This window comes from Bradyrhizobium sp. USDA 223 (assembly GCF_044909005.1).
Taxonomy (GTDB): Bacteria; Pseudomonadota; Alphaproteobacteria; order Rhizobiales; family Xanthobacteraceae; genus Bradyrhizobium; species Bradyrhizobium yuanmingense.
Genome location: NZ_JBIYDR010000001.1, coordinates 1537254 through 1647517 on the forward strand (window position 1 = coordinate 1537254; position 110264 = coordinate 1647517).

General features: G+C 64.9%; 113 protein-coding genes, 4 tRNA genes and 2 pseudogenes (2 of these 119 cut by a window edge). 62 read left to right on the forward strand and 57 right to left on the reverse strand.

The window, feature by feature from the left end; genetic code table 11:
* Together ABIA40_RS06810 and ABIA40_RS06815 are read left to right on the forward strand one after the other, a co-directional pair.
* A protein-coding gene (locus ABIA40_RS06810) for a hypothetical protein (RefSeq protein WP_275503286.1) crosses the window boundary here: on the forward strand, nt 1–845 show its 3' portion. It extends 292 nt beyond the left edge of the window; 845 of the gene's 1137 nt are visible here — the last part of the coding sequence; the start codon falls outside the window, past its left edge; it ends in the stop codon at nt 843–845.
* Nucleotides 846–962: 117 nt separating this feature from the next.
* Entirely contained in the window at nt 963–1718 is a 756-nt protein-coding gene (locus tag ABIA40_RS06815; protein WP_404540106.1) for an alpha/beta fold hydrolase, read from the forward strand.
* A gap of 66 nt (nt 1719–1784) precedes the next feature.
* On the opposite strand, the gene ABIA40_RS06820 is transcribed toward ABIA40_RS06815, so the two are convergent.
* The gene (locus ABIA40_RS06820; protein WP_404540109.1) at nt 1785–2720 is read right to left on the reverse strand and encodes a LysR family transcriptional regulator; all 936 of its coding nucleotides are present in this window, start codon (nt 2718–2720) and stop codon (nt 1785–1787) included.
* Between the two features lie 106 nt (nt 2721–2826).
* Here ABIA40_RS06820 and ABIA40_RS06825 point away from each other — a divergent pair, with 106 nt between their 5' ends.
* Nucleotides 2827–3240: a hypothetical protein gene (locus tag ABIA40_RS06825; protein WP_404540112.1), complete on the forward strand. Its 414-nt coding sequence runs from the start codon at nt 2827–2829 to the stop codon at nt 3238–3240.
* A 123-nt stretch (nt 3241–3363) separates the two neighbouring features.
* Here ABIA40_RS06825 and ABIA40_RS06830 read toward each other — a convergent pair whose 3' ends face one another.
* Entirely contained in the window at nt 3364–4722 is a 1359-nt protein-coding gene (locus ABIA40_RS06830) for a hypothetical protein (protein WP_404540115.1), read from the reverse strand.
* 274 nt (nt 4723–4996) lie between these two features.
* Here ABIA40_RS06830 and cysE point away from each other — a divergent pair, with 274 nt between their 5' ends.
* Both cysE and ABIA40_RS06840 read left to right on the forward strand, forming a co-directional pair.
* The gene (gene cysE, locus ABIA40_RS06835) at nt 4997–5821 is read left to right on the forward strand and encodes a serine O-acetyltransferase (protein ID WP_145640657.1); all 825 of its coding nucleotides are present in this window, start codon (nt 4997–4999) and stop codon (nt 5819–5821) included.
* 130 nt (nt 5822–5951) lie between these two features.
* Nucleotides 5952–6170, forward strand: a complete 219-nt coding sequence (locus tag ABIA40_RS06840) for a DUF3126 family protein (protein WP_007602550.1) — start codon at nt 5952–5954, stop codon at nt 6168–6170.
* Between the two features lie 284 nt (nt 6171–6454).
* Here the strand turns inward: ABIA40_RS06840 and ABIA40_RS06845 are convergent, their stop codons facing one another.
* Nucleotides 6455–8278 carry a caspase domain-containing protein gene (locus ABIA40_RS06845; protein WP_404540118.1) on the reverse strand — a complete coding sequence of 608 codons (1824 nt, stop codon included), beginning with the start codon at nt 8276–8278 and terminating at the stop codon, nt 6455–6457.
* A gap of 256 nt (nt 8279–8534) precedes the next feature.
* Nucleotides 8535–9242: a hypothetical protein gene (locus ABIA40_RS06850; protein WP_404540121.1), complete on the reverse strand. Its 708-nt coding sequence runs from the start codon at nt 9240–9242 to the stop codon at nt 8535–8537.
* A gap of 222 nt (nt 9243–9464) precedes the next feature.
* Here ABIA40_RS06850 and ABIA40_RS06855 point away from each other — a divergent pair, with 222 nt between their 5' ends.
* From ABIA40_RS06855 to ABIA40_RS06870, 4 genes are all read left to right on the forward strand, one after another.
* The gene (locus tag ABIA40_RS06855; protein WP_157280648.1) at nt 9465–9794 is read left to right on the forward strand and encodes a DUF6949 family protein; all 330 of its coding nucleotides are present in this window, start codon (nt 9465–9467) and stop codon (nt 9792–9794) included.
* Nucleotides 9795–9878: 84 nt separating this feature from the next.
* A complete protein-coding gene (locus ABIA40_RS06860) occupies nt 9879–10409 on the forward strand; it encodes a gamma carbonic anhydrase family protein (RefSeq protein WP_404540125.1) in 531 nt (176 codons plus the stop codon).
* 131 nt (nt 10410–10540) lie between these two features.
* The gene (locus ABIA40_RS06865) at nt 10541–12235 is read left to right on the forward strand and encodes a PAS-domain containing protein (RefSeq protein WP_404540128.1); all 1695 of its coding nucleotides are present in this window, start codon (nt 10541–10543) and stop codon (nt 12233–12235) included.
* A 145-nt stretch (nt 12236–12380) separates the two neighbouring features.
* Nucleotides 12381–12749 (forward strand): hypothetical protein, encoded by a 369-nt coding sequence (locus tag ABIA40_RS06870; protein ID WP_404546179.1) that lies wholly within the window; start codon nt 12381–12383, stop codon nt 12747–12749.
* 180 nt (nt 12750–12929) lie between these two features.
* Here ABIA40_RS06870 and ABIA40_RS06875 read toward each other — a convergent pair whose 3' ends face one another.
* The 6 genes from ABIA40_RS06875 to ABIA40_RS06900 form a co-directional block, all read right to left on the reverse strand.
* A complete protein-coding gene (locus ABIA40_RS06875; protein WP_271544716.1) occupies nt 12930–13421 on the reverse strand; it encodes a hypothetical protein in 492 nt (163 codons plus the stop codon).
* Nucleotides 13422–13601: 180 nt separating this feature from the next.
* Nucleotides 13602–14333 (reverse strand): aspartate/glutamate racemase family protein, encoded by a 732-nt coding sequence (locus tag ABIA40_RS06880; protein WP_271544714.1) that lies wholly within the window; start codon nt 14331–14333, stop codon nt 13602–13604.
* Between the two features lie 21 nt (nt 14334–14354).
* Nucleotides 14355–15233 carry an ABC transporter permease gene (locus tag ABIA40_RS06885; protein ID WP_271544712.1) on the reverse strand — a complete coding sequence of 293 codons (879 nt, stop codon included), beginning with the start codon at nt 15231–15233 and terminating at the stop codon, nt 14355–14357.
* A 3-nt stretch (nt 15234–15236) separates the two neighbouring features.
* Nucleotides 15237–16190, reverse strand: a complete 954-nt coding sequence (locus ABIA40_RS06890; protein ID WP_157280642.1) for an ABC transporter permease — start codon at nt 16188–16190, stop codon at nt 15237–15239.
* Nucleotides 16191–16195: 5 nt separating this feature from the next.
* A complete protein-coding gene (locus ABIA40_RS06895; RefSeq protein WP_036029687.1) occupies nt 16196–17485 on the reverse strand; it encodes a PotD/PotF family extracellular solute-binding protein in 1290 nt (429 codons plus the stop codon).
* 41 nt (nt 17486–17526) lie between these two features.
* Nucleotides 17527–18513 carry an ABC transporter ATP-binding protein gene (locus ABIA40_RS06900; RefSeq protein ID WP_404540134.1) on the reverse strand — a complete coding sequence of 329 codons (987 nt, stop codon included), beginning with the start codon at nt 18511–18513 and terminating at the stop codon, nt 17527–17529.
* 257 nt (nt 18514–18770) lie between these two features.
* On the opposite strand from ABIA40_RS06900, the gene ABIA40_RS06905 reads away from it, so the two are divergent.
* Nucleotides 18771–19478 (forward strand): GntR family transcriptional regulator, encoded by a 708-nt coding sequence (locus tag ABIA40_RS06905; RefSeq protein WP_404540137.1) that lies wholly within the window; start codon nt 18771–18773, stop codon nt 19476–19478.
* Between the two features lie 40 nt (nt 19479–19518).
* On the opposite strand, the gene ABIA40_RS06910 is transcribed toward ABIA40_RS06905, so the two are convergent.
* The 3 genes from ABIA40_RS06910 to ABIA40_RS06920 form a co-directional block, all read right to left on the reverse strand.
* A complete protein-coding gene (locus ABIA40_RS06910) occupies nt 19519–20496 on the reverse strand; it encodes a tripartite tricarboxylate transporter substrate binding protein (RefSeq protein WP_271544704.1) in 978 nt (325 codons plus the stop codon).
* Between the two features lie 104 nt (nt 20497–20600).
* The gene (locus ABIA40_RS06915) at nt 20601–21416 is read right to left on the reverse strand and encodes a helix-turn-helix domain-containing protein (RefSeq protein ID WP_157280639.1); all 816 of its coding nucleotides are present in this window, start codon (nt 21414–21416) and stop codon (nt 20601–20603) included.
* Nucleotides 21417–21521: 105 nt separating this feature from the next.
* A complete protein-coding gene (locus tag ABIA40_RS06920; RefSeq protein WP_036044010.1) occupies nt 21522–21749 on the reverse strand; it encodes a hypothetical protein in 228 nt (75 codons plus the stop codon).
* Between the two features lie 127 nt (nt 21750–21876).
* On the opposite strand from ABIA40_RS06920, the gene ABIA40_RS06925 reads away from it, so the two are divergent.
* Both ABIA40_RS06925 and ABIA40_RS06930 read left to right on the forward strand, forming a co-directional pair.
* Nucleotides 21877–23424 carry an FAD-dependent oxidoreductase gene (locus ABIA40_RS06925; RefSeq protein ID WP_404540141.1) on the forward strand — a complete coding sequence of 516 codons (1548 nt, stop codon included), beginning with the start codon at nt 21877–21879 and terminating at the stop codon, nt 23422–23424.
* 179 nt (nt 23425–23603) lie between these two features.
* Nucleotides 23604–25364 (forward strand): CHAD domain-containing protein, encoded by a 1761-nt coding sequence (locus ABIA40_RS06930; RefSeq protein WP_404540144.1) that lies wholly within the window; start codon nt 23604–23606, stop codon nt 25362–25364.
* 120 nt (nt 25365–25484) lie between these two features.
* Here the strand turns inward: ABIA40_RS06930 and ABIA40_RS06935 are convergent, their stop codons facing one another.
* The 5 genes from ABIA40_RS06935 to ABIA40_RS06955 all read right to left on the reverse strand — a co-directional run bounded on the left by ABIA40_RS06935 (nt 25485) and on the right by ABIA40_RS06955 (nt 31029).
* Nucleotides 25485–26108, reverse strand: coding sequence for a transglutaminase-like cysteine peptidase (locus tag ABIA40_RS06935; RefSeq protein ID WP_271544701.1), 624 nt, complete (start codon nt 26106–26108; stop codon nt 25485–25487).
* Between the two features lie 330 nt (nt 26109–26438).
* On the reverse strand, nt 26439–27050 hold the full coding sequence (locus ABIA40_RS06940) for a PilZ domain-containing protein (RefSeq protein WP_026312634.1): 612 nt from the start codon (nt 27048–27050) through the stop codon (nt 26439–26441).
* Between the two features lie 68 nt (nt 27051–27118).
* Nucleotides 27119–28285 (reverse strand): CynX/NimT family MFS transporter, encoded by a 1167-nt coding sequence (locus ABIA40_RS06945; protein ID WP_404540148.1) that lies wholly within the window; start codon nt 28283–28285, stop codon nt 27119–27121.
* Between the two features lie 77 nt (nt 28286–28362).
* On the reverse strand, nt 28363–29604 hold the full coding sequence (locus ABIA40_RS06950) for an MFS transporter (protein ID WP_404540151.1): 1242 nt from the start codon (nt 29602–29604) through the stop codon (nt 28363–28365).
* Between the two features lie 267 nt (nt 29605–29871).
* Nucleotides 29872–31029 carry an acyl-CoA desaturase gene (locus ABIA40_RS06955; protein ID WP_404540154.1) on the reverse strand — a complete coding sequence of 386 codons (1158 nt, stop codon included), beginning with the start codon at nt 31027–31029 and terminating at the stop codon, nt 29872–29874.
* On the opposite strand from ABIA40_RS06955, the gene ABIA40_RS06960 reads away from it, so the two are divergent.
* Together ABIA40_RS06960 and ABIA40_RS06965 are read left to right on the forward strand one after the other, a co-directional pair.
* Nucleotides 31007–32158 carry a zinc-binding dehydrogenase gene (locus ABIA40_RS06960; protein ID WP_404540156.1) on the forward strand — a complete coding sequence of 384 codons (1152 nt, stop codon included), beginning with the start codon at nt 31007–31009 and terminating at the stop codon, nt 32156–32158. The two genes, ABIA40_RS06955 and ABIA40_RS06960, sit on opposite strands and share 23 nt — an antisense overlap.
* Nucleotides 32159–32183: 25 nt before the next feature.
* Complete coding sequence (locus tag ABIA40_RS06965) at nt 32184–32606, forward strand: VOC family protein (RefSeq protein WP_404540159.1); 423 nt, start codon at nt 32184–32186, stop codon at nt 32604–32606.
* A gap of 6 nt (nt 32607–32612) precedes the next feature.
* Here ABIA40_RS06965 and ABIA40_RS06970 read toward each other — a convergent pair whose 3' ends face one another.
* The gene (locus ABIA40_RS06970; RefSeq protein ID WP_271545097.1) at nt 32613–33353 is read right to left on the reverse strand and encodes a metallophosphoesterase; all 741 of its coding nucleotides are present in this window, start codon (nt 33351–33353) and stop codon (nt 32613–32615) included.
* A gap of 272 nt (nt 33354–33625) precedes the next feature.
* On the opposite strand from ABIA40_RS06970, the gene ABIA40_RS06975 reads away from it, so the two are divergent.
* Both ABIA40_RS06975 and ABIA40_RS06980 read left to right on the forward strand, forming a co-directional pair.
* On the forward strand, nt 33626–35554 hold the full coding sequence (locus tag ABIA40_RS06975) for a DEAD/DEAH box helicase (RefSeq protein WP_404540162.1): 1929 nt from the start codon (nt 33626–33628) through the stop codon (nt 35552–35554).
* A gap of 319 nt (nt 35555–35873) precedes the next feature.
* Nucleotides 35874–36353, forward strand: a complete 480-nt coding sequence (locus ABIA40_RS06980; RefSeq protein WP_225142701.1) for a phasin — start codon at nt 35874–35876, stop codon at nt 36351–36353.
* A 386-nt stretch (nt 36354–36739) separates the two neighbouring features.
* On the opposite strand, the gene ABIA40_RS06985 is transcribed toward ABIA40_RS06980, so the two are convergent.
* The 4 genes from ABIA40_RS06985 to ABIA40_RS07000 all read right to left on the reverse strand — a co-directional run bounded on the left by ABIA40_RS06985 (nt 36740) and on the right by ABIA40_RS07000 (nt 40047).
* Nucleotides 36740–37246: a GNAT family N-acetyltransferase gene (locus ABIA40_RS06985; protein WP_271544683.1), complete on the reverse strand. Its 507-nt coding sequence runs from the start codon at nt 37244–37246 to the stop codon at nt 36740–36742.
* A 75-nt stretch (nt 37247–37321) separates the two neighbouring features.
* The gene (locus tag ABIA40_RS06990; protein ID WP_404546181.1) at nt 37322–38455 is read right to left on the reverse strand and encodes a DJ-1/PfpI family protein; all 1134 of its coding nucleotides are present in this window, start codon (nt 38453–38455) and stop codon (nt 37322–37324) included.
* Nucleotides 38456–38590: 135 nt separating this feature from the next.
* Nucleotides 38591–39145 (reverse strand): PAS domain-containing protein, encoded by a 555-nt coding sequence (locus ABIA40_RS06995; RefSeq protein ID WP_404540165.1) that lies wholly within the window; start codon nt 39143–39145, stop codon nt 38591–38593.
* A gap of 599 nt (nt 39146–39744) precedes the next feature.
* Entirely contained in the window at nt 39745–40047 is a 303-nt protein-coding gene (locus ABIA40_RS07000) for a GIY-YIG nuclease family protein (RefSeq protein WP_404540168.1), read from the reverse strand.
* Nucleotides 40048–40354: 307 nt separating this feature from the next.
* On the opposite strand from ABIA40_RS07000, the gene ABIA40_RS07005 reads away from it, so the two are divergent.
* Nucleotides 40355–41173 (forward strand): rhomboid family intramembrane serine protease, encoded by an 819-nt coding sequence (locus ABIA40_RS07005; RefSeq protein WP_157280629.1) that lies wholly within the window; start codon nt 40355–40357, stop codon nt 41171–41173.
* Between the two features lie 188 nt (nt 41174–41361).
* Nucleotides 41362–41790: a CBS domain-containing protein gene (locus ABIA40_RS07010; protein ID WP_225124846.1), complete on the forward strand. Its 429-nt coding sequence runs from the start codon at nt 41362–41364 to the stop codon at nt 41788–41790.
* Here ABIA40_RS07010 and ABIA40_RS07015 read toward each other — a convergent pair whose 3' ends face one another.
* Nucleotides 41791–42864 (reverse strand): patatin-like phospholipase family protein, encoded by a 1074-nt coding sequence (locus ABIA40_RS07015; RefSeq protein ID WP_036015237.1) that lies wholly within the window; start codon nt 42862–42864, stop codon nt 41791–41793.
* A 247-nt stretch (nt 42865–43111) separates the two neighbouring features.
* Here ABIA40_RS07015 and ABIA40_RS07020 point away from each other — a divergent pair, with 247 nt between their 5' ends.
* The 3 genes from ABIA40_RS07020 (at nt 43112) to ABIA40_RS07030 (ending at nt 48191) form a co-directional block, all read left to right on the forward strand.
* Nucleotides 43112–44185 (forward strand): hypothetical protein, encoded by a 1074-nt coding sequence (locus tag ABIA40_RS07020; protein ID WP_271544676.1) that lies wholly within the window; start codon nt 43112–43114, stop codon nt 44183–44185.
* Between the two features lie 318 nt (nt 44186–44503).
* On the forward strand, nt 44504–44743 hold the full coding sequence (locus ABIA40_RS07025) for a hypothetical protein (RefSeq protein ID WP_244941448.1): 240 nt from the start codon (nt 44504–44506) through the stop codon (nt 44741–44743).
* A gap of 985 nt (nt 44744–45728) precedes the next feature.
* A complete protein-coding gene (locus ABIA40_RS07030) occupies nt 45729–48191 on the forward strand; it encodes a putative bifunctional diguanylate cyclase/phosphodiesterase (RefSeq protein ID WP_404540174.1) in 2463 nt (820 codons plus the stop codon).
* On the opposite strand, the gene ABIA40_RS07035 is transcribed toward ABIA40_RS07030, so the two are convergent.
* The 3 genes from ABIA40_RS07035 to thrS form a co-directional block, all read right to left on the reverse strand.
* Nucleotides 48177–49445: a serine hydrolase domain-containing protein gene (locus ABIA40_RS07035; protein WP_404540177.1), complete on the reverse strand. Its 1269-nt coding sequence runs from the start codon at nt 49443–49445 to the stop codon at nt 48177–48179. The two genes, ABIA40_RS07030 and ABIA40_RS07035, sit on opposite strands and share 15 nt — an antisense overlap.
* A gap of 62 nt (nt 49446–49507) precedes the next feature.
* Nucleotides 49508–50071 (reverse strand): nitroreductase, encoded by a 564-nt coding sequence (locus ABIA40_RS07040; protein WP_271544669.1) that lies wholly within the window; start codon nt 50069–50071, stop codon nt 49508–49510.
* A 92-nt stretch (nt 50072–50163) separates the two neighbouring features.
* A complete protein-coding gene (thrS, locus tag ABIA40_RS07045; protein ID WP_404540180.1) occupies nt 50164–52206 on the reverse strand; it encodes a threonine--tRNA ligase in 2043 nt (680 codons plus the stop codon).
* A 187-nt stretch (nt 52207–52393) separates the two neighbouring features.
* Here thrS and ABIA40_RS07050 point away from each other — a divergent pair, with 187 nt between their 5' ends.
* Together ABIA40_RS07050 and ABIA40_RS07055 are read left to right on the forward strand one after the other, a co-directional pair.
* Nucleotides 52394–53569 (forward strand): MFS transporter, encoded by a 1176-nt coding sequence (locus ABIA40_RS07050; protein ID WP_271544665.1) that lies wholly within the window; start codon nt 52394–52396, stop codon nt 53567–53569.
* Nucleotides 53570–53658: 89 nt separating this feature from the next.
* Nucleotides 53659–54024, forward strand: coding sequence for a hypothetical protein (locus ABIA40_RS07055; protein ID WP_157280621.1), 366 nt, complete (start codon nt 53659–53661; stop codon nt 54022–54024).
* A gap of 37 nt (nt 54025–54061) precedes the next feature.
* Here the strand turns inward: ABIA40_RS07055 and ABIA40_RS07060 are convergent, their stop codons facing one another.
* Nucleotides 54062–55384, reverse strand: coding sequence for an alpha/beta hydrolase (locus tag ABIA40_RS07060; protein WP_404540184.1), 1323 nt, complete (start codon nt 55382–55384; stop codon nt 54062–54064).
* A gap of 361 nt (nt 55385–55745) precedes the next feature.
* On the opposite strand from ABIA40_RS07060, the gene ABIA40_RS07065 reads away from it, so the two are divergent.
* Nucleotides 55746–57113 carry an APC family permease gene (locus tag ABIA40_RS07065; RefSeq protein WP_404540187.1) on the forward strand — a complete coding sequence of 456 codons (1368 nt, stop codon included), beginning with the start codon at nt 55746–55748 and terminating at the stop codon, nt 57111–57113.
* A gap of 2 nt (nt 57114–57115) precedes the next feature.
* Complete coding sequence (locus tag ABIA40_RS07070) at nt 57116–58330, forward strand: hypothetical protein (protein WP_404540190.1); 1215 nt, start codon at nt 57116–57118, stop codon at nt 58328–58330.
* Here the strand turns inward: ABIA40_RS07070 and ABIA40_RS07075 are convergent, their stop codons facing one another.
* Nucleotides 58331–58537: a hypothetical protein gene (locus ABIA40_RS07075; protein ID WP_036044035.1), complete on the reverse strand. Its 207-nt coding sequence runs from the start codon at nt 58535–58537 to the stop codon at nt 58331–58333.
* A gap of 89 nt (nt 58538–58626) precedes the next feature.
* The gene (yidD, locus tag ABIA40_RS07080) at nt 58627–58965 is read right to left on the reverse strand and encodes a membrane protein insertion efficiency factor YidD (protein WP_271544655.1); all 339 of its coding nucleotides are present in this window, start codon (nt 58963–58965) and stop codon (nt 58627–58629) included.
* A gap of 254 nt (nt 58966–59219) precedes the next feature.
* On the opposite strand from yidD, the gene ABIA40_RS07085 reads away from it, so the two are divergent.
* The gene (locus ABIA40_RS07085; protein ID WP_275499012.1) at nt 59220–60116 is read left to right on the forward strand and encodes a hypothetical protein; all 897 of its coding nucleotides are present in this window, start codon (nt 59220–59222) and stop codon (nt 60114–60116) included.
* Between the two features lie 106 nt (nt 60117–60222).
* On the opposite strand, the gene ABIA40_RS07090 is transcribed toward ABIA40_RS07085, so the two are convergent.
* Complete coding sequence (locus ABIA40_RS07090; RefSeq protein ID WP_036044037.1) at nt 60223–60678, reverse strand: iron-sulfur cluster assembly scaffold protein; 456 nt, start codon at nt 60676–60678, stop codon at nt 60223–60225.
* Between the two features lie 252 nt (nt 60679–60930).
* Between ABIA40_RS07090 and folE the strand changes: the two genes are divergently transcribed.
* The 5 genes from folE to ABIA40_RS07115 all read left to right on the forward strand — a co-directional run bounded on the left by folE (nt 60931) and on the right by ABIA40_RS07115 (nt 64791).
* Nucleotides 60931–61623: a GTP cyclohydrolase I FolE gene (gene folE, locus ABIA40_RS07095; RefSeq protein ID WP_036010520.1), complete on the forward strand. Its 693-nt coding sequence runs from the start codon at nt 60931–60933 to the stop codon at nt 61621–61623.
* A gap of 27 nt (nt 61624–61650) precedes the next feature.
* Nucleotides 61651–62073, forward strand: a complete 423-nt coding sequence (gene hisI, locus ABIA40_RS07100) for a phosphoribosyl-AMP cyclohydrolase (RefSeq protein ID WP_271544651.1) — start codon at nt 61651–61653, stop codon at nt 62071–62073.
* Nucleotides 62074–62309: 236 nt separating this feature from the next.
* Nucleotides 62310–63329 carry a transglycosylase SLT domain-containing protein gene (locus tag ABIA40_RS07105; RefSeq protein WP_404540198.1) on the forward strand — a complete coding sequence of 340 codons (1020 nt, stop codon included), beginning with the start codon at nt 62310–62312 and terminating at the stop codon, nt 63327–63329.
* A 62-nt stretch (nt 63330–63391) separates the two neighbouring features.
* Nucleotides 63392–63604: a hypothetical protein gene (locus ABIA40_RS07110; protein ID WP_275511198.1), complete on the forward strand. Its 213-nt coding sequence runs from the start codon at nt 63392–63394 to the stop codon at nt 63602–63604.
* A gap of 11 nt (nt 63605–63615) precedes the next feature.
* Nucleotides 63616–64791: a DUF2336 domain-containing protein gene (locus tag ABIA40_RS07115; protein WP_275511197.1), complete on the forward strand. Its 1176-nt coding sequence runs from the start codon at nt 63616–63618 to the stop codon at nt 64789–64791.
* 138 nt (nt 64792–64929) lie between these two features.
* Here ABIA40_RS07115 and ABIA40_RS07120 read toward each other — a convergent pair whose 3' ends face one another.
* The 3 genes from ABIA40_RS07120 to ABIA40_RS07130 all read right to left on the reverse strand — a co-directional run bounded on the left by ABIA40_RS07120 (nt 64930) and on the right by ABIA40_RS07130 (nt 66954).
* Nucleotides 64930–65508 (reverse strand): Hpt domain-containing protein, encoded by a 579-nt coding sequence (locus ABIA40_RS07120; RefSeq protein ID WP_271544643.1) that lies wholly within the window; start codon nt 65506–65508, stop codon nt 64930–64932.
* 28 nt (nt 65509–65536) lie between these two features.
* Nucleotides 65537–66082 carry a response regulator gene (locus ABIA40_RS07125; protein ID WP_011088265.1) on the reverse strand — a complete coding sequence of 182 codons (546 nt, stop codon included), beginning with the start codon at nt 66080–66082 and terminating at the stop codon, nt 65537–65539.
* Between the two features lie 92 nt (nt 66083–66174).
* On the reverse strand, nt 66175–66954 hold the full coding sequence (locus ABIA40_RS07130; protein WP_036010536.1) for an NAD kinase: 780 nt from the start codon (nt 66952–66954) through the stop codon (nt 66175–66177).
* A 252-nt stretch (nt 66955–67206) separates the two neighbouring features.
* Here ABIA40_RS07130 and ABIA40_RS07135 point away from each other — a divergent pair, with 252 nt between their 5' ends.
* The gene (locus ABIA40_RS07135) at nt 67207–68772 is read left to right on the forward strand and encodes a S10 family peptidase (protein ID WP_404540204.1); all 1566 of its coding nucleotides are present in this window, start codon (nt 67207–67209) and stop codon (nt 68770–68772) included.
* On the opposite strand, the gene ABIA40_RS07140 is transcribed toward ABIA40_RS07135, so the two are convergent.
* Together ABIA40_RS07140 and ABIA40_RS07145 are read right to left on the reverse strand one after the other, a co-directional pair.
* The gene (locus ABIA40_RS07140; protein WP_404540207.1) at nt 68759–70147 is read right to left on the reverse strand and encodes a serine hydrolase domain-containing protein; all 1389 of its coding nucleotides are present in this window, start codon (nt 70145–70147) and stop codon (nt 68759–68761) included. The two genes, ABIA40_RS07135 and ABIA40_RS07140, sit on opposite strands and share 14 nt — an antisense overlap.
* A 122-nt stretch (nt 70148–70269) precedes the next feature.
* Entirely contained in the window at nt 70270–70812 is a 543-nt protein-coding gene (locus ABIA40_RS07145; RefSeq protein ID WP_157280611.1) for a lipopolysaccharide assembly protein LapB, read from the reverse strand.
* A 250-nt stretch (nt 70813–71062) separates the two neighbouring features.
* Between ABIA40_RS07145 and ABIA40_RS07150 the strand changes: the two genes are divergently transcribed.
* The 4 genes from ABIA40_RS07150 (at nt 71063) to ABIA40_RS07165 (ending at nt 73599) form a co-directional block, all read left to right on the forward strand.
* Nucleotides 71063–71482 (forward strand): His-rich protein BRANT, encoded by a 420-nt coding sequence (locus ABIA40_RS07150; RefSeq protein ID WP_404540211.1) that lies wholly within the window; start codon nt 71063–71065, stop codon nt 71480–71482.
* Between the two features lie 231 nt (nt 71483–71713).
* A complete protein-coding gene (locus ABIA40_RS07155) occupies nt 71714–72109 on the forward strand; it encodes a hypothetical protein (RefSeq protein WP_271545094.1) in 396 nt (131 codons plus the stop codon).
* Nucleotides 72110–72371: 262 nt separating this feature from the next.
* Nucleotides 72372–73076, forward strand: a complete 705-nt coding sequence (locus ABIA40_RS07160) for an outer membrane protein (protein WP_036010580.1) — start codon at nt 72372–72374, stop codon at nt 73074–73076.
* A 280-nt stretch (nt 73077–73356) separates the two neighbouring features.
* Entirely contained in the window at nt 73357–73599 is a 243-nt protein-coding gene (locus ABIA40_RS07165) for a DUF6719 family protein (protein WP_157280607.1), read from the forward strand.
* A gap of 27 nt (nt 73600–73626) precedes the next feature.
* Here ABIA40_RS07165 and ABIA40_RS07170 read toward each other — a convergent pair whose 3' ends face one another.
* Nucleotides 73627–73881 carry a hypothetical protein gene (locus tag ABIA40_RS07170; protein WP_036027710.1) on the reverse strand — a complete coding sequence of 85 codons (255 nt, stop codon included), beginning with the start codon at nt 73879–73881 and terminating at the stop codon, nt 73627–73629.
* Nucleotides 73882–74194: 313 nt separating this feature from the next.
* A complete protein-coding gene (locus tag ABIA40_RS07175; protein ID WP_404540215.1) occupies nt 74195–74566 on the reverse strand; it encodes a hypothetical protein in 372 nt (123 codons plus the stop codon).
* A gap of 99 nt (nt 74567–74665) precedes the next feature.
* Here ABIA40_RS07175 and ABIA40_RS07180 point away from each other — a divergent pair, with 99 nt between their 5' ends.
* The gene (locus tag ABIA40_RS07180) at nt 74666–74830 is read left to right on the forward strand and encodes a hypothetical protein (protein ID WP_404540218.1); all 165 of its coding nucleotides are present in this window, start codon (nt 74666–74668) and stop codon (nt 74828–74830) included.
* Between the two features lie 3 nt (nt 74831–74833).
* On the opposite strand, the gene ABIA40_RS07185 is transcribed toward ABIA40_RS07180, so the two are convergent.
* Nucleotides 74834–75037 (reverse strand): hypothetical protein, encoded by a 204-nt coding sequence (locus ABIA40_RS07185; protein ID WP_157280605.1) that lies wholly within the window; start codon nt 75035–75037, stop codon nt 74834–74836.
* Nucleotides 75038–75352: 315 nt separating this feature from the next.
* Between ABIA40_RS07185 and ABIA40_RS07190 the strand changes: the two genes are divergently transcribed.
* Nucleotides 75353–76072: a class I SAM-dependent methyltransferase gene (locus tag ABIA40_RS07190; RefSeq protein ID WP_404540221.1), complete on the forward strand. Its 720-nt coding sequence runs from the start codon at nt 75353–75355 to the stop codon at nt 76070–76072.
* Here ABIA40_RS07190 and ABIA40_RS07195 read toward each other — a convergent pair.
* Together ABIA40_RS07195 and ABIA40_RS07200 are read right to left on the reverse strand one after the other, a co-directional pair.
* Nucleotides 76060–76134: transfer RNA gene (locus ABIA40_RS07195), tRNA-Thr, on the reverse strand. The genes ABIA40_RS07190 and ABIA40_RS07195 overlap by 13 nt on opposite strands.
* 171 nt (nt 76135–76305) lie before the next feature.
* Nucleotides 76306–76800, reverse strand: coding sequence for a hypothetical protein (locus ABIA40_RS07200; protein WP_271544621.1), 495 nt, complete (start codon nt 76798–76800; stop codon nt 76306–76308).
* 282 nt (nt 76801–77082) lie between these two features.
* Here ABIA40_RS07200 and ABIA40_RS07205 point away from each other — a divergent pair, with 282 nt between their 5' ends.
* Nucleotides 77083–77565, forward strand: coding sequence for a hypothetical protein (locus ABIA40_RS07205; RefSeq protein WP_275498997.1), 483 nt, complete (start codon nt 77083–77085; stop codon nt 77563–77565).
* Between the two features lie 41 nt (nt 77566–77606).
* Nucleotides 77607–78125, forward strand: a complete 519-nt coding sequence (locus tag ABIA40_RS07210) for a hypothetical protein (protein ID WP_404540225.1) — start codon at nt 77607–77609, stop codon at nt 78123–78125.
* Nucleotides 78126–78385: 260 nt separating this feature from the next.
* On the opposite strand, the gene rlmB is transcribed toward ABIA40_RS07210, so the two are convergent.
* Nucleotides 78386–79216 (reverse strand): 23S rRNA (guanosine(2251)-2'-O)-methyltransferase RlmB, encoded by an 831-nt coding sequence (rlmB, locus tag ABIA40_RS07215; protein WP_036010853.1) that lies wholly within the window; start codon nt 79214–79216, stop codon nt 78386–78388.
* A gap of 207 nt (nt 79217–79423) precedes the next feature.
* On the opposite strand from rlmB, the gene ABIA40_RS07220 reads away from it, so the two are divergent.
* Nucleotides 79424–79509: transfer RNA gene (locus tag ABIA40_RS07220), tRNA-Tyr, on the forward strand.
* 124 nt (nt 79510–79633) lie between these two features.
* On the opposite strand, the gene ABIA40_RS07225 is transcribed toward ABIA40_RS07220, so the two are convergent.
* From ABIA40_RS07225 to ABIA40_RS07235, 3 genes are all read right to left on the reverse strand, one after another.
* Nucleotides 79634–80665: an LLM class flavin-dependent oxidoreductase gene (locus tag ABIA40_RS07225; protein ID WP_404540229.1), complete on the reverse strand. Its 1032-nt coding sequence runs from the start codon at nt 80663–80665 to the stop codon at nt 79634–79636.
* 95 nt (nt 80666–80760) lie between these two features.
* The gene (locus ABIA40_RS07230) at nt 80761–81741 is read right to left on the reverse strand and encodes an NADPH:quinone oxidoreductase family protein (protein ID WP_404540232.1); all 981 of its coding nucleotides are present in this window, start codon (nt 81739–81741) and stop codon (nt 80761–80763) included.
* Nucleotides 81742–81797: 56 nt separating this feature from the next.
* Complete coding sequence (locus ABIA40_RS07235) at nt 81798–83855, reverse strand: ATP-dependent helicase (RefSeq protein WP_404540235.1); 2058 nt, start codon at nt 83853–83855, stop codon at nt 81798–81800.
* A gap of 121 nt (nt 83856–83976) precedes the next feature.
* Here ABIA40_RS07235 and ABIA40_RS07240 point away from each other — a divergent pair, with 121 nt between their 5' ends.
* Nucleotides 83977–84570, forward strand: a complete 594-nt coding sequence (locus ABIA40_RS07240) for a TMEM175 family protein (RefSeq protein ID WP_225139854.1) — start codon at nt 83977–83979, stop codon at nt 84568–84570.
* On the opposite strand, the gene ABIA40_RS07245 is transcribed toward ABIA40_RS07240, so the two are convergent.
* Nucleotides 84537–84911, reverse strand: a complete 375-nt coding sequence (locus ABIA40_RS07245; protein WP_036027698.1) for a YciI family protein — start codon at nt 84909–84911, stop codon at nt 84537–84539. The genes ABIA40_RS07240 and ABIA40_RS07245 overlap by 34 nt on opposite strands.
* 211 nt (nt 84912–85122) lie before the next feature.
* Here ABIA40_RS07245 and ABIA40_RS07250 point away from each other — a divergent pair, with 211 nt between their 5' ends.
* The 4 genes and pseudogenes from ABIA40_RS07250 (at nt 85123) to ABIA40_RS07265 (ending at nt 88166) form a co-directional block, all read left to right on the forward strand.
* On the forward strand, nt 85123–85308 hold the full coding sequence (locus tag ABIA40_RS07250) for a hypothetical protein (RefSeq protein ID WP_404540237.1): 186 nt from the start codon (nt 85123–85125) through the stop codon (nt 85306–85308).
* A 27-nt stretch (nt 85309–85335) separates the two neighbouring features.
* The gene (locus tag ABIA40_RS07255; protein WP_157280596.1) at nt 85336–85539 is read left to right on the forward strand and encodes a hypothetical protein; all 204 of its coding nucleotides are present in this window, start codon (nt 85336–85338) and stop codon (nt 85537–85539) included.
* A gap of 477 nt (nt 85540–86016) precedes the next feature.
* Nucleotides 86017–87762 (forward strand): annotated as a pseudogene (locus ABIA40_RS07260) (ATP-binding protein); the annotation flags it as partial.
* 330 nt (nt 87763–88092) lie between these two features.
* Nucleotides 88093–88166, forward strand: a tRNA-Gly gene (locus ABIA40_RS07265).
* Nucleotides 88167–88236: 70 nt separating this feature from the next.
* On the opposite strand, the gene ABIA40_RS07270 is transcribed toward ABIA40_RS07265, so the two are convergent.
* Nucleotides 88237–88437, reverse strand: a complete 201-nt coding sequence (locus ABIA40_RS07270) for a hypothetical protein (RefSeq protein ID WP_271544602.1) — start codon at nt 88435–88437, stop codon at nt 88237–88239.
* Between the two features lie 88 nt (nt 88438–88525).
* Nucleotides 88526–89389 (reverse strand): formate/nitrite transporter family protein, encoded by an 864-nt coding sequence (locus ABIA40_RS07275; protein ID WP_271544600.1) that lies wholly within the window; start codon nt 89387–89389, stop codon nt 88526–88528.
* A 163-nt stretch (nt 89390–89552) separates the two neighbouring features.
* On the opposite strand from ABIA40_RS07275, the gene ABIA40_RS07280 reads away from it, so the two are divergent.
* The 4 genes from ABIA40_RS07280 (at nt 89553) to ABIA40_RS07295 (ending at nt 91797) form a co-directional block, all read left to right on the forward strand.
* A complete protein-coding gene (locus ABIA40_RS07280; protein ID WP_275498990.1) occupies nt 89553–90005 on the forward strand; it encodes a DUF2231 domain-containing protein in 453 nt (150 codons plus the stop codon).
* Nucleotides 90002–91336, forward strand: a complete 1335-nt coding sequence (locus ABIA40_RS07285) for a PQQ-dependent sugar dehydrogenase (RefSeq protein WP_404540242.1) — start codon at nt 90002–90004, stop codon at nt 91334–91336. Before ABIA40_RS07280 ends, ABIA40_RS07285 begins: the two co-directional genes overlap by 4 nt.
* Nucleotides 91337–91397: 61 nt before the next feature.
* Nucleotides 91398–91613, forward strand: a complete 216-nt coding sequence (locus tag ABIA40_RS07290) for a hypothetical protein (protein WP_036010879.1) — start codon at nt 91398–91400, stop codon at nt 91611–91613.
* A gap of 13 nt (nt 91614–91626) precedes the next feature.
* Nucleotides 91627–91797, forward strand: a complete 171-nt coding sequence (locus ABIA40_RS07295; protein WP_275511181.1) for a hypothetical protein — start codon at nt 91627–91629, stop codon at nt 91795–91797.
* Nucleotides 91798–91851: 54 nt separating this feature from the next.
* Here ABIA40_RS07295 and ABIA40_RS07300 read toward each other — a convergent pair whose 3' ends face one another.
* Together ABIA40_RS07300 and ABIA40_RS07305 are read right to left on the reverse strand one after the other, a co-directional pair.
* Nucleotides 91852–92235, reverse strand: a complete 384-nt coding sequence (locus ABIA40_RS07300; protein WP_275498988.1) for a type II toxin-antitoxin system VapC family toxin — start codon at nt 92233–92235, stop codon at nt 91852–91854.
* Entirely contained in the window at nt 92232–92489 is a 258-nt protein-coding gene (locus ABIA40_RS07305; protein ID WP_157280592.1) for a type II toxin-antitoxin system Phd/YefM family antitoxin, read from the reverse strand. The genes ABIA40_RS07300 and ABIA40_RS07305 overlap by 4 nt, the downstream gene beginning before the upstream one ends.
* A 189-nt stretch (nt 92490–92678) precedes the next feature.
* Here ABIA40_RS07305 and ABIA40_RS07310 point away from each other — a divergent pair, with 189 nt between their 5' ends.
* The 3 genes from ABIA40_RS07310 (at nt 92679) to ABIA40_RS07320 (ending at nt 95713) form a co-directional block, all read left to right on the forward strand.
* A complete protein-coding gene (locus ABIA40_RS07310; RefSeq protein WP_404540247.1) occupies nt 92679–93881 on the forward strand; it encodes an MFS transporter in 1203 nt (400 codons plus the stop codon).
* A 180-nt stretch (nt 93882–94061) separates the two neighbouring features.
* Nucleotides 94062–95291 (forward strand): CaiB/BaiF CoA-transferase family protein, encoded by a 1230-nt coding sequence (locus ABIA40_RS07315; protein ID WP_271544586.1) that lies wholly within the window; start codon nt 94062–94064, stop codon nt 95289–95291.
* A 206-nt stretch (nt 95292–95497) separates the two neighbouring features.
* Nucleotides 95498–95713, forward strand: coding sequence for a hypothetical protein (locus ABIA40_RS07320; RefSeq protein ID WP_014494475.1), 216 nt, complete (start codon nt 95498–95500; stop codon nt 95711–95713).
* A gap of 239 nt (nt 95714–95952) precedes the next feature.
* Here ABIA40_RS07320 and ABIA40_RS07325 read toward each other — a convergent pair whose 3' ends face one another.
* Entirely contained in the window at nt 95953–96615 is a 663-nt protein-coding gene (locus ABIA40_RS07325) for a TetR/AcrR family transcriptional regulator (protein WP_404540252.1), read from the reverse strand.
* 207 nt (nt 96616–96822) lie between these two features.
* Here ABIA40_RS07325 and ABIA40_RS07330 point away from each other — a divergent pair, with 207 nt between their 5' ends.
* The 5 genes and pseudogenes from ABIA40_RS07330 to ABIA40_RS07350 all read left to right on the forward strand — a co-directional run bounded on the left by ABIA40_RS07330 (nt 96823) and on the right by ABIA40_RS07350 (nt 100946).
* Nucleotides 96823–98058, forward strand: coding sequence for an acyl-CoA dehydrogenase family protein (locus ABIA40_RS07330; RefSeq protein ID WP_225142767.1), 1236 nt, complete (start codon nt 96823–96825; stop codon nt 98056–98058).
* Nucleotides 98059–98189: 131 nt separating this feature from the next.
* Nucleotides 98190–99248 (forward strand): phosphotransferase family protein, encoded by a 1059-nt coding sequence (locus tag ABIA40_RS07335; RefSeq protein WP_404546183.1) that lies wholly within the window; start codon nt 98190–98192, stop codon nt 99246–99248.
* A 64-nt stretch (nt 99249–99312) separates the two neighbouring features.
* The gene (locus tag ABIA40_RS07340; RefSeq protein ID WP_404540255.1) at nt 99313–99894 is read left to right on the forward strand and encodes a DUF2199 domain-containing protein; all 582 of its coding nucleotides are present in this window, start codon (nt 99313–99315) and stop codon (nt 99892–99894) included.
* A gap of 171 nt (nt 99895–100065) precedes the next feature.
* Nucleotides 100066–100299: pseudogene (locus tag ABIA40_RS07345) on the forward strand (NIPSNAP family protein); the annotation flags it as partial.
* 20 nt (nt 100300–100319) lie between these two features.
* Nucleotides 100320–100946, forward strand: coding sequence for a LysE family translocator (locus ABIA40_RS07350; RefSeq protein ID WP_271544576.1), 627 nt, complete (start codon nt 100320–100322; stop codon nt 100944–100946).
* Between the two features lie 155 nt (nt 100947–101101).
* On the opposite strand, the gene argE is transcribed toward ABIA40_RS07350, so the two are convergent.
* Together argE and ABIA40_RS07360 are read right to left on the reverse strand one after the other, a co-directional pair.
* Nucleotides 101102–102274, reverse strand: a complete 1173-nt coding sequence (argE, locus tag ABIA40_RS07355; RefSeq protein WP_404540258.1) for an acetylornithine deacetylase — start codon at nt 102272–102274, stop codon at nt 101102–101104.
* A gap of 1125 nt (nt 102275–103399) precedes the next feature.
* Nucleotides 103400–104185 carry an SDR family NAD(P)-dependent oxidoreductase gene (locus ABIA40_RS07360; protein WP_109143341.1) on the reverse strand — a complete coding sequence of 262 codons (786 nt, stop codon included), beginning with the start codon at nt 104183–104185 and terminating at the stop codon, nt 103400–103402.
* 134 nt (nt 104186–104319) lie between these two features.
* Between ABIA40_RS07360 and ABIA40_RS07365 the strand changes: the two genes are divergently transcribed.
* Nucleotides 104320–105018, forward strand: coding sequence for a histidine phosphatase family protein (locus tag ABIA40_RS07365; RefSeq protein WP_057029612.1), 699 nt, complete (start codon nt 104320–104322; stop codon nt 105016–105018).
* A 33-nt stretch (nt 105019–105051) separates the two neighbouring features.
* A complete protein-coding gene (locus ABIA40_RS07370) occupies nt 105052–105819 on the forward strand; it encodes an SDR family NAD(P)-dependent oxidoreductase (protein WP_036010906.1) in 768 nt (255 codons plus the stop codon).
* Nucleotides 105820–105966: 147 nt separating this feature from the next.
* On the opposite strand, the gene ABIA40_RS07375 is transcribed toward ABIA40_RS07370, so the two are convergent.
* A complete protein-coding gene (locus ABIA40_RS07375; protein ID WP_271544569.1) occupies nt 105967–107202 on the reverse strand; it encodes a serine hydrolase in 1236 nt (411 codons plus the stop codon).
* Between the two features lie 148 nt (nt 107203–107350).
* Between ABIA40_RS07375 and ABIA40_RS07380 the strand changes: the two genes are divergently transcribed.
* A tRNA-Trp gene (locus tag ABIA40_RS07380) sits at nt 107351–107426 on the forward strand.
* Nucleotides 107427–107517: 91 nt separating this feature from the next.
* Here the strand turns inward: ABIA40_RS07380 and ABIA40_RS07385 are convergent.
* From ABIA40_RS07385 to ABIA40_RS07395, 3 genes are all read right to left on the reverse strand, one after another.
* Nucleotides 107518–108279 (reverse strand): glycosyltransferase family 2 protein, encoded by a 762-nt coding sequence (locus ABIA40_RS07385; RefSeq protein WP_271544563.1) that lies wholly within the window; start codon nt 108277–108279, stop codon nt 107518–107520.
* 141 nt (nt 108280–108420) lie between these two features.
* A complete protein-coding gene (locus tag ABIA40_RS07390) occupies nt 108421–108927 on the reverse strand; it encodes a hypothetical protein (RefSeq protein WP_157280578.1) in 507 nt (168 codons plus the stop codon).
* A 4-nt stretch (nt 108928–108931) separates the two neighbouring features.
* A complete protein-coding gene (locus tag ABIA40_RS07395) occupies nt 108932–109438 on the reverse strand; it encodes a hypothetical protein (protein ID WP_271544560.1) in 507 nt (168 codons plus the stop codon).
* A gap of 136 nt (nt 109439–109574) precedes the next feature.
* On the opposite strand from ABIA40_RS07395, the gene ABIA40_RS07400 reads away from it, so the two are divergent.
* A protein-coding gene (locus ABIA40_RS07400; protein WP_404540265.1) for a hypothetical protein crosses the window boundary here: on the forward strand, nt 109575–110264 show its beginning. Its footprint extends 1008 nt past the window's final position; only the first 690 of its 1698 coding nucleotides appear in the window; the start codon lies at nt 109575–109577; the stop codon falls past the right edge of the window.

Sequence of the window (110264 nt, forward strand, 5' to 3'; positions counted from 1 at the left end):
ATGACGCCGTGAAAGCGGAGAATTCCACCGCGCATTTCGCCAAGCGCTTCGCCACCGGTCTCGTCACCGGCAACGCGGACGATGTCGCGAGCCTGTCCGGGACCGTGGCCGGCGATCTCTTCGTGTTCGGCGACATCAGGGACGTGGTGCGCGAGGGCAAGCACCTCGCCATGGGCGAGGACACCGACCGCCTCGTACTCTCCCTTGCGGCGGTCGGCCTTGCGGTGACGGCGGCGACCTATGTCTCCGTCGGCGGTGCCGCGCCGGTGCGCGCCGGACTGACGCTGGTGAAGGATGCGCGCAAGCTCGGACGGCTCGGCGAGGGGCTCGCCGCGTGGGCCGGTCGGTCCGCGCGCGAGGTCGTCGACGCGCCGATGCTGCGGAACGCGGTGGCATCGGGCTCGGTGCTGCGCCCTGGCCAGACCGTGAGCGCGATCAAGGCCGCGTTCCGGGCCGAGAAGGCCGGTGCGCTGGTCCGGCTCGGCAAGGACGTCACGCGCGTCGCCGGAAAGACCGGCACGCGCGGGGCCATGGATACGCTCCGCATCGCCGAGGGTCCCAAGGACGTCGCGCGCGCTGTGCGGCTTGCGGAAGCGCAAGGCGGCAAGACGCGCGCGATCATCAAGCTGCTCGGCCGCGGCGCGCTGCTGCTCGTCGGCGGCGCGTTCGATCTGGCGATGTGGTTGTTCGGCGCGGTCGTGACGCTGTTCGGCCTGCTCTCCTCCATCAAGGCGACGACCGAGCGCCTGACCCAGGCCTGGTGCGATCGCAGGCGGGCGCGGCGGCTGCGCCGCGCGCAGATGGCGGCCGACGCTGCTTTGGCTAACGCGGCCGCGACGGCCTGAGGCGCGATCCGCTTCGGGCTATTGTTTGAGCATGATGTTGCCGGAAAACCGCTGCACACTTTGCCGGATCGTGCTCTAACATCGCGTCATTCCCCTCAAAACCTCACGGAACTGCTGATGCCGAGCTTTCACAACGGCGCCGTTGAAATTGCCTATCTAGACGAAGGCGAGGGCGATCCGATCATCCTGGTGCACGGCTTTGCCTCCAGCAAGAACGTGAACTGGGTCTATCCGACCTGGGTGTCGGAACTGCGCAAGAACGGACGCCGCGTCATCGCGCTCGACAATCGCGGCCACGGCGAGAGCGCAAAGCTCTACGAGCCCGCGCAATATTCTATACCCGTGATGGCCGGCGATGTGCTCGCGCTGATGGATCAACTCGCCATCCCGCAGGCCGACATCATGGGCTATTCGATGGGCGGGCGGATGACGGCCTGGCTCGCCCTCAACGAGCCGCAGCGCCTGCGCTCGGCGATCCTTGGCGGCATCGGCATCGGCGGCCTGATCGAGGGCACCGGTCCCGGCGAGAACGTTGCCAAAGCGCTGGAGGCGCCCGCGCTGGACGACGTCACCGATCCCGTCGGCCGCACGTTTCGCGCGTTCGCCGACCAGACCCGCTCCGACCGCCGCGCGCTCGCCGCGTGCCTGCGCGGCACGCGCGATCTCATGACGAGGCAGCAGGCCGCGCGCATCGAGGTGCCGGTGCTGATCGCTGTCGGCAGCGCCGACGACGTCGCAGGAAGCGCCAGCGCGCTCGGCGCCATCATCCCCGGCGCGGAAGTGCTCGACATTCCGAACCGCGACCACATGCGCGCGGTCGGCGACAAGGTTTACAAGACCGGCGTGCTCGACTTCCTTTCACGCCGCGGCTGAGTCGGCAAATCCCTAGGACCTTTAGCTCAGTTTCTCAGCGCCTCAATTTGGGTGACGACCGCTGCTTCACACCGCCTTGTCGCTGAACCGTGCGGGAAGCGTGTTGAGGAACGACATGACGCGCTGTGTGCGCAGGGGCGGGCGGCGGCCCGAGGTGCGCAGCATCCATAGGGGTTCCCCAGGCGCGCGCCAGGGCGCCAGCACCTCGACCAGCCGGCCGGCGCGAAGGTCTTCGCCAACGAGCCACGCCGGCCCCCAGCCGACACCGAACCCATTCGTCAACAAAGCCAGCGAAGCGTGCGCGTCGTCGCAAATGTGCTTGGGTTTGGGCGTGATGCGAATGGGTCCTTTGCCGCGCGGGTCGGCGAAGCGCCAGGTCAGGATCTGACCGCTTGCGGGATTGCGGAAGCCGACGTGGTCGTGCGCGGAGAGCTCGAAGGGAGTGGCCGGCGCGCCGCGCGCTTTCAGATAGGCGGGCGAGGCGCAAGCGATCCAGGAGAACGTGCAAAGCCGCCGCGCCTGATGGCCGGGCGCGCGGTCGAGGGGCCCTGTGCGGATCGCGATGTCGACGCCTTCCGCCGCGAGATCGAGAATCTCGTTGCGGAACTTGACCTCGATCTCGATTTCCGGCCGTTCCCGCAGGAACGCGGGCAGTCGCGGCAGTATGCAGGCGCGCGCGAACGAGGCGGGGGCGGTCACGCGCACCCGTCCGCCATCGTCGCGCGCGACTTCGCCGAGGGCGGATTGGACACGGGCGAGACTTTCGACCAACGCGCGTCCCGCCGTCATCAGCCTGTCGCCCTCTTCGGTCAGCGCCAATGAATGGGTGGAGCGATGCAAAAGCCGCAATCCGTGAGCCTGTTCGAAGCGGGCGACCGCCTTGGACATCGCCGAGGTGGTCGTACCCGCCCGCCGCGCGGCTTCGGCGAAGGAGCCTGCCTCGACGACGCGGACGAAGGCGAGCAGGCGCGAGAGATCGGGAGGCAAAGTCGTTGTGGACATAAAGTCCACATAGCCATGGCTAGGCGGTCACTACAAGACCCATTCGAGAACGGCTACTCAGGGAGTGTCAGCCGCATTCTGCGGCGCTCGAAACGCGGGAAGTCCCATGAACCTCGTCGAAATCACGCTGCAAGCCCTCGACGCCGCCGAGCGCGCAATCCCACCCGGCCAGCCGGTTTATATGCTCAATCTGCTGCGCTACCGCGCGCAGGCGCGCTACGAGGACGGCTTCGACGCCACGCCGTGCACGGGCCGCGAAGCCTTTCACGAACGCTACAGGCCGGCATTCCGGCGTCTTGCAGCCGGTAAGCCGCTCGCGCCGATGTTTTCCGGCCCGGTCCTGACGAGCCTCGTCGGCGCGCCGGGCGAACGCTGGGACGAAGCGGCCATCAATGAATACGGTGATTTCGCCACCTTCCGCTCGATCGTGGACACCGAGACCTATCGGCGCGAAGTCGCGCCGCATCGGCACGCGGCACTCGAGGAATTCCGGCTGTTCGCGCTGGCCAAGGCGATGTGAAATGACGGCATTACGGTCATCTCGAAAGACGAGGCGCGTGCTCAGGCCGTCCGAAAAGTCATAGGCGATAGCCCTGCGCTAGCGGGAGAGGGGCGTATCTCGTTGTCGCGATCGAACCAAAGTTCATTCCGCTTTGGTATCATCGCCCCAACGCCGCGCCAGCGCCATCAGCACCACGAACGTCGCGACCCACACCATGCGCGCACCGTAGCGGTCGTGGGGCCCTGAGATCACGCCGCAGATGAAGGCGTTGCCGAGCAGGGCCAGCGTCACGGTCGCCGCCAGCAGCGTCAGATCGTCCAGCCGGCGCCTCACGAGCGCATGGCCGAGCAGCGCCAGCAGCGCCAGCATCGAGGCCAGCGCGACCGGGACATGCAGCCAGTTCACGACATCGAAATTGACGCCCCAGTTCTGCTGCCGCGCCGCGCGCATCGGCGCGGCCTGTGCGGGGATATAGCGCTCGATGATGCCGCGGGTGTGCGGGATCCAGCCGTTGGTGCCTTCGCCGGTCGCCACGTGCAGCAATTGCTGTCCCATCGCGCGGAGCGCCGCGCCGGCCTGCCAGGCCGGATAATCCTTCAGCGACTGCACGACGATGGTGCCCATCTCCTCATTCATGCCTGCGAAACGGCCGAGCGTGTTGAACACGCTCTTGCCCCACAGGAATTCGTCGGCGCTCGCCGGCAGCTCGTTGCGGTAGGGACAAAGCTTGTAACGTTCGCGCGGGCAACGGTCGTTGAGATATTGCGCGACGATGCCGTCCTGCATCATGCGGCCGAAGGCGACGCCGTAGCCGCCGGGCGTCCAGGCCAGCTTGCCGGACAGCGCGTAATTCGCCGAGACCAGCATCAGGCCGCCTGCAACGATGGTGAGGCTCGCCTGCGCCAATCCCGCAATGGGCAGCCGTTTGCCCACGAACGGCCGCGCCATCCAACCCGCTGCGCAAAGTCCGAGCAGCACGCCGAGCGTGGCGCTGTGCGTTGCCGCGGCAAAGGCGGTGAAGACGAACAGCGCGATCTTCTCGAGCGTCGAGGTCCGGTTTGCGCCGACCACCAGGAGGAACAGCGACAGCACCGCGAGCCCGGCAAAGATGTCGGTGAGCAGCATGCTCGCAAGCCAGGGCAGCGCGGTCGACAGCATCAGGGAGAGGCTGATCGCGACGAAGCGGAAGGTCTGCATCAAGCCCAACACGCGAAGCGTGAGCTGCAGCAGCCATAGCGTCGCCAGCGACTGGATCGCGAGATTGATCCAGAAGCCGAAACCCTCGCCATAGTGCAAATAGAGGCCGAACACCGTGGAGCGGCTGGGGACGAGATAGCCCTCGTACCAGCGCGCGAGATAGCCGCCGGTATCCCATTGCAACAGCGGATAGCCGTTCCAGACCGCCGGCGCGATCATCAGGAGGGGCAGGGCCACCGCCGCCAGCCGCAGCCAAAATGAGCCCGCGGCGCGCGCGCGCAGTTGATCGGTGGTGATGGTCAAATCGGCACTGCCCCCAGTTCGGATCATGCCCGCAATAACGGTTGGGGGCGAATTCACCAATAGTTTGACGCGGCCCGCCTTGAATTTGGCGGAACTCTGACCACCTTGAGCCAACCTTGCCGCTCGGGCGTCAGAAGAAAGTCTTGTTTATCAATGCTTTGGCTTGCTCTCCGGGGCAAGGCACTGTTCACTCTCAGGCAAGCCCGTCAGGACTTAGTCGCCTAGACTGTGCTATAGAGCCAACAAAATCAGCCAATTCGAAAGAGCAGATCCCATGGCAGTGCATCAGGTCAATCCGGGAGGAAAGCTCGCATCGCTCGATCCGATCTGGGACCGGATCCGCAGCGAAGCGGAGGACATCGTCCGCCGCGAGCCGGAGCTTGCGACCTTCATCTATTCGGCGGTGCTGCATCACGGCCGGCTGGAGGATTCGGTGGTCCACCGCGTCGCCGACCGGCTCGATCATTCCGCGCTGTCGGGCGACCTCGTGCGCCAGGCCTATATCGAGGCGCTGCGCGACGACCCCGATCTCGGCAACGCCTTCCGCGCCGACCTCGTCGCCGTCTACGATCGCGATCCCGCGACCTCGCGCTTCATCGATCCCTTGCTCTACTTCAAGGGCTTTCATGCCATCCAGACCCATCGCCTCGCGCACTGGCTCTATCTGAAGGGCCGCAAGGATTTCGCCTATTACCTTCAGAGCCGGTCGTCGGCGGTGTTCCAGACCGACATCAATCCCGCCGCGCGCATCGGCCGCGGCATCTTCCTCGACCACGCCACCGGCTTCGTCTGCGGCGAGACGGCTGTGATCGAGGACGACGTCTCGATCCTGCACGGCGTCACGTTAGGGGGCACCGGCAAAGAGAACGAGGATCGTCACCCGAAGATTCGCCACGGCGTGCTGATCGGCGCCGGCGCAAAAATCCTTGGCAATATCGAGATCGGCCATTGCGCGCGCATCGCCGCCGGCTCGGTCGTGGTCAAGCCGGTGCCGCACAACGTCACGGTTGCGGGCGTTCCGGCCAAGATCGTCGGCGAAGCCGGCTGCGCCGAGCCGTCGCGCACCATGGACCAGATGATCAACGCGATGGGGCTCTGAGAAGGCCTTGATGCTGCGAAGGGCCGGATTTTCCGGCCCTTTTCGTTCCTAAATTCTTTGACAATTCGTGCTGGCGGTTCGCCGCATCTCGTCCTAAAACCCGCCGACCATTTTCGATCGGAGACTTGCCGTGGACGTCAAAGAAGTCAGAAAACTCGACGCATATTTGAAGCGCGTATTCGGCAATCCCAAGATCCGCGTCGTGCCGCGGCCGAAGAAGGACGATTCCGCCGAGGTCTATATCGGCGAGGAATTCATCGGCGTGCTCTTCGTCGACGACGAGGACGACGATCGCTCGTTCCAGTTCCAGATGGCGATCCTCGAGGACGACCTGGTCGATCAGGAATAATTGTTGTCATGCCGTCGTTGCGAGCGAAGCGGAGCCTTCGGTCGCGCGCGTGTCCCGGACGCACTGCAACGCTGCTTAGCGTTGCAGTGCAGAGCCGGAACCCAGAAGCCACACACCCCATCTCTCCGACATGGACCCCGGCTCAGCAGCGCACCGTCGAAGTGACGCTGCGCTGCGTCCGGGGCACGCATCGAGATCGAGGCGCGCGCTCTCCCCATCGTCATTGCGAGCGAAGCGAAGCAATCCAGGAATTCTTCCGCAGCAAGGAATCCTGGCACGCGCCTTCAATTGCAGACTTCGACGTTTATACTGTAGCCGCCGGTAGTGCTTTTTGATTCAAGGCGACAGCCTGACCGAACTGGACGACAGATTCCACTGGAACAGACCATTTGACCAGACGACTGCGGCTTCGCGGGTGCAGCTTCGGTTTGCTTGCGCTCCGTGTCTCGCTTTTGGGCATCTTCACGGGTCGCGATCGGCTTCTTGTCCTGCACCTTCTCGCATTGATTGTCGTCGTTGACGCGGAAGCCGGCGCGGCAGGTGATCTTCACGCAAGTATCGCCGTCCGCCTTGAAGCCGTGATTGCACACCAGCGGGCAGACGCGCCCCGGCTTGGCCTTGATGACATCGAGCGCTTCGAAGCTCGCGAATTTGGCGTCGAACTTCGTGCCGGCATATTTGTTGAAGAGGGTGAGCGAACGCTGCGAGTTCGCATTCCAGTCGCCGTCCGCATTGCTCGCGAGGCATCCGACTCGACGGAGTTCTGACTGCACGAGTTTGGCCGTCTCCTGCGGCGACAGACTCGGCGCCGATTGAGCAGGGGCCAGGGCCGCGACCTTCTGCTCAGCGTCACGCTGAGCCTTCTCTTTGGCGGCTAGCTCAGCCGCTGCTTTTTCGCTGGCGATCCTCTCGGCCAGCGCCTTCTCGGCAGCCTGCTTGTCGGCCAGCGCCTTGGCGGCTGCTTCTGCGTCTTTCCTGCGCTGCTCGGCGGCGGCCGCCTTGGCCTCTTCGATCCGATTGGCCTTCTCCGCGGCGATCCGAGCATCTTCGGCAGCCTTGGCCGCTGCTGCGGCTTTCTCCTGCTCGGCCCTCTTGGCCCGTTCGGCGGCAAGCTTTGCCTTCTCCTCCTCGGCCGCCCGCGCCTTCTCCGCCGCTGCAGCGCGGGCGTCTTCGGCAGAAATCCGGTTGAGTTGAGCCTTGGCGAGATCGGTATAGAAGCCGCTGGGATAACGATTGAGGAACGCGGTCCAAACGTCGCGCGTGCCGAGCTGGAGCGCCAGTTCGTAGTCGCGCCGGATTTCGCTGTCAGGATTGGCTTGCGGGCCCGGCGCTGCGACCGGCTTCGCCGGAACCAGGGCCACGTCGTCGCCGCCGAGCGAGCCGTACACAAACGGCTCCTGCTTGTAGCCGGTATTCTTGAGCACGTCGTCGCGCACGAAGCCGAACGCCTTGCGCAGATCGAGCCCGGGCGTCGGCAGACGTTCGACGAGAGCCGCCGCGAACGGGCTGTTCTTGGAGTCGCCGTCGGACGCCGTCGAGCCCGCTTTCGCCGCGAACGCGATCATCGTATTCGGGCTGGTTGGCTCGACCTTGGCGAGGCCGCGGCCGATGGCACGCGAGGCGATGGTACGCTTCATCGTCTTGGCAAACGGGTTGTCGCGACAGGCATCGAGGATGATCAGGCGCAGCTGCTTTGCAGGTTCGACCGCGAACAGCGCGCGGTCCAGCGCGATCGTTTCGTCCAGCACGTCGCTGTCGGTCTCAAGCGTCGCGTCGGTCGGGATCAGGTAGTTGACGCCGTCCAGTTCAATGCCATGACCGGCGTAATAAACCACCGCGACCCCAGCATCCCGCGCCTTGCCGCCGAAGTCACGCAGCGCCCGGCGCATCTCCGAACCGTTGAGGTCGAGCTTGATGTCGACGGTATCGAACCCGGCCTTCCTGAACATGCCGCCGACCAGGGTGGCATCGTTCGCGGGGTTCGCCAGCCGCGCCACGTTCTTGTAGGCCGAGTTGCCCATCACCAGCGCGACGCGCTTCTCAGCCAGCGCCGGTCCGGCTCCGACCCAGCTCGCAACAATCAACAAAACAAACAGCCGAAGCCGCATTCCAGCCCCCGAATGCAATAGCGTCAGATTATTCGCAGCATGGCCAATCGCAATCTGTGCTCAGTGATATCAGTCACACATCCATGCGCCCTCCGGGCAACCCCGTGCCACGCATCGCGGCCATCATGCCCTGTTTTGGCCCGATGGGTCAATCATTATTCGAAAAAAACGAAAAGACTCGATGCTGCCAACGCTTGGCTACTGTGCATGGGGTTGTTTTCGACGTTTTGTTTTTGGAGGCTCCAGCCGACCCCGCTCAGCCCCGCGGCCCGCGCAGCTGCGCGGTCAGCCTCTCCATCGCCTCTGCCACTTCGCGCCACTGCGACAGCCAGCTGCGTGGAAAGCGGAAGGTGAGGTCGGCGCCGCCGACGCGGCGCTCGGAGAGGCACATGCCCGGGGTGGCGGCATCGCGCGTGCAGCGCGCGGTCAGCGCCGGGCTCGCAGCCGAATAGAGGTCCTCGCTGCCGTAGGGCGTATCGCTTCGGAACATCCGCATCGTCAGGCCGTCCGCCGGCATCACTGCTGCCTGGTCGAGGTAGCGCGGATAGATCATGGCCGTGCGCTGCTCGGGCGAGAGCGCATCGTGATGGGCCGCGATCGACAGGAAGATGCGGTCGATCGACTGCAGCGCCGCTTCCGCCGTGTCGGAGGTGACGTGCTTGGGCGCGCCCGGCGGCTCCAGCGACGGATAGAGGAAGTCGAGATCGATGCGCTCCTGCGGCCCCGAGTGCCGCTGGATCTTCATCCGGATCGCGGTCACCGGCAGGTTGAACAACGTGCCGCCGACGCTCACCGGCAGCTTGTCCGGCGCGTTCGCGCCCCGGCTGCCCCAGGTCGGCCACAGCAGATAGGCGACAAGCGCGACAGCTGCGATCGCCGCCGCGCCGCCGAGCACGATCGGGACGACATGCGCCCGAGTGCGCGGGCGGGGGGACCTGAGGGGAGCTGCCGAGAACAATGTCATGAATTGCGCGAGGTCGACCGGAGGTCGGCCGATGGCCGACGAATCAGCGGCGAATATGCCATGCGACGGCGCTCTCGCGCAGCGTTCCCGGCTGCTTGGATCGGGGACGCCCCTGCACCGGACGCCCGGCCGCGTTAACCTTTCCTTAAGGATAATGTAGCGTTAACGGGCTCTGTTTGTCACAGGAAGGCACGCGCGTTGCGTAAGGGCGGAGCACTTCCGATGACACCTGAAGCTCTCAACACCTTCTTCTCGATCGGCATCGGTTTCGCGCTCGCGGGCGCGCTCGTGAACGGATACCAGGCGCTGGCGCAGCGGCCCGCCGGCTTCGGCCTGCTGCAGGACGGCGTGGCCCCGAAAACCTTCGCGGCGGTTCCCTTCCTGGTGTTCGCCGCGCCCTTCATCATCATGCGCAACACGCTGCGCGGCGTGCGGGTGGAAAGCCGCCGCGTCGAATTCGTGATGATGGCAACCGTCATCGCCGGGTTCTGGAGCATGATGAGCGGCACCTTCTTCCTGATGACGCTGCGCGCCGCCGGCCTTCTGGTCTGATCCGAAGCGCCTCGAGCGCGGCCGGCCCTTTGCGTCGCGGCTGCTGTTTGGCTATGCCACTCGTCAACGCGACAGGAGACCCCCATGGCCATCTACGAGCTCGACGGGCAGGCGCCCGACCTTCCCGCCGACGGCAATTATTTCATCGCCGAGACCGCGACCGTGATCGGCCGGGTGCGCCTGAAGCCGGGCGCGAGCGTCTGGTTCGGCGCGGTGCTGCGCGGCGACAATGAGTGGATCGAGGTCGGCGAGGGCGCCAATGTGCAGGACGGCTCGACCTGCCACACCGATCTCGGCTTTCCGCTGGTCATCGGCAAGAACTGCACGGTCGGCCACAACGTCATCCTGCACGGCTGCACCATCGAGGAGGGCGCGCTGATCGGCATGGGCTCGATCGTGATGAACGGGGCAAAGATCGGCCGCAACAGCATCGTCGGCGCCGGCTCCGTCATCACCGAGGGCAAGGAGTTCCCCGAACGCTCGCTGATCATCGGCTCGCCCGCCCGCGTGATCCGCACGCTCGACGACGCCCAGGTGCAGAAGATGGGGAGCGCGGCCCGGTTCTACGTAGCCAACGGTCCGCGCTTCAAGCAGGGCCTGAAGCGGATCGACTGACCGGCCCGCCCGGCCGCGCTTCTCCCCAGCCCGGCCACGGCTCGACCGTAAAAATACAGGTTGGCGCTTTAATCCTCTGCTAGCGCGATCACGCTTATCATCCAGCGTTTTCAACCAGGAGGAGCGGCGCGATGAACGCTGCGGCGCTGGAATCCGGCTTCAGTGCCGGAACCAAATTCTTGAAGAAATTGGTCCGTTTCGTGCGCGGCGTCGATACGCTGACCGTCGCGGAGAAGGTCTACAGCATCGCCGCCTTTCTCGCGATCGTCACCACGTTCCTGCTGGTGATGTCGGTCCAGTCGGTGCGCCTGCAGACGACGTATCGCCACCTGCATGCCACCTCCGCCGACGCGGCGGTCGGCGTCGGGCGCATCAACGCCCTGATCTACGCCGTCGTGATGGAATCGCGCGGCATCTACATGTCCGCCGATCGTGCCGCGATGAAGCAGTTCGCGGATGGGCTGGTGCGGCGCAACCGCGAGCTCGCCGAGGCCGTGAAGAGCATGGAGCGCACGGTGCGCGACGACGACGCCGAGCTGTTCTCGTCCTTCCGCCAGCGCATCCAGCAGTTCATCGACTTCCGCAAGGAGCTGGTGCGCCGCGGCGTCGAGATCAGCCCGGCCGCGGCCCGCGAGTGGGGCGACAACGACGCCAACCGCACCTTGCGCAGCAAGCTCAACAGCGATCTCGAAGCGCTCGAGCGCATCTACGAACAGCGCGCCCGCGAGGCGGACGAGCTCGCCGACAGCCACCGTTACGCAGCCGCCTATCTGTTCGCGCTGGGGCTCGTGGCGCTGATGCTCGCGGCGTTGAACGTCGTCGTCATGCGGAACTCGGTGGTCGGCGCCCTCGCCGATATCACGCAGGCGACCGACCGGATCGCGCAGGGCGACGTCAAGAGCGAGGTGCCGCATCTGCGCCGTCACGACGAGATCGGGCGCCTTGCGCGCGCGGTGCAGAATTTCCGTGACGCGGTGGCGCGCATCTTCGAGCTCGAGGAGCTCGAGCTCGGCACCGCGCAGGCGCGCGACGCGGCGATGACCGAGCGCGACAAGTTCAACGACAAGTACCAGGCCAAGAAGTGGCAGCTTTCGGCGGCGATCAACAACATGCCGCAGGGGCTGATCATGCTCGACGGCAAGGCCAATGTGGTCGCGATGAATGCCAATTACCGGAAGATGTACGATCTGCCGGAGACGATCCAGACCGGCTCGACCTTGGAGGAGATCCTCGAGCACAGGGTCAAGAGCGGATTGTTCAGCGGCGACGTCGCGAAATATGTCGCGGCGGTGCTCGACCGGATCGCCAGGCGCGAACCGACGGCCTACGAGCTTGCCTTGAACGACGGCCGCGTCATCAAGATCTACGAGCGCCCGATGGACGGCGGCGGCTGGGTGTCGGTGCAGGAGGACATCACCGAACAGCGTCAGCGCGAGCGCATGCACGAGCGCATGGAGCGCCTGCTCGCCATCGTCGTCGAGAACGTGACCGAAGGCATCATCGCCAAGGATGCGCGCAACCTGCGCTATCTGTTCATCAACAAGGCTGCCGAGAAGCAGATCGGCATGTCGCGCGCCGAAATCGTCGGCAAGACCGCGCGCGAACTGTTCTCCAGGGAAACTGCCGATCTGATCGAGCGGCGCGACAAGCAGCTGCTCGCCCAGCAGCAGCAACTCGAGCCCATCACCGATACGATCAACAACCCGATCCGCGGCCGGCGCAAGGTGTCGTGGCGGCGCCTTCAAATCGGCGGCGACGGAGAGGATTCGCATATCTTCGTGACCATGGTCGAGGATCTCGGGGCGGAGATGGGTGCTGCCGCGTAGTGGACGGGCAAGGTAGGACAATGAAGAGCATCTGCCGCCGATGCTCGCGCGGAAGTGAGACAGCGTGGCTGTCACGAATGGCCGACTGACGGTAGCTTGGTCCTGCTTTGAAGCGTGGAGCGACCTCCGCGCGGAGGATCGAGTGATGTTACGCAGGATGATGATGGCGGCGCTGGCCGTGGCGGCGGTCGGGCTGTCGGCGCCACAAAAGGCCGAGGCGGGCGGCGGTTTCGGACGTGGTGGAGGCTTTCACGGCGGCGGCTTCCATGGTGGCGGCTTCCATGGCTGGGGGCACCGTCATTGGCATGGCGGCGGCTTCTGGCCAGGGGTCGGGATCGGGGTAGGTCTCGCCGGCGCCGGCTACTACGGCGGTTATTACGGCTACCCCTACTACGGCGGCCCCACCTATTATGGCGCCGGCTACAACGACGGTTATGGCGGCTGCTACGTCGCGCGCAAGCGCGTCATGACCCCGTCGGGATGGCGCTACCGCCAGGTCGACGTCTGCGAGTGAGGCGGAATAGCTGTTAAAAAACAAGGTCGTTGACGCAGTATACCGTCAACGACCTTGCCAGCCCCGGATATTGAAATCGGCTCACGCCATCCGGTAACGGCGAGCATCGCGCGGAATCATACCGGCGAATGTGATCCAGTTCACAAGTGGCGAAAATAAAGTTCCCGCACCGTGACCGGCTCAGCCGCCCGAGCGCTTGCGTGCGCTGGCGTGGACGCGGCGCGCCGGTTTCCTGCGGGTAACCGTGGGCGTCTCGACCTCGGTCGCCCGTGCACTGGCAAAGGACTGCCGCAGGCCGTCGATGGATTCGTTCAAGGCCGTGACTTGCTCGGACAGGCGCTTGGTGTCGGCCTGTTGCGCCGCCAGCAGCCGCTTCATCGTCTGAAGCTGGTCCTGCACCACCTGGAGCTGGTCGATCGATTCCTGCTGGGTCGCCTCCAGCCCCTTGGTCTTCTCGACCAGCTGCTCGGAGGCCTGGGCGGCGCGGGCCTGAAGCTGCCGCGAGGCCACCACCCGGTCGCTCTCGGGGGCGGCGCCGGTATAGGCCCGCCAGATTGCGATCGACGTCACGCCGGCGATCAGCAGCAGGAGGGCTGCAGCAGTCAGCGCGATCGGCTGGGCGCCAAGGCGAAGGAGGGTGTTGGACGGCCTGTCCTGGGCGAGATCGATCATCGCTGACAAAACCCAAATTGAAACTTGGTGAGTGGCGAAGACCGGCAACCCAGAGGGGTCACCGGGGCGTCCCGAAAGCCTTACGTTTCGGCAAGGAATGGGACCAAAAAGAGGCTGAGCGGCAAAAAGCCAGTGATCAGCGGCCCTTGCAGCCCCGGAGCGCAGCGCGGGGGGCAGGGCTCAAGGCTGAAATTGCGAGAACGGCCCGGAATAGCTCTTTGCGCGCGGTGCCGCATAGGGCCCGAGCCGGGAGGTCTTCAGTCCAAGTCGCACGAGTGATTCCGCCAGCGTCACCGCGGCCGCGACGCCGTCGACCACGGGCAGGCCGTGCGTGGCGGCGAGTTCGCCTGCGAGATCGGCCATGCCGGCGCAGCCGAGCACGATGGCCTCGGCGCGATCGTCACGGATGGCGGCGGTGATCTCCGCCGAGATCTTGCCGAGCGCATCATTGTTGCGCTCTTCCAGCGCCAGCACTGGGACCTCGGCGGCACGGACGCGGACGCAGCGTTCGGCCAGGCCGTACTTGCGCAGATTGTGCTCGATCGGAACGATGGAGACGCCGAGCGTGGTCACCACGGCAAAACGAGCGGCGATCAGGCTCGCGAGGTGGAAGCCGGCCTCGCCGATGCCGATCACAGGCGCTTTGGCGGCGGCGCGCGCGGCATCCAAGCCGGTGTCGTCGAAGCAGGCGATGATGTGTGCGTCCGCGCCGTCGCGATCGGCCTCGCGGATGCAGCCGAGCATGCCGGGCACCGCGAAAGCTTCGTCGTAAAATCCCTCGATCGAGACCGGGCCCATCGCCGGCTGACGCGCATCGATCACGGTGCCCGCGAGGGCAACGCTGCGCGCGGCAGCGGCGATCTTCGCCGTCATCGACGCGGTTGTGTTGGGATTGACGACGTGAAGCCGCATCAGAACAGACGAGTCCTTATCTCAGACGAGTCCCTTGCCGGCGTCCGAGCCCTTGGCCGCCTGCCGCTTGTTGAGCACGTGAATGGTGCCGAGCGCAAGCGTGATGACCGTGAACGAGACTGCCGAGATCACGGTGCCGAGCGCGTAGATGTCGGGGTTGGTCACGGTGGTGGTGAGGCCTTGAAGATCCAGCGGCAACGTGTTCACCGCGCCGATCGCCTGGCTGGAGCGTGCGAGCTCGTCCCAGGACAGCGTGAAGCCGAACAGGCCGATGCCGATCACCGAGGGCAGGATGATCGGCAGCACGACATAGCGGAACGTCTGCCACGGTGTCGCACCGAGATCGCGCGCGGCCTCTTCCAGCCGCGGATCAAAGCGGTTGAAGATCGCGAACATGATGAGCAGCCCGAACGGCAGCGTCCAGGTCAGGTGCGCGCCGAGCCCGGACGTGAGCAGGCCCATCGAGGTCTCGAAATTCTCGTTCCAATGCGCCTTGATCAGGTCGTCGATGATTCGGAACTCGAGCGAGATGCCGAGCGAGGTGATGATCGAGGGCACGATGAGGCTGGCGATCGCCGAGTAGAACAGGATGCTCTGCGCCTTGAACTTGCGCCGGAATGCCATGCCGGCGGCGACCGACAGCACGACGGTGACGATCATCACGACGATGCCAAGCAGCAGCGAGCGGCGGAAGGCGGCACCGAGATCGACGATGCCGGTGCCCTGGAACAGTTTCGCGATCCAGAAGGTCGACACGCCGTTCATCGGGAAGGTGAGGCCGCCCTGCGGCCCCTGGAACGACAGCACGTAGATCGCGATCATCGGCCCGTAGAGAAACAGCACATAGGCCGCGAAGAAGATCGCGAGCACGTAGAACGAGCGCGGGCGTCCTTCCTTCATGCTCTAGAGCTCCTTCTTGATGTCGACGATGCGCGACATCATGGTGATGATCAGGAAGGTGATTGCGAGCAGGATCACGGCATTGGCCGCGGCGGCGGGGAATTGCAGCGCGTTGACCCGCGTCTCGATGATCTTGCCGGCGGCGGCGATCTGCTGGCCGCCCATCACGCCGATGGTGATGAAGTCGCCCATCACGATGGTGATGACGAAGATCGAGCCGATCACGATGCCGGGCTTGGCCAGCGGAATGATGACGTTGACGAGGGTCTGGAAGCCGCTGGCGCCGGCATCATAGGCGGCCTCGATCAGCGACTTGTCGATGCGCACCATCGAGTTGAAGATCGGCACCACCATGAAGAAGGTGAAGAGGTGCACCAGCGCCAGCACGACGGAGAATTCGGAGAACAGCAGCCATTCGATCGGATGGTTGATCAGTCCCGTCTTCATCAGGCCGGTGTTCACCAGGCCGTTGCGCCCGAGCAGCGGGATCCAGGCGATCATGCGGATCACGTTGGAGGTCCAGAACGGGATCGTGCAGAGCAGCGACAAGCCCATCTGCCAGGTCTTGGACTTGACGTGGAAGGCGAGGAAGTAGGCGACCCAGAAGCCGATGAAGAGGGTGATGGCCCAGACCAGGAAGCAGAGCTTCAGCGTCTTCAGATAGGTCTTGGCGATGGTGCAGAGCTCAGGGAGCTGCGCGATGCAGCCCTCGAACGTGTCGGTGTAGCCGCGGCCGGAGAAAGCCGGCAGCAGCTGGTATTCGTTGTAGTCCCAGAACGAGACGATGACGACGAAGACGAGCGGAATGAGGAAGAACGCGAGAAACACCAGCATCATCGGCCCGGCCTGGAGCCAGGAGATGAAGGACGGCGACAGGCGCGTCGGCTTTGCGGCGCGCGCTGTGCCCGACCCCGGGATCAAGCCCGGGGCTGCCTGTTGCAGGACTTCTTCCGACATGTCCGTTACGCCGCGATGAACTCGTTCCACTTGCGGACCATGTAGTCGTTCTCATCCATCACGGCGTTCCAGCACGCGACCCCGCCCATGCGATCCTCGTAGGAGCCGCCGTCACGCACCGCGCCGGCCTTTTCCAGCAGCGAGCCGTCGGGCGCCTTGATGTCCTTCTCGGCCGGCTTGCCTTCCATCCAGTAGGCCCATTCGTAGGGCTCCATGTGCGCCTTCGCGGTGGAGAGCACGGCGGAGTAATAGCCCTGGCGGTTGAGATAGGCGCCGGCAAAACCCGACAGGAACCAGTTCACGAATTCATAGGCCCATTCGAGCTTGGCACCCGAGACGCCCTTGGACACGCAGAAGCCGGAAGCCCAGGACCGGTAGCCTTCCTTCAGCGGCTGGAAGGTGCAGGGGATGCCCATCGAGCGCACCTTGGTCACCGCCGGCGACCACATCGACTGAATCACGGTCTCGCCCGAGGCCATCAGGTTGACGCTCTCGTTGAAGTCCTTCCAGAAGGCGCGGAACTGGCCGGCCTTCTTGGCCTCGGTCATCACCTTCATGGTGAGATCGATCTCTTCCTTGGTCATGTTGCCCTTGTCGGCATATTTGTACTTGCCGGAGGCTTCCACGACCATCGCGGCATCCATGATGCCGATCGAGGGGATGTTGAGGATCGAAGCCTTGCCCTTGAACTCGGGGTTGAGCAGCTCGGCCCAGGTAGTGATCGGACGCTTGATCAGGTCGGGGCGGATGCCGAGCGTGTCGGCGTTGTAGACGGTCGGGATCAGCGTGACGAATTCGGTCGCCGACGTCGCGAACTTCTTGGAGTCCTTGCCTTCCAGATAGAGCACCTTCCAGGGCGCGGTGCCCTGGCCGCCGATCTTCTTGCCGCCGGGCGTCTCGCCCTTGGTGAAGACAGGCGTGATGTTGCCGAACTCCTTGATCTTCTTGGCGTCGAGCGCAAGGATGTTGCCCGACGGCACAAGCTTCTTCAGCGAGAAATATTCGGTATCCAGCACGTCGAAGGAATTCGGCTGGGTCATCACGCGCTTGGTGACGTCGTCGGTGGTTGCGGTGATGTATTCGATCTTGATGCCGGTGTCCTTCAGGCACTGCTTGGCGATGTCGTCGCCCTCGTTCACGGCCGTGCCGAGATAGCGCAGCACCTTCGCATCGGCCGACTTCACGTAAGGAAAGCCGGTGATCGCGCCGGAGCCGGCGGCGAGGCCGGCGAGACCCGCGGTGCCCTTCAATAGCGTGCGGCGGCTGACGCCGGTCTTCCTGGTCGTCTCGGTCATTTCGCTCACTCCTCTGTTGCGCATTTCCGTGGTGAAGGGTGCTATTGCAGGCGTTGCGCCTTGGCGGGATCCCAGGTCGCCAGCACGCGATCGCCCGGACGGAACGGATGCACGTCGAAGGTGGACTCGGGAACGTGGGAGAACAGGGCGGTGCCGTCGTCGAGCGTGAGCGAGACGGCGATGTAGGAGCCCTGATACTCGGTCTGGGTCAGCAGCGCCGGCGCGCCGAAGGCGCCGTCGACGAACGGCACGATGCCGAGCTGATCGGCGCGAACGGCGATGAGATTGCCGGCGTCGCTGAGCACGTTATGGCCGCCGATGAATCGGGCCACGAATTCGGTGCGGGGACGATGGAAGATGTCGCGCGCCGTGCCCTGCTGCTCGATCTTGCCGTGGTTCATCACCACGATGTGGTCGGCGAGGGCCATCGCCTCTTCCTGGCCGTGGGTGACCTGGATGAAGCTGATGCCGAGCTCGCGCTGCAGCCGCTTCAGCTCGCCGCGCATCTTGACGCGCAGGAACGGATCGAGCGCCGAGAGCGGCTCGTCGAGCAGGAGGATCTGCGGCTCGGTGATCAGCGCGCGCGCGAGCGCGACGCGCTGCTGCTGGCCGCCGGAGAGCTGCGCCGAAAGACGGCCTGCATATTGGCTCATCGCGACCAGCTCGAGCAATTCGCCGGCGCGCTTGTGCCGCGTCGGCTTGTCGATGCCGCGCATCTTCAGGGCGAAGGCGACGTTGTCGAGCACGGAGAGGTGCGGAAACAGCGCGTAGGACTGGAACATCATCGCGGTGCCGCGCTTGGCGGGCTCGAGGTCGGTGACGTTCTGCGCACCGAGGATGATGTCGCCTTCGCTGACCGCCTCGTGACCTGCGATCATGCGCAGCGTCGAGGTCTTGCCGCAGCCGGAGGGACCGAGCAGGCAGCAATAGGTGCCGGCCGGGATCTTCAGGTTGACGTTGTCGACGGCCAGCGTGGCGTCGTAGCGCTTGGTGACGGCGACCAGTTCGAGAGCGGCGGGAATGGCCATGGCGTGTCCGAGGAGGGGCGTTGCGTCCCGCCTCTCTCCGCAAGGTCCGTGCCAACAGCCCGCGACGGTGCGAATTTCAAAAACTGTGCAGCGGAGTCAGTTCGTTAGATCGATTCCGGCCCAATTTGTCCGGCCGTCACCTGTGCAGCCAACTGCACACAAAACGGGCGAAGATTGTATAAAGTTTCGCCTGTGATTGGATACAGCTCGTCGACTAACATTGCAGGCCGAACGTTCGTCGATCGAGCCTCACAATCATGGCCGCCAAGACCCGCCAGAAACCCGATGCGCCAGACGCGAGCGATCGCGTCAGCCGTATCCGGGAGGGTGTGACCGCCGCGATCCTCGAGCATCGTCTGCTGCCCGGCACCAAGCTCGGGGAGGACGAGATCGGCGACATCTACGGCGCGAGCCGGACGCTGGTGCGCTCAGCGCTGCAGCAGCTTGCGTATGAGGGCATCGTCAACATCGAGAAGAATCGCGGCGCTTTCGTTGCGCGCCCGACGCCGGCTGATGCCCGCGAGGTGTTCGAGGCGCGGCGCCTGATCGAGCCCAACATCGTGGACCGCGCCATTGACGCGGTCTCGCCGGCCTGGCTCGATCGCCTGCAGCACCATCTCACGGAAGAACGCGAGGCCGAGTTGCGCGGCGATGCCCGCGCCTCGGTGCGGCTCTCCGGCGAGTTTCATCGTCTCGTCGCCGAGATGAGCGGCCACAGCATCTATCTCGGCTTCCTGAAGGAGCTGATCGCGCGCTCCTCGCTCATCATCCTGCTCTACCGCCGTCACGACACGCCCGCCTGCGGCACCGATCATCACGCCGGGATCGCCGCCGCGATCCGCAAGCGCGACAAGGCGCGCGCAGGCGCCTTGATGCTGTCGCACCTGAACGAGATCGAGGCGGAGCTGTTCCTGAAGGATCCCGCCGCCGACGAACTGCGGCTGGCGGACGTGCTGGGGACGTGAGAAGGGCGTCGCCAGCGCACGGGATCGGCGGGTCCGGACGCTATTGTGGCTCCAATCCGAGATTCTTGATCGACTCCAGCCAGACCGGCCCTTCTTTTTCGTAGAGGGCGACCGAGGATGCGCGGTCCATTGCCGGCGCATCGACCCCGAAGGCCTCCAGCAGCTTCTGGACACGCTCGGTCTTGCCGCCTTCGACCATCAGCTTGGCCAGCAGCTCGATCCGATCGGTCGGCGTCGCAGCGGGCGCCACCAGGGTCGTGAAGCTGGTCAGCTGGAAGACCTTGCCGGTGACCCCCTGCTCGGTGAACGTCTTGGTGTCCGGCAGCTTCTTCATGCGAACCAGTGACGGAACAGCGATCGCGCGGCCGACGCCGGTATCAAGGACCGGAAGCGCGGCTTGGTAGCTGCCGGTCGCGGCCTGGATGACGCCGGCCGCCAGGTCCTGCCACATCGGCGCTTCGCCGCGGTAATGCACGATGGAGATGTCGAGGCCATATTGGCGGTTGAGTTCGGCGATCGCGATGTGCGCGAACGAACCGATCCCATACGAGCCGGCCGTGACCTTGTTGCGGCGCGCATAGGCGACGAAATCTTCGATGGACTTTGCACCGGTGGCGGAATGGACGACCAGCGGCAGATGACCCGATGGCGTCATCGCGACGATCGTGAAATCCTTGTCCGGATCGTAGGCGAGCGACTTCAGCAGCAGCCGGTTTCCGAGCAGCGTGGACGAGATCGTGTACATCAGCGTATGGCCGTCCGCCGGCGAATCCTTGACCGATTGGGCTGCCAGCGCGCCGCTCGCTCCCGTCTTGTTTTCGATGACGACCGGCTGTCCGAGCTTCTGAGAGATATAATCGCCATAGGCGCGGGCGAACGCATCGGTGATGCCGCCGGCGGGCGTCGAGACGACGATCTTGATTGCTTTGGTCGGCCAGGCTTCGGCCGCAGCCCCGTCAGCCGTGGCCAGCACCAGGCCTGCAATTGCAGCGCCCAGCATTGCGACGATTGTCTTCACTTGCCCCTCCCGTTTTGTTGCGTCTTTGGGCGCCCTTGGGACGCCGGGCAGAGATGTCACACGAGCAGAGTCAAATAGAAACAACATTTCATTGTGTGAAATGGCTACCTCTTGGCGGCCGCGGACGGGCCTGCCGCAGCAAGCCTGGCGCTGAGCGTCTCGGCCAGTGCGGAGGCGACTTTCTTCATCTGAGGCACGAAGCGCCGGAGACCTTCCTCGGTGCTGACGGCCTCGCGCAGCATCATCACGTTCATGCTTGCGAACAGGCGGTTCGGAACAGCGACGGGAACGCCGATCGCCCAGACGGCGCCGCCGAAGATGCGGCGGCTGTAGCTCTCGTCCATCACTGCGAATCCGGCTTTCCGGATCGCGCGCAGCACCTTCGTGAGTTTGGCGGGATTGCGGGCGAGGTCGTTCCAGGGCTCCGGGCTGAGGGCAAGGCGCGCCGCGATGCGCTCCTGCTCGGCCGGCTCGCAAAACGCCAAATAGGCGCGCCCCATCGAGGTGCCCAGCACTGGAAAACGAAAACCCGGGGGACGGTGGAACAGCAGCGAGCCGCCGATCCGGGTCGTGTGCGCGATCACCATGGATTCCTGGTCGAGCACGGCCACGTCCGAGGGCCACTGAATCTGCTGGCGAAACTTGTTGAGCATCGGTTCGGCGATACCGCCGATCCAATTGGGTTCGTCGTAGCCTGCGCTGAGCAGGAGCGCCCGTCCGGTTGGGGCATAGCTGGGCGGCTCGGCGCGCCGCACCACATATCCTTCATGCTCCAGCGTTTCGAGCATGCGGACGATTGTTGCCTTGTTGAGGCCCGTCGCCTTGTGCAGCGAGCCTACGGTCGATTGCCGTTCCTGGTTGATGACGCGCAGGACCTCGAGGCCTCTCGACAACGCGATAACGGGACGGAACGAAGGCATGGCAGCTCTTTGTGAGGACCGTGCCGCTAGTCAATGATGCAATCGCCGGAACAGTCAACAGGCCCGACTCCCCGGCCGGGAATTGGACGGTGCCGCATCGGCTCCTCAGCGACCGAGTTCGCTTTCGGCGGCAAGCTGCCCCTCTGCCGTGATCTCGTATTCGCCGTCGTGCTTGGTCATCCATCCTGACCTGACCATCTCTCGTGCAAGCTGTATCGAGCAGATCGGATGATTGCCGCCCGGGTGATACAGCCTGTCGTTGCGGACGAGCAGGTGCCCGTACAATCGCGCCTGGCGCAGCGCCCTGCGCATCCCCGGTGATGGACTTTTCATGCCGGTTCAAGCGCGAGCACGATGAAGGTTCCTAATGAATGCGGCCATCTCATCGACGTTTCGTTCGGCAGCGCACATAGGAACCGTCATTCTGCTGCATGGTTTTCTTCTTCCGAGGAGTAGCGCCATGAACGTATTGGATGAGCACACTCGGTCCCTCTGGATGGACGTATCTGTCGCCGAAGCTCCGGTGCTGTCGCGTACGGTCGGCGTGGACGTTGCCGTGGTCGGCTCCGGAATAGCCGGGCTTTCGGTCGCATATGAGCTTGCTTGCCATGGACGTTCGGTCGCAGTGATCGATCGCGGCCGCATCGGCAGCGGGATGACGGCGCGCACCACGGCGCATCTGGCGACCGCGCTCGATGATGGTTACGATGCGTTCGTGCGAGTCCGCGGCCCTGACTGTGCGCGGCGTTACTATCAGAGCGTCGCTACCGCGATCGATTGCGTCGAGGCCATCCAGGGCGCCGAGCACATCGATTGCGATTTTAAACGCGTCGATGGCTACTGGGTACAGGCACCCGAAACGTCCGCATCCGAACTGGATAGTGAATTGGGCTGCTGTCGCAAGCTGCAGATCCCCGTCGAAAATCGCATTGAGCCGACACCGTTCCATGACGGGAGGCAGACGCGTTCGCTGCGCTTTCCGCGCCAGGCGCGCCTGCATCCGACTAAATATCTCGCCGGTCTGGCGAGCGCACTGCAGCGCCGGGGCGCCCAGCTCTATGCCGACACCTGCGTCGAGAGCATCCAGCAACGCCAGGGTAGCATGGTCGTCACCACCGCCTCAGGCTACGAGGTTCACGCCGCCGACGTGGTGGTTGCGACCAACTCGCCCGTCAATGTTCAGGTGGCGATCCACGCCAAGCAGGCGCCTTACCGCACTTATGCGCTCGCCGCGAAGATTGCCGCGGGCGCCGTGGAGGATGCGCTCTATTGGGATACGCTCGATCCTTATCATTATGTCCGCCTCCAACCGTTGTCTGCCGACGAGGACATCGTGATCATCGGCGGCGAAGATCACAAGTCGGGTGAGGCAAATGATGGTGCACAACGCCTTGACGCTCTTGAGCGCTGGGCGCGCGAGCGATTGCCGGATTTGCGCGAGGTCACCTATCGGTGGTCGGGTCAGGTGCTGGAGCCGGTCGATTTCGCCGGCTTCATCGGTCGCAGCCCCGACGAGGAGCATGTATTCGTTGTCAGCGGCGATTCCGGGCAGGGGATCACGAACGGGCTCGTGGCGGGCATGCTGATCGCGGATCTCATCACCAGCGGCGCCAGTCCCTGGGAGGACGTCTACGCTCCGTCACGGAAGATTCAAAGGAACATCGGCGAGTTCATCAGCGAGAACATCACCCCTATCAAGAATTTCGCGGAGTATCTCACCGCAAGTGAAATCGCGAGCGCTGAACAACTGCGGCCCGGCGAGGGGCGCCTCTTCCGAAGTGGCCTGAAGAAGATCGCGGCGTGCCGGGACCGAAGCGGACATTTGCATTTGCATTCGGCGAGCTGCACCCATTTGGGCTGCGTCGTGCACTGGAACTCACTCGAACAGTGCTGGGACTGCCCGTGTCACGGATCGCAGTTTGCACCCGATGGCACCGCGCTCAACGGCCCGGCGGTTTCCCCGCTCGGCGGGGCTGAAAAGCCGGCCAATCTTGAAGCGGCAGAATGAGCGGCATCCCTCGGCGCGTCGTGGTCAGGCGTTGAAGGGGTTTGCGCTGACGGCTGGCACCTTTTGTGTGACGCGTTACGTGTGAATCATGATCGCACGGCGATCTGATGTGACTAGTCCTCGCAGGCTGTACCGGCTATATCCTGTCGCCTTGTCATCGAACTGTCATGTTACCGCAAATGCTAAAGTCAGATGCTGCGCCGGCTCGCAAGACTCCGGGCGCGCCGGAAGCCAATACTGCTGTTGGGAACACCAAGAGAACGCAGCTCCTCACCGGCTTCCCGGGGCAACGCGAGGAGGTCAGCGTGGAACCCGCGACGGTCGAGGAGCGCGCTCCCCTTGAGCAGACGCCATCGCAGGACGTGACGCCCGCGCCGAGCCCGACCCAGCCCGCATCTCCCGCCGCCGAAATCGAGCTCAAGCTGCTCGTCGGTGCCGATCGCATGGCGCATTTCGGCGCGGCGCCCGTGATCGCGGCGAACGCACGCAACAAGGGCACGCGCAAACGTCTCAAATCCGTCTACTACGACACGCCCGAGCGGGCGCTTCGTCGTGCCGGCCTGAGCTTGCGCGTCCGCCAGAGCGGCACGCGTTTCGTGCAGACCGTGAAGACCGAGGTTGCGGACGATCCGTTGCGTCGCGGCGAATGGGAAGCAAGCGTGCCGTCGCTTGCGCCCGATCTCGCCTTGGCGATGCCGTTCATTCCGGAGAAGCTTCGCGGCCAGCTCGACGCGCAGCCGCTTGAAGCGGTGTTCACGGCCGATGTGCATCGGCACACGCGCATCGTCGACCTGCCGTCCGGCACGGTCGAGGTCGCCTTCGACCAGGGTGAGCTGATGGCCGGCGACCGGTCGGTTCCTGTCAGCGAGATCGAGCTGGAGCTGAAGAGCGGCAGCGCGAGCGCGATCTACGAGATCGCGCTGCGCCTTGCGGAGCACGGAACGGTGAAGCCGTCCATCCGCAGCAAGTCCGCGCGCGGATTCGATCTTGCCGCGGACCTGCCGCCGTCGGCTCGCCGGCCGCGCAAGCTTCGTCTCGATCCCTCCGTGACGCTCGACGAAGCCTTCGCGACCATCCTGCGCGCCTGCTTCCTTCACCTGCTGCAATCGCTGCCGGCGGCCGAGGACGGCCGCAATCCGGAAGGCGTGCATCAGCTGCGCGTCTCGCTGCGCCGGCTGCGATCCGCGCTCGACTTGATGCGATCGGTCGGCGCGCTCAGCAACCTCGAGGCGCTGCGCTCGGAGGCCAAATGGCTGGCGCAAGGCCTGTCTGCCGCGCGCGACTGGGACGTGTTCCAGCTCGCCACCTTGCCGGCGATCGCAAAAGCTTGTCCGTCGGTCGCGGGTTTCGATGCGCTTGGGCGGGCCGCGGCTCAGCGTCAGGCGGAAGCTTATCGCAGCGCCCGCCACGCGCTCGATGATCGCCGCTGCGCGCTCTTCCTGATCAGTCTTGGCGGTTGGATCGAGACGCGTGGCTGGCGTAACGGCGTTGCGGCGCAAGATCTCGGCCGGCTCGCGGAGCCCGCCGTCAATTTCGCCGAGCGCGTCTTGTCGGAGCAGTATGCGAAGGCACTCAAGCGCGGTCGCCGCTTCAAGTCGCTGACGGTCGACGAGCTGCACCGCGTGCGGCTCGCCACCAAGCGGCTGCGCTATCTCAGCGAGTTCCTGCTGCCGCTGTACGAGGATCGCAAGTCCGCACGAAAATTCGCGCGCCGGGTCGCCGGCTTGCAGGAGGAGCTCGGCGTCTTCAACGACATGGCGGTGACGGCCTCGTTGCTCGACGGGCTCGGCACTGACGATCGCGACAGCGCCATTGCGGCGGCCGCGATCGCCGGCTGGCAGGCGCGGGCATCGATCGGCATGCAGCAGGGCTTGCAGGATAGCTGGCGGGATTTTGCCGCCGCACGCGTGCCCTGGTCGCGCCAAGGCGAGCAGAGCTGATCGCGCTTTCCCAAAAAGTTGCGCCCAGCCATTGGGGGATGGCTGGGCGCGCGCGAACCGGTCTGGGACGGGGAGGGGTGGGGATGTGACCGGGTCGCGTAACCTGTTGTCTCGTTCCTACTAATCTTTGGCGCTGGCGGTGGAGACCGCCGGCTTGGTATCGCCCAGCGAGACCCAGACGTTGGGATCGCTCTGCGACTGGCGCTTGACGAAGCGGTAGCCGGTCTCCGTCCAGGCGAGGACGTTCTCGTTCTGATTGTCGAGAATGAACTCGCCCTTGTCGGTCTTCACCGTCAGCACCGCGTGGCCTTCGCCCTTCTTGTCGCGCACCACGGTGATGAGCAGGGCCTGGCGCGGCCAGCCGGCATCCATCAGCATCTTGCGCTTCAACAGCACGTAGTCTTCACAGTCGCCGTAACCGTCTGACGGCAGCGACCACTTCTCGATCACGCCCCAGTGCTCCTGGTCGGTCAGAGGCTTGACGGTCTCGTTGACCCAGCGATTGACCTTGATGAGGTCGCGCCATGCGGCCTGCGACATCACGATGTCGCGCGGCTGCAGCGGTGCGCCCTGGCACTGGGCAGCATTGTCCGCGCAGAACTCGACCCAGCCTATCGGCGCACGCGTGGTGTCGCCGAGGCTCGCGTAGAGCAGACGGCCTTCGCCGGCCTGCGCTGCCGCGCTGATCCCGAAGAGCATGGCGGCCAGCGCCAGTCCCTTCCCCCGTCCCCTGAAGTCAAACATTGCGGCCCCCGTTTCTTGTTGGGACCACATTTCGCACGGAGCTTTTGAGTTGCCGCTAAGTCGACCAAGTCAAGTCGAGACGAATGCAAGTAAAAGGCGCGGCGAATTCGATCTATACTTGAATAGAATTCGCGTAAAATTGGATATGACTGCAATTGATTCAAATTTTATCTATTAACGCGGAAGCGCTGGGAGGAGCGTTGTTTGCGCTTATCTGCAGCCCCTCCGTTAACCGCTGGCCATTCGCCGCTGGACATGAAAAAGGCGGCGTCCGCATCGCGGAAGCCGCCTTCGAGCCTGGAAATATGGAGGTTTTCGCGTCCTTGCGCTTTACCGCGCGGTAACGCTCTCTTCGAGTGTCTCTGCCGGCTGCTCGTGCATGAACTCCAGCGCGAAGCCGTCCTCGAGGTTTCGGACCACGCGGCCCTGGACCCGGCCGAGCAGAACCGTCGATTTCAGCGGCGGCCGGTTCTCGGCAGCGATCGCCGCGCCCGACAGCGAGAGGTCGATGATGCGGCAGGTCATCTTGGTGCCGTCCTCGAGCGTCAGCACCGCGATCGGGTTGCGCGGCACGATACGGTCGTGGCGGCGGTCCTCCGGCAGATTGAGGATGTCGCGGTTGGCGAGCCAGGTCAGCTGCGCGGCGAGCTTGTCGCGCTTGCGCGGCGTCGCACCGATGGTCATGGCGAAGCCGTTGTCGATGATCCGGGTGATCTTGCCCTCGACGCGGCCGATATGGTCGAGATAGGCGACCACGCGGTCGCCGACATTGCCGATGCCGGGGGCGAGCAAGGCGAGGCCGCCCGGCGACATGTTGATCACCTGGCAGGGGAATTCCCGGCGGTCCGGCAACATGTAGCGGCCGAGCAGGTGCACCTTCACCCGCTGGAAGCGCCTGCGCTCCTCGGCGGCCGGAAGAAATTTTTTGTTCGCCAACGCCATTTCCAACACCCGACCCCCCGCCCGGGCGGAGTCCTTGCGACCCTAAGGTGCACAGGGTTAATGCCGCGTTAGGATCGGGCGCGCCGGTTGCGGACAGACACGATGCGCTCGAAAAGCCACACCAGGGGCGGGCACGCAAGCACCGTCAGTGCGCCGAGGTCGAGCGCGACCGCCGCGCTCCCGGCCGATTTGGCGAGCCGCCCGGCCAGGGCGGGACCGAGCATCATTGCGGCATAGAATAGCGTGTAGAACACGCCCATTCCGATCGCCCTGGTCTCCGGGACAAGCACGCGGGCGGCGAGGCTCATGATTGGGCCGGCGGGATGGCCCCCGATGAGGCCGATCAGGACCAGAATTGTGATCACCCAGTCCGATCGCGGCAGCCAGGCCAGCAGCACGGCCACAAGTAGGCTGGCCGCGATCGCCAGCATAAAAGGTCGCTTGAAGCGATCGGCGAGAAAGCCGCCTGCCGGAACAGAAATGACCGACAACCACATCACGATGCTGATCGCCGAGCCTGCCGCGGCGATGCTCCAACCGCGCTCGGCCAAGAACGTCGGGCCGAACGAGAAGATCATGGCGAAGCCGACATTATAGAGGCCCCAGATCACGCCGGCGACGACCACCGCGAGCAGGGCGAGCGGATCGAGCCGGCTCGAGCCGGCGGCGCTGACGGCAGCTCCGGATGGCGGCTGGTAGAACGCGACCAGCAGAATGCCGATCGCGGTCAATGCGCCCACGGACAGGAAGACGGCGCCTGCGCCATGGGCGGTGCCGATTGCTGGAAGGACCAGCAGCGAAATCGCAACGCCGGCCGGCCAGGAATTGACGAAGATCGCCATCGCGGTGGCGATCTCCTTGCCTGCGAACCAGTCCGCGGCCATCTTGGTGAGCTGCACCGTCAGCAGCACTCCGCCGGCGCCGGAGGCGAGCCGGCCCGCCATCTGCCAGCCCCAGACGTCGGCGGTGGCCATGACGAGGCTGCCTGCCGTCATCAGCAGCAGCGCGGCGATGGTCGTCGGCTTGTCGCCGAGCGCGCGGCCGATTGCGCCGCCGGGCAGCGCCAGCACGACTCCCGGCGTGAAATACAGCCCGATCAGGATGCCGATATCGGCAAGGCCGACGCCAAAGGTCTGTTGCAGCAGCGGCGCGACCGCCGCAACACTCTGAAACTGGAACGCGATGGTGAGGCGCACGACGAACAGGATCGCAAGAATGCCCCAGCGATTGCGCAATGCCTCATCTCCCACAAGTCTCGAGCGTGCGGTGGGGAGACGCCGGAGTCAATCGGCAGTGTCGTAGCGCTGCGCCCTCACGCCCGCTTCGCCGCGCGCTGATACAGCAGGCACAGCAGCGCCAGCAGCACCGCGGCCGAGAGCCCGAGCGACCAGTGGATGCCGATCGCCGCACCGGCTACCCCGATCGTGATGCCGCTGAAGGCCCGCATGCCGAGCCCGGCCATGTTGTAGAGGCCGACGACGCGGCCGCGGATGTCGTGCGGCGCGTTGAGCTGCACCAGCGCCTGCGCCATGGTGTTGAACGAGAGCTCGAAGAAGCCCGCGAAGAACAATAGCGCGATCGCGACCGGATAGACCGGCACGAGCGCGAAGCCGAGCAGCGCCACGCTCCACAGCATCGCCAGCGTGATCGCGGTGCGCGGGGTGCCCTTCAGCCGTCCCCAGGATTCCAGCGCGATGCCGGCCAGCAATGCGCCGGCCGCGTCCGCGGCGAGCAGCACGCTATAGGAGACGCCGGGATCGCCATGGCCGAGATCGCCGGCATAGCCCGGCATCTGGGCGTGATAGGCGTTGCCGATCATGAAGGAGGTGAGGCCGGCGAGCCACGTCATCGCCAACAGCACCGGCTGGGTGCCGATCGCGCGGATGGTGAGCACGATGTCGGCAAGGCCTCGCACCGCGAAGCGATGCGCCGCCACGCTCTTGTCCCTGATCGGGGCCCAGAACAGCCAGAGCAGCATCGGCAGATAAAACAGCGTGTTGAAGATGATGCCGTGCGAGGGACCGAGCGTCAGCATGATGATGCCGCCGACCGCAGGTCCGACCAGGATGCCGAGATAGCGCGCCATCGCGTTCAGCCGCACCGCGCTCGGCAGATCGGCCGGGCCGACCAGGTCATAGAGCAAGAGCTGGTTCGGGGTCTGCCAGAGCACGCCGGCGCAGCCATGGATCACCAGAAGCAGCATCGCGTGCCACATCTGGATCTTATCGGTAAGGAAGAAGTAGCCCCAACCGGCGGAGGCGACGATGAACAGCAGCATGCCGCACTGGATGATGCGGCGCGGATCGAACCGGTCGGCGAGGCCGCCGACCGCGACGGAGAACAGCAGGAACGGCAGCCAGTGCGACAGCACGGCAAACCCGCCCAGCGTCGGCGAATGAAATTTCTGGAACACCACCCAATAGCTGATCACATGCTCGATATTGTCCGCCATCATCGCCAGCACGTAAGAGACGAACTGGAGACGGTAGGGCACGGACCTCATCGCCGCGAACGATCCGGACGCGGCCACGGGATTTTGGGGAAGGGGATTCACGGGATGACCTGAGGTGAGACTCGTGGCGAGTTACACGCTCGGCGGCCGGCGCTCAAGACAATTGGGTGTGGTGGAACAGCAGCCATGCATGCTTGCCACGAGGCCCCGTGATCTCAGGTGCAAGCCTTGCGAGCTCCGGCCCGCTCTCGTCGAGCCGGGGCAGCGACGCAATCCAGGCTGCACCTGCGGAGGGGTCTGGATTGCTTCGTCGCAAGAGCTCCTCGCAATGACGGCGCCCGTACCGCATCGGCCCCGTCATCGCGATCATCACGCAGCATCGGCGACCCCATCGCGCAGCTTCGCCTCGGTCAATCGCCGCAAGCCGGGCCGTTCCGGCAGGTTGTGCGGCGTCCTGACATTCCAGACCAACCAGATCGCTTCGAGTGATCGGATCAGCCACCAGCCGGGATCGACCTGTCCCGGCAAAAGTCCAAGCTTCGCCGAGCCCGGATAGGCGTGATGGTTGTTGTGCCAGTTCTCGCCCATGCTGATCAGCGCGGCGAGGCGGACATTGTAGCCTTGGGCCGCGACGCCATCGACGGTCCAGATCTGATCGCCGCTTGTGTGGGAGAAGTGGCCGACCAGCCAGTGGCCGGTGACGCAGACGCTGACGCGCACGCAAATGCCCCAGACCAGCCAGTCCAGCCCGCCGATTGCAAAGAAGAGGAGGGCCCATGGCAATTGCTGCAACATCCATGTGCGTTCGATGAAGGCATAGAACCGGTCACCGGCAAGCCGCGGTTCGAGCCGAAAATCCGGCGGATGGCGCAGCACCAGCCGGCAATGCAATTGCCACCAGGCATCGCGCCAGAAGCCGGCGCCGTGGCGGGAATACTCATGGCACGCGCCCTGCCGCTGCGCCCAGTCGCGGAAATCGTGCAGGCGGATCATGCCGAACGGCCCGGCCATGCCGACGAGCGTGCCGAGATAGACGAAGAGATGTTCGAGCCAGAGCGGACAATCGAAACTCGCATGGATCAGCTTGCGATGCATGCCGACGGAGTGCCCCGCGCAGAGCGTGACGGCGCTGGTCGCGAGGAACAGCGCCAATGCCGACCAGGAGCAACAGATTGGTCCGAGCGCGATGCCGGCCGCCGTCATGCCCGCCAGCCACAGCGACTTCTGCGGCGCCCATTGCACATATCCGTCCAACGGATCGGTGTCAGAGGCGACAAAAATTCGTTCCGAACCCGGTCGCAAATCCATCGATTGATCCCGGCTGACAGCGGCGCGAGGAGCCGCGCAGGTCCGAAGCAGGCATCGCTTTGGCACACGCAGCCTGCTCACACAACTGCGGCGTGTCAACGCGCCGCGTTGGTATTTCCAATGTCGCAGGGCTGTCATAGGTTGATCGCAGGCCCGCACGATCAAAACACAACAAGCGGGCAGCGAGGAAACAGCCATGCAACTGATCCGCGTCTGCACCCACGCAGGGCCCGGCTCGGAGCCCGTCATCCGCACGGTGCCGTGGCCGAAGGTCGGCCGCAAGGCCGCACTGATCAAGGTCGGCGCCTGCGGGGTCTGCGGCACCGATCTGCATATTTTGAAAGGTCATTGGCCGAAGCCGCTGCCCTGGCCGTTCACGCTGGGACACGAACTCGGCGGCGTCATCGTCGAATGCGGCGACGAGTTCACCGAAGATTTCATGAGCAAGCCGCTCAGCGTCGGTTCGAAAGTAATGATCCCGCCGCTAATGCCCTGCGGCCGCTGCTATTACTGCATCCATTATCCGCAAACCGCGAACAAGTGCCTGACGCCGGTCTATTACGGCCGCTATCTCGGCTTCGACAAGGCGCCGCATCTGTGGGGCGGCTGGGCCGAATATGTCTATGTCGATCTCGACATGCTGCCGGGCACCAAGATCTACAAGCTGCCGGACGACATGTCGTTGCGTCTGGGTGCGCTGTCGGAACCCCTGACCTCCTGCATCCGTGCCTTCAATCGCGCGACGCGCGCCGGCGGATTCAGCTGGGGCGACACCGTGGTGATCCAGGGCTCCGGTCCGATCGGTATCTTGGCAGTCGCGGCCGCCAGGGAGATGGGCGCGGGGCGCGTGATCTGCGTCGGCGCGCCGGAGGAGCCGCGGCTCAAGCTGGCGCGCGAGTTCGGCGCGGAGGCGACTGTGAACATCGACGAGCTGAAGTCACCGCAGGATCGCATCGATCGCGTGCGAAAGATCGTCGGCGGCTTCGGCGCTGATCTCGTGATGGACTGCTCGGGGCATCCGACCGCCGGCCCCGAGGGCATCGAGATGCTGCGCGACGGCGGCACCTATGTCGAGATGGGCCAGTTCACCGACGCCGGCTCGATCGACACCTCCTGGCACCGCATCTGCACCAAGGACCTCAACGTGCTGGGATCCTGGGGCTTCACCGGCAATGATCTCCCGCTCGGCGTCGACATGCTCTACCGCACGCGTGACAAATACCCGTGGCTGAAAATGCAGACGATCTACCCGTTCACGGAAGGGGGCGTCGCGCAGGCGGTGAAGGACGCGATGGCGATGAAGACGGTGAAGTCGACCATCGTGCCGTGGCCGGAGCTGGTGGAATAAGGACGTAGCCGAGATGAGCGACGAAATGACAAACGAAGAGACGGCCGACCCAAACCGGAGCTCCCCCTTCCACGCCATCCGCGCGATCGACTACACCGTCGTCTTCGTGCGCGACATGGCGGCGATGCGCCGCTTCTATGAAGACGTCCTCGCCTTCCCCCTCTCGCGCGAGCTGTCGCCGAACTGGATCGAGTACAGCCTCGGCAGCAACACGCTGGCGCTGGCAAGGCCGAGCCGCACCGCCGGTGATGCACCGACGCCGCCGGGCAGCGCCTCGCTGCAACTGGCCTTCAAGGTCTCCGTCGCCGAGGTCGACGCGTGTGCCGATGAACTCGTGCGGCAAGGCGTGGCGCTGCTGTCGCCGCCGACGAACCAGCCGTTCGGCCATCGCACGCTGTTCTTCCGCGATCCCGACGGCAATCTGCTGGAGGTGTACGCCGAGATCTGAGAAATTCTATTTGACGTATCCCGACAACATGGCGTGCGCCCAGTCCGGACGGTTGTTGGCGAGCGCGCGCGCCGAGGCGGCCTCCCAGTCGTATTCGAGGGCCAGCAGCTCGACCTGCCAGCCCTTTTTGCCCTTGGTGAGGATCGCGTAGCGGGCGTGAGGCGAGCGGTGTTCCAGTTTCGCGGCAAAGGGAATGTCGGCGAAGACCGGGCATCCGACGCTGCCGGGATTGAGGACCAGACATTCGCGCGGCCCGTGAACGACGGCCGGGCGGTGGCTATGGCCACACAGCACCACGCGCGCCGCCGGCTCGCTCGCAAGGCGTGCTTCCAGCACGTCGCGGCGTGCCGGCACAAAGCGGCCGTCGTCGAGTGCCTCCTCCAGCAGGCACGCCGTATCGTTCTCGGGCGTGCCATGGCAAGCCAGGATGCCGTCGTCCAGCCGCAGCTGGGAGGGCAGGTTGTGAAGTGCACGACGCTGCTCCGCAGTCAGTGCGTTTCGCGCAAACAGGCCTGCCGGCGAGAGCTTGTCGTCCGGAAACTCCTCGATCCAGCGATCATGATTTCCGCGCACGGTCGGCAACGACAGCGATTGAAGGAATTCGAACGTTTCCCTCGGCCACAACGGGCTGGTGACGCAGTCGCCGAGGTTGACTATCCGATCGACGCCCCGCGTCTTGATATCCGCCAGCACCGCCTCCAGGGCGGCAAGATTGCCGTGGATGTCGGAAATGACCGCCAATCGCATCTTTATTCCCCATATCGTCAGACGTGAGCGTGGCTCGGCTATAGGCCGATCCCGCTGCATCAAGGTTAATCGAGCTGACCGCAAAAATCCGCCGCAAGCTTCGGGCGCGGCTCGCCGTCAAGCCATGCATCACGGCTATGGTGATTTCCCGGCGCTTGGCGTAAAGAGCGCCCAGATCAAATCAGCGTGCGGTCGGGCCGTTTGCCGCGCACGCAGCTCGGGGCGCCGGTTCAACCGTTCGCGCGCCTGAATCAAACAAGGTTTCCCATCTCGTGTCTCCTCCGGCCCTGACCCCGCCGCTCGCCCGCGCTTTGGCCGAGCGGAACTATGATTCACTGACGCCCGTCCAGCTCGCGGTGCTCGCCCATGAAGCCACCGGCCGCGACCTCCTGGTCTCGGCCCAGACCGGTTCCGGCAAGACCGTCGCTTACGGCTTGGCCATCGCGAACAACATCCTCGATGACGCCGAGCAGTTCGCACCAGCCGCCGCGCCGCTCGCCTTGATCGTGGCGCCGACCCGCGAGCTCGCGCTCCAGGTCCAGCGCGAACTGGCCTGGCTCTATGGGCATGCCGGTGGGCGTGTCGTCTCTTGCGTTGGCGGCATGGATCCGCGGCGCGAGCAGCGCGAGCTGGCCGCTGGTGCACATATCGTTGTCGGTACGCCCGGGCGTCTGTGCGATCATCTGCGGCGCGGCCGCCTCGACATCTCCGAACTCGCCGCGGTCGTGCTCGACGAGGCCGACGAGATGCTCAATCTCGGTTTTCGCGAGGACATGGAATTCATCCTCGAGACCACACCGCAGACGCGCCGCACCTTGCTGTTCTCGGCGACGTTTCCGCGCGGCATCGTCGCGCTGGCGCGGCAATATCAGCGCGACGCCTTCCGGATCGAGGTCGCCGGCGACGAGGGCGGCCACGCCGATATCGAATACCGCGCGATCCGCATCGCGCCCGCCGACGTCGAGCATGCCGTCGTCAACGTGCTGCGCTTCTACGAAGCGCCGAGCGCGCTGGTGTTCTGCAGCACGCGCGATGCCGTCAGGCATTTGCAAGCCGCGCTCCTGGAGCGCGGCTTTTCGGTGGTCGCGCTGTCGGGTGAATTGACTCAGAACGAACGCACCCTGGCGCTGCAGTCGCTGCGCGACGGCCGCGCCCGCGTCTGCGTTGCGACCGACGTTGCCGCCCGCGGCATCGACCTGCCGAGCCTCGACCTCGTCATCCATGCCGATTTGCCCAACGACGCCGAAGTCATGCAGCATCGCTCGGGCCGCACCGGGCGCGCGGGCCGGAAGGGGACGAGCGTCCTGTTGGTGCCGCCCGCGCGGCGACGGCGCGCCGAGCTGTTGCTCGATCTCTCTGGGATCGACGCGGTGTGGGGAACGGCGCCGCAGGCGGATGACATCCGCAAGCTCGATCACGCACGCATGAAGGACGTGCTGTTCACGGAGGAGACCACTCCCGACGATCTGGCTCTGGCGCAAGCGCTCTTGGCGGAGCGCTCGGCCGAGGACATCGCCGCCGCGCTGGCGCGGCTATATCGCGCGCGGCTGCCGTCGCCCGAGGACATCATCGACCCCGGCGAACGGAGCGGCAAGCCGGAGCGCGGGCGTGATAGATCCGGAGAGGGCGATGACCGCGCCAAGCCGCGATCGAAGGCTGGGAAATCGTCGAAGCACGCCATGGCGGAGGGCAGCGTCTGGTTCCGCGCCGCCATCGGGCGGCGCAAGAACGCGGAAGCACGCTGGCTGCTGCCGATGATCTGTCGCCGCGGCGGCATCGACAAGCGCGACATCGGCGCCATCAAGATCATGGACACCACCACCGAGTTCGAGATCTCGAATCGGGTCGCCGAATCCTTTGCGGCGAAGATCAAGCGTCCCGACAAGGAAGACAGCATCCGGATCGAGCCGATGACGGATGCGCCGCACCGGCAAGAAGCTCCTCAGGAGCGCTCCCGCGCGCCGCAGCGCGAGGCCGGCGCTCATCATGAACGGCGCGAGGATCGCCCGCGCGAGGCAGCCGGATTCAAGCCGCGCAGCAAGCCTCAGGGCGAGCGCGCGCCGAAATTCGGCGATGCGCCTTCCTTCGGAAAGAAGAAGCACAAGAACAAGAACAGGCCCGGCCATGCAGAGCCTTCGGTCACGCCGTGGCCTGCGAAGGGCGCGCCCGGAAAAAATGCGAAGAAGAAGCGTCGGGGCTGATCTGCCGCTTTCCGGCCCCGGCCAGACTAACGCCGCCGAAGGCTCGCGCGGTGCGCTATGGCGCAACAAAGCGGCAAGAGCGGCGCCTGCGGCGAGTCGTCGCTTGAATCGAATTTAATCAAGTCGAGAGTCTGAAAGCGAACTGAAGGTCCGATCCTGGTTTGTCATAGTTGGCATCGGCAGGGGGCGAGAGCAGCTCATCAGCAGCATCCCTCCATTTTGAGAGTAGGGGCACTGGTTTCCCGGTGCGGCCCGCACCCGGGAGCTTCTGAGAGTCTTCAATCCAACATCTGGTTTCGCGTGAAAGGATGGAATGACGATGCATGATGCCAATGTGAAAGCCGAGACGAATGCCACTCCCGCGGGTGGGAATGGTGGTGCAAGGCTCAAGTTCGACGTGCCGTTTTTCAATATCCAGGAGATCTTCGGCGATCTTGCCGAGCAGGGCGCCGCGCGGGCCAAGGCAAATCTCGAGCAGATGAAGGCGGCTTCCGAGGAGATCACCGACGCTTTCCGCGAAGCCTGTGCGACCAATGCCACGCGTGCCGCCGACTACGGCACCAAGGTCATCGAAATATCGAAAATCAATACCAGCTCCACCCTGGAATTCCTGTCCCAGCTCGCCGATGCGAGGTCGTTTGCGGATGTCGTGAACCTCTCCACCACCCACACCCGCAGGACCTTTGAAATGGCTTCCGGGCATAACCGGGAGCTTTGGGACCTTGCCCAGAAGGTTGCGACCGAGACGGCCGAGCCGATCAAGAAGAGCTTCAACCGGGTTCTGCACAGGGCAGCTTGAATCGAGGCTATCGGCCGCGTGAATCGGCGGACGAGCGTCTTCGCCAGAAGAGACGCCGTCCGGCTGATAACGGCGACGCCTTTCCGTGAAGGGATGCCGAGCTGGAGGAAATCAGATGGGTATGGTGATGATCAAGTGCCCGGAAACGGGCCGAGCCATTTCGACCGGCATCGAGATGGACCGCGAACGATTTCGGTGCAGTGCAGTGTTCTTCTCTCGCACGTATTGCGAGATGTGTGCGGCAACGCACGAGTGGTTTGCCAAGGAGGCCTGGGTCTACGAAACGGGAAGTCCGGGGGCAGGCAGTCGTTCCGCGCGGGGGCGGCGTGAAGCAGCCTGACGGCGTCCTGCGAAGCAATCCGATCAATTTTGCCCGGGGACGGGCATTACGTCGCGGCAAGTTCGCGCAGCATGTAGGTCGCGTCGTCGCCATAGGATGCGAGCTTTGCGTGCAACTCGGCGTCGGCCGTCACAGCCCGAAAGCCCATGCGTTCCCATAGCGGCGGCGTGCCGTGGACCGAGACCAGCGCGAGCGTTGCGATGCGTGATGCACGCGCCAGCTTCTCGATATCGGCGACATAAGCGCGCATAACGCCGCCGCGGAAATCCGGCAGTACGGCGACATCGTGGATGTAGAGACAGTCCGCGCCATCAGGCAATTCCTGCAGAAAGCCGTCGAGCGGCGGAATCCGGTACCGCATCCAGGGATGCGCCAGTCCGTAGCCGACGATGCCTTGGTCCGTATCGAGTACGCCGCAGCCCTCCGGGCAAAGCCTGATCTTCTCCGCCAGCACCTCTTCGCGTTCGGGCAACGCCGGATGGATGCGTGCCGCAATCGTGCTGATCGCAGGAAGGTCGGAGGCGCGCGCGAGACGCCAATGCGGCTTGCTCATGTCGATCCGTCGTTCGTGGTGTCCCAGTCTATTCCGCCGCGGCGATGCGCGCAGCGGGAAAGATCCTGGCGGTCGTTATCGCGGATATTCCAGCTGCATCGCCACGAAGTCGGCCGTGCGTGCTCCGTAGCGCGTCTCGATCGCGCGCAGCGTTTCGTCCAGCGCCCGCGCCGGCGGCGAGGCGCCGGAATCCGGCATGGCCTGCTCCGCCGGCCAACTCCCGGCAATGCGGTCCGGCAGGATGCGAAGACCGCTGCGGCTGGTCCGCGCCTCTGCCGTGGCGGCGAAGGTGAGGGCGCGCGAGCGGTAGGTGCGCGACCACGCATCGGCGATCAGGGCGAGCGAGACCTCGTCGACATCAGGCGTCAACGCGATGCCGAGTTGCTCGCGCTTCCAGAATGCGAGCGTGTTTGCGATCGCCGTCAGCGCGAAGGGGCGTGTGAAGCTGAACGCGTCGCTGCGGTGGCGAGCATCCCATCGCGCAAGGCCGATGTCGCCGGCGACCGCCTCGGCCTTGGCGCGGCCGGCGATCGCCTCGATCAAGGTGAGGGCCATCGGCATGGATGCGGTGATGCCGGTGGTCGTCGCGACGCCCTGGTCGACGACCAGCCTGCGGTCCGCCGCGTAGCGGATCGTCGCATGCTTCTTCAGGTCGCCCACGGAATACCAGTGCGTCGTGGCCCGCTTGCCGTCGAGCAGCCCGGTGTTGGCAACAACCGTGGCACCGACGCAGACGCCGATCACGATCGCGCCCTTGCCGGCTTGGCTCCTGATCCAGTGCAAGACCGTTGCGTCGTCGTCGCGGCTCATCGCCGGCACGATGACATAGTCGGCGCCATCGGGGTACGCGGCATCGAACTCGGCGATGGTCGCATGCGGCTGCACCTTGAGGGCGGGATAGAGCGTGACGGGCCCTTTCTGCGTCGACAAGGTGAGGACGTCGGCGACGTCGGCGCGGGCGAGAATGCCGTAGGGCATCAGGTAATCGGTGGTCTCGCTCATGTCGTTGATGCCGACGATGGCGATTAAGGGGCGCTTGCGTTTCGGCGGTTTCAGCGCCGCCAGGGTCGATTCGGTTTCGTCTCTGGAAATCGCAGGCGCGGTTCCCGAGGCTGGCGCGGCTGGCAGCAGGAGCAGCCAGGTCGCGCCGATCCCTACCAGCAATGTCATGCCGCCGAGGGCAGTCCACGCTAGATTGCGCCAGCTCATCATGATGTCACCCGCTCGTCTCACGCGGCGCGGAAGCTATCCGGTCGCATCGACGTCAGGAATGACGCAAATCCGGCAAAAACGGTCACGCTGCGCGACGATCCATCGCAGGATCGCCGCACGTCTGCAGGGGCTCTATCGCAGCCCCTCATACACCATCAGCCCGCGCGCGATCTGCAATTTGCGGATGGCGCGCGGCAGGAGTTTCTCCGGCTGGTGCAGGTAGCGCCAGGAAGTGAGGGTGAAGGCGGACAACGTGCCACATTCGTCGTCGAACGGCGCGAGCACGCCGGTGACGCTGACCGGCGTATGCGGGCGGGCGTTGAAGGGCAGCAGCAGGAGCTCGAGATGCGCCTTGCTGCCGTCCTCGCGCGCGGCGGTGACGCCGGCGATCGCGCCCAGCGTCTCGTCGGCGACGATCGTCGTGATCTCCTCGATCTCGCTGCGGCTGGCCTCTGTGAACAGCGCCGCAAAGCTGCGGTCCTTGAGGTCGGTTCCCGCGAGCGCGCAGACGCGCGTGCCGGCGACGCGGAACGGGAAGCCGAGGTTCGGCTCGCAGGACAGCACGAAGATGTCGCCGAGCAGGCCGCGGACCGCGGCCGGGTCGATGTCGCCCCGGTCAGGAGCCCGTGCAGTGCCGCGCTGCTTGTCCCAATACGCGAAGAACGCGCGGCTCGACTGATGTTTCATGACTGAACGCTCGCCCCGGGGTGCAACCTCGAAGGGACAGACTTGTCCCGCTTCAGTGCACCCGCGATCCCTTCTGTTGTTGTGCAGGAGGGGATTTGCAGCGTCCATGCCGCCGGCGCGTTTTCAGGCTTCTTGGGCCGGCCTTTGCGTCGTTAACGTTAAATTAACTATGCGCTTCGTGCCGGCCGCGCGCCTGCTATGGTGACCGCGGTCGCAAGCCTCGCCGCTTTCTCCAGGTTCTCGGCGGGGCCTGTACAGGGCGTCAAACAGTTTGGTCACGGGCCGCGGGGAGGGGTGGGGATACGCCTTATCTCTCCGGCCATCGGAAGACCGACACGGACAGGCAGGGCTTTCCCAGGGCCCTGCCTTTTCCTTTTGTCGGCTAGTTCGTGAGCCCCGGACGCAGCGCAGCACTCCTTCAGTGATGCGCTGCAGAGCCGGCCCATGTTGCACTCGACAGAGAAATCTGGGTCCCGGCTCTGCGGCGCGTCACTTCGTGCCGCGCCTTGTCCGGGACACGAAACCGGTTCGCATCGGGGGGCCTGGTGTCCCGGACGCGCTGCAGCGCCTTAGCGCTGCTGCGCAGAGCCGGGACCCAGTTACTCAGCCAAAGAGCTCAGTTCATCCGTCAGATCCCGCCAGTCCGGATTGATGTCCTCGATCAGCTTCAGCTTCCAGGCGCGCCGCCATCGCTTCAGCGAGTGCTCGCGTGCCCGTGCTTCGAGGATCGATCCGTAGCTTTCGAAATAGACGAGCAGGGTGACCCCGTACTGTTTCGTGAACCCAGGCACGAGCTTTGCCTTATGGGCGACCATCCGGCAGGCGAGATCGTTGGTGACGCCAACATACAGCGTGCCGTTTCGCTTGCTCGCAAGGATGTAAACAAAGAAGGCGGGTTGCATTGGGGAAGCTCGGGAGTTGAACTACCTAAAATTGCATGGCTTGAGCTTGCTGCCAACTGGGTCCCGGCTCTGCGGCGCGTCACTGCGTGCCGCGCCTTGTCCGGGACACGAAACCGGTTCGCATCGGGGGGCCTGGTGTCCCGGACGCGCTGCAGCGCCTTAGCGCTGCTGCGCAGAGCCGGGACCCAGTCTGCCTGCCAGCGAACGATACAGCCCGCATGATTTCCTTTTGTGCACTTGCGCAGGGACGGCAAAGGCGCCTATCTCCAAGCCTGTCGCCCCGATGTCGCCCGAAAGCGAAGCTGCCTTGGATTCCCCGCAAGATTCATCGCCGCAAGGTCCTCAGCCGGGCCCGCCGGCCGTCGTGGAGGCTCCGCGCGAGCCGATCCTGACGCTGCCTCCGGCGCTGACCGCCTATATCCTGCTGCTGGCGGCGATCCATCTGCGCGTGCTGCTACCGCCCGAGCTCGACAACTGGACCATCGACGTCTTCGGCTTCATCCCGAAGCGCTACGATTCCTCGCTGCTCAATCTGCAGATCCCGGGCGGGGCGGGGGCGAAGGTCTGGACCTTCGTCACCTATTCGCTGCTGCACGCCAATCTCACCCATCTTGGCTTCAACGTGCTGTGGCTCCTGCCGTTCGGCAGCGCGTTGGCGCGGCGTTTCGGCACCGTCAGGTTCTTCGTCTTCCTGGCCGTGACGGCGGCAGCCGGCGCGCTCGCCCATCTCATCACCCATGAGCATGCGGTGGCGCCGATGATCGGCGCCTCGGCCTCGGTGTCGGGCGCGATGGCCGCCGCAATGCGCTTTGCCTTCGTCCGCGGCAGCTTCCTGTCGTTCAGCCGATCGGATGCCGATACCGCCGCGAAAGTTCCGGCGCTGCCGCTGTCGCGCGCGCTGCGCGACGGGCGGGTGGTCGGCTTCCTCGCCGTGTGGTTCGGCGTCAACATCATCTTCGGCGTGGGCGCGATCGGCATCGATGCGGAAACCACGAGCGTGGCCTGGCAGGCGCATATCGGCGGCTTCTTCGCCGGCCTGTTGTTGTTCGCGCTGTTCGATCCCGTGCCGCGCGTGCGAAGCGATGCTGCGGATGCGTCATCACGGGACGTTTCAGACCGAATCTGAAGCGGCGCTTGCGACGCGGCCCGAATTCATCCATCATTCCCGCGAAGAATGTTCCGAAGCGACACGTCCTTAGCGACGATGCTTCGCAAAGCGCACGAGCGTGAAACCGGCGCTGTAACTGTTAGTTGAAGACTCGCGAACAAGTCCGAACCGCCGAAGGCGAACGGCTCGGATTCAGGGAGGCGACGATGACGGTACGTTCCATTCTGAACACCAAGGGCCACCAGATCATGAGCGTCGAGCCCGACGCCAAGCTGGCGGACGCGATCAAGCTGCTGGCTGAGAAGAAGATCGGCGCGGTGCTGGTGATGAGCCAGAGCCGGCTCGAGGGCATCCTGTCGGAGCGCGACATTGTGCGCGTGCTCGGCGAGCGCGGCGCCGGCGTGCTGGAGGCGCCAGTCTCCGAGGTGATGACCCGCAAGGTCGTGACCTGCAAGGAGACCGACACCGTCGCCGAGCTCATGGAGATGATGACGACCGGCAAGTTCCGTCATCTGCCCGTGATTGACAACGGCAAGGTGGTCGGCCTGATCTCGATCGGCGACATCGTCAAGCGTCGCGTCCAGGAATACGAGAGCGAGCAGGAAGCCCTGCGCGACTACATCAAGACTGCCTGATCAGGCCAAGTCTCCCGCTTTCGGCTCGTCCGCTTTCGGCGCGATGCCCGCGGGCGCCGGCGCCAGCACGTGGATCGCCTCCTGGATGGACTCCAGTGCACGCTCCGCAGCGCGCGTGCCATGCGCGATCAGGTCTTCGGAGCGGTGGAAGTCGAACCAGCCGAACTGGCCGACCCGCGGCGTAATCAGCATGTCGGGCGGATCGCCGGCGAGACGGGCGCGGGTGATGCGGTCCTGCATGATGTTGAAGGCGTCCACCATCACCGAGGAGATGCCGGGTCGGCCGTTACCGCCGAAGAACTCGCGCTTCATCGTCTTCTCGGGCGAGAACAGGCGCGGGAAGCGCCGCTTCGCCGTCGGCTCCTCGGCCACCGGTACGACCGGGGCGGGCACCGCGCCGTGCGAATAAATCGTGGTGGAATGGGTGAAGATGTCGCTGGAAAGATTTGCGGCGATGACGATTTCGGCGCCGAGCGCGCGGGCGGCCGAGACCGGCACCGGGTTCACCAGCGCGCCGTCGACCAGCCAGCGGTCGCCGATCAGCACCGGCGCGAAGATGCCGGGCAGGGCGTAGGAGGCGCGCATGGCATCGACCACGCGGCCGCGCGTCAGCCAGATCTCGTGGCCGGTGCGAACCTCGGTCGCGACGCTCGCGAACTTGATGGGCAGGTCCTCGATCAGGATCTGCCCGATCGCCTCCTCGAGCCGGGTCGCGAGCTTCTCGCCACCGAGCAGGCCGGAGCCGTTGAGACGGATATCGAGATAGCCGAGAATGTTGCGCATCCCTTGCAGGCTGCGCCCCCATTCCTCGAACGTATCGAGCCGGCCGGCCGCGTGGAGGCCGCCGACCACGGCGCCGATGGATGTGCCGACCACGACATCGGGCACGATTCCATTGGCAATCAGGGTCCTCAGGATTCCGATATGGGCAAAGCCGCGCGCCGCGCCGCCGCCGAGGGCAAGGCCGATCACCGGCCGGCGGATGCTGCCCAGGCCAACTTTTTCGCCGACTTTTTCGCCCACTTTCTCGCCGTTCGAGCCGTTCGCGCCCCGGCCTTTCAATCTGTCCAGCACCGAAACTCTCCTACGCCGGGCCAGCCCGCATCGTCAGACTAGGCATCGCACTTGCGCTCCGCCATATCAGGCGCGAAGCATGGTTTATGCCGCTTTGGAAAGGGCACGGGGCAGGAATATGGCGAGGGCCAGTTGCCAAGGGGCTAATCACGCAGCCGTCAAGCCGGTTCCACCGAAGGTCTAGGGCCGTATTTCCTGGGGTTTCAGAGGCTTGAATTTGCCGCGTTTTCGGTGAAAAGCAGGGAGCATGACACGCGGGGGTGACGGCATCAGCGGATGGCGGCGCAGCGGCAGGCTGCTGCCGGCGCTGATCCTTGCCGTATGCCTCTTTACTTCCGGCCGAAATGCCGCCCAGGCGCAGCTTTTCTCGGATCGTCCGCCGCCGGTCCCGCCGGCCTCGGTGCCCGACCCAGGCAACGCTGTCAGCCTGGCGCCGCCCTCCGGGCTGGGCGCGGGACCCTCAAGCCTGCCGCCGACCCTGATGCAGCCGGCGACCCCCAGCATGCCACCGCCCGCGGTCTCGACCGTGCCGCCCGCCGCCCCGCTGAATGCGGCCGTGCCCGGACAGGGCGTGCTGTCGCTGACGGCGAAGTACGGCAAAGACTCGGCCCCGATCACCAGCGGCCTGGTCTGGCGCGTATTTGCCGACCGGCCCGACGAGAACGGCACCTTCAAGCTGATCCGCGAGGACCGCAGCGGGACGCCGAACATCGTGCTGCCGCCCGGCAATTATGTCGTCCACGTCGCCTTCGGCCTCGTCAGCGCGGTGCGCACCGTCAGCCTGAAGTCGGAGACCAATCGCGAATCCTTCGTGCTGCCGGCCGGCGGCCTGCGCATCGAGGGCCGCGTCGGTACCAGCCGCATTCCGCAGAACCAGATCTCGTTCGCGATCTACAAGGGCAGCCAGTTCGAATCGGGCGAGCGCGCGTCCCTGGTGCCGAACGTCGCCGCCGGCGACGTCGTGCTGATCCCGGAGGGCACCTATTACATCGTCTCCAATTACGGCGATGCCAATTCGGTGGTGCGCTCGGACATCCGCGTCCAGGCCGGCAAGCTCACCGACGTCACCATCACCCACCGCGCCGCCGTCATCACGCTCAAGCTGGTCAGCGACAGGGGCGGCGAGGCGCTCGCCAACACCGCCTGGTCGGTGCTGACCCCGGGCGGCGACGTCATCAAGGAATCGATCGGCGCATTCCCGCGCGTCGTGCTGTCCGAAGGCGAGTACCGCGCCATCGCCAAGAACGAGGGCAAGGTCTACGAGCGCGGATTCAACGTCGTCAACGGCGTCGACGGCGAAGTCGAGGTCATCGCGCGCTAAGGCCAGCCGTCGGCGAGAGGCTCCGGCACGACGATTCTCATCGCGCGCACGGCTGTGCATCTTCTGTTACCGTCACCTTCAGCGCGTTTCTGCCAGGTAACCTCGGGCCCCTCTCTGTGTTCTGTTGTGAACACTGGTAGCGTCATCATTGCGTGGAGGGGGCCAGGAAACACCGGCGGCATCGGCTTATTCCGGCAGCAGCGCGTCTTGCTTACGACCGTGGACGGTACGTATTTCCGATCATCAATTTTATTCTCTTTCCATCCTGCTGCGCTATATGTCTGGCGTCCGTCCAACGGGGGAAGCCGGAGCAGGCTCATGCCTTGCAGGACCGGCATGGAGCAGGGGACCAGGCTTGTCGGCATGTTCGAAGTGATCCTCACCAGGCGCAAGCGGTTCGGCTGGCGGTGGCAGGTGTGCGACCAGTCCGGCAAGATATTTGCCGACGGCTTCGAGCGCACGCGCCCGTCCGCCAAATATCAGGGCGAACGCGCGTTGTTCTTCCTGCTGTCCCAGGCCTATTTGCGCAACCGCTCGGCGGCCTCCAGCGAGGATTAGCGGGGTAGGCCACCATCCCTTGCGTTGCCCGACGGGCAAAACACGCGAGCGCTAGGTCAACGCACTCGGCCCAAAATATTCCGCTTTACCGAAATTCGGAAATCGCGTATGTGTCGCGCAACCCGGCCCAAGGAAGAGGGGCGTATCGCGATCGTCACGAACGCGGGTCGGGGGGCGGTGGACGCTGATGGCGTTGGCGCGAAAGGGTTTGCAGGGCGGAGAGCCGTGAGCAAAGACCTCGCGCATACGACCGGTGTCATCGGCGTACGGCAAAATCGTGTGGTCCTGGCGCCCGGGGTCTGTGCGCCAAGTCTTGCGGTGATGGGAGCGGCCCAACCGGGCTCACGCGTCAGCCATCCGCAAGGCGACGGGGGCAATAGTGCATCGCTCCCCGGGGAGAGCACGACATAAGCCGTAAAGCCACTGCGCAGGGAAGGCCGGATGTTTGGCTTCACCTGTATGCCGCTGTGCAAATTCTTCGTTGCCACCTTTCGCACAGTGGACCGTGGGTGCCCGGCCGGCACCCGGTCTTCCCTGCGCCCTCTTTCAATTATGAGGGTGAGACGACAGGCAAAAGCTCGGGCGAAATGAGCCGCGAGGATGCGCAGGTGTGTCCTCAAATGAGATGCCCGTCGCAGAACGGCGCCGGCGCCACTTGCTCCGTCATTGCGAGCGCAGCGAAGCAATCTAGAATCTTTCCGCGGAGGGATTCCTGGATTGCTTCGCTGCGCTCGCAATGACGATGTTGAGGCAGGTGCGCGCCAAAGCTCCGCTCTCGGGCCCCGGCTCTGCGCCGCACCGCTTACGCGTCGCGTCCGGGACACGAGAGCAGCTTCGCGCAACCGTCACAGTCTCTAACGCCCACTAACCAACACCTGACTTAAAACTGTCATAATCGCTGAATGGAACCCGCGCCTGCGCGCTTTTTACATGTCGTTAAGCGCGCCTGCATTGCATGCGGCGGGAAAGTGCGTTGGGGACTGCAATGACTGCCGCGAAGAAGATCCCGGGAAAACCGGCCGCCGAAATGTTCGACGACATCCCGGTGCTTCAGCGCAAATGGCGTGCGGCGTTGAAGCCGGGCGAGCGGCTGCCGCGCTACGAGGACGTCATGCTCGGCAGTCTCGGGCGGCTTGCAGACCACATCGCGCTCTTGAAGAACGATGGCGTGCTCGAGCTGTCGCGCAGCGGACGCTACGTGCAGAAATGGCTCGGCGAGGAGCGCTGGGACATTCCCCTGGCCGAGCTGTCGCCCGATTGCGCCACGGCCCTGTCGGAAGCGGCGGCGAGCGCGCTGGCGGCCGGACGGCCGCACCTGGCGAGCGCGCATTGCGTGCGCGACGGAATGGTCAGAACCTACGACGTGCTGGCGCTGCCGACGTCCTCGCGCTGGGGCGCGACGTTGATCGGCGCCTATGTCAACGAGCGCGGCGCGCAGTACAATCTGCTCGACGCCATCTTTTCAGCGACCGAAGACGCGGTGGTCTCGCTGGCGACGCTGCGCGATGCCGCCGGCAAGCCGTTCGACCTTCAGGTCGTGCACCACAACAAGAGCGCGGGCGAGCTGCTGAAGGTTGCAGGCGCAAGCCTGTTGTGGCGGCGGATCGGCGAAGGCGGCACGCTGCTGGCCTTGCCCGAGGTGATGGAATTCCTGCTCAAGGCCGTATCGGGCAGCCGCTGCGAGCAGCTCGAGCTCGAGAGCGAGGGGCGCTACCTCAGGCTCAGCGCCACGGCCTTTGCCGACGTGGTCTCGCTGACCATCTCCGATGTCACCGTCCTGAAGCGGCGCGATGCTTCGTTCCGCCTCCTGTTCGACAACAATCCAATGCCGATGTGGGTGTTCGACGCAGAGACCAAGGAGTTCCTCAGCGTCAACGACGCCGCGGTCCAGCACTACGGCTACAGCCGCGCGACCTTCCTGCGCATGAAGCTGCACGAGATCTGGCCGGAGGACGAGTGGGACAGCCACGCCGCGGCGCTGGAGCGCCTCGGCGACGCCTACCACTCCTCGCGCAATTGGCGACACTTGCGCGCCGACGGCAGCGAGATCGAGGTGCTCACCTTCGGCCGTCGCGTCGCCTTCGACGAGCGCGACGGCTATCTGGTGGCGGTGGTCGACATTACCGAACGGCGCAAGGCCGAAGCGCGCATCGCCTATATGGCGCATCATGACGGGCTCACCGACCTGCCGAACCGCGAACACTTCCAGGAGCGCCTGAAGCAGGCGCTGGACCAGGCCGCGGGAAAACGGGTCGGCGTGCTCTACATCGATCTCGACCTGTTCAAGAACATCAACGATTCCTTCGGTCATCCGGTGGGCGATCGCCTGTTGAAGCAGGTCGCCGAGCGCCTGACGATTGCGGTCCGCGGCACCAATCTCGCCGCGCGGCTCGGCGGCGATGAGTTCGCCGTCATCTTGGCTGCCGACGTCTCGCCGAACGAGGCCAGCGCCTGTGCCTCCCTGCTGATCGACATGCTCAAGGCACCTTACGACGTCGACGGACAGGAGATGGTGATCGGCGCCAGCGTCGGCATCGCGCTGTCGCCGGGCGATGGCACCACGCCGGAAGAGTTGATGCGCAATGCCGACATGGCGCTGTACCGGGCCAAGGCCGACGGCGGCGGCGTGCACCACTTCTTCGAGCGTGAGATGGACCTCCAGGCGCAGAGGCGCCGCGACATGGAGCTGGATCTGCGCCGGGCATTCGCCAACGGCGAGTTCGAGCTGCACTATCAGCCGCTGGTGTCGATCGCCTCCGACCGCATCTCCGGCTTCGAGTCGCTGCTGCGCTGGCGTCATCCGGACAAGGGCATGATCTCGCCCGCGGAGTTCATCCCCGTCGCCGAAGACATCGGCCTGATCACCCAGCTCGGCGAATGGGTGCTGCGCGAAGCCTGCACCGAGGCGGTGAAATGGCCCGTCGACGTCAAGGTCGCCGTCAACCTGTCGCCGGCACAATTCCGCAGCCGCAACCTGGTCCAGGTCGTGATCTCGGCCCTGGCGCAGTCCGGCCTGTCGCCGAAGCGGCTCGAGCTCGAGATCACCGAGTCGATTTTCCTGGCCGAGACCGACGCCAATGTCGCCACCTTGCACCAGCTGCGCGAGCTCGGCGTCGGTATTTCCATGGACGATTTCGGCACCGGCTATTCCAGCCTGAGCTATCTCCGCAGCTTTCCGTTCGACAAGATCAAGATCGACCGCTCCTTCGTCAAGGATCTGGCCGAGCGGCCCGACTGCGGTGCGATCGTGCGCGCGATCTCGGGTTTGGGGCGCAGCCTCAATATCACCACGACCGCGGAGGGCGTGGAGACCGAGGATCAGCTCGACTGGCTGCGCGCCGAAGGCTGCAACGAGGTGCAGGGATTTCTGTTCAGCGCCGCGCGGCCGGCGGTCGAGCTCGGAAAGCTCCTCGCCGATTTCGGCCAGCGCACCTCACGGGCGGCGTAATGCGGGCGGATAGCAATCGTAAACCAGCGCCTTGAACGCGGGGGTAATGCGGCCGCGCTCGTTCTGGGTCTGCTGCATCATGACGTAGACCATGTCGAGCTTGGGATCGACGCCGAAATAGGTGCCGCTCCCCGAGTCCCATTTCAATTCGCCGAGCGAGCCCGGCGGGGGCGGTTTTGCATTGCCGGGATCGGTGCGCACCGCAAGGCCGTAGCCATAACCGAAGCCGTCGCCTGGAAAATAGAAATAGTCGCGTCCGACGCCGGAGCCCGGCCCGATCTGATCGGTCGTCATGGCCTTGAACGCGGCGGGGCTGAGATAGCGCCTGCCCTCGAACTCGCCGCCGTTGAGCAGCATCTGCGAGAAGCGCTGATAGTCGGTGATGGTCGAGAGCAGGCCGCCGCCGCCCGATTGCCATTCTGGATGGTCCAGGCGGTCGCGCTCGCCGGCGAGCAGGATTGAGTCGCTCGGCAGCGGCCGCGCCATCCGCGCCAGCTCGTCCTCGGTCGCGAGCGTAAATTTGGTGCTGTTCATGCCGAGCGGATCGAAGATGCGTGCTTTCAGGAAGTCGTACAGCGTCTGGCCCGAGATGATCTCGATGACGCTGCCGAGCACGTCGGTGGAATGGCCGTAGCGCCACAGCGTTCCGGGCTGCCGCGCCAGCGGCAGCTTGGCGATGCGATCGGCGAACTCCCTGTTGTTGAAGGGACCCTCGAAAATATTGGCGGCCTTGTATGCGTGCTCGACCCATTCGCTGCCGATGTAATCGTAACTGATGCCCGAAGTATGCCGCAGCAGATCCTCGATGTTGACGGGGCGCTCAGGTGGGACGAAGTCGAGCTCCAGCTTGCCGTCGGGCCGGGTCACCTCGAGGCCGACCTTGGTCTCGGCAAACAGCGGGATGTATTTCGACACGGGGTCGGTCAGCGCAAGCTTGCCCTCGTCGATCAGCATCATCGCGCCAAGGCACGTGATCGGCTTGGTCATGGAGTGGATGGCGAAGATCGTATCCGGCGTCATGGCAAGGCCGGTCCTGGTATCGCGCACGCCGAAGCATTTCAGATAAACCGGCTTGCCGTGCTGCTGCACCAAAATAACGGCGCCCGGCAGCCGGCCGCTTGCCACCTCGTTGTCGAAGAACGCCGTGATGCGGTCGAGCCCGTCGGGCGAGGGGGCGGGGATGTCCGCGGCCGGGCTTCGCGCCATCGTGCCGGCCAGCATGGCTGCCCCGACCAGAAATTCACGGCGTCTCATCCGCAGCTTCCTCCCCGGCGGGATCAAGCCGCAAGACGCTCGATGCGTCAACACAACATCGATTAAAATCGCGTCACGATGTCCGAAAGGGACGGGCGCGGACGGTCCTCGCTCGGCTTGGTCGGCGTGCCGACATGAATGAAGCCGGCGAGCTTCTCATCCGGCTTGAGGCCGAGGCCGTCGAGCACGTCGCGGTCGAACGAGAACCAGCCGGTCAGCCAGCAGGCGCCGTAGCCGAGCGCGGCGGCGGCGGTGACGATGTTCATGGCGCTGGCGCCCGCCGACAATTCCTGCTCGAACGCCGGCACCTTCGGGTGCGGCTTGGTGAAGCTGACGATGCCGATCACCAGCGGCGCGTCCATCAGGCGCTTGCGCTCGGTCTCGACGTCGGCCGCCGGCGCCCCCGGATTCTTCCTGGCGAAGACCCGCGCGATCACCTCGCCGGCCCGTGCACGGGCGTCGCCCTCGAAGATGATGAAGCGCCACGGCGCGAGCTTGCCGTGATCGGGCACGCGCGCTCCGATGGTGAGGATGGTCTCGAGCTCGGCCGCCGACGGGCCGGGCCCCGTCATCTCGCGCGGCTTGACCGAGCGGCGGGTCTTCAGGAGTTCGATGGCGTCGGGCACTGCGATATCCTCTTCAAATGGTCGGCGGGCGTGCCATGCCGAGATAAGCATGCACGCCCGCAACCGGAAGCGAATTTAGATCGATTCAGGGCTCAGACGGCGCCGCGGGCCCGCTTCACATCCGGCGGGGTCGCCTCGTCGACCAGGGCGGCGATCGCCTCGGCCGTGGTCATCACCTTCTGGCCGTCGCTGCCGAGCCGGCGGACCGAGACCGAATGCGTCTCGGCCTCTTTCTTGCCGACCACGAGCAGGGCCGGGATCTTGGCCAGCGAGTGCTCGCGGACCTTGTAGTTGATCTTTTCGTTGCGCAGGTCGATCTCGGCCCGAAGCCCGGCGCGCCGCGCCTGCTCCAGCACCACCTGGGCGTATTCGTCGCCTTCCGAGGTGATCGTGGTGACAACCGCCTGCACCGGCGAGAGCCAGAGCGGGAAGTTGCCGGCATAATGCTCGATCAGGATGCCGATATAGCGCTCCATCGAGCCGCAGATCGCGCGGTGCACCATCACCGGCGGTTTCTTGCCGCCGTCATGGTCGATGTAGAACGCGCCGAACCGCTCCGGCAGGTTGAAGTCGACCTGCGTGGTGCCGCACTGCCAATCGCGACCGATGGCATCGCGCAGAACGTATTCGAACTTCGGTCCGTAGAACGCGCCTTCGCCCGGGTTGATCTCGGTCTTGATGTGATTGTTCTGCGACTGGATCTCGCGCAGCACCGTCGCCATCACGCGCTCGGCGTGATCCCACATCGCATCGGTGCCGACGCGTTTCTCCGGCCGGGTCGAGAGCTTCACCGTGAGGTCGCCGGTGAAGCCGAAATCGGCATAGGTCGACAGGATGAGATCGTTGATCTTCAGGCACTCCTCGGCGAGCTGATCCTCGGTGCAGAAGATGTGCGCGTCGTCCTGGGTGAAGCCGCGCACGCGCATCAGGCCGTGCATGGCGCCGGAGGGCTCGTAGCGGTGCACCACGCCGAACTCAGCGAGGCGCAAGGGCAGGTCGCGGTAGCTCTTCAGGCCGTGCTTGAAGATCTGGACGTGGCCAGGGCAGTTCATCGGCTTGAGCGCAAACCAGCGCTTGTCCTCGGCCTCGTCGCCGGCCGATTGCGCCGCGAACATGTTCTCGCGATACCAGCCCCAATGGCCCGAGGTCTCCCACAGCACCTTGTCGAGGATCTGCGGCGCGTTGACTTCGCTGTAATCGCCGGTAAGGCGACGGCGCATATAGGCGATCAGCTGCTGGAAGATGGTCCAGCCCTTCGGATGCCAGAACACGACGCCCGGACCTTCCTCCTGGAAGTGGAAGAGGTCGAGCTCGCGCCCGAGCTTGCGATGGTCGCGCTTCTCGGCTTCCTCGATCTGCTTGAGGTAGGCGTCGAGATCCTCCTGCTTGGCGAAGGCCGTACCATAGATGCGGGTCAGCATCGGGTTGTTGCTGTCGCCGCGCCAATAGGCGCCGGCCACCTTCATCAGCTTGAAGGCATTGCCGACCTTGCCGGTCGAGGTCATGTGCGGGCCGCGGCACAGGTCGAACCAGTCGCCCTGGTAGTAGATCTTGATCGGCTCGGTGCCGGGAATGGCGTCGACCAGCTCGACCTTGAAGGCCTCGCCCTTGTCGCGGAACACCTGCTTGGTCTTCTCGCGGTCCCAGACTTCCTTGGTGAAAGGCTTGTCGCGCGCGATGATCTCGCGCATCTTCTTCTCGATCGCGGCAAAGTCTTCCGGAGTGAACGGCTCGTTGCGGAAGAAGTCGTAATAGAAGCCGTTCTCGATCACGGGGCCGATCGTGACCTGGGTTCCCGGCCACAGCGTCTGCACCGCTTCCGCCAGCACGTGTGCGCAGTCGTGCCGGATCAATTCGAGCGCGCGCGGGTCGTCGCGATTCACGAACTCGATTCCAGCGTCGGCCTCGATGGGATCGTTGAGATCGGCAAGCGTGCCGTCGAGCGCCATGGCGACCGTGCGCTTGGCCAGCGACGGCGAGATGCCCTTGGCAATATCGAGGCCGGTGATGCCCTTGTCGAACTGACGCTTGGCGCCGTCGGGGAAGGTGAGGGTGACCTTGGCCGCGGGGGTCACGGGCTTCAAATTGGACAGGCTGTACTGGAAGCCGGACTCGGACTTGGGCTGGTCGGACATTGCTTTTCTCCTGGGGCTCACTCCTGCGAACGAGCGCAGGTAAGCGGGAACGAGCGATATATCAGGCGATTCGGCCTGCGCAATCCGGCATTTCCAAGAAAGTGGCGCGCAAAACCCGGGGCGGAGCCCGCAACTATTTGACGTTGTACCCTTTAACCGGTCGCAGGCCGCCGCTACATGCGTTTGCATGAAAAGCGCCCCAGCTGCCGGCCGTTTCGCGCCAACCGCCCTGATGCTCGGCAATCTCGTGACCGGCTGCTCGGTCTTGGCGCCGGCGGGCATGCTGCCGGAATTGTCGGCGGGGCTCGGGATCAGCATCCACGCGGCCGGGCTCCTGATCACCTTCGGCGCGGTGACGCTGTGCGTCGGCTCGCCGCTGACGGCGTGGCTGACCAGCCGCATCGAACGGCGGACCCTGCTCGCCACGACGCTGGCCGTGCTCGCACTCGGCAATCTCGCCTCCGCGTTTGCGCCCGATTACACCAGCCTGCTGATCATGCGGCTCGCGATGCTCGCAGTCGGCTCGCTCTATACGCCGCAGGCGGCCGGCACGGCTGCGCTGATCGTGCCGGCGGAACGGCGCGGCAGCACCATTGCGTACCTCTTCCTCGGCTGGTCGCTCGCAGCCGCCGTCGGCCTGCCGCTGATCACCTTTATCGCCAGCCGCTACGGCTGGCGCGCGGCCTATGGCGGGGTCGGCGCGCTCGGCTGCGTCAGCTTCCTGCTGTTGCTGCTGCGTCTGCCGGCGGGTCTGCAGGGCGCACCGGTCGATCTGAAGACATGGGCCGCCGTCGGCCGAAGCAGGACGATCCTGCTGCTGCTCGCGATCACGATGCTGCAAATGTCGGGGCAGTTCGTCGTGTTCACCTATATGGGCCCGCTGCTCAACAAGCTCACCGGCGCCGGTCCCGATGCGATCGGCTCGGTCTTCGCGCTGTACGGGATCTGCGGCTTCCTCGGCGTCGTCGTCGCCACGCGCATCGTCGACACTGCGGGGCCCTATCGCACCTCGTTGCTGTTCACCTGCCTGCTGCTTGCCGGGATGAGCGGGTGGGCCCTCGGCGCCGGCTCGCTCGTCATGATGGCGGGCGCGGTAGCGATCTGGGGCCTTGGCTTCGCCTCGACCAATTCGATGCAGCAGGTGCGGCTGGTCGCGGCTGCGCCGCCGCTCGCATCGGCCACCGTGGCGCTCAACACGTCCGTTCTCTATATCGGCCAGGCGGTTGGCTCCGCCGTCGGCGGGCTGCTGTTCGCCCGCGAGCTCCTGCACGCGCTCGGCTTCGTCGCGGTCGGTTTCGTCGTGCTGGCACTGATCCTGGTGGTCGTGACCCGGCCCCGGCGGGCGGCTGCCGCCACCGCCTGAACGCAGCAGGTCGTGCGCGCAAGGCGCTTGGCAAACCTCGCGCGGGAGCGGTAGAAGGCCGGCGTGGGGATCAAAGAGAGTTGACTGAGATGAGGATGATTCTGGCGGTTGCCGCGGTGCTCTATTCAGCCTCCGCATTTGCGCAGACCGAGAAGCCACCCATGGTGGGGGACAAGCCGCTGGTGCAGGTCAAGCCGAAAGGCGCCAAGGAGGCTGCCGCCGCTCCAAAGGGCAAGCCGCAATCGATCGCCGTCCGCCTCCAGGCCTGCCTCGAGATCGACGACGGCACCAAGGATCGCCTCAACTGCTACGACGCGGTGATCCCGCCGGCGCCGAAGCCGAAGCCGGCCAAGGCCAAGGGCTATGCCGACTGCCGCTTCTTCAAGGAAGAGGACGAGCGGCTGGCCTGCTTCAACGGCTTTGCAGAGAGCATTCCGAAGCTGCCCAGGAACTAATATTTGGAACTGATATCGAGACCTGATATCGGCCCGGCTAGGGATTTGTGGAGGCGACGCGCGTCAGCGCGAGCGACGGCGTCGCCGCCATCTTCACCAGCACGTCCTTGAGCGGATCGCGCGTCCAAGCGCGGGTGACATAGTCGCGATGGGTGATGCCCTCGCCGGTCTCCACGAACACCACGCTGCCGGGTCGTAGCGGCCCGTCCATGTCCTCGGCGACGCTGATGCCCTTCTGGCGGAGCATGCTCATCAGCTCGCGGTCGCGCCGCGCGGTGTGGCGGGTGTAGGCGCTGACGAAGAAGCCGGAACGGTGGTTCTCGATCCAGGACGCGAATTTGTCCATCTCGCCATAGACGGCATCGAGCAGCACCACGCCGCGCACGCGGTCGCTGATGCCGCCGACCTCCAGGCTCCAGGCTGTCGGCAGGAAGCCGCCGCTATAGCCGACGATCACGATCGGCATGTTGGCGAAGGCGCGCGCGCTGTTGGGATCGCCGGTGAGGCGCGCAAGATGGTCGGCCGATTCCGCCATGAAGCGCTTGAAGCCGCCCGGCTGCCAGAATTTTCCGGCGCTGGAATCGGCGGCGTCGACCGCCATCTGCGGCGCAAGCAGGATCGCATTGGCGCCGGAATCGGTGACCTGTTTCGGCACCATCTGCCGGTCGCGGACGTCGCGCTCGAGCGTTGCGCCATTGCCGTGGAAGAACACCACGATCACGCCCGGCTTGCGCAGGTCGAAATGCTCGGGCACGTGCACCAGCACGCGGCTGTCGCTATAGGTCTCGTCCTGCCAGTAGACGCGGCCGGAATAGCTGCGGTGGCCGCGGCGGTCGCCTTTGGAAATGTTGAGGAAGGGCGCGTCGGAAGCGGGGTTGTTGCCGAAATAGGGGAAGGCCGACGACTTCATGCTGACGAGTGTCGTCAGATCCTCGCGGGCGGGGCGCTTGTACGGGACTTGCGGCTCGAGCGACGCCACCTTGTAGGACGCCAGCTCCGGTGTTTGTCGCTGGACCGCGCTCTTGGGCGAAAGGTCCGACATCTGCCGTTGCAGGAAGCTTTCACTCGCCGAGGGAAAGCGCTCCCTAAACTGCGGGGCAGGGAAGCGATCCTCGAACGTGTCGCCGCTTGCCACGCGCGCGTTCGAGGTCTGCGAATTGGTCTTGGCGACCACCTGGACATTCGCCTGGGAGTTCGCCGCCAACGCCGCCGGATCCGGCGCCTTGCCGCATTGAACCAGCGTCAGCGACAACGGCACCATGACTGAGATCAGACCGGCCCGGAGCGCACGATCATGCCGATCGGACGGTGTCCGATCGGCACGATCATCAGCTCTCAGTTTAGGAGCGGCCCCGGCCATCCACCCATGACCCCAAAGTCACGACCCAAGTCTTACGTCCCAGGTCACACGTCCAAGTCACACGTCCATCGGCAATCTTGAAACAATTGAGCCGACTGGCGTTTAGGCGACGTTAAGCGTCCGGAGAAACTTCCCCACATCCGGAACGCTCGAAAGGACCATGCAATCGTGTCCTGATTGTGGGGGAGCGGAACGGGCAATTCCGGGTGCAGCCAGAGATATCGTCCAAAGAAGCGTCTAGGCGGTGGTCTGGTACCTGCCTCCGTTGCCTCATTTAACCCTTGTTAACCCTGCTTGAATTGACTGGGCCAAAGTGCACGATGGGCCCCACGAGGCGAAGCGCCTGAGGTCAAGGACCCTGATGACGGCATCAGATGCGGGTACCCCGCCCTGGACGGACCGGCTGACCGGGAGGGGGGCCGGGGTTTCCGTTCCGGTCGCCACCGCCATCGTCGTGGCCGACATGATTGGGGTCGGCGTCTTCACCAGCCTCGGCTTCCAGGTCAAGGACATCCCGTCCGGCTTCTCGATCCTGCTCCTCTGGACGGTTGGCGGCGTCGTCGCGCTGTGCGGTGTGTTCGCGTACAGCGAGTTGGGCGCGATGTTTCCGCGCTCGAGCGGCGAGTACAATTTCCTCGGCCGCGCCTACCACCCGGCCTTCGGCTTCCTCGCCGGCTGGGTGTCGGCCACGGTCGGATTCGCAGCGCCGGTCGCGCTCGCCGCGATGGCGTTCGGGGAATATGCCAAGTCGGTCGTACCCGATCTGCCGGCGATTCCGCTCGCCATCGGCGTGGTGTGGCTGGTTTCGCTGGTGCAACTGACCGGCGTCAGGCACTCATCCACATTCCAGTTGATCTCGACCGTCCTCAAGGTCGTGCTGATCGTCGCCTTCCTGGTCGCCGGCTTCGTCATCGCCGTGCCGCAGCCGATCAGCTTCACGCCGCAGCCCGGCGATATCGCTCACATCGTCAGCGCGCCGTTCGCCATCGGGCTCGTCTTCGTGATGTATTCGTTCTCGGGCTGGAATGCCGCCACCTACATCATCGGCGAGATGAAGACGCCGCAACGGAACCTGCCGCGCGCGCTGCTCGCGGGCACGCTGATCGTGCTCGTGCTGTATGTCGCGCTGAACGCGGTCTTTCTCCATTCGACGCCGGTCAGCGCGCTCGCCGGCCAGCTCGACGTCGCAAGTGTCGCCGGCACCGCCATCTTCGGCAGTCTCGGCGGTCGGATCGTCGGCGCCATGATTTGCTTCGGTCTGATCTCTTCGATCAGCGCGATGATGTGGATCGGCCCGCGCGTGATGATGACGATGGGGGAGGACATTCCCGCCTTGCGCGTTTTCTCCAAACGGTCGGTGAGCGGCGCGCCGGCCTATGCCATCCTGTTCCAACTGGCCATCGCCAATCTTCTGCTGTTCACGCGCAGCTTCGAGGCGGTGCTCGATTTCATCCAGTTCGCGCTGTTGTTCTGCTCGTTCTTCACGGTCGCTGGCGTCATCAAGCTGCGTATCACCGATCCCGATCTGCCGCGGCCCTATCGCGCTTGGGGATACCCGTTCACGCCGCTCGTGTTTCTGCTCGTGACCGCGTTCATGATGTACTACCTTCTGACGGAGCGGCCGCTTCAGTCGCTGTCGGGAATGCTCGTCATGCTCTCCGGCCTTTTGATTTACGCTGTTTTCCGCAGGCGGCCCGTCGTCGCTGCCGCATCACCGCATCCCGAATAGACATGCTCCGCCCCCTGAGAATTGCGGCTGTTGCTTTCGTCCTCCTGGCTACGGCCGTCTCGTCCGCGCGTGCCGCAGACGTCACCTTCGATGACACGGCGCGCTTCCTTGCGGGCATGCAGCCTTCGGCGGACTCGCCGCTGGTGCCGCTCACCAGGGACCCGGCCTGGCAGCGTCACGCCAAATTCTTCGACGGCGCCTTCGCTCAGCTCGAGCAGCGTCAGCTCTCGAAGATCCGCAGCTGGGCCGACCTCAATCTGGCCGCGCCCCGACCGACCATGTTCTATTTGTTCAGCGGCCCCGATTTCCTCTACGCCGACGCCTTCCATTCCAAGGCCAGCACCTACGTGCTCGGCGCGCTGGAGCCGGTCGGCGCGGTGCCCGATTTGACGCGGCTGCCGCGCGGTTCGGTCGGCGCTGCGCTCTATAACGTCGAACGCTCGCTTGGCTCGATCCTGAGCTTCTCGTTCTTCATCACCAAGCAGATGAAGGTCGACCTGAGCGCCAACCAGGTGAACGGCACCCTGCCGATCCTCTATGTCTTTCTCGCCCGCTCCGGCAAGAACATCCGCAACGTGGAGATGGTCGCGCTCGACGACAAGGGCGGGCTACATGTCGGCGGCGACAATCCCGGACGGAACGCGACGCGCGGCGTCCGCATCAGCTTTGCCGGCAGCGACGGGGAAGCGCGTACGCTGTATTATTTCGCGACCGACCTCTCAAATTCCGGCGCACGTGCCACGGGCTTCCTGAAATTCTGCGAGACGCTCGGGCCCGGCAACAGCCTGCTCAAGAGTGCGTCCTACCTGTTGCACTCCGGCAATTTCACCGTCGCACGCGACTGGTTGCTCGCCAACAGCGCCACCATCATCCAGGACGATTCCGGCATTCCGCTTGCGAACTACAATGCGCGGCAATGGAGGTTCTTCCCGTTCGGCCGCTATCTCGGCCCCATCGACGAATTCCCCGGCCGCTACCAGGAGCGCTACGCCGAGCTGTTCACGCGTGCCCAGCCGATCGATTTCGGCGTCGGCTATCGCTGGCGCATGCGTGAATCGAATTTGCTGCTGGCGGTGAAGGTGCCGGGCAGCGAGACCGCACCGGCTGCAGAGACCACTTCGGCCGCCGAGCCGGCGCCAAAGCCGCCGCGCCCGAAGCGGCTACGACCGCCGGAGTCGATCCCTCCGTCACAGGGACGGTTCTACTGGTTCCGATGACTACCAATGCACGCTCTGGCTCGGCACGATGAACGTCGTCGTGCTCGGCTGTGTCGCAAGGCTTCTCTCAAGATACCAGCCTGAGCCGAGGACGAGCGCAAGCAAAGCGATGATGGCGAGCAGGTCGATGGTTCTTGGATCGTGCGCCCTGTGATCGAGATTCGGACCGGGCTTGACGTGAAAATGCGGGCTGATTTTCCAGCGCATTGTTGTTTCCTCCCGTGGGGAGCATCAAAACAACGCGGGCGGAAAGTCTAAGGTTCCGGTCAGGGCGGCGCTGTTCAGAGCACCGCAAGTCAGGGCGCGTTAACTCCGCGCCAGCGGCCATAGCGCCAGGGCTGATACCAGCGTGCGCCTTTGGGCGCGGTGAGGGGCACATTGTCGATGCCGGACGTGCCGAAGGGATGGCAACGGAGCAGGCGCGCGAGCGTCATCCAGCCGCCGGCCCACAGCCCGAACCGTTCGATCGCCTCATCGCCATAGGCGGAGCAGGTCGGCAGATGCCGGCAGTTGTACCCGACCAGAGGCGACAGCGTATGGCGATACACCCAGATCAGCCCACGGCCGAATCTGCGCGGCAGCCGGAGCACACCATCGACCGAACTGGAACAGCGCTGGCAGGCTGAATGCTTCATGGGCGCTTTGCTGCGACCTTAGGCGCGATGTTGCATAGTTCCGGGGCAGGGAACCGTAAGCTATTGTTTCCGCGCCATATTTTGCGTGTTTTTTTGGGAGCACTGCAGCAAGTATCTGTGGACGATCTGTATTCGCCCGGATACCATTTTTATGACGGCCGTGTGTAGAAACATACGCCTGTATGATGGACTCAGATAGCGCTACCGGGGAATGTTTGGTGGCTTGGGGCTTGGGGCTTGGGGAAGGAACCAGATTGAGACTTCTGAACTCCCTTAATCTTCGCGGCTGGTTGCTGGTGGGAACCGCCGTTTGTGGGGTCGCGCTGGCAGGTGCCGTCGCGACATTCGGATCGTCGGCCCGCGCAGGCGCTGTTCTCGAAGAGCGCAAGCTGCCGATGAAGTTCAGCTGGGTCGCCTGCGAGCCGAACTGCCGCGGCTGGATCAGTGCGGTCGGCATCATCACCGCCGATACGCCCAAAGAATTCGAAGAGTTTTCGCGGGGCCGCCAGCTCGGCGGCGCCACCGTAGTGCTCGATTCCAGCGGCGGCTCCGTCAATGACGCGATCACGCTCGGCCGGCGCTTCCGCAATCTCGGGCTTTTGACCACGGTCGGCGTGAGCCTCCGCGGCGGGCCGTCGACACGGCCGGCCGTCGCGCCGGAAGCGTATTGCGAGTCCATGTGCGCGTTCCTGCTGCTGGCCGGCAAGAAGCGGTACGTGCCGGAAGCCGCTCATGTCCGGGTTCACCAGATCTGGATGGGCGACCGCGCCGACGATGCCAAGGCGGCGAGTTATAGCGCACAGGACCTGATGATCGTGGAGCGCGACATCGGTCGCCTAGCCAAATACACCTTCGATATGGGTGGCGCCGGGGATCTGCTGTCGCTTGCGCTCAGCGTCCCGCCCTGGGAGGACCTGCACGAGCTCGATGCCGGCGAGCTCAAGCTCACCAATCTGGTTACGACCGATCTCGTGGCTGACGTGCTCCCGCACGTGGATATCTCGGCGCCGGCAATGGCGGAGCTTGCACCGAAGACGCAGGCGAGGTTCGGCGCGGAACCGGAGCAGGCTTCCAAGTCGACCAAGACGGCGGAAGCCGTGGTGCCGACCGGTAGTGTTGCCACGCCGGCTGCTGCGACGGCGCCGAAGTAAGCTCTTAAATATCGGCAGTCATCCCCGGGGCGCGCGTCAGCGCGAACCTTGGTAAGCAAGTGCGTACCTGAGGTACGCAGGTTCGCCCGGAATGACGAAGAGGGGGTCAGCCTTGCGCTGCGGCGGGCTGCTTGGTTCTGGCCTCGATCTGGCCGATGGCATCAACCACGGCATCGAAGGTGAGAAGCGTCGAGGCATGGCGCGCCTTGTAGTCGCGGACCGGCTCGAGGAACTTGATCTCCTCCCATTTGCCTTGAGGAGGCGCACCATTCTCCTTCAGCATCTTGCGAACGGTTTCGCGTAACTCACGGAGTTCGCTCGCAGTCGAGCCGACCACGTGACTTGCCATGATGGATGAAGAGGCCTGGCCCAAGGCGCAGGCCTTCACGTCATGGGCGAAGTCGGTGACGGTGTCCCCGTTCATCTTGAGATCGACCTTCACGGTCGAGCCGCACAGCTTGGAATGGGCGGTGGCGGAGGCATCGGGGTCCGCCAACCGTCCGAGCCGCGGAATATTCCCGGCCAGCTCGATGATCCGCTTGTTGTAAATGTCGTTCAGCATGTGATGGAGTCCAACGCGTCCACACCCGCTTCCAGCCGGATCGGCCTTGGCGGGCGCCGCCCACGGTCCTATATAGGGGCGGAACTGGTGGAAAAACAGTCCAGGGATGCGGTGGCGGTGATCCAGATCTAGGCTGCCGGCGTTGTGACCTCGGGACTTTTGCACCGAAACTTGTTCTGTTCAGGCGTCCGGCGGCTTGCCGCCCCGTCTGCCGGTGACACTCCGGCCGTTAGGCCGTCGAACGGAGAAGATATGGACGCTGCAATCAAATCCATCCGCCCGGGCAAGCCCTCCGACCGGCAGCCCGAGAGCCGCCCGGCCGAGCTTGATCCTGCCGAATTCCTCGCGGCCGCCGTCCGCGCCGACCAGCCGCGCCCCGCGCGCGCCGAGGCGGAAGCGGCAGTGAAGACGCTGCTCGCCTATATCGGCGAGAACACCGAGCGCGAGGGCCTGCTCGATACGCCGCGCCGCGTCGTCGAGGCTTTCGACGAGCTCTATCAGGGCTACCACCAGTGCCCGGCCGAGGTGCTCGATCGCACCTTCGGCGAGACGGCGGGCTATGACGACTTCGTCCTGGTGCGCGACATCGAGTTCACCTCGCAATGCGAGCATCACATGATGCCGTTCTACGGCAAGGCGCACATCGCCTATACGCCGGTGGAGCGCGTCGTCGGCCTGTCCAAGCTGGCCCGCCTGACCGACATTTTCGCCCGCCGGCTCCAGACCCAGGAGCACCTGACCGCGCAGATCGCCGCCGCGATCGACGAGGTCCTCAAGCCTCGCGGTGTTGCCGTGCTGATCGAGGCCGAGCATACCTGCATGTCGGTGCGCGGCGTCGCCAAGCATGGCGCCTCTACTTTCACCAGCCGCTTCACCGGCATGTTCCGCGACAATCCGGCGGAGCAGGCCCGTTTCCTGTCCCTGGTGCGAGGCACGACGCGCTGACCTCGCGACAAACCGGCGAGAGTTGCTGTGTCCGCTCATTCCCATGAGATCGAGGAGGGCCTCGCCTTCCTGCCCAGATTTGATGCCGCTGGCCTCGTGACGGTCGTCGCCACCGACGTCGCTACCGGTGACGTGCTCATGGTCGCGCACATGAACGAAGAGGCGTTGCGCAAGACGATTGCGACCGGCGAAGCCTGGTACTTCAGCCGCTCGCGCAATGCCTTGTGGCGAAAAGGTGAGACGTCGGGTCAAACCCAGCGCGTGGTCGAGATGCGCACCGATTGCGATCAGGATGCGGTCTGGATCCGCGTCGAGCAGATCGGCGCGGCCTGCCATACCGGCCGGCGGTCGTGCTTCTACCGCAAGGTCGAGGCCGAGGGTGGGGGAGCGAGATTGGTCTTCACTGAGGCGGACCGGCTGTTCGATCCCGACAACGTTTACAAGAAGTAGTCCTCTGTCATTCCGGGGCGCGCGCAGCGCGAGCTATGGTGCGCAATTGCGCACCTGAGAATCCATCGCAATGCGTCACGGGCAGCTCAATGGATTCCGGGCTCATCGCTTCGCGATGCCCCGGAATGACCAGGGCGGCGGGATTAACCCCTCCTTAACCATACCTGTCCCACGGTGAGACGACGGGCGCCGAATTGCCGGCGTCGCTCAGCGCCGCGCGGGGCGGGCCCTCCACCATGTCGATCGACAGTTTCAGTGCCACGCAGACGGCCGGCCTTGATCCGTCGCGGGCGCGTGTCGCCGGTGCGATCAAGCAGGCCTCGAACGTCTCCGGCGTCAGCTTCCAGTACATGCTGACCACGGCCAAGATGGAATCGGACTTCAATCCGACGGCCGCCGCCACCACCTCGTCCGCGCAGGGGCTCTACCAGTTCATCGACCAGACCTGGCTCGGCACGGTGAAGGAAGCGGGTGCCCAGCTCGGCTACGGCAGCTACGCCGACGCCATCACCAGGACGTCATCGGGGACCTACACCGTCGACGATCCCGTCAAGAAGCGGTCGATCATGAAGCTGCGCGACGATCCCGAAGCCGCTTCCGCCATGGCCGCGGCGCTGACGCAGTCGAACAGCTTCAAGCTCACCGGCCTGCTCGGGCGCAGGCCGAGCGACAGCGAACTCTACATGGCCCATTTCATGGGCGTCCGCGGCGCGGCGAAATTGATCGCCAATGCCGAGGACAATCCGCAAGCCGTCGGCGCGCGGCTGTTTCCCAACGCGGCGGCGGCCAACCGCCCGATCTTCTACGCCAAGGACGGCCGCGCCCGCAGCGTCTCCGAGGTCTATTCGGTCCTGGACAGCCGCTATGCCAGTGCGGCCAATTCAAAGGTAACCCGCAGCGCGATGGCGATGTATGGCGCCACGCCTTCGACCACGCAGGTCGCGAGTGCCAATGCAGTGGTGCCCACTGCGCCTGTCGTGGACAACGCCGCCTATCTCCAGACCTTCCCGAATGCCCGCACAGTGACGCCCGTCAGCGCGAGTTCGTCGACACATGTCGCGGACAATGCGACGGGCACGCCGGTGTTTCGTTCGATCTATCAACCCGGCGATGCCACGCAGCCGGTCTCGACCACGGTGCAGAAACTATGGGGCAACAGTGCCTCGCTCACCTCGGTCGCATCGGCAACGCCCGACGTGCGGCCGCCGCAACCGCTCGATCTCTTCAGTGATCGCAGCGGCACGTTCTCGAGCTAGCCGAGATCTCGTGTCCCGGACGCGCTGCGGCGCGCAAGCGCTGCTGCGCAGAGCCGGGAGCCATGCAACAAAAACTGCTCTCGACCATCTGGGCTCCGGCTCAGCAGCGCATCACTTGCGTGTTGCGCTGCGTCCGGGGCACTCCTGCCAAGCGGCTTTGTTCCCTTAACAAATCATCAATGAAACCAGCCGGTTATGGTGAACGCTTTGTTAAGCGTCGTGGTTTATTTTGTGTTGCAGGTGACGAGCCGTCATCATTTTCGTTTGTTGTGTAGCCCGAAGCAGCATGATTGTTCGGCAGTTCATTCATTGGATCAGGACGGCACCCGCAGGCGAGCGGGCCGAGGCAACACGGGCGCTGGCCCGGGCCTGGCTGATCTCCGACCTTTCTGCAGACGATCGCATCGCCGCCGAAGGCGCGCTTCTGATGCTGCTCGACGATGCCTCGCCGCTGGTGCGGCAGGCGATGGCCGAAGCTTTTGCCCGCAGCCTCGATGCACCGGCCGCAATCGTGCGGGCGCTGTCGGCCGATCAGCCGACGGTCGCGCTGCCGGTGCTCGAACATTCCCCGCTCTTGATCGACGCCGATCTCGTCGACATCGTCGCGACCGGCGGCGAGGAGGTGCAATGCGCAGTCGCCCGCCGCATCGCATTGCCGGTGTCGGTGTGCGCCGCGATCGCCGAAGTCGGCTGCGCAGCTGCCGCGCTGGAGCTGATCGAGAATCCCCATGCCGAGCTCGCCCCGTTCTCCTGGGACCGGATCGTCGAGCGTCACGGTCATCTCGCCGCGATCCGCGAGGCGATGCTGGTGCTGGAGGATCTGCCGGCCGCAACGCGTGCTGCGCTGGTGGCAAAGCTCTCCGAGACGCTGGCGCAATTCGTCGTGGCGCGGAACTGGCTGAGCGCCGACCGCGCCGACCGCATCACCATCGAGGCGCGCGACCGCTCCACCATGAACATCGCGGCGCGCTCGCGCGGCGATGACATGCAGGGCCTGGTCCGGCATTTGCGCGTCACCGGCCAGCTGACCGCGGGCCTGATCCTGCGTGCACTACTGTCCGGCAATCTGGGCTTGTTCGATGCGGCACTCGCCGAGCTCGCCGATCTGCCGCTCGCGCGCGTCTCGGCGCTGCTGCACGAGCGCGGCGGCAACAGCGTGCACGCGCTGCTCCGTCGCGCCGGGCTTCCGGAGGCGACATTTGCGGCGTTCCAGGTCGCGCTCGATGCCTGCCACGAGCAGGGCTTCGTCGATAGCGACGACGGCGCGGTGCGGCTGCGCCGGCGCATGGTCGAGCGCGTGCTCACCCATTGCGAGTCCGATCGCGGCGCCACCGAGCCGCTGATGGTCCTGCTGCGCCGCTTCGCCACCGAATCCGCGCGCGAAGAGGCACGGCTGTTCTGCGACGAGATTGTCGCGGATGATGTGGTCGATCCGGTTTATGACGATCTGATTGCGGCGTAGTTCGAAGCTCGCGATAAGGCGGGCCGGAAGAGACAGGCTCCGTCATTGCGAGCGCAGCGAAGCAATCCAGAATCCCTCCGCGGGGGCAGTCTGGATTGCTTCGCTGCGCTCGCAATGACGAGAGGAGAGAGTTCGGCCTTATTCCGCCGGTGCGATGCTCGGTGCCAGGATCACCTCGAGATGCTCGGGGCGGTCGCGGTTGACGTGGGCAAGATAATCGTCGGCGACCTTGCGCAGGCGGCGGCTGAGCTCGGCCGAGACGCTGATCCTGTCCAGCCTGGTGTTCTCGTGCACGATGGCGAGAATGGCGTTGATGTGGTGCGTGAACAGCTCGGCCGGCACCTTTTCCAGGTCAGGCGCGTGCTCGATGACGCGGCACAGGCTTTCGGCGATGCCTGCGGCTGAAGGAAAGCCGAATGTCGCCGCATCGCCCTTGATGTCATGCGCGGCGTGAAACAGCTCGTCGCGCAGTTTCTTCGTGAAGCCGTCCCTCTGCACGGCAGTCCAGGCGGCGGACAGTCGCTGGACCTCGATCGCCATCCAGTCCTTGAACTCGCCGGAGAGGCGCGCGAGCGCCTGCTCGGCGCGGCCGACCGGGTCGTCCAGGTCTTTTTCTTCGACGCGGCGCAGGACCTTGCGCAGCGGATTGGGCTGCGTGATGACTTGGTGCGTGGCGAAGGCCTTGACCTCGATGTCCTTTGCGCTGTTCTTCGCCATGATGCCTGCCTCGTCTGAAGCGGTTGCGCTAGATGGTGGAGCGGGCCTTGTCGAGCAGCGAGGGCTGCTGCAGCACCTCGTGCTTTTCGCCGACGCGTCGCTCCGGGCCCATATAGGCGGAGTTGGTGTTGCGGCGCCGGTCGGGGCCGAAATAGGTCTTGGTCTTGATGAAGGGGCGGGGATTAGCGACGACGTTGAGGATGCGCTGATAGAGCCCCTTGGCCGAGATCGGCTTGGCCAGAAATTCGGTGACGCCGGCATCGCGCGCGACCGTGACGCGACGTTTCTCCGAATGTCCGGTCAGCATGATGATCGGTGCGTAGGGATTGCCCTTGGATTCCGGCTGCCGGATCATCTGCGCGAGCTCAAGCCCGTCGAAGATCGGCATGGCCCAGTCGGTGATGACGATGTCGGGCACGTAATGGCTGTACATTTCGAGCGCCGTGGCGCCGTCCTCGGCCTCATAGACCTCGCGCGCGCCGAACGAATGCAGCAGCGTCCGCAGGATGCGGCGCATGTGCGGATTGTCGTCGCAGACAAGGAAGCGCAGCTTGTTGAAGTCGATACGGAACATGACGCCCGGGCCAAAAGCGGGTCAACCTTCGTTAACCATATCGTGCCGGGAGTTAACGAAGGGTTGCGGCCAGGGGTGGGGCGGCAGGACGCTCAGTAGCCGAACTGCTCCCGCAAGATACGCTCTTCCAGGCTGTGGCCGGGATCGAACAGCATCCGCATCGAGATGCTCTTGTCCGAAAGCACCTCGACGCGCCGGACCCTGCGCACCTCCTCGTGGTCGGCGACCGCGGCGACGGGGCGCTTGTCGTCTTCCAGCACCTCGATGACGACATAGGCGGTATTGGGCAGGAGGGCGCCGCGCCAGCGCCGCGGCCGGAAGGCGCTGATTGGCGTCAATGCCAGCAGGGCGGCGTTGATTGGGAGGATGGGTCCTTGGGCGGAGAGGTTATAGGCCGTCGAACCTGCCGGCGTCGCGACGATAATGCCATCGGCGATCAGCTCCGGCATGCGTTCGCGCTCGTCGATCAGGATCCGCAAGCGCGCCGCCTGGGAGGTCTGGCGGAACAGGTAGACCTCGTTGATGGCGTGGTGCAGGTGAACGCGGTCGTTGACGTCGGTCGCGCGCATCAGGAGCGGATTGATCTCGGATTCATGCGCCGTCTCGAGCCGTTGGCGCAGATCATGCGTCGAGTACTCGTTCATCAGGAAGCCGACCGTGCCGCGGTGCATGCCGTAGATCGGCTTTCCCGTGCGCATATGGTGGTGCAGCGTCTGCAGCATCAGCCCATCGCCGCCGAGTGCGACGACCACGTCGGCCTCATCGGGATCGCAATTGCCATAGTCCCTGGTCAGCTGGCCAAAGGCGGCTTGCGCCTCGTTGCTCGGGCTGGCGACGAAGGCGATCCGGTCGTATCGCGCAGGCTTGGTCATGGCTTCTCGGCAGGGCCGCTGGGTCGAGGAAGGTTCCGCCGGGTTCGTCTATACGAGGTAGGCCCGTATTGTCGAGGATGACCGCCCACCAAAGCTAACGGGGACGGTCCAACCGGACTTAAGCACAGAACCGGGCAATTTGAACCCGGCCGGCCGCTTCAGGGTTCGCACTGCCAATGATTCCCCAAACCGTCGCAATTTGGCGCTACCTTTCTGAGTCCCGGCGATCACGGCCGGACACGGAGGACGATCATGGTCACGACTTTGCCGGCGCTCCGCCGCGCGGGCCTGGTGTTGGCGGTGTCGGCTTTCGCGTTCGCTGGCTTTGCGTATGCGGATGAACCGCAGCCGCGCTCCGAGGCGGCCGCGCCGGCCGGACAGAAGGGGGGCCGCGGCGGTGGCGCGCAAGGCGCGCCGCAGACGTCGTCGTCCGCGGCCGAGCCGCACCGTCTGCCGCCGGATTCGACCACCAAGCAGACGCTCGATCTGCCCGGCCGGACCCTCAACTTCACGGCCACCGCCGGGTCGATCCGCGTGTTCGATGGCAAAGGCGAGCCGTTGGCCGACATCGCCTATACGTCCTACCAGCTCGACGGTGCCGAGCGCGCCACGCGTCCGGTGACGTTCCTGTTCAACGGCGGGCCCGGTGCGTCCTCCGCCTGGCTTCAGTTCGGCGCGGCCGGGCCGTGGCGGTTGCCGCTCGATGGCGAGGCCCTGTCGCCGTCGGCCTCGCCCGAGGTGAAGCCGAACGCGGAGACCTGGCTCGACTTCACCGATCTCGTCTTCATCGACCCCGTCAGCACCGGCTACAGCCGCTTCGTGGCGAGCGGCGAGGATGCCCGCAAATCGTTCTACTCCGTCGATGGTGACGCCAACTCGATCGCGCTCGTGATCCGCCGCTGGCTCGAAAAGCACGAGCGGCTGACGTCGCCGAAATACGTCGCCGGCGAAAGCTATGGCGGCATTCGCGGCCCCAAGGTCTTGCGCCAGTTGCAGCTCCAGCACGGCGTCGGCGTCAGGGGCTTGATCCTGGTCTCGCCGCTCTTGGATTTCCGCGAGTTCACCGGCACGAGCCTCCTGCAATATGTCGCGACGCTGCCGAGCTACGTGGCAGTGGCGCGCGAAGCCAAACGTTCAGTCAAGCGCGCCGACCTCGCCGACGTCGAGGCTTACGCGCGCGGCGAATTCCTGACCGACCTCGTCAGGGGCGAGGCGGACAAGGAGGCAACGACGCGTCTGGCCGACAAGGTCGCCGAACTCACCGGCATCGACCAGGCGGTGAGCCGCCGCCTCGCCGGCCGCTTCGACGTCGGTGAATTCCGCCGCGAATTCGACCGCAAGAACGGCAAGGTGACCGGACGCTACGATGCCTCGGTGCGCGGCTTCGATCCCTATCCGGATTCGAGCAGCTCGCGCTTCGGCGATCCCTCCGGCGATGCGCTCCAGGCACCGCTGACGAGCGCCGCGGTCGACGTGCTCTCGCGCAAGCTTAACTGGCGGCCCGGCGGCTCATATGAAGTCCTGAACGGTGCCGTCGAAGGTCAATGGGATTTCGGCCGCGGCATCAACCCGCCGCAATCGGTCTCCGATCTGCGCCAGATCCTCGCCACCGATGCGAAGCTGAACGTGCTGGTCACGCACGGCCTGTTCGATCTCGCCACGCCCTATTTCGCAACGAGGCGGGTGCTCGACCAACTGCCGGCCTTCGTGACGCAGCGCGTGAAGTTCGTGGTCTATCCCGGCGGCCACATGTTCTATTCGCGCGACGGATCGCGGCAGGCGTTCCGAAGCGAGGTCGAGGCGCTCATTCGGGAGTAGGCCGGCGCTTGCGCGGCGGATACCGGCGCGCGATCTCGCGTGCGACGACTTTTTTTGGCTTCACGTTCGCGCCGGCAATCCAGATGTCGCTGATCTTGCCGCGCTTGTCACGGATCCGGCGCACCGGCTCGCCGTGGCTGGAATAGCCGGCAGCCCAGGCGAGCTTGCCGGTGTCGCGGCCGGTCACTTCGATTTCGGCGGCATCCATGAACGGGTTGTTGAACTGCGGGTTGGCGACGAGCACGCGGTTGCCGGCGGGGACCAGATCGGTCGCGCCCCAGATCGTCCACCAGCGCCCGGTCCAGTCGCGCACGCGCCGGTCGGGGGCGCCGCGGGTCTGGAAGACGCGCAGGATCTGCATCGCGCCGTCCATCCAGAACGGCGCCGCGCCGTCGATCGAGTTGCTGAGGATGCTGATTGCAAGCTCGCAAGCGGGAATGGAGCAGGTCCGCGAGATATAGCCCTGGAAACCGCCGCCATGGCCGAACCAGTCCCAGCCGTCGGTCTTGCCGGCATTGACCCCCAAGCCGTAATAGGTCTCGACGCTCTGCGGGATGCGCCAATGATTTCGTGTCATCTCACGGCGGCTCGCGACCGACAGCACGCTCTTCTTCGCGTTGGGCGCCAGCTGCGCGAAGAAGCGGGCGGTGTCGGCGGAGGTGGCGACGAAGCCTGCGGCAGATGCCATCGCATGAGCGGGATTGTCGCCGGGGATCACGCAGCGCTCGCCAAACGGCACTCTTCGCGTGTGGCCGCGCGCGAAGGCTGCGCCCTTGGGAAGCGGTGCGTCCGGCTCGGTCTCGCGCAGGCCGGCCGGCGCAATGATCTCGCGCTTGATCCAGACGGAGTAGGGCTCCTTCGCAACAGCCTCGATCACGAGGCCGAGCAGGCCAAAGCCGTGATTGGAATATTTGAAGCGTGTGCCGGGGTCGATCGCGGTCGGCAGCTTCAATTCTTCAAGCAGCTCCTTGGCATCGAGATAGGGGCGGCTGTCGATGAACTGGCCGGAATCGGCGCCGTCGCGCGTCAGCCCCGCGCTGTGCGACAGCACTTGCGCGATGGTCGTCTCGGCGACGCGCGGATCGAGGCCGCCGACATATCGGCCGACATGGTCGTCGAGCCGGAGCTTGCCCTGCTCGCGCAGCTTCATGATGCCGGCCGAGGTGAAGCTCTTGGAGTGCGAGGCGATGCGGAAGCGATGGCGCGGGGTGAGCTTCTCGCCGGTGTCGAGATTGGCGAGGCCGAACGCATGCTCGGCGACGACCTCGCCGCGATGAGCGAAAGCCACGATGACGCCCGGCTGCTGGATCGTCGTCAGCTGGTATTCGATCCAGGAGCCGATGTAGTCGATCGCGGATCGCAGCCACGTGTCCATTGCGCTACCGGTTTGCGAGGGAGGTCGGTGCGAAAGGCTAGCCGAGAAAGCAGAACGGGCACAACCTGAAAGGTTGTGCCCGTTCGCGTCGTTCGAAGATGCGATGCCTTCAGTAGGTGCCTTCAGTAGACGAGCGTCGCGCCGGTCGGCTTGTCGAGCGCTTCGGCCAGCGAGCGATATTCCGAGCTGCCGGTGCCGGCGAGCGAGGCGATCTTGTCGAGGTGGTATTGCGCCTGCTCGCGGTTGCCCTGCTCGAGCTGCCAGAGGCCGTAATATTGCCAGGTGCGGACGTGGTTCGGATCGTCCTTCAGCGCCAGCTCATAATAGGCCTTCGACGACTGGTAGTCGCCGAGCTTGCGATAGGAGTAGCCGATCAGGTTGGCGACGTCGGCGACGTCGTTGCGCTTGAGCGATTTCAGCTGGTCGATCGCGCCCCTGTAATCGTGCTTGTCGTAGATCGCGGCATAGGCGGTGCGGTAGGCCGCGAGGAACTTGGGGTCGCTGACGGAAGAGCTCTTCTTCTTGCCCTTCTTGGTCGAGGTGTCCGATTTCGGCGGCGACGAAGGGTCGTCGCCGCCCGCGGCGTACGCGCTTGACAGCACCGGCGCGGCCGCCAGCGTCACGGCGACGAGTCCCGGCACAACGAGCATTGAGAGTTTGCGCATCTAAGTTCTCCGGTATGGAACGTGGCGATCCTACACGATTGCCCGAAGACCGGAACACCTCTCGGGCAAAAACATTCCCGCGTCGCACGATCTATTCGCCCGGCCGTGGATGACAAACGTGTCATCGAGATGAACGGAAGCCCGCTGAGGGCTTCAGACTGGGTTCAGTGCCCCGCGCCTAGGCTCCTCCCCACGATCGATGGGCGGGCGAGAGGGCGCCGCCTGGATGATCTTCCAAGAGGAGACCACCATGTTGAAGACCATTTCTGCAGCCTTGCTCGCAACCTCCGTGATCGCAGCCCCGGCGTTCGCCGCCGAGGCCGGCAAGACCACCACAGCCGCGCCGGTGATCAAGGCCGACCAGAGCCAGACCAAGGCGGCGACCACTGCCGCAAAACCGGAAGCCGGCGTCAAGGCCGACGCCAAGACCGACGCCAAGACGGACGCCAAGACGGACGTGAAGACGACGGACGCGAAGGCTTCCGATGTCAAGACGGACGCCAAGGTGGATGGCAAGTCGAAGGCAATGGACGCCAATGCCGCGGTCACCACCGACCAGCACAAGAGCGTGAGCAAGCATCGCCATCACGACAAGCAGGTCACGGCCAAGGAGTCGCAGAAGGCGCAGCCGGATGTGACCAAGCCCGCGACGTCTGACAAGCGCAACTGACGACTGATCGCGCGCGGCGGCATCCCTGGCATTGCCCGCCGCCGCGCGCGGACGTCAGGCCTGGCCCGTTGCCACACCTCGGGCGGAAGCCCGAGATGTCGGCGGCTGGCCGGTGCGCTGTTTTAAGCCGCTGCAAGCGAATTCCCTTCATCCAGGCTTGGGGCTAGAACGTCTCCTGATCTGTTCGAGCGGAGAGCGGGGCCTGTGGGGCGATTGGCGAGATGTGCGGTGATCCTGGCGTTGCCGCTGGTGCTTGCGGCGTGTTTCGGCAGCGACAGTGACCGTCCGACTTTCATGGGCGGGACCCAGGCCGGCGGGCCGCAGCCGTTTCCCGACAATTTCCGGAGCGACACGGTGGCGTTGATGCGGGCCTATCTCAACAATCCGGTCGGCGTGCGCAATGCCGCCATGGCCGAGCCGGTGCAGCGCGAGGTCGGCGGCCGGCAGTTCTATGTGAGCTGCCTGCACTTCACCCCGCGCGAGACGGATGGGAGCTACAAGGGCATGCGCGAACGGGCCGTGATCTTCGTCAACGGCCGGGCGGACCGCGTGGTCGACCAGACCAGCGATCTCTGCGCCGGTGCGGTTTACGCACCGTTTCCGGAACTGGAAAAGATGACGCGGTAGCGCAAAGGCAGCCTTCATCGCCCGGTGTTAGACAGAAGGAGCCGGAGCCGCGGGATCACATTTCGGCGAGCTTTGAACGGGGTGGTTTCGACTTGCGACAAATCGTGGCGGCGGCCTTGCGCAGCCGAATTGACGGAACAAATTCGTGTTGTTGCCACGCCGTCACAGTCACGAACGATCAACGTTCCGGCATTGCCGCGAAGCAACCCAATTCACGCCACGTTGTTTCCCGAGTGTCGTAAATGAAAGAACGGGGATGATCATGAAGTCGATCTTGCTGGGTGCAGCAGCTCTGCTGGCGCTGGTTGCGCCGGCCGCAGCGGCCGACATGCAGCCGCGCGCCTACACCAAGGCTCCGGTCACGCCGCCGCAGGTGATCTATAACTGGACCGGTTTCTATATCGGCGGCCATCTCGGCGGCGCGTTTGCCGGCGACAACAGCTTCCAGTCGAGCGACGCGCGTTTCCTGGGCGGCGTGCAGGGCGGCTTCGACTACCAGTTCGCGCCCAACTGGGTGGTGGGTATCGAGGCCCAGTATTCCTGGCTGCCGACCAACAACAATGGCGCCATCTTCCCGCTGGGCACGCAGGTGACATCCAACACCGACCAGATCGGGTCGGTGACCGGTCGCATCGGTTACACCTGGGGACCGACGCTGCTTTACGCCAAGGGCGGTTATGCCTGGCGGAATAACGGCCTTGGCGTGAACATCGCCGGGGTGCCGCAGGCCTTCACCACCACCGGCAACAACAAGGACGGCTATACGGTCGGCGCCGGCCTCGAATACATGTTCGCGCCGAACTGGTCGGCCAAGGCCGAGTATCAATATTACAATTTCGGCAGCACCACCTTCACCTCCGGCCCAGCTGACATCGTCGGCGTTCGTGGCCGGGAGGACGAGCATACCGTCAAGGCCGGGGTGAACTATCGCTTCGGCTGGGGCGGCCCGGCCGCCTCGCGGTACTGACGGTCAGCGCCGACCCAAGACCTGAAGATCAAGACCTGAACATCCAAGACCTGACAAAGGCCGGCTCCGCCGGCCTTTCGTTTGCCGGCCTCCCGCCTCCGGCGCCGTCTTTCCATTCCGTGAACCATCTGGCGCGTCATTTGCTTGCAAACGATGCTGGCGCGCGCCTTCTCACGCGCGTCATGGGGCTGGCGTAAAGCAAAAATAATTTTTGCGGTTTACGGAACTCGCGCTCCGGAACGCGTTATATGACAATTACCGGGCAGGTGGGACGACGGACATGCGTATCTTGGTGTCGGCAGTGGTGCTCTCGTGCTTCGGCTGCTTGCCGTGCTCTGCACAGACAATCCTCAGATCCGAGCCTCTGATGTTGGCACCTTACGAGGTCGCCTTCGTGAAGGACGCTTCATGTCCGTCGGGCAAGGTCATGAAGGTCACCGGCGCCATCCGCGGGCTGCACCGCCGCAAGGCCTGCGTGACTATGCCGGGCGAGCAGGCCTCGCTTGTGGCGGCCACCCCCTGAGCTTTCGCTCCGGCTCCGTGCCGGAGCTCAGGAATTCAGCTCGAGCTCCATTCTGGACTGCCGATCGGCCTCCGCCTTGTTCTTGGCGGGGTCCTCGCCTTGGGCCGCCTGGCACGGCTCGATCTTGTAATCATTGTCGAGCACCCGGCGCGGTCCCGGCCGCTCGTCGTCCGCCGTGACGTCCACCACGAGACCACTCCGCTCGGCGAGCTTCCAGACGTCGGCCTCGCTCGGATAGGCCTTGCTGATTTGGGCGTCATTGCAGAAGAGGGCGTAGGGCATGCATCCCGACTCCAGGAATGCCCGTTAACGAGCTTACGGGGGGAGGGGTTCCGGCCACCCGCCCGATCACGCGCCCGTGATCGTCGGGGACGGCCCTTGAGTCCTTAACGAGTCCTGAATCCCGGAAAAAAGAATCTCTGGGACTCTTCGGCCGGAATCAGCGGATGTTTTCCGCCATGACGAGCGACCTGAACACATCCTGCGGGCACATGCTCCTGCCGCTCACGCTGGCGCTGTTCGGCGCCTGCGCGGCCAATCTCTGGCTGGTCTGGTCGTGGTTGTAGGGTCCTGGCTGTAGGCCCGTGGCCCAGCCTTATTTTTCGGCCGGTGGACCTGAAGCGTCGCGGATGGCGGCACGCAATTTGGTCAGGGTCGCCGCACAATATTCCTCACGTTCGCGCTCGAAGCGCTCCTGGTGCTTGCGGAAATTGGCGATGCGGGCCTGCATCTCGGCGCGGAAATCGCCGCTCGTCCGCGGCGGCAGAGGCGCGGGCCGCGGCGGAAGGGGGGCTTGCGGCGGTTCGATCTCGACGGTGACCGCCTCCACGGTGGCGATCTCCATCGCGACGGCCGGGCCAGATGCGGGCGCCTCCGGCTGAAGGACGTCATCCTTCCTGCCGGTCACCGATTGGACGAAGGCCAGTGTCTGCGCGATCAGTGCGTCGCGCTCTCTGATCCATTTCATGATCCACCTCAGCCGCGCGTATTCCAGCAAAGCGGCTGCTTCGAATCAAGGCTGTTTGCAAGGGTTGCATATTTTTCCCGGTAGTCCGAAACTGGGCAGATGGATGCATCGAAAGAAAGACCGAACGAGGCGGAGGGCCTGAGGCTCATCCGCGCGTTCCTGACGCTGCCGCCCGGCAAGCGGGCGGAGGTGATCGCGTTTGTCGAGGAATTGGCGCGTGTCCACGGCCGGCCCGAGGAGGGCGCCAAGGCCTCGCCGAGGTGAGCGCTATCGCTCGCGTGGCTTGACGTTGGGCTCGAACGGCGCGCCGACCACCCGAACCGGGATCTGAGCTGGCGTGCGCGGAGTGGGGTCGATCACGGCTCGATCGGCGACCAGCTTATCGGGCGCCCGCCCCGGCGCCGGCTCGAACAGCGCCAACGTCCCAGCCACGGCGCTACAGCACAGCGTCACCGTCGCCAGCAGAATCATGTTTCGATTTTCTTCCTGGATCCGCATGCGCCGACAACGGCTGACGCGGGAGCCGGTTCCGGGCCGGCGTTTCTCGATGCGAAAACGGGGGCTTTAGATCGCGCCTAGTGCGACAGCACAAGGCCGAGCGCAAGCACGAACAGCATGGCCGTCGTGACGACGGCCGTCACCGCGCCGGCGACGATCTTGGCCTGCTCTTTGGGCGTGGTGGAGCGCATGGTCTCGACGAGACGAATGACGTGCGTAGGTTCGCTGCCAATTTGGAACAGTTCGGCCGGATTGTATAGTGTACCCGCGCTGCAAAAGGCTCGCCCAATGACCGCCGATCGTCCCCCCGTGCTTGCGCACGAACGCTTCCTTGCCGACCGTGACAATTTCTCAGGGCTCGATCTCGCCGCGCGGTTCGCGCGGATCGAGCGGACCAACCTCTGGGGCGCGGCCACTTCGGTGTCCGGCCTCGGCTCGGAGGATGTCGCCACAGCCGCGATCCAGGAGGCGCTGCCTGCATTGCTGCAACGGCTCGGCGCGCGCTCGCTGCTCGATGCGCCCTGTGGCGATGCAGGTTGGATCGGCCGGCTCAAGCTCGATATCGATTACACCGGCATCGACATCGTACCGTCGCTGATCGAGGCAAACCGCCGGCGTGTCGCAGCCGACGGTTTGTCCGGTCGGTTTCTCGTTGCCGACATCACGCGCGATGCGCTGCCGCACGCCGACGTCATTCTCTGCCGGGATTGCCTGGTGCATCTGAGCTTTGCGAACATCTATCGCGCGCTCGCGCAATTTCGGATGAGCGGCGCGCGCTTCCTGCTCGTCACGACCTTTCCGGAGTGGCAAGACAATCACGATTGCGAGGATGGCGACTGGCGCGCGCTCAACATGGAGAAGGCACCGTTTCACTGGCCGGCACCGCAGGCGCTGATCAACGAGCGTTGCGAGGAGGGCAATGGCGGCTGGCGCGACAAGAGCCTCGGCCTCTGGCGGACGGATGGATTGCCGGAGAACAGTTGCGCGTCAGAAGCTGGTGCCGGCTGAGGGGATTGAACCCCCGACCTTCGGTTTACAAAACCGCTGCTCTACCGCTGAGCTAAGCCGGCGATGCCTCAAGAGGCAGGGGCAGAGCTCGGCTCGCGCCGGGGCCGTCCACCCGTGCGCGCCGCAATACCAGACTTGATCGGAAAGTGCCAGAACCGGGAGGTCGCCGTCGCAGCACGTGAATCGGGCGGCCGCGCGGGCCGCCCGATGTGTTGCGTTCGGCTCAAGCCGGCTTACTGGCAGAGCTGCCGGCGGCCGTCCGCGCCCTTGAACCAGGTGCCGGGCGTACAGACGAAGCCGTTGCGCTGGGCATAGGTGCGCCTGTCCCAGTTACGATTGTCCCAGCCGCGGTCCCACGAATTGTCGTAGGCGTAGGAATTGTCCCAGCCGCGGAATGGTGCGGTGGCAATCGCGCCGGCGGTGCCGATCGCGGCGCCCGCGACGCCGGCCGCCGTCCCGACGGCGCCCGCCGCAACGTCGGTTGGCCAGAAGCCGGTGGGGCTCCTGTTCCAGTCGTTATTCCAGTCGCGGTTGGTCTGGCGATAGGCCGCGCGGCGATGGCGATAACCGCTCTCTGTGGTGGCCTGTCCCGGTCCGAAGGTCTGGCAATTGGCGTTTGGGAATTGCGCCGAGCAGCGGCCCTGATTGGTGACGACGGTCTGCGCCATGGCAGAGCCTGCCAGCATGGTCGCTGCGATCGCCGTGGCCCCGAGAAGCTTGATGGTCATGGTTGTTCGCTCCCATTTTGTGGACAGGAGCTAAACGCTGACGGCGCAGGACGTTCCGATGCAACCTTGGGATTTTTCGGATGCGAGCCGTCAAACCGATGTGAGCAGATGCGTTGTTCCAGTCGCGCGGTTCCGCGCCGTTAACGCTTCGCTAGCTCGCCGTGCAGCATTTGAGCGGCGCGCAATCCTTGCACGTTAGGCTTACCGGAATTTGGTGAGCAGGCCTTAACTCTCTCTGCGTCGCGATCGGTTAGGTTGCGCCCGGATAACCGGGGTCTCCTCATGCGTGCCGTGGCGCTCGCCGCCTTTCTGATCGGACTGCCTGCGACGGCGTTGGCCGGCGGTTTCGAGATCGTCGTTCCTGGCCGTCCCGGCGTGCCTGTAATCATCAACAACATCGATGCGTCCTATGCCGTCGTCGAGGGCACCTGGGGCCTCGGCAAGGGCCAGCAGGTGCAGCCCACGATCTATGGCGGACGCTATATCGCCGAGCGGCAGCCCGACGACGTCGGCCATTATTATCCGACGCTGGGCCTGCGGCCGGGCTACGGCCGGCTCGAGGTCGAGCCGCCGGCGAACCGCAAATTGCCCAAGCCCGCCGAGAGCTACCACCAGAGCTGGGGCGCCTCGTCCGCGCCGCTGCCGGCGCAGATGGATCCGCCCGTCGATCCGCCGCCGGTGATCTACGCGCCCGAGATCAACGACCGTCCTCGGCCGCCTCGGCCGCGGCCGCGCACAGAGATACCCGGCAGGCCGCCGGGTTGAGAAACGTGAAAACCAAAAACGGAAATCAACAGGAGAGAGTAATGCGTCAGATGATTTCGGGACTGGTCGCGGCAACTGCCGTGATGTTCGCCGCCACCGCGCCTGCCGCGGCCTGCGGCTTCACCACATGCGCGCCGGTGGCGCCGGTCTATACCGGCTGCAACACCGGATGCGGCGGATATGGTTACGGCTACGGCTACGGCTACGGCTACGGTGCCTATGAGCGTCTCGCCGAGCCGACCACGCAGTATTACTACGTCAACCAGGGTCCGACCTATACCGGTCCGGGCGCCTTCGCGCCGTATCCGACCTATCGCGAGGACGCGGTCGTCGCGCCTGCCAATTACGGCTATGGCTATGGCTATGGCTATCGTGCCGCTGCGGTCGCGCCGCCGGCCGCTTATCCCTATCGCCGCCCGTACTTCCGTCCCTATCGCTACGGCTACGGCCCGCGCTACGGCTATCTGCCGCGCGTGCACTACGGCCCCCGCTACGGCTACGCCCGCCGCGCCGCGCCGTACTATTACGGCGGTCACCGCGTGCTGCGCCGCTACTACTGATCTCTGATCCGTTACGTGAAGAGACGCCCGTTCGCGTGATGCGGACGGGCGTTTTGCTTTTCTTCAAAACAACCCCATGCACAGTAGCCGGCAACTGTGAAATCAAGGACTTGAAGCGCAATGTGCCCGCGATGAGCGAGCATCGCTCATTAGCTCGTTGTTCGAGCTCTAGATTTCGGAAAAACAGAGATTTCGAATTGATCCGTCGGGCAAAACAGGCCTAGTATGGCATCGTCCGGATATGCGGGGTGCCCAAAGCGCTAGCGCTTCATCAGCCCCAGCCGGCTCGCGCCGACATAGAGGGAGAGTACGGCCGCATTCGAGACGTTGAGGCTCTTGATCTCGCCGGGCATGTCGAGCCGCGCCACGACGCTGCAGGTCTCGCGGGTCAATTGCCGCAAGCCTTTGCCTTCGGCGCCGAGCACCAGCGCGAGCGGCTCGCGCAGTGTGACGTTCGAGAGATCCTCGGTGCCTTCGCTGTCGAGACCGACGGTCTGGAAGCCGCGCTCGTTCAAAGCCGTTAAGGCGCGGGCGAGGTTTTGCACCGTGACGACAGGCACAAGCTCCAGCGCGCCAGAGGCGGCCTTGGCGAGCACGCCCGTCGCCTCGGGGCTGTGACGCGCGGTGGTCACGATCGCCTTCACCGCGAAGGCCGCTGCAGAGCGCAGAATGGCGCCGACATTGTGCGGATCGGTGATCTGGTCGAGCACCAGCACCATGCCTTCCTGCTTGAGCGTCTCGATGTCCGGCGAGGGCAGGGGATCGGCCTCGGCGAGCAGGCCCTGATGCACGGCGTCGGGCGAGAGCAGGCGGTCGATCTCCTGGGGACGGACGATCTCGGGCGCGATGCGGGTCGCGATGTTTTCGTCCGCCAGCCGCCGCGCGGCGTTCTCGGTTAGCGTCAGCTTGCGGATCCGCCGCTGCGGGTTGGCGAGGGCCATGGTGACGGTGTGCCAGCCATAGAGAATGACGGGCCCGTCGGGGTGCGAATCGCGTTCGCGCCAAGCCGGCCGGCCGGTCGATTTCCCTGGTTTGTTGAAGGGCTTAGCCCCCCTGCGGGGGCCCCTCGGGGCGAATTTTTTGTCCTTCATGGGCTCGCTTGTGTCACGGGGGCCCCAATATGGCAATTTGAGTGGCTTCGAGGGCGATTTTAGCTGCTTGCCTCGGTTGACTTTGCCCCACCGCTTCGCCCATAAACGCGCCCGGTCGCGCCCCGATACGGGTTGCCGCGGCCTTCACGTTCCATGGCCGTCTTCGGTCCGCCGGCAAGGTCCGGCCCGATTGTGCTGCCGTCGAGCGGGGGAGTGTCCCGAGTGGCAAAGGGAGCTGACTGTAAATCAGCCGCCTCATGGCTTCGCAGGTTCGAGTCCTGCCTCCCCCACCAGCCTTCGCTCGCTTTGCGAGCTACGGCTCGGCAAGCCAGCACAAGTGCTCGTGGCGCGAAGTGAGCGAAGGCTGTCACGCCGTAGCCCGCAGGGCGTAGGCGGACTGAGACTATCTCATGCACGCTACCCCATCATCTCCCGCACCATCGGCACCACCTTCCGTCCGTAAAGCTCGATGCTCCGCATCAGCTTCTCGTGCGGCAATGGCCCCGCCGAATACTTCAACTGAAACCGCGAAAGCCCGAGCGCCTTTGCGGTCTTCGCGATCTTGCGCGCCACCGTTTCCGGCGCGCCGACATAGAGCGAGCCGTGCTCGGCCTCATGGACGAACTCGTCGCGTCCCATCGGGGGCCAGCCGCGCTCCTTGCCGATGCGGTCGCGCATCGCCTTGTAGTCGGGCCAGAGCTCCTCGCGCGCCTGCGCGTCGGTCTCGGCGACGTAGCCCGGCGAATGCACGCCGATCGGCCGGGCCGGGTGGCCGAACTCCTTGAACGCGCGGTGATAGAGCTCGACATAGGGCGCAAAGCGCGCGGGATCGCCGCCGATGATCGCCAGCATCAAGGGCAGATCGTAATGCGCGGCGCGCACCACCGATTGCGGACTGCCGCCGACGCCGATCCAGGTTTTCAGCTTGCCGTTTTCGACCGGCGGATAGACCAGTTGATCTTTCAGCGGCGGACGCAGCTTGCCTTGCCAGGTGACCGGCTGCTGCGACAAGAGCGCGGCGAACAGATCGAGCTTCTCCTCGAACAGCTCTTCATATTTGCGCAGGTCGAAGCCGAACAGCGGGAAGGATTCGGTGAACGAGCCGCGGCCGAGGATCACCTCGGCGCGGCCGTTGGAAAGCGCATCCAGCGTGGCAAAGCGCTGGAATACGCGGATGGGATCGTCCGAAGACAGCACCGTCACGGCCGAGCCGAGATGGATGCGCTTGGTGCGCGATGCGATCGCGGCCAGCACGGTCTCCGGCGAGGAGATCGCGAAATCGGCGCGGTGATGCTCGCCGAGACCGATGAAATCGAGACCGAGCTCGTCCGCCAGCACCGCTTCGTCGACGACGTTGCGGATCACCTGCGCATGCGGAATCATGTCGCCTGAGGTGTCCTTGGTGACGTCGCCAAAGGTATCCAGTCCGAATTCGAGCGGTGCGGTCATCGATCAGGTCTCTGTGGGAGGAACGATGAGACTTAATGGACGACGGCCAGCCCACAAGGTGGCTTTCGGAAATGCTCGGTTTCCGTTTGTGAATGCTACCGCGCGATCCGCACCACCATCTTGCCGAGCGCAGCGCGCGCCTGCATCGTCTTGAACGCCTCGCGAAAATCCGCCAGCGCGAAGATCTGGCCGACCACCGGCTTCAGCTTGCCGTCGGCGAGCCAGCCCGTCAGCTCCGACATCAGGCGCTTCTGCACGTCGGGCTCGCGCACGGGAATCTGCGCGAGATCGACACCGAGCAGAGCGCCGCCTTTCAGAAGCGGCAGATTGAACGGCAGCGCGGGAATAGCGCCGGCGGCAAAGCCGACCACGAGATGGCGTCCGCGCCAGGCGATGGATCGAAATGCCTGCACCGAGATTTCGCCGCCAACGGGATCGAAGATCACGTCCGCGCCATGTCCTGCCGTTAACTCCTTGAGCGTGTCGCGCCAGCCGGCCTGCGTATAGTCGATCACCGCATCGGCGCCATGCGCCTGCGCAAACTCGCGCTTCTCCGGTGTTGATGCAGCCGCGATGACGCGAGCGCCGAGCAGCTTTCCGATCTGAACGGCCGCAATCCCAGTGCCGCCGGCGGCACCCAGCACGAGAAGCTGCTCGCCTGCGGCCAGCGAAGCGCGCGCGCCCAGCGCATAAAGGGCCGTCAGGTAATTGGCGCGAAACGAGGCGGCGACCTCGGCTGCGACGCCGTCCGGCAGGGGATGGACCGCTTCAGGCCTAACGACGATCTCTTCGGCCAGCGCGCCCGATCGTGTCATGCCCATCACGCGCATGCCGGGTTGGTAACCGCCCGGTGCGCCGGGCGCGTCCGTCACCACGCCTGCGAACTCCGTGCCGGGAATGAAGGGCAGGGGGTCCTTGGTCTGGTAGCGTCCCTCGATCTTCAGCCCGTCGACGAAGCCGATGCCTGCTGCCTCGATCTTGATGCGCAACTGCCCGGGCTCCGCGCGCGGAGATGGAACATCCTTCAGATCGATCTGATCGATGGGGGCGTATTGCTCGACGACAACGGCTTTCATGTCGGACCTCTGCTGTCCCAGTCATCCTGACAGGTGCCGCGACCAGCCTCTTGCGTCTACCGCCACATCCCCCGCATTCGCGCCCCGATGTCGATCTTCGGCCCCTGCGCCGCGCTGCGTGCGGCGCCGCTTGCTGCCTTCGGCCAGGCGGTGCGCTCGAACAGGTAGACCAATTGCTCCGGGATGAAGCGGGTGCGCGAGGCGTAGACGTGGCGGTCGCCCCTGGCGGCCTGGCCGTGGACGAAGAAGCGCTGCGGCACGACGAGGTGGAGATCGTCCTTGGCGCGGGTCATCGCGACATAGAGCAGGCGGCGCTCCTCCTCGAGCTCGGCGCTGGTCCCGGCGCCGAGATCGGACGGCATGCAGCCGTCGACGACGTTGAGCACGAACACCGATTTCCACTCCTGGCCCTTGGCGGAGTGGATGGTGGAGAGGATCAGGTAATCCTCGTCGCGCAAGGGTGGACCTGATTTGTCGCTGGTCGCATCCGGCGGATCGAGCGTGAGCTCGGTCAAAAATTTCTCGCGCGAGGCATAGCCGCTCGCGATCTGCTCGAGCTGCATCAGATCGGCGCGGCGCGTCTCGGCATCCTCGTGCATGCGATCCAGATGCGGCTCATACCAGAGCCGCACCCGTTCGAGATCGACGGGCCATTCCGAATAGCGCAAGTTTTCGACCGTACGGACGAAGTCGGTCCAGTCCTCGCCGGTGCGCGCCGGACCCGGCAGCCGGCCGAGCGCGGCGAGCGGATCGGTGCTCTCCGCCATCTGGTCCAGCACGCGCTGTGCGGTCGCAGGCCCGATGCCGGGCAGCAGGTGCAGGATGCGAAAGCCGGCGACGCGGTCGCGCGGATTCTCGGCGAAGCGCAACACGGCCAGCACGTCCTTGACATGCGCGGCATCCAGGAACTTCAGGCCGCCGAACTTGAGGAAGGGGATGTTGCGGCGGGTCAGCTCGATCTCCAGCGGACCCGAATGCGAGGAGGTGCGGAACAGCACCGCCTGGTGCTTGAGCAGCGCGCCTTGCTCGCGGTTCGCCAGCACCGCCTCGACGATGTAGCGCGCCTGGTCGGCCTCGTCGTGCACGGTGACGAGCTGCGGCTTCTGACCTGAGGTGCGGTCGGTCCAGAGGTTCTTGGTGAAGCGCTCGCGGGCGAGGCCGATCACGCCGTTCGCCGCCGACAGCACCGCCTGCGTCGAGCGGTAATTGCGGTCGAGCGTGATCATCTCCGCGCGCGGCGAGAAGCTCTGCGGAAAGTCCAGGATGTTGCGCACGGTGGCGGCGCGAAACGAATAGATCGACTGCGCGTCGTCGCCGACCACGGTGAGGCCGCGGCCGTCGGGCTTAAGCGCCAGCAGGATCGAGGATTGCAGACGGTTGGTGTCCTGATATTCGTCGACCAGCACGTGGTCGAAGCGGCCGCCGATTTCTTCGGCGATCAGCGCATCGCTCATCATCTGCGACCAGTACAGCAGTAAATCGTCGTAATCGAGCACGTGCTGGGCCTGCTTGGCCTCGACATAGGCGGCGAACAGACCCTTCAGCTCGGCGGCCCAGCCCGCGCACCAGGGAAAATGCTGGGCGAGCACCTTCTCGATCTCCATCTCGGCATTGACGCAGCGGGAATAGATCGACAGGCAGGTGCCCTTGGCCGGAAAGCGGCTCTCGGTCTTCGATAGGCCGCGCTCGTGCCGGACCAGGTTCATCAGGTCGGCGGAATCCTCGCGGTCATGGATGGTGAAGGCGGGATCGACGCCGATCCGCTCGGCATATTCGCGCAACAGCCGCGCGCCGATGCCGTGGAAGGTGCCGGCCCAGGTCAGCGCATCACGCATAATTGCGGCGTTATTCTCGCCCAGCACCTTGCGCGCGATGCGCTCGACCCTTCCGGCCATCTCCGCCGCCGCGCGTCGGGAGAACGTCATCAGCAGGATGCGGCGGGGATCGGCGCCTGCGACGATCAGATGCGCGACGCGGTGGGCGAGCGTGTTGGTCTTGCCGGAGCCGGCACCGGCGATGACGAGCAGGGGGCCGCCCACGATTGCGCCGTCGGCCACGCCATGCTCGACGGCGCGGCGCTGCTCCGCATTGAGCGTGTCCAGATATGTCGCCACGAATCGCCCCGGTGAAAGGATCAGACTCGGCGATCCCGGCGCGAATCGCAATGCGGCTGGACGGAACTGGAATTAGGATTTAGGGGAAGACAGCCCTTTGGTTCCAGCATCCCATGGCGAGATGACCGAGCTCAAGCCCGAACAATTCGAGATGCGGCGGCTGGAGTCGCTCAGCAACACCATTTTCGGCGTCGCCATGACGCTGCTGGCCTACGATCTGCCGAAGGCGGCAGTGTTCAGTGGCGCGCCCGACTGGAACGATCTGGCCCGAGTGTATTCCGGCAAGCTTGCCGGCTTCGCGCTCAGCTTCATCATCGCGGGGGTGTTCTGGATCAGCCATCACCGCCGGCTGGCACGTCAGCCCGTCGGCAGCCGCGGCATGGTGGTCCTCAACCTGTTCTTCCTGCTCTCGATCGTGCTGCTGCCGGTCACCAACGGGCTCTACACCAACTACGCCATGAGCAGCGCGGTGGCGGTGCTCTACGGCCTGCACCTGACCACGATCGGCGGCCTCAATGCCCTGCTGTGGTGGACCATCCTGCGCGGCTGGAGCCGCGAGATCATGGCTTCGCTGTTTCCGGTCGCCGTGTTCATCCCGGGCACCATCGTTGCAGCGTTTGCGCCGCATATCGCGCCCTACGTCTGGTGTTTTGCCTTTGGGGGGCTCCTGATCCAGCGCTTCTACGTCGCGCCGAACCCATCGGCCGGCACGTAAAGCTTGACCGGGCGGATCTCGTACACCGCCGTCGGATTGACCGCGCGCAGCTTCCGCGCCGCTTCGATCGCCTCCTCCTCGGTGGCGCATTGCATCAAGTGGAAGCCGAGAAGCTGCTCCTTGGTCTCGGCAAACGGCCCGTCCAGCACCATTCCCGCGCCGGGACCCCGCAAGGTGCGGGCCTTCCGGGTCTCATCCAGCCGGGCCGCCGGACCAAACTGTCCGCTGGCCCGCAGCGGCGCCTGAACCTCGATGACCTTGGCGACGACCGCGGCGTCCTGCTCCGGCGTCCAGGACAGGACCTCGTCTTCCACGTGATAGGCCAGGATGGCGTACAGCATCGTCACCTCGTTCTTTTCTGCTTTTGTTTCTGCGCAAGTCCTGAGGACGTGGCACGGCAGCCCGTGCCGACACTTCCGAAGCAAAATATTGCGTGGCCGGCAAGCGGCGAAACCGTCCTGAAACCCGATTGCGTCCTCGCCCATGTGAACGCCGCCGGAACTGGTCGCGACTGATGGACCATAAACAACAAGTTCTTTGCTGGAGGCGGCAATGTCGGGTCATACCATTAAGATCATCTGCGACGCGCGGCGGGCAGGGCAGTCGGAGCCGGCCGATTTGCACGACCAGGCCGGCCATCACCGCTATTACGGCAGCTCGGCTGAGAACGGCGGTGAGCGGATCGTCGAAAGCCGGCGCGGCAAACGGCGGCGCGTGTCCAACTTCTTCGGCTTCTGAAGCCTTGCGGCGAGGCCGGCGTTCGAAATGGACGTTCTGCAAATCTCGATCGCGGCGATGCCGTTCCTGCTCGCGCTGATGAGCCGGACTTCCAAGGCCATCGTCCCGTGCCTTCTGACGAGCCTGTTCACGGTGCTGCTCGGCGAGGAGCCGCACCGCGCGGTGGTGGCCTGGTGCGTCGGCATGCTGATCGCCGCCGTCGCGCTGCGCGAGCGGCTTCGCGCTGGCTGACGCAGCGTTCGTCGTTGCCCGCTCAAGACCTGCTTGACCAAGGGCTCGCGCAGCATCTCGCCGCCGTCGGCCGCGCGTCGCTACCCCAGGGTCAGAATGCATGTGCTATCTACCGGAAGTTGGTGCTTGCACGCCGGCTGCCAGCAATCACTGCCCCGCTCGTTCCGCGAGCCATACCGGACTTTCACCGATGTGATTCCTGCACGGGCAGTGGTAGTTTGCCCAGCAGTCCCGCCGCGGGGGCGGAAGACGTGACTTGCCGACCTCGAGCTCGCGGGCCGACGGGATGTCGCTTGCATCGGGTGACGAGACGGGCGTCTCAACCCATGGAATGCGCGAGACTGCAACCGCTCGACCGCAGCAGCGAGCCGCCATTTCGGGACATGGTGCATGGTCAACGCAGGTGACGAGGACGCCGAGCGCAGCCGCGCCATCGCGCCGATGGCGGCGAAGCCTGGTCTGACCGACATCGATACGCTTGCGGCCATTGCCGAGTACGTCAGCAAGTACAGCGTGACCCGGCCGCCACCGCCGTTACGTCTGGAGCGCCGGCGGTCCTCCGGCGCCGACGAGCTGGACACGGTGATCGAGGCCTTCAACGCCATGTGCGCGAACCTCCAGCAGGCCTATGGCGAGCTGCGCGAGGCCAATGCCAATCTCGAGCGCGAGCTCGCCATCCGCCGGCGCGCCGAAGCGGAAGCGCGGGCGAGCGAAGAGCGTTTCCGCGACTATGCCGAGACCGCGTCCGACTGGTTCTGGGAGACCGGGCCGGACCATCGCTTCACCTACCTCTCTGACCGGGTGATTGCCTTCGGCATGGATCCAAAAGTGCGGATCGGCACGCGTCGCATCGATACCGCGCTCGATCGCGATACCGAGGCCGAGAAATGGCGCGCGCATCTGGCGGCGCTGGACCGTCACGAGCCGTTCCGCAAATTCGAATATCGCGGACGCGACACGCGGGGGCGGATGCATCATTTCAGCGTCAACGGCAAGCCGGTTTTCGACGCGGATGGACGCTTCCTGGGCTACCGCGGCTCCGCGACAGACCTCACCGCGCAGCACGAGACCGAGGAGCGGCTGCGTCAATCCCAGAAGATGGACGCGATCGGCCAGCTCACCGGCGGCGTGGCGCACGATTTCAACAACGTGCTCACGGTCATCACCGGCACGATCGAGATCATCCAGGAGGGGCTTGCGGACAAGCCCGAGCTGGCCGCGATCGCGCAATTGATCGATGATGCGGCCGCGCGCGGGGCGGAGATCACCTCGCAACTCCTGACCTTCGCGCGCCGCCAGCCGCTGGAGCCGCGCGAGATCGACGTCAACGCGCTCGTGGTCGAGACCGCGAAGCTGCTGAGGCCGATGCTCGGCGAGCAAATCGAGATCGAGACGCGGCTCGCCGACGAGGCCTGGTCCGCGATGGTGGATCCGTCACAGCTGTCCTCCGCGATCGTCAACCTCGCCGTCAATGCGCGCGACGCGATGCCGGGCGGCGGCAAGCTCATCCTCGAGACAGGAAACCGCGAGTTCGACGGCACGGGGACCGCCGGCGAGGGCGTGCGCGGCGCCTTCGTGATGGTTGCAGTCGGCGACACCGGTCACGGCATTCCGGCCGATATCCGCGATCGCGTATTCGAGCCGTTCTTCACCACCAAGGGGGTCGGCCGCGGCACCGGTTTGGGGCTGAGCATGGTCTACGGCTTTGCCCGCCAGAGCGGCGGCGCCGTCGCGATCGAAAGCGAGGAGGGGCGCGGCACCGCGATGCGGCTGTTCCTGCCGCGGGCAAAGGGCGAGGCGGTGGCCAGGACGGCGCCGGTTCAAACGCCCGCCACGGCGCGCGGGCGGGAGACGATACTCGTGGTGGAGGACGATCCGCTGGTCCAGGGCTATGTCATCGCGCAACTCGGCGGTCTCGGCTACCGCACGCTCGCTGCGAGCGACGGCGCGTCCGCGCTGACGCTGGTCGACCAGGGTGCCGGATTCGATCTGCTGTTCACGGACATCATCATGCCCGGCGGCATGAACGGGCATGAATTGGCCGAAGCCGTCAGGCTCCGCCGGCCGGGCGTGAGGGTGCTCTACACCTCCGGCTATACCGACAACACCATCGTCCACGACGGACATCTCGATCCCGGCGTGGCGCTGCTGTTCAAGCCATACCGCAAGGCGGAGCTGTCGCAGAAGATTCGCGAGGTGCTTGCCGGCGAGCCGCCCGCCTGAGCCGCGGCGACAGACGAAAAAGGCGCGGCGGGGAGGTCCCGCCGCGCCCGATTTCTTGCTCGCTGGTCCAGGGCTGAGAGCGCCCCGATGCCAAGCCCTACTCAAAGCCTAGCGGGCGATCCCAGCGAGGTGACAGCGCTTGAGATAAGACACTGGATCACCTCCTTTCGTTGGTTTCGGGAAACCTCGATATAGGTGGCGATTGCGCCGCTGATAAGGGGCGGCGGGGTCCGCAGGAACCCGGGTGGTTCGCTAGGCCGCCGAAGACGCCGGAAAGCGACCTCCTGGGCAGTTGAGACCGCAGCCCGGCCGTGTTAGGGAGCCCGTAACGCGGGTGTAGCTCAATGGTAGAGCAGCAGCCTTCCAAGCTGAATACGAGGGTTCGATTCCCTTCACCCGCTCCAGAACCTGTTGGACGCGATATCCCAGCAGGGCGTTTCCACGATAGCCGCCCGTGGCTTGACGGCCGATCAGCTATTCCTCGTCCCGTCGCTCGCGTCCCTTCCGTGCGCGATCGAGCGCGCCGCCTTGAAGCTGTCCGCCGACCTTCACGCCGGGGAGATGATCGACCTTGTTCTTGTCGGCCTCGTCGCCGCGCTGAAGTTCGCGATCAATGATGTCGCGTGATCCTTCGGCCGGTTCCTTGTCGAATGGGCTCTTGCTCTCGATGCTCATGAATGATCCTGCTTGACCGCGTTGATTGCGAGGGCAAACCCAGCTCGTCGCTATCGTTCCTGTCCAAAGCAGCCGCTTCGTGCAGGCTCTATTCCCTGTGGCTATCGATTTCGGCGGCGACCTGTCCGTAGTTCAGCAGCGCAACCAGGGTCGTTCCGCCGATAATATTGCCGAGTAGCGTGGGCAGGAAGAAGTCGGAGGCATATTGGCTGAACGAGGCCAGGCCGCTCTGCACCAGAAAGGCGCACTCGATCGAACCCGCGACGATGTGCAAGAACTGGCCGAGTGCGACCACATAGGTCATCACTACGATGATGTGTGCGCGCGAGCCTTTGGCAGCCGGAAGAAGCCAGGCCATCGAGGCGATCAGCCAGCCGGCGAAGATGGCCCTGACGAAGGTGCTTGAGAACGTCCCCTCGATCGTCGGCCGGCTGAGATCGATGAAGGCGTCCACGATGCGAGGTTCGAAGATGCTGGTGCGAGCGAGGACGGAGGCGGCCGCCCAGGTCCCTGCGATATTCGAGGCGAGAACCAGGATCCAGAGCTTGAGCACGCTTGCCAAGGTGCCGAGATCCCTGTTGTGCAACAGCGGCAGGATCGGTGTCAGCGTGTTCTCGGTGAAGAGCTGTTGTCGTCCCAGCACGACGACCAGGAAGCCGACGGTGTAGCCGAGCGGAGCAACTAGGCGGCGGGTCGCCTCATCCGAGATCAGCGCATGCAACTCGCCCTGAACGATCAACGACAGGCTTATCGAAAGGCCGGCGGCAAAACCGGACAGGACGATGGCCCACCATCGCCGCTCCAGCTCCTGCTCGCCTTCGGCGCGGATCGTCTCATGGATCAGCGCGGCGCTTGGCCTGCTCTGGGATTCGATCTGCCTGGTCTGGCGCCGCGACACGCCGTCGAGCTTGGATGCTGGGTTGAATGAGGCGCCGTCGCCAGACTGATCCACGCTGCGGTCTCCGAAAGCCTGATCCAGTCAAGACTTCCGGATGTCCCATTCAGTTCCCCTTGCGCGGTGCAGCCTCGCTCCGGTCTGATGCAGCATGCGGAGGAACCTTCGTCATGAGCGGGAGTTCGCCGTGGGGGCAAGGCTAAAAGTCACGAGGCCAACCGTGCAAGACGCCATGCGCGTGCGTTCCACCGCGCAGATCGCGGGTCATCCGATTCATCCCATGCTGGTGCCGATCCCAATCACGTGTTTTGTCGGGGCGCTGCTGACCGACATCGCCTATGTCGCCAGCGCCGAGATCATGTGGGCGGATTTTTCGGCTTGGCTGCTGCTCGCCGGAATCATCTTCGGCGTGCTGGCGGCGATCGTGGGCCTGATCGACTTCCTCGGCAACCGGCTGGTGCGGGCGCAGGCGCCGGCCTGGCCGCATCTGATCGGCAATGCCGTGGTGCTGATCCTTTCGATCGTCAATCTCATGATCCACATGCGCGATGGCTGGACCTCGGTGTGGCCGAGCGGGCTGGTTCTGTCGGGGATCACCGCGCTTATCCTCACCGTCACCGGCTGGCTCGGTTGGGCCATGGTCTATCGCCACGGCGTGGGAGTTGCACGATGACATCTGCGATGATCCGCGCGCTGCTGTGCGCGTCGCTGCTGGGCTTGGCCGGCTGCAACGACGGCAGCGGCGATCCCAACGCGCAAGTGGGCGCCAACCCGGTACTGCCTGAGATCCAACAATATCTGCTGCCGCCGGTCCACATTGCCCGCATCGTCGGCTGGAAGAAGGACGAGACACCGACGGTTGCGCAGGGCTTGCAGGCCAAGGCCTTTGCCACGGGCTTGCAGCACCCGCGCTCGCTCTACGTGCTCCCGAATGGCGACGTGCTGGTGGTGGAATCCAGGCCGCCGAAGCGCGCGCCGATCAAACGGCCCAAGGACGTCCTGGTGGGCTTCGTCATGTCCTTGGCGACCTCCGGCGGCGACAGCGGCGAGAGCAACCGCATCACGCTGCTGCGCGACAGCAATGGCGACGGCGTGCCGGAGACGCAAAGCGTCTTCCTCGATCATCTCAACTCACCGTTCGGCGTCGCGCTGGTCGGCAACGATCTCTACGTCGCCAACACCGATGCCATCGTCAGATATCCCTACACGGAAGGGGATACCAAGATCACCGCCCCGGCCACGGTGCTGACGCCGCTGCCGGGCGGTCCGATCAACCATCACTGGACCAAGAGCCTGGTCGCCAGTCCCGATGGCGCGAAGCTCTATGCCGGCGTCGGCTCCAACAGCAACGTCGCCGAGAAGGGCATGGAGGCCGAGCACAACCGCGCCGCCATCCTCGAGGTCGATCGCGCCAGCGGCCGCTGGCGCGTGTTCGCAAGCGGCCTGCGCAATCCCAACGGCCTTAGCTTCGAGCCGCAGACCGGTGCACTCTGGACGGTGGTCAACGAGCGCGACGAGCTCGGTCCCGATCTCGTGCCCGATTACATGACCTCGGTGAAGGACGGCGGCTTCTATGGCTGGCCCTACAGCTATTTCGGCCAGCACGTCGATCCCCGCGTCAAGCCGGAGCGGCCGGATCTCGTCGTCAGGGCAATCGTGCCGGATTATGCGCTGAGCTCGCATGTCGCCCCGCTCGGGCTCGCCTTCAACACCGGCACCAGCCTGCCGGCCGCCTATCGCGGCGGCGCCTTCGTCGGGGAGCACGGCAGCTGGAACAGGCATGTGCTGAACGGCTACAAGGTCGTGTTCGTGCCGTTCAAAGACGGCAAGCCGAACGGCCCGCCGCAGGACGTCGTCACCGGGTTCCTCAACAGCGACAACCAGGCGCGCGGCCGCCCCGTTGGTGTTGCCATCGACAAGACCGGCGCGCTTCTGGTTGCGGACGACAGCGGCAACACGGTCTGGCGGGTGAGCGCGACCCATCCGCAGCTGACGCAACGTTAGGCCCGCCGGCGCGTTATCGTGCAGACCTTTTTTCTGAAATCTAGAGCCAGGAGTTTGGACAATGGGCCTTGCGCAATATGCCATCGTGCCGGTGCGGGACGAATGGGGCGTGCTGCACGACGGCGACGTCAAGAACACCTACGCCACCAAGGAAGCCGCGTTCGAGTCCGCAGTCGCCGCCGCATCCCTCGCGCTGCGTGAGGGACATGAAGTTCAGGTCAGCGTGCCCGGCCGCGAGGCGGGAGGCAACGCGCTCGGCGTCCGGGACAACGCTTGAGAAGGAAGACGCGATGACCAGGCCCCGTGAGCCCAACGGCGTCGAGCCATCCCGCTCCGAGGACGACATCCAGCGCGAGCAGCTCGGCCCGCGCGGCGTGCCGGGCGCGCCCGATCCGGCCAAGATGACACCGCAGCGCGAGAAGAAGACGCCGAAGCACGTGGATCCCGGCCACACTGCGTGAGGGCGTGGCGGGCTATCGGCTCGTCGAACGTCAGCGGCGTTACGCCCTGTCGACTTAAGCGATTGCTGCGATATCGGTCTTCGCAAAGTCATCACCGACATAGAGCAGCGCGCAGCCATGCTCCTTGGCGATATCGTAGGCGAAACAGTCGCCGAAGTTGAGGCCGGCAGGATGATTGCCCTTGCCCCAAAGCGAGTAGATCTGCGCCACGCGTTCGGCGGATGCCTGGGTCACCGAGATCACGTTCAGGCCGAGATGTGCGATCAGATTCTTCATCTCTTCGTACACGCCGCGGCGTGCAGCGACGATCAGGCTCTCTGCCGCGGTGGCGGCCGAGATCAGGATTTCGTCCGCGGTCTGAAGCGCAGCGATGCAGGCATCGGCTTGCGGCTCGTCGAGCACGATTGCCATGAGCGCCGACGTATCGACTGCGATCATTCCGGCAGTCCATCGTTGCCGAAGAGAAAGTCCTGGCTGCGCGCCGCATCCGGGCCGGGAAGAGCTTTGGCCGCACCACTCTTGCGGGCGGCCTCGAGCACCGCGCGCCGGGTCGCAGCGTCGGCAGGACGCTTGATCGGAACGAGCCGCACCGCTGGATGTCCATGTCGCGTCAGGATCACCTCGTCGCCGGCTTCGGCGCGACGGACGAGATCGGTCAATTGGCCCTTGGCCTCGGTGACGGAGACCCGCATCGCATTGTCCCTCTTCGCGTTTCCATAAAATGGACCAGAGAGTGGTCCATGTCAATTCAGGTCTGGCTGTCGCCGCTCTGCGAAGCAGGCTTCCATGGCATTCGGAACTGACATTCCTCGGTTCTGCGATCTCCCGCTAAGAGATGTGCGCCGGCGCAATCTGCGCCTGCCGGGCAGGCGACGTTTGGAATGCAGTTCTTGAAATTTGACGGCAGGCTCATCGGGGTCCTGCTGATGCTTGCCACCACGCAGCTGGTCGGATGGGGCACGATCGGGCTTCCCGCCATCGTCGGGCGCGATCTCGCCGCCGATCTCGGCATGAGCCTGCCGGCGGTGTTCGCCGGCACGTCCGTTCTCTACGTCTCGATGGGGCTGTGTGGCCCGTTGCTCGCCAAGTCGTTTGCGCGGCATGGCGCGCGGACGGTCATGATGGTCGGCACGATCGTCACTGCGCCGGGCTTCGTGCTGCTGTCGCTGGCGCGCGAGCCGGTGTTGTATTTCGCCGCGTGGATCGTCCTGGGCATCGCCGGCAGCGCCACGCTGTCGACCGGCGCCTATATCATGCTGAACGAGATCGCAGGAAGGCAGGCCAAGAACGCGATCGGCGCGCTGATGCTGGTGACGGGCCTGTCCAGCAGCATCTTCTGGCCGACGACCTCGTTCCTGAGCGGTCACCTCGGCTGGCGGGGGACCTGCCTGGTCTACGCAGCGATGATGCTCCTCGTCAGCCTCCCGCTCTATGCGTTCGGCGCGCCGCGCCGGAAGATCACAAAGGACGAGGGCGCCGCGCCGGCCAAGCGATCGCCGCCGCCCGCGATCGCACGGAGCACGTTCGGCCTCGTCGTCGCCGCGATCACGCTGAACGCCTTCGTCAATTTCGGCGTCAGTGCGATCCTGATCGAGCTGTTGCGGGCGGAGGGGCTGGCGCCGGCTCAGGCGCTTTTGTTCGGCTCGATGCTGGGCGTGATCCAGGTCAGCGCCCGCGGGCTGGATTTTCTCGGCGGCGGACGATGGGACGGCATCACGACCGGGCTCGTCGCGGGCAGTGCATTGCCGGTCGCCATGCTGCTGCTGATGTCGAGCGAGGGCGCCACCTGGGCGGTCGCGGTCTTCATCCTGCTCTATGGCGCCGGCAGCGGCGCAATGGCGGTGGCGCGGGCGACCATCCCGCTGGTGTTCTATGACCAGGCCGAGTTCGCCAAGGCGATGTCGATGATCTCGCTGCCGCTCAACCTCGCCTCCGCGATCTCGCCGCCATTGCTCGCGGGCCTGCTGACGGAGTTCGGCAGCCGTGCTGCGCTCGGTCTCACGCTGGTGTTCTCCTGCGCGACGGTGCTGATCCTCGTTCTGCTCGCTCGCCGCCGGCCGCGACAGCCGGCGGTCGTGACCTGAGCCGATCACGCAATATTCGCGGCGCGGAAAGTTTGCGGACGGCGATCACCTCAGGCCCGGCAGGAGATAGCCGTATGCCGCCAGTGCAGTGCTCAGCGTGCGAAAATGGTGGTATCGGCAGGGAGCGCGGCCCCGCGATCCCGCCGCTGCGCCAAGGTTAGTTCCCCGGAGGAAATCGACATGTCGGCCCTGCCGCTCTCAGGCATCAAGATCCTTGACCTCACCCGCGTGCTGGCCGGGCCGCTGTCGGCCCAGATGCTGGGCGATCTCGGCGCGGAGGTGATCAAGATCGAGCGGCCGGGCACCGGCGACGACGCGCGCGCTTTCGGTCCGCCTTACCTCGCCGACCCCGAGGGCAAGGCCAACAACAACAATTCGTTCTATCTCTGCGCCAACCGCAACAAGAAGTCGGTCACCGTCAACATCGCCAAGCCGGAAGGGCAGGCGATCGTCCGCGAGCTCGCCAAGGACGCCGACGTTTTCATGGAGAACTACAAGGTCGGCGATCTCAAGCGCTATGGTCTCGACTACGAGACCATCAAGGCGATCAATCCCCGCATTATCTATTGCTCGGTGACCGGCTTCGGCCAGACCGGACCTTACGCGCCGCGCGCCGGCTACGACGCCATCCTGCAGGCGATGGGCGGCCTGATGAGCGTCACCGGCCATATCGACGGCGAGCCCGGCGAGGGCCCGATGAAGGTCGGCCCGTCGATCGTCGACTACATGACCGGCATGAACGCCTCGATCGGAATTCTCTCGGCGCTCTACCATCGCGATGCCAATGGCGGGCAGGGACAGCACATCGACGTCTGCCTGTTCGATACGGTGATCGCATCGCTGTCGCACTGGCTCCAAATTTACCTCGTCAACGGCAAGACGCCGCCGCGCCGCGGCACCTGGGGCAATGGCGGCATGCCCGCCGGCGTGTTCCGCTGTGCCGACGGCGAACTGATGCTGGTGGTCGGCAATGACGGCCAGTTTCAGCGCACCTGCGCCGTGCTCGGCCAGCCCGAGCTCGCGAACGATCCGCGCTTCGTCAAGAACAACGACCGCGTCGTGCACGGCAAGGAGATCATGGCGATCTTCGCCGGCCTGTTCCTGAAGCAAAAGGTGGCCTACTGGCTGGAGAAGCTGGAGGAGGCCGGCGTGCCCTCGGGGCCGATCAACAATTTCGAGCAGGTGTTCTCCGACCCGCACGTCCAGTCGCGCGGCATGCGCGTGAAGGTGAACCATCCCTTCGAGCCCGATCTGTCGCTGGTCCGCAACGCGCTGACGCTCTCGGCGACCCCGATCAAGGACTATCGCGCCCCGCCGCTTCTGGGCGAGCACACCCAGGAGGTGCTCGGCGGCAAGCTCGGCTATGATGCCGGAAAGATCGAGCAGCTGAAGGCGCAGGGCATCATCTGACGCTCTGTTCCGCGCCTGGGGCCAAGAGGCCGGGATTCATGCGCAGCGCGACTATATTGTGACAGCCGTGGACGCGCGCGCCAGGCCGGGGCTTGCGTGAAGCTTACCCGCAATCCCCAAGTAATCCCGGTCCGTAGTCGCACAGGCTTCCGCTTTGCCTCCGACTCTGATTCGATCTCTCCACTTGAAGTCGGGGAGGGAAGTGAATGTCCTACACGATCGGGTTCCAGGCCAAGGACCAGAAGGCCATTCTGGCGACCGAGGCGGCCACCGCCAATCAGGCCGTCGCCATCATTGCCGCGCTGCGGCAGAGCGCTGACGAGATCAAGTTCATCCGCTCGCCGCAGGAAGGCGAGATGGGCATCGAGATGCTGCTGTTGCTCGCCAAGGAAGAGGCCGAGGAAATGCCGCAGCGGGTGTAGTCCCGCCCAGCATTCTCCGATCAGATCGACTGCATCGCCTGAAGCCGCTTACTTCACCTCGCCCCGCTTGCGGGGAGAGGTCGGATCGCTCTTGCGATCCGGGTGAGGGGGTACAGGTCTCCCGAAGACCGCACGTGTGGAGAGAGGCCCCTCACCCCAACCCTCTCCCCGTAAGAACGGGGCGAGGGAGCGCACCGCGAATGCGGCTTCCAGCTCCGTACCGTCAACGCCCATCCGCGCTAACGCGCCGCCACCTTTGATGGCGCCTTCGGCTCCGTCCGTCCCGCCGTCAGCGCCATCGTCGCCACGCTGACGACGCGCGCGACCACGTCCTCGACGTCGTCGAGGTCGCATTTGCCCTCCGAGAGCTTGGTCAGCCGTTCGCTCTCGCGGATGGTGTGATGCGCCATCGCGAGCGCGAAATTGAGGCCCCAATAGATATCGACGTCGCTGCGCTCGGGCAGGGATCGCCGCATCGCGCCGGCGAATTTCCGCAAATGGTCGATCTCGCGGTTCTTGATGCGGCGGATCGGCGGCACGGATTCGATCGAGGCGCGGATCATGAAGCGCGCCGCGGTCGAGCGCTGGTTCTCAGGTCCCAGGCAGCCGCGCAAGGTCGGCCCGACCAGTGCGTGCAGGATCACCTCGATCGACGCGCGGCCGCCGCCTTGCTCCTCCGCCGCCTTCAACTCGCGCAGGCGCTCGCGGTTGGTGGCGATCGACCGCGAGACGAACAATTCCGCGATCAACTCGTCCTTCGAGCCGAAATGATAGTTCACCGCGGCGAGGTTGACGCCCGCCTCCGCGACGATGTCGCGCAGCGTCACGTCGCCGAAGCCGCGATCGGCATAGAGCCGCTCGGCGGCGGCGAGAATGGCAGACCTCGTATGATCGCTGGCCATGGGTGCCCTCGGGGAGGGGAGTTGCAATTCAAACAGTTGTATGAAACTATCGTTTGAAGGCCGGAAAAGTCAATCCGCAATCGGGACTCGTTCGCAGCTGCAGCCGGGTTTCGACAGGTCCGCAAGGACGCGCATTTGCGCTTGCGGGCCGCGCGAAGCGGGAGGACAGTCCGGCGCAAAAGGACCAGTGAGAGAGAGGAGCGTCGCATGGACTTCGATATGTCGCCCAAGCAAAAGGAATGGCTCGACCGCGTGCGGTCCTTCATGGCCAAGCACGTGCGCCCGGCAGTGCCGATCTACGATCAGCAGGACAAGAGCGGCGACCGCTGGAAGGTGATCCCTGTTCTCGAGGAGCTCAAGAAGAAGGCGAAGGCCGAAGGCCTCTGGAACATGTTCATGCCGCCGAGCGAGCATGAGGACGACGAATTCCGCGGCGCGGGACTGACCAATCTCGAATACGCGTTGCTGTCGGAAGAGATGGGCCGCATCACGTGGGCCTCGGAAGTGTTCAATTGTTCCGCGCCCGACACCGGCAACATGGAAGTGTTCATTCGCTACGGCACCAAGGAGCAGAAGCGCAAGTGGCTGCGCCCGCTGATGGACGGCGAGATCCGCTCCGCCTTCCTGATGACGGAGCCGGCGGTGGCCTCGTCCGACGCCACCAACATCGAGACTCGCATCGAACGCGACGGCGACCATTACGTCATCAACGGCCGCAAATGGTGGTCGTCCGGCGTCGGCGATCCCCGTTGCAAGATCGCGATCCTGATGGGTAAGACCGATTTCAAGGCGGCCAAGCACCAGCAGCAGTCGCAGATCCTGGTTCCGCTCGACACGCCCGGCATCAAGGTCGAGAAGATGCTGCCCGTGTTCGGCTTCGACGATGCGCCGCACGGCCATGCCCAGGTGCTGCTCGAGAACGTGCGCGTGCCGAAGGAGAACATCCTGCTCGGCGAAGGCCGCGGCTTCGAGATCGCACAGGGCCGCCTCGGTCCGGGCCGTATCCATCACTGCATGCGAACCATCGGCAAGGCCGAGGAGGCGTTAGAGAAGATGGTGAAGCGGCTTGCCTCGCGCACCGCGTTCGGCAAAAAAATCGTCGAGCACAGCGTGTGGGAGCAGCGCATCGGCGAGGCCCGCACCAACATCGAGATGACGCGTCTTCTGTGTCTCAAGGCGGCCGACATGATGGACAAGGTCGGCAACAAGACCGCGCAGGCCGAGATCGCCATGATCAAGGTCGCGGCGCCCAACATGGCGCTGAAGATCATCGACGAGGCGATCCAGGCCTTCGGCGGCGGCGGTGTCTCGGACGAGGCCGGCCTTGCCAAGGACTACGCCCACATCCGCACGCTCCGTCTCGCCGACGGTCCGGACGAGGTCCACAACCGCGCCATTGCCAGGCTCGAACTTCGGAAGTATGCCAACTCTCCCAATCACTAAGCGGGGGAGCCCTGCGGCGCTCCCGACTTGAAGAAACGACGGGACATGATCCAATTGCGGTAACCGCTTGACGCAAGTGCGTCAGCGGTTACCGATTAGGATCATGTTCGGACTGAAGAGGGAGCGTGACCGTGGCTGACGGCGTCAGGAAAGACGAGGAGTTTTCGGGCACCAAGCCGGTCGAGGAGCGGCATCGCTTCGACGAGATGCGGCTCGAGGCCTGGATGCGCGAGCACGTCGAAGGCTTCGAAGGCCCGCTTGTGGTGCTGCAGTTCAAGGGCGGGCAGTCCAACCCGACCTATCGCCTCAACACACCGAACCGCTCCTACGTGATGCGCCGCAAGCCGTTCGGCAAATTGCTGCCGTCGGCCCATGCCGTCGACCGCGAGTACCGGGTGATCGCGGCGCTTGGAAAGCAGGGCTTTCCGGTCGCGCGCGCCTATGCGCTGTGCCAGGACGACGGCGTCATTGGAGCTGCCTTCTACATCATGTCGATGGAGGAGGGGCGCGTGTTCTGGGATCCGACGCTGCCGAGCCAGAACAACGATGCGCGCCGACAGATCTTCACTAGCAAGATCGAGACGCTGGCCAAGCTCCACATGTTCGACCCTGTTGCCATCGGGCTCGGCGACTTCGGCAAGCCCGGCAACTATTTTGCCCGCCAGATCGACCGCTGGACCAAGCAATATCGCGCGTCCGAGACCCAGCACATTCCGGAGTTCGAGAAGGTCGCCGAATGGCTGCCGAAGACGGTGCCAGAGCAGGCGCGCGTCTCCATCGTCCATGGCGACTATCGCCTCGACAACATGATTTTCCACGCGACGGAACCGCGCGTGCAGGCGGTGCTGGACTGGGAGCTGTCGACGCTCGGCGATCCCATGGCCGACTTCACCTATCTCTTGATGCAGTGGATCATGCCGGGCCTGGAGGGAGCCGACCTCAAGGCGCTCAACATCCCGAGCCTCGAAGAGGCCGCGCAGATCTATTGCAACGTCACAGAGATGACGGTGCCTGATCTCAACTGGTACTTTGCCTACAATTTGTTCCGTCTCGCCGGCATCACCCAGGGCATCGCCGGCCGCGTCCGCGACGGCACCGCCGCCAACGCCAAGGCGCTCGAATCCGCCAAGCGCACCGTGCCGCTGTCGAAGGCGTCGTGGGAGTATGCGCAGAAGGCCGGCGCGGTGTAGGAAGAGCGAAGGCGCGGTTGATGGCCGCGCCTTTCGCTTATGACGTGGAGGCCGCTTCGAAGAGATGGACAACGATCTATCCAACGACCCGCGTTGGCGCCGCATGTGGGAGCGGCCATGGCGCTGCGAGTCCTGCCAGGGCGAGCACAAAGGCATATTCGATCTCGCTTGCGACAATCCCGAGCAATGGCCGGGAAAGATGCGGAGTGCACCGAACAGTGCGCTCGATCTGAACAGCGACTTCCTCTCGGAGGATTTCTGCGTTCTCCGCGGCGAGCACTTCTTCGTGCGCGCGGTGCTCGAACTGCCCATCATTGGCGGTGAGGGCAAGTGCTTCGGGTTCGGTGTATGGGGGACGCTGTCGCGCCAAAACTTCGAGCGTTATGTCGAGAGTTTCGACAGCGGCGAGCAGGCGAAGCTCGGACCGTGCTTTGGATGGTTCTCGAACCGCCTCGCAGGCTACCCGGACACTCTCAATCTCAAATGCCGGCTGCATTTTCAGAGCGGCCGCCAGCGACCAAAAGTCGAACTGGAGCCGACCGAGCACCCGCTAGCAGTGGAGCAGCAGCGTGGAATAACCTTCGATAGATTGCTCGAAATCTACGCGCTGTACGGCCACGACATCAGGCGCGCGTTGTCGGACTGACCGAGCGGCGACCTTTGACATCCCGTGGCCCGATCCTATCTCCGCCAAGCACGGAGAATGATCATGATCCAGCAATTGCGTATCTACGAAATCTTCGAAAAGAACAAGGCTGCCTTTCACGCCCGGTTCTGCGACCATGCCGCGCGCATTATGTGAACCCGATACGGCTTCCAGATCGTGGCGATGTGGGAGACGAAGTCAGGCGATCGCACCGAGTTCGCCTATCTGCTGGAATGGCCCGATGAGGCGGCCAAGACATCGGGATGGGCGGCCTTCATGGCGGACGCCGAGTGGGCCGAGATCAAGCGGGTCACTCACGCGGAGCACGGACTCATGGTAGGGCAGATCGAGGACCTCCTGCTGGCGCCGGTGGACTATTCGCCGTCGTCTAGCCTCCTACGCTGACCCGCTTCGGAGATTCGACCATGATCGATCGTGCCACGCTCATCACCTACGTCGTCATCGTCCTCGGTTTTGTGTTCATCCCGGGCCCGGCGACGCTGCTCACCATGGCGCGCGCCGCAAGCTCCGGCACAAGGGCGGGAATTGCGACCGGCGCCGGCATTGCGGCCGGTGACTTGATCCACACCAGCATGGCGATCGTGGGCCTCTCGGCGATCATCGCGACCTCAGCGCTGCTGTTCAGCATCGTCAAATATGCAGGCGCGGCCTTCCTGATCTATCTCGGCATTCGCGCCATGCTCGACAGGGCGCCGGTCGAGTTGAACAGCGCCGCGTCCGCGATTGGCGCGGGCCGTGCCTTCCGCCAAGCCGTACTGACCGAAGTGCTCAATCCCAAGACCGCACTGTTCTTCCTGGCGTTCCTGCCGCAATTCGTGAAGCCGGAGCACGGTGCGACCGCACTTCAGCTTGCCATTCTTGGTGTCGTCTTCGTGCTGCTCGGTCTCGTCAGTACCGTCGTATTCGCTGTCGGCGCCGGCCGCCTCGGCAAGCTACTGCGCCGCTATCCGGCGGTGGTGAAGTGGCAGGGCAAAGTGGTCGGGACCATCTACTGCGCCGTCGGCGTGCGGCTGGCCTTGCAGGAGCGATAGGGCGCGGTGAGCCCGTAGTCGCAATGAGTGCGACGATATCCGGACAGGTGTTTCCCCCGCGCTCCGTCATTGCGAGCGAAGCGAAGCAAGCCAGAGTCGTTCCGCGGTGACAGCCTGGATTGCTTCGTCGCTTCGCTCCTCGCAAAGACGGCGGACTACCCTTTCGCACAATGCGCGATCAGCCTTTCCACGAACCCCGCGCATTTCTCCAGCTCCGCCATCTCCACGAACTCATCAGGCGTATGCGCTTGTGCGATCGAGCCCGGGCCGATCACCACGGAGGGAATGTCGGCGATGTCGGCGAACAAGCTCGCCTCGGTGCCGAAGGCGACCTTGGCGTGGTCGTTGCGCCCTGCCAGGCTCTTGGCCAAGGTGACGATGGCGGCGTCGGCGGCGGTGTCGAGCGCGGGATAGTCGAGGATCTCCTCGAAATCGATTCCGCAATCTGGATGTCTCGCCTTCATCGCCGGCTCGATCTCGGCCTTGGCCCAGGCGACGATCGCATCGGTCACCTCCTTGGACTCGGTGATGCCGATGCCGCGGCATTCGAAATCCACGGTGCAGGTATCAGGCACGATGTTCAGCGCTGCGCCGCCGTGCACGATGCTGGTGAGCAGCGTCGAATGCGGGACGTCGTAGAGGTTGTCTGTCGACCGCACGGCCGCCAGCGCCACGGCGCGGCGGCGGATCTCGACGATCAGCTCGGCGGCATATTCGATCGCATTGACGCCGTCGGGCGCGATCGAGGAATGACGCGCGAGCCCGTGGAACGTGGCGCGTACACCGTGCTTGCCCTTGTGGCCGATGATGACCTGCATCTGGGTGGGCTCGCCGATGAAGGCGCCGAGCGGCCGGACCGTCTTCTTCGCGACCTCGTGCAGCATCGGCCGCACGCCGACGCAGCCGATCTCCTCGTCATAGGAGATCGCCAGATGGATCGGCGTCTGAAGTCTCGCCTCCACCATCTCAGGGACCATGGCAAGGCACACCGCCACATAGCCCTTCATGTCGGTGGTGCCGCGGCCGTAGAGCTTGCCGTCGCGCTCCACCAGCTTGAACGGATCATGGCTCCAGTCCTGGCCCACGACCGGCACCACATCGGTATGGCCCGACAGCACGAAGCCCGGCCGATCCTCCGGCCCGATCGTGACCCAGAGCGAAGCCTTCTCGCCGGTCTCGTCGACGATGCGCTCACCCTTGAGGCCGAACGCGGCGAGATAGCTCTCGATATGGGCAATCAGGGGCAGGTTAGTGCGGTCGCTGACGGTGTCGAACGAAACGAGGTCGGCGAGGAGCTTTCGGATGCGGTCGGGTCTTGAGCTTGGCATTGTGATGTTCTGTTGGAGAGCAGGAAGGCTGAAGCGCCTGCAGGAACCATACCAATGTGGCGGCCGGTCGGGCAAATCAACACCCCAGCCGTCATTCCGGGGCGATGCGCAGCATCGAGCCCGGAATCCATCGGGCCGCATCACCCGCTGCGAAATGGATTCCGGGCTCGCGACTTCGTCGCGCCCCGGAATGACGAGGGGAGGTCTACCATCCCTTGCGTTGCCCGACGGGCAAAACACGCGAGCGCTAGGTCAACGCACGCGGAGTGAAAATATTCCACTTTACCGAAATTCGGAAATCGCATATTTTTCGCGCCACCCGGCCCAAGGAAGAGGGGCGTATCGCGATCGTCACGAACGTGGGCCGGGCGGCGGTGGACGCGGGCCACATCGGCGCGAAAAGCTTCGCAGGGCGGAGAGCCGTGAGCGAAGACCTCGCGCCAACGACGGGTGCGGCTTGCGTACGGCAAAATCGTGTGGTCCTGGCGCCCGGGGTCTGTGCGCCAAGTCTTGTGGTGATGTGAGCGGCCCAACCGGGCCCACGCGTCAGCCATCCGCAAGGCGACGGGGGCAATAGTGCATCGCTCCCCGGGGAGAGCACGACATAAGCCGTAAAGCCACTGCGCAGGGAAGGCCGGATGTTTGGCTTCACCTGTATGCCGCTGTGCAAATTCTTCGTTGCCACCTTTCGCACAGTGGACCGTGGGTGCCCGGCCGCACCCGGTCTTCCCTGCGCCCTCTTTCAATTGAGGGTGAGCAAAGCTCGGGCGAGTCCGCCGCGAGGATGCGAAGGTGTGTCCGCAAATGAGATGTCCGTCGCAGAACGGCGCCGGCGCCACTTGCTCCGTCATTGCGAGCGCAGCGAAGCAATCCAGAGTCTTTCCGCGGATGCAGTCCTGGATTGCTTCGCTGCGCTCGCAATGACGATGTTGAGGCAGTATCGCGCCGAGCATCGCTCTCGTGCCCCGGACGCAGCGCAGCGCCTCCCCGGCGATGCGAAGCATCGTCCGGTTCGGCGGTGCGCTGCAGAGCCGGGGCCTATGTTGCAGCGAGTTCTGCAGCCTGCTGGATCCCGGCTCTGCAACGCATCGCTTACGCGCTGCGTCGCGTCCGGGACACCGCGAACTAAACCGGCTTGCCCGTATACGGCATCGATGCCGTCAAGCCGCCGTCGACCGGGAACGCCTGGCCGTTCACATACGAAGCCTCGTCGCTCGCCAGGAACAGTCCCATCGCCGCGAGCTCGTGCGGCTGTCCCGGCCGCTTGAGCGGGTTGAGCTGGCCGATCTTGTCTTGGGTGCCGCGCTCCTTGGCGCGGTCGAAGATCGGCTTGGTCATGCCTGTTTCGATCAGGCCGGGGCAGACCGCATTGATGCGCACGCCGGTGCCGGTGAGCGAATACGCCGTGGTCTGCACCAGGCTGATCACGCCGGCCTTGCTCGCGGCATAGGGATGCCCGCTCGCGCCGGCCTTGAGGCCGGCGACAGAGGCGGTCAGCACGATCGCGCCGGACTGCTGCTTGACCATGTGCGGCATGGCGTACTTCACCGCGAGGAACGGCCCGATCAGGTTGACGCGCAGGATTTCCTGCCAATGCTCGACGGTCTGCTCGGCGAGCGGAACGAGTCCGCCGGAGACGCCGGCATTGGCCCAGATCACGTCGAGCCGGCCGTGCGTCTTCACCGCCTTGTCGATCACAGCGATGACGTCTTGTTCGGAGCCGGCATCCGCAACCATCGCTTCCGCGACGCCGCCGGCCTTCTTGATCTCCTCGACCGTCTCCTTCACCGCCTCGGTGCGATCGACCGCGATCAGCTTGCCGCCTTCCTTGGTGAACAGCAGCGCAGCCGCGCGACCGATGCCGCTGCCGGCGCCGGTGATGATGACGGATTTGCCTTGCAGGCGGCCCATGCGTTTCTCCCTTTATGCTCGTGCACGACGCTTGCCGCGCGACGGAATTTCAAACAAGATTTCAAACGGCAAAGTGTCTTGAGACACGTTCACTACTCACGTACAGCGACAATAGACGGGATGGAAGGGTTTCGATGGCAGGTGCAGACAAGCCGAACGTGGTCATCACGCGGTGGTGGTGGGTCCGTCACGCGCCGGTGCGCAACGACGGCGGCAACATCTACGGGCAGAGCGACATCGCCTGTGACACCAGCGATACTTATGTGTTCAATGCTGTTGCCAAGGTGCTGCCACGCCAGGCGGTCTGGTATTCGAGCAATCTGATGCGCACCCATCAGACCGCCGAGGCGATCTGGGCCGCGGGTTTTCCAAGGCCGGCAGCGCTGAAATGGGAGGCGGATCTCGCCGAGCAGAACCTCGGCCGCTGGCAGGGCATGAACCGCGCCCAGTTCATTGCCAGCCGCCCCGTCGGTGCGAGCTGGTTCGCCGACATCAACGAGCCCGCGCCCGGCGGTGAAAGCTTCATGGACCTGTACAACCGCACGCGCCGCACCATCGAGCGGATCAACGCCGAGGCGGCCGGGAAGGACATCATCGCAGTCGCGCATGGCGGCACTATCAGGGCGGCAGTGGGTTTCGCGCTCGGCGGGCAGCCGGAACGCGGGCTGTCGTTCGACATCGACAATTGCTCGGTGACGCGGCTGGATTATTTTGCGAGTCCCGATCGCACGGTCTGGCGGCTGCCGATGGTCAATCAGCAGCCTTGGATCGCCGATCCCGCGCACGCGGCGATGCATCAGCCGGCGGGACCGGAAGTCAAGAAGCTGGCCTGATACTGAATACGAAAATCAATCTGGGAGAGAAACATGACCTTGTTCGACATGAAGGGGAAAGTCGCCGTCATCACGGGCTCGACGCGCGGCATCGGGCTTGCGATCGCCGAGCGCATGGCCGAGCACGGCGCCAAGGTGGTGATCTCCTCGCGCAAGGCCGACGTGTGCGAGCAGGTGGCGAAAGGCATCAACGACAGATTTGGCAAGGGCACCGCGGTCGCGGTCGCCGCGAACATCTCCTCGAAAGAGAATCTGCAAAACCTCGTCGACGAGAGCAACCGCGCCTTCGGCAAGATCGACGTGCTGGTCTGCAACGCCGCATCGAATCCATATTACGGCCCGCTCGCCGGCATCTCCGACGATCAGTTCAGAAAGATCCTCGACAACAACATCGTCGCCAACAATTGGCTGATCTCGATGGTGGTGCCGCAGATGATCGAGCGCAAGGACGGATCGATCATCATCGTCTCCTCGATCGGCGGCCTCAAGGGCTCGACCATCCTCGGCGCTTACGCCATCTCGAAGGCCGCGGACATGCAGCTCGCGCGCAACCTCGCCTGCGAATACGGCCAGCACAACATTCGCGTGAACTGCATCGCGCCGGGCCTCATCAAGACCGATTTTGCCAAAGCGCTGTGGGACAATCCGGAGAACCTGAAAGCCTCGACCTCGCGCTCGCCGCTCTTGCGCATCGGCATCCCCGACGAGATCGCCGGCGCGGCCGTGTTCCTGGGCTCGAAGGCCGGCGACTTCATGACCGGCCAGACCATGGTGATCGACGGCGGCGCGACGATCAGTTGAGATAACGACCGTGTCCCGGACGCGGTGCAGCACGAAGTGCTGCTCCGCAGAGCCGGGACCCAGAAAACCAAGACCGCGGTTGTGGAGGCATGGGCCCCGGCTCTGCGCAGCAACGCAAGGGCGTTGCAGCGCGTCCGGGGCACGAGACTAATCCACCGCCGCGTACACCAGATCTCGCACCAGGGTCCGCGTATAGTCGCGCTGTCCCGGCCCCTGGCTCATGAACACTGCGAACAGATCCTCCTTCGGATCGATCCAGAAGAACGTGCCGGCAATGCCGCTCCAGAAATACTGGCCGACGCTGCCGGGGAAGGGCGCGATGCCGGCCTCGCGGCGCACGGCAAAGCCGAGGCCGAAGCCATGGCCCGGCGATAGCAGCGTGCCGTTGGTCGGCACGCCTGGCCCGAGGTGATCGGAGGCCATCAGCTCCAGGGTCTTGCGGCCGATGATCCTGTTGCCGTCGAGCGTGCCTCCATTGCGCAGCATCAGGCAGAAGCGGGCGTAGTCCATCGTGGTCGAGACCAGGCCGCCGCCGCCGGACTCCATCACGGGCTGCTCGAGCATGTTGAACAGGGCGACCTTCTCGCCGGTCCACGGGTCGGCCGCGAACGGCTCGGCAAGGCGGCCGGCATTGGCCTGGCTTGTCGAGAAGCCGGTTTCGGCCATCTGGAGCGGCGCAAGCACGCGCTCGGTGAGGAACTCGCCGAGCGATTTGCCGCTGACGACTTCGATGATGCGGCCCAAAATATCTGTGGAGCGGCTGTAGTTGAACTCCGCGCCGGGCTGGCAGACCAGCGGGAAGCTCGCCACCAGCGCGGCATGTTCGGCGTTGGTGATCTTGCGGCTGCGGACGCGGGACTCCTGGTAGAGCTTGTGCACGGGGCCGTCGCCCTGGTGCTCGTAGGTGAGGCCGGAGGTGTGGCGGAGCAGGTCCTGCACGGTCATGGGCCGCGCCGGCGGTACCAGCTCCAACCGGCCGTCCTTGACGACGCCGACCTGCTGGCTCGCGAACTCCGGGATGAACTTTGCGACGGCATCGCTGAGCAGGAGCTGTCCGTCCTCGACCAGCGCCATGATGCCGACCGAGACGATCGGCTTGGTCATCGAGAAGATGCGGAAGATCGAATCGCGCGCCATCGGCGCCGCGCCTGCCGGGCTCTGCTTGCCGAGCGCCTCGAACCAGCCGATCTGGCCGCGCCTCGCCACCAGGACGGTGACCCCGGGAACGGTTCCCTTGTCGATCTCGCGCTTGAAGGCGTCCGACATGGCCTGGATCCGCGGCCGCGACAGCCCGAGCGTCTCTGGGCGCGCTTCCGGCAAAGCTGGGGTGTGGGGCGCGTTTGCGGCCTGCGGGGCGGCAGTGGCGGTCGCTGTAGCGGTCATGGGCACTCCCGATTGTTTTTCGTTATGGCCGATGGACTGTGACCCAGAACCCCCAGCACAAACAAGCGAAGCCGGCGCGGTTCACCCTTGCAAACCGGCCGCTCTCTGTGCTTGAAAGCGCCCCTGATCCGCGGCGACGCGGGTTCGTAGGAGTGTAGCTCAATTGGTAGAGCACCGGTCTCCAAAACCGGGGGTCGCAGGTTCGAGCCCTGCCACTCCTGCCAGCCAAATCAATCACTTAGACTAGATTTCGGCGGGAGGCGTCCCGCGCGCAGGAAATCCTGCAGTCGCCGTGCTGGACGTGCCGTTCCGGGCCTAGCGCGCCGGGGTCCGTTCCGCGTCGGCGGGAATCTGTCTGAGGTTGACGTTCCGGATGGGAACGCGGCGCAGCAGGGAAAGGATGGTCCCGCCGAGCTCGAGATAGGTGCGCAGCCGCAGCGCGCGCGACGAGCCCCTCAGCTCCGCGTTCAGGCTCACCGGAACCTGGACGTAGGTGAGGCCGAGCTGGAGCAGGGAGATCAGCGCACAGATCTGGTAGCCGTAGCCGTCGGCCTTGACCGCGATCTGGCGCAGCCACTTCACGGGATAGACGATCATGCTGTGATAGTCGGACAGCCAGAAGCCGAACAGGCAGTTCAGGATGAACCGCAGTGAATGCGACTGCAACGAGCGGTTGACCGAGCGGTCCGACTGGTTATCGCGATAAGTAATGACGAGGTCGGCGGCGCCCGCCGCCTTGAACATCCGGGCAATACCTTCGTTCTGGAAGGCGTGATCGCCGGGGATGAGCGTGATGGCATCGAATTTCGCGCGCGACAGCGCATATTCGAAGCCGGCACCGACACCCCGCGGTTCGGCATTGTGATGCACGATGATGCGCGGCTCGCCGGCTGCGAACTCGTCCATGATCGCGCCGGTGGCGTCGGTGCTGCCGTCGTCGATCAGGAAGATCTCGAAATCGTCGAGCAGCTCCCGGGCGAGCGGCAGCACGCCGTCGATCGTATCGGCGATCTTGTCCTGCTCGTTCAGTGCAGGAATGACGATCGTAAGCCTTTTTGCCGCTCTCGAAGGTGTCATTGTATGCGCCCGTTGGCGGGGCCACTCTGTCCCGGTGGCCCCATGCAAGTCTAGGTCATCTGAACCGGGCGAACAATGCGGCTCGCCGGTAGGGACCCCGCACGAACTGCATGAAACCGGCAATGTGTGTGTTCCGCGCAACTAGTCGGAAAAATCATAGAGGCTGGTGTCGCCAATGCCGAAGGCGCGGCGCAGCCGTCCGACGTGGCCTGCCATATTCCGGCCCGCCGCCGTCGCCGCGAAGTGCGAATCGGACCGTTCAACCAGGCCGCCATCGACTAAGTTCCCAATTCGTGCGCGGAACAGATCTGGAACCTGCCCGTCAGCGATCTCCGATAGCGGTGCCCTGCGATCGGGGCGATCGACGAGACTGAGCAGGATGCCCAGCGAAACCGATTTATAAACGGCGCCAAAGGCGAACACGTAAGCCATGACACAAAATCCGAAAATCGATGCGGCGTCCCAGTACTGAAGCTGCGGGACGAAGAGAATTCCGAGCATCACCCCGAGACCGTGCGAGACAACCGTGGCAATCGCCAGCAGGGTCACGGGTCCGAGCGGCCATGCGCGTGCGCGGGCCATGAACTGCAGGGCAGGCGCCAGCAGGGCGAACACGGCGACCGCGGCAAGTCCGACAGCAAAGGACATCGACTCACCCAAGGCCTGTCGACAGACGAACGAGCTTGACGAGGTGCGCTACCGCAACTCCCTTGGTGGTGGGGGCAAGCCGGCCGTCCGCCGTGATCACCATGCCGGTCCCGATCAGGAGCTTCAGGCGATTGTGCGTGAAGGTGCCGAGATCTCCACCTTGCATGTAGGCTGTCGCCCATTGCTCCAAGGTGAGAGGACGTCCAGCCTGAACGAGTGCGGTGAGCAGCGTCAGCGTGAAGCCCCAGGCCAGCAGGCTGAACAGGATGTAGCAGAACATCATTGCGGTCCCGAGCAGGAAGAGACCGCCAACCACGTCGCCAAGGTGGCGCTGGCCTGGAAGGGCGATACACGCGACCGCGTAAAGGATGACGACGCTGATGCAGCCCAGCCGGAAGCGGCGGCCGGATCCGCCGGTGGCGGCGATGCGCGCGTAACACAGCAACAGCAATGGAAAGGCGATGCTGAGACCAATCGCAGCGGCTTGCGTCGGGCCCGGTAGCATGTTCATTGTGGAAAATCGTCCCGGACGCTTCTGAAGGCCCAGCCAGGGTGGCAGTCTATAGGAGGTCGCATTTTTGCGGTCAAGGGAGCCCCGGCGCCCCGGCCTTGCGGTCGCCGCTTGGGCGTGCGAATCCTCGCCGACGATGTCCTCCCTTTCCCCTCCGAGCTTGTCCCCGTCGCTGCGCGCCATAGCCATCCTGATCGTCGTGCTGCTGGTTGCGCATGCGCCGATGCTTCTCAATGACGGCCTGTTCATGGACGACTGGCTGGTGCTCAAGCCGCGTCCGGACTATTTCATCGACATCGATTTCCTGTTGAATGGCGCCGGCCATCCGATCTTCTACAGCTACGACACGTTCGCGAACTGGACCGGCGCCCCAGTCGTTGTGATGGTATCGCTGGCACTGGCCGGAATCGTCTTCGGCGCGGTGTGTCTGATGCTGACGGCGATACGGCTCGATCTACTCGACCGCGCCGAAGCGGTCGGCTTCGCTCTGATCGTCTGGACCTATCCCGGTTATCAGCTTTGGGCCGGCAAGGCGAACGCGGTCTATGTCTTCAGCTTCGGACTCCTGTTCGTCGGCGCATGGCTGCTGACGCTCGCCTTCAGCGCGCAGGGCTGGCGGCGTGTGTTGCTTCGCGTGGCCTGTGCATGCCTATTCGTGCTCAGCTTCGCGCTCAACTCGACGGTTGTGCTCTATGCCTGTGTCATGCTCGGACTGTTCGTTGCAACATGGCGGAGCGGAGCCGTTGCGCAAGGCTTTGTTCGTCGTGCATGGCTCGCAGCCTGGCGCTGTGCTTTGGGCTATCCGGAATTGATTGCCCTTCCTATT

Excerpts from the sequence above, each read along its gene's own strand:
- ABIA40_RS06815 (WP_404540106.1), top strand. The coding sequence starts at position 963 with ATGCCGAGCTTTCACAACGGCGCCGTTGAAATTGCCTATCTAGACGAA.
- ABIA40_RS06820 (WP_404540109.1), bottom strand. The coding sequence starts at position 2,720 with ATGTCCACAACGACTTTGCCTCCCGATCTCTCGCGCCTGCTCGCCTTC.
- ABIA40_RS06825 (WP_404540112.1), top strand. The coding sequence starts at position 2,827 with ATGAACCTCGTCGAAATCACGCTGCAAGCCCTCGACGCCGCCGAGCGC.
- cysE (WP_145640657.1), top strand. The coding sequence starts at position 4,997 with ATGGCAGTGCATCAGGTCAATCCGGGAGGAAAGCTCGCATCGCTCGAT.
- ABIA40_RS06845 (WP_404540118.1), bottom strand. The coding sequence starts at position 8,278 with ATGCGGCTTCGGCTGTTTGTTTTGTTGATTGTTGCGAGCTGGGTCGGA.
- ABIA40_RS06850 (WP_404540121.1), bottom strand. The coding sequence starts at position 9,242 with ATGACATTGTTCTCGGCAGCTCCCCTCAGGTCCCCCCGCCCGCGCACT.
- ABIA40_RS06855 (WP_157280648.1), top strand. The coding sequence starts at position 9,465 with ATGACACCTGAAGCTCTCAACACCTTCTTCTCGATCGGCATCGGTTTC.
- ABIA40_RS06860 (WP_404540125.1), top strand. The coding sequence starts at position 9,879 with ATGGCCATCTACGAGCTCGACGGGCAGGCGCCCGACCTTCCCGCCGAC.
- ABIA40_RS06865 (WP_404540128.1), top strand. The coding sequence starts at position 10,541 with ATGAACGCTGCGGCGCTGGAATCCGGCTTCAGTGCCGGAACCAAATTC.
- ABIA40_RS06870 (WP_404546179.1), top strand. The coding sequence starts at position 12,381 with ATGTTACGCAGGATGATGATGGCGGCGCTGGCCGTGGCGGCGGTCGGG.
- ABIA40_RS06875 (WP_271544716.1), bottom strand. The coding sequence starts at position 13,421 with ATGATCGATCTCGCCCAGGACAGGCCGTCCAACACCCTCCTTCGCCTT.
- ABIA40_RS06880 (WP_271544714.1), bottom strand. The coding sequence starts at position 14,333 with ATGCGGCTTCACGTCGTCAATCCCAACACAACCGCGTCGATGACGGCG.
- ABIA40_RS06885 (WP_271544712.1), bottom strand. The coding sequence starts at position 15,233 with ATGAAGGAAGGACGCCCGCGCTCGTTCTACGTGCTCGCGATCTTCTTC.
- ABIA40_RS06890 (WP_157280642.1), bottom strand. The coding sequence starts at position 16,190 with ATGTCGGAAGAAGTCCTGCAACAGGCAGCCCCGGGCTTGATCCCGGGG.
- ABIA40_RS06895 (WP_036029687.1), bottom strand. The coding sequence starts at position 17,485 with ATGACCGAGACGACCAGGAAGACCGGCGTCAGCCGCCGCACGCTATTG.
- ABIA40_RS06900 (WP_404540134.1), bottom strand. The coding sequence starts at position 18,513 with ATGGCCATTCCCGCCGCTCTCGAACTGGTCGCCGTCACCAAGCGCTAC.
- ABIA40_RS06905 (WP_404540137.1), top strand. The coding sequence starts at position 18,771 with ATGGCCGCCAAGACCCGCCAGAAACCCGATGCGCCAGACGCGAGCGAT.
- ABIA40_RS06915 (WP_157280639.1), bottom strand. The coding sequence starts at position 21,416 with ATGCCTTCGTTCCGTCCCGTTATCGCGTTGTCGAGAGGCCTCGAGGTC.
- ABIA40_RS06920 (WP_036044010.1), bottom strand. The coding sequence starts at position 21,749 with ATGAAAAGTCCATCACCGGGGATGCGCAGGGCGCTGCGCCAGGCGCGA.
- ABIA40_RS06925 (WP_404540141.1), top strand. The coding sequence starts at position 21,877 with ATGAACGTATTGGATGAGCACACTCGGTCCCTCTGGATGGACGTATCT.
- ABIA40_RS06930 (WP_404540144.1), top strand. The coding sequence starts at position 23,604 with ATGCTAAAGTCAGATGCTGCGCCGGCTCGCAAGACTCCGGGCGCGCCG.
- ABIA40_RS06935 (WP_271544701.1), bottom strand. The coding sequence starts at position 26,108 with ATGTTTGACTTCAGGGGACGGGGGAAGGGACTGGCGCTGGCCGCCATG.
- ABIA40_RS06940 (WP_026312634.1), bottom strand. The coding sequence starts at position 27,050 with ATGGCGTTGGCGAACAAAAAATTTCTTCCGGCCGCCGAGGAGCGCAGG.
- ABIA40_RS06960 (WP_404540156.1), top strand. The coding sequence starts at position 31,007 with ATGCAACTGATCCGCGTCTGCACCCACGCAGGGCCCGGCTCGGAGCCC.
- ABIA40_RS06965 (WP_404540159.1), top strand. The coding sequence starts at position 32,184 with ATGACAAACGAAGAGACGGCCGACCCAAACCGGAGCTCCCCCTTCCAC.
- ABIA40_RS06970 (WP_271545097.1), bottom strand. The coding sequence starts at position 33,353 with ATGCGATTGGCGGTCATTTCCGACATCCACGGCAATCTTGCCGCCCTG.
- ABIA40_RS06980 (WP_225142701.1), top strand. The coding sequence starts at position 35,874 with ATGCATGATGCCAATGTGAAAGCCGAGACGAATGCCACTCCCGCGGGT.
- ABIA40_RS06985 (WP_271544683.1), bottom strand. The coding sequence starts at position 37,246 with ATGAGCAAGCCGCATTGGCGTCTCGCGCGCGCCTCCGACCTTCCTGCG.
- ABIA40_RS06990 (WP_404546181.1), bottom strand. The coding sequence starts at position 38,455 with ATGAGCTGGCGCAATCTAGCGTGGACTGCCCTCGGCGGCATGACATTG.
- ABIA40_RS06995 (WP_404540165.1), bottom strand. The coding sequence starts at position 39,145 with ATGAAACATCAGTCGAGCCGCGCGTTCTTCGCGTATTGGGACAAGCAG.
- ABIA40_RS07000 (WP_404540168.1), bottom strand. The coding sequence starts at position 40,047 with ATGCAACCCGCCTTCTTTGTTTACATCCTTGCGAGCAAGCGAAACGGC.
- ABIA40_RS07010 (WP_225124846.1), top strand. The coding sequence starts at position 41,362 with ATGACGGTACGTTCCATTCTGAACACCAAGGGCCACCAGATCATGAGC.
- ABIA40_RS07020 (WP_271544676.1), top strand. The coding sequence starts at position 43,112 with ATGACACGCGGGGGTGACGGCATCAGCGGATGGCGGCGCAGCGGCAGG.
- ABIA40_RS07025 (WP_244941448.1), top strand. The coding sequence starts at position 44,504 with ATGCCTTGCAGGACCGGCATGGAGCAGGGGACCAGGCTTGTCGGCATG.
- ABIA40_RS07030 (WP_404540174.1), top strand. The coding sequence starts at position 45,729 with ATGACTGCCGCGAAGAAGATCCCGGGAAAACCGGCCGCCGAAATGTTC.
- ABIA40_RS07035 (WP_404540177.1), bottom strand. The coding sequence starts at position 49,445 with ATGAGACGCCGTGAATTTCTGGTCGGGGCAGCCATGCTGGCCGGCACG.
- thrS (WP_404540180.1), bottom strand. The coding sequence starts at position 52,206 with ATGTCCGACCAGCCCAAGTCCGAGTCCGGCTTCCAGTACAGCCTGTCC.
- ABIA40_RS07050 (WP_271544665.1), top strand. The coding sequence starts at position 52,394 with ATGAAAAGCGCCCCAGCTGCCGGCCGTTTCGCGCCAACCGCCCTGATG.
- ABIA40_RS07055 (WP_157280621.1), top strand. The coding sequence starts at position 53,659 with ATGAGGATGATTCTGGCGGTTGCCGCGGTGCTCTATTCAGCCTCCGCA.
- ABIA40_RS07060 (WP_404540184.1), bottom strand. The coding sequence starts at position 55,384 with ATGGCCGGGGCCGCTCCTAAACTGAGAGCTGATGATCGTGCCGATCGG.
- ABIA40_RS07065 (WP_404540187.1), top strand. The coding sequence starts at position 55,746 with ATGACGGCATCAGATGCGGGTACCCCGCCCTGGACGGACCGGCTGACC.
- ABIA40_RS07070 (WP_404540190.1), top strand. The coding sequence starts at position 57,116 with ATGCTCCGCCCCCTGAGAATTGCGGCTGTTGCTTTCGTCCTCCTGGCT.
- ABIA40_RS07075 (WP_036044035.1), bottom strand. The coding sequence starts at position 58,537 with ATGCGCTGGAAAATCAGCCCGCATTTTCACGTCAAGCCCGGTCCGAAT.
- yidD (WP_271544655.1), bottom strand. The coding sequence starts at position 58,965 with ATGAAGCATTCAGCCTGCCAGCGCTGTTCCAGTTCGGTCGATGGTGTG.
- ABIA40_RS07090 (WP_036044037.1), bottom strand. The coding sequence starts at position 60,678 with ATGCTGAACGACATTTACAACAAGCGGATCATCGAGCTGGCCGGGAAT.
- folE (WP_036010520.1), top strand. The coding sequence starts at position 60,931 with ATGGACGCTGCAATCAAATCCATCCGCCCGGGCAAGCCCTCCGACCGG.
- ABIA40_RS07105 (WP_404540198.1), top strand. The coding sequence starts at position 62,310 with ATGTCGATCGACAGTTTCAGTGCCACGCAGACGGCCGGCCTTGATCCG.
- ABIA40_RS07110 (WP_275511198.1), top strand. The coding sequence starts at position 63,392 with ATGCAACAAAAACTGCTCTCGACCATCTGGGCTCCGGCTCAGCAGCGC.
- ABIA40_RS07115 (WP_275511197.1), top strand. The coding sequence starts at position 63,616 with ATGATTGTTCGGCAGTTCATTCATTGGATCAGGACGGCACCCGCAGGC.
- ABIA40_RS07120 (WP_271544643.1), bottom strand. The coding sequence starts at position 65,508 with ATGGCGAAGAACAGCGCAAAGGACATCGAGGTCAAGGCCTTCGCCACG.
- ABIA40_RS07125 (WP_011088265.1), bottom strand. The coding sequence starts at position 66,082 with ATGTTCCGTATCGACTTCAACAAGCTGCGCTTCCTTGTCTGCGACGAC.
- ABIA40_RS07130 (WP_036010536.1), bottom strand. The coding sequence starts at position 66,954 with ATGACCAAGCCTGCGCGATACGACCGGATCGCCTTCGTCGCCAGCCCG.
- ABIA40_RS07135 (WP_404540204.1), top strand. The coding sequence starts at position 67,207 with ATGGTCACGACTTTGCCGGCGCTCCGCCGCGCGGGCCTGGTGTTGGCG.
- ABIA40_RS07140 (WP_404540207.1), bottom strand. The coding sequence starts at position 70,147 with ATGGACACGTGGCTGCGATCCGCGATCGACTACATCGGCTCCTGGATC.
- ABIA40_RS07145 (WP_157280611.1), bottom strand. The coding sequence starts at position 70,812 with ATGCGCAAACTCTCAATGCTCGTTGTGCCGGGACTCGTCGCCGTGACG.
- ABIA40_RS07150 (WP_404540211.1), top strand. The coding sequence starts at position 71,063 with ATGTTGAAGACCATTTCTGCAGCCTTGCTCGCAACCTCCGTGATCGCA.
- ABIA40_RS07160 (WP_036010580.1), top strand. The coding sequence starts at position 72,372 with ATGAAGTCGATCTTGCTGGGTGCAGCAGCTCTGCTGGCGCTGGTTGCG.
- ABIA40_RS07165 (WP_157280607.1), top strand. The coding sequence starts at position 73,357 with ATGCGTATCTTGGTGTCGGCAGTGGTGCTCTCGTGCTTCGGCTGCTTG.
- ABIA40_RS07170 (WP_036027710.1), bottom strand. The coding sequence starts at position 73,881 with ATGCCCTACGCCCTCTTCTGCAATGACGCCCAAATCAGCAAGGCCTAT.
- ABIA40_RS07175 (WP_404540215.1), bottom strand. The coding sequence starts at position 74,566 with ATGAAATGGATCAGAGAGCGCGACGCACTGATCGCGCAGACACTGGCC.
- ABIA40_RS07180 (WP_404540218.1), top strand. The coding sequence starts at position 74,666 with ATGGATGCATCGAAAGAAAGACCGAACGAGGCGGAGGGCCTGAGGCTC.
- ABIA40_RS07185 (WP_157280605.1), bottom strand. The coding sequence starts at position 75,037 with ATGATTCTGCTGGCGACGGTGACGCTGTGCTGTAGCGCCGTGGCTGGG.
- ABIA40_RS07190 (WP_404540221.1), top strand. The coding sequence starts at position 75,353 with ATGACCGCCGATCGTCCCCCCGTGCTTGCGCACGAACGCTTCCTTGCC.
- ABIA40_RS07200 (WP_271544621.1), bottom strand. The coding sequence starts at position 76,800 with ATGACCATCAAGCTTCTCGGGGCCACGGCGATCGCAGCGACCATGCTG.
- ABIA40_RS07205 (WP_275498997.1), top strand. The coding sequence starts at position 77,083 with ATGCGTGCCGTGGCGCTCGCCGCCTTTCTGATCGGACTGCCTGCGACG.
- ABIA40_RS07210 (WP_404540225.1), top strand. The coding sequence starts at position 77,607 with ATGCGTCAGATGATTTCGGGACTGGTCGCGGCAACTGCCGTGATGTTC.
- rlmB (WP_036010853.1), bottom strand. The coding sequence starts at position 79,216 with ATGAAGGACAAAAAATTCGCCCCGAGGGGCCCCCGCAGGGGGGCTAAG.
- ABIA40_RS07225 (WP_404540229.1), bottom strand. The coding sequence starts at position 80,665 with ATGACCGCACCGCTCGAATTCGGACTGGATACCTTTGGCGACGTCACC.
- ABIA40_RS07230 (WP_404540232.1), bottom strand. The coding sequence starts at position 81,741 with ATGAAAGCCGTTGTCGTCGAGCAATACGCCCCCATCGATCAGATCGAT.
- ABIA40_RS07240 (WP_225139854.1), top strand. The coding sequence starts at position 83,977 with ATGACCGAGCTCAAGCCCGAACAATTCGAGATGCGGCGGCTGGAGTCG.
- ABIA40_RS07245 (WP_036027698.1), bottom strand. The coding sequence starts at position 84,911 with ATGCTGTACGCCATCCTGGCCTATCACGTGGAAGACGAGGTCCTGTCC.
- ABIA40_RS07250 (WP_404540237.1), top strand. The coding sequence starts at position 85,123 with ATGTCGGGTCATACCATTAAGATCATCTGCGACGCGCGGCGGGCAGGG.
- ABIA40_RS07255 (WP_157280596.1), top strand. The coding sequence starts at position 85,336 with ATGGACGTTCTGCAAATCTCGATCGCGGCGATGCCGTTCCTGCTCGCG.
- ABIA40_RS07270 (WP_271544602.1), bottom strand. The coding sequence starts at position 88,437 with ATGAGCATCGAGAGCAAGAGCCCATTCGACAAGGAACCGGCCGAAGGA.
- ABIA40_RS07285 (WP_404540242.1), top strand. The coding sequence starts at position 90,002 with ATGACATCTGCGATGATCCGCGCGCTGCTGTGCGCGTCGCTGCTGGGC.
- ABIA40_RS07290 (WP_036010879.1), top strand. The coding sequence starts at position 91,398 with ATGGGCCTTGCGCAATATGCCATCGTGCCGGTGCGGGACGAATGGGGC.
- ABIA40_RS07295 (WP_275511181.1), top strand. The coding sequence starts at position 91,627 with ATGACCAGGCCCCGTGAGCCCAACGGCGTCGAGCCATCCCGCTCCGAG.
- ABIA40_RS07300 (WP_275498988.1), bottom strand. The coding sequence starts at position 92,235 with ATGATCGCAGTCGATACGTCGGCGCTCATGGCAATCGTGCTCGACGAG.
- ABIA40_RS07305 (WP_157280592.1), bottom strand. The coding sequence starts at position 92,489 with ATGCGGGTCTCCGTCACCGAGGCCAAGGGCCAATTGACCGATCTCGTC.
- ABIA40_RS07310 (WP_404540247.1), top strand. The coding sequence starts at position 92,679 with ATGCAGTTCTTGAAATTTGACGGCAGGCTCATCGGGGTCCTGCTGATG.
- ABIA40_RS07315 (WP_271544586.1), top strand. The coding sequence starts at position 94,062 with ATGTCGGCCCTGCCGCTCTCAGGCATCAAGATCCTTGACCTCACCCGC.
- ABIA40_RS07320 (WP_014494475.1), top strand. The coding sequence starts at position 95,498 with ATGTCCTACACGATCGGGTTCCAGGCCAAGGACCAGAAGGCCATTCTG.
- ABIA40_RS07325 (WP_404540252.1), bottom strand. The coding sequence starts at position 96,615 with ATGGCCAGCGATCATACGAGGTCTGCCATTCTCGCCGCCGCCGAGCGG.
- ABIA40_RS07330 (WP_225142767.1), top strand. The coding sequence starts at position 96,823 with ATGGACTTCGATATGTCGCCCAAGCAAAAGGAATGGCTCGACCGCGTG.
- ABIA40_RS07340 (WP_404540255.1), top strand. The coding sequence starts at position 99,313 with ATGGACAACGATCTATCCAACGACCCGCGTTGGCGCCGCATGTGGGAG.
- ABIA40_RS07350 (WP_271544576.1), top strand. The coding sequence starts at position 100,320 with ATGATCGATCGTGCCACGCTCATCACCTACGTCGTCATCGTCCTCGGT.
- argE (WP_404540258.1), bottom strand. The coding sequence starts at position 102,274 with ATGCCAAGCTCAAGACCCGACCGCATCCGAAAGCTCCTCGCCGACCTC.
- ABIA40_RS07360 (WP_109143341.1), bottom strand. The coding sequence starts at position 104,185 with ATGGGCCGCCTGCAAGGCAAATCCGTCATCATCACCGGCGCCGGCAGC.
- ABIA40_RS07365 (WP_057029612.1), top strand. The coding sequence starts at position 104,320 with ATGGCAGGTGCAGACAAGCCGAACGTGGTCATCACGCGGTGGTGGTGG.
- ABIA40_RS07370 (WP_036010906.1), top strand. The coding sequence starts at position 105,052 with ATGACCTTGTTCGACATGAAGGGGAAAGTCGCCGTCATCACGGGCTCG.
- ABIA40_RS07375 (WP_271544569.1), bottom strand. The coding sequence starts at position 107,202 with ATGACCGCTACAGCGACCGCCACTGCCGCCCCGCAGGCCGCAAACGCG.
- ABIA40_RS07385 (WP_271544563.1), bottom strand. The coding sequence starts at position 108,279 with ATGACACCTTCGAGAGCGGCAAAAAGGCTTACGATCGTCATTCCTGCA.
- ABIA40_RS07390 (WP_157280578.1), bottom strand. The coding sequence starts at position 108,927 with ATGTCCTTTGCTGTCGGACTTGCCGCGGTCGCCGTGTTCGCCCTGCTG.
- ABIA40_RS07395 (WP_271544560.1), bottom strand. The coding sequence starts at position 109,438 with ATGAACATGCTACCGGGCCCGACGCAAGCCGCTGCGATTGGTCTCAGC.